This is a genomic window from Reyranella sp. CPCC 100927 (assembly GCF_007859315.1).
In the GTDB taxonomy this organism is placed as follows: domain Bacteria; phylum Pseudomonadota; class Alphaproteobacteria; order Reyranellales; family Reyranellaceae; genus Vineibacter.
The window spans coordinates 113721-226524 of record NZ_VOHA01000010.1 but is presented as its reverse complement, the minus strand read 5'-3'; the positions used below and the strand labels follow the sequence as shown (position 1 = coordinate 226524).

Below are 112804 nucleotides of genomic sequence, written 5' to 3'. Positions count from 1 at the left end.
CAGCGCCGGCGAGGTGCGCTTCGATGGTCGCGACATCACGCGGCTGCAGACCGCCGACATCGCGCGATTGGGCATCGCCTATGTGCCCGAGTCGATGGCGATCTTCGCCGATCTGACGGTACAGGAGAACCTGGTATTGGCGGCGCGCGGCGGGCCGCCGCGCAGCGAGCGCCTCGATCGTATCTTCGCACGCTTCCCGGCGCTGAAGCGCTTTTGGACTCTGCCGGCCGGCCTGCTGTCCGGCGGCCAGAAGCAGATGCTGGCCGTAGCGCGCGCCATCATCGAGCCGCGTCGCCTGCTGCTGATCGACGAGCCCACCAAGGGGCTGGCGCCCGCCATCATCGCCAACATGATCGAAGCGTTCCGCGAGTTGAAGGACAGCGAGTCGACCCTGCTGGTGGTCGAGCAGAACTTCGCCTTCGCACGTCGCCTGGGCGATACGGTGGCTGTGATGGACGATGGTCGTACGGTGCACAGCGACACCATGCAGACGTTCGCCGCCGACACTGCCTTGCAGCAGCACCTGCTGGGCCTCGGCATGGATACACACCAATGAGCGTTTCCCTCCCCCAATGGAGTTGGGGGAGGTGGCCGAAGGCCGGAGGGGGAGCCAAGGTGATGCTTGTTACAGAGGCCACGTCGGCTCCCCTCCGCCCACCGACGTTTCGACGCCAAGCGTCGAAACGTCGTTTCGGGGCACCTCCCCACTGCGTGGGGAGGCGAACGCCATGACCGACGCCTCCATCACCGACAACCCGCCGCCCGTACAGGCACGGCGGGACATCGCGCCGCTGCTGCTGGTGCCGGCGCTGGTGATCGTCTCGCTGCCGCTGGTGGGCTCGCCGGCCAGCTGGCTCACGCTCACCGTCGCCGGCCTCGCCATGGGGCTGATGATCTTCGTCATGGCCTCGGGCCTGACGCTCACGTTCGGTCTGATGGACGTGCTGAATTTCGGGCATGGGGCCTTCATCGCCGTGGGTGCCTTCGTGGCCGCCAGCGTCATGTTGGCAATGGGGCCGTGGATGGCCAGCGACAGCCTGTGGCTCAACCTCGCCGCCGTGGCGCCGGCCGTGCTGGCGGCCATGGCGCTGAGTGGCGCGCTCGGCTGGGGCTTCGAGCGCGTGATCGTCAAACCGGTCTACGGCCAACACCTCAAGCAGATCCTGGTCACGATGGGCGGCCTGATCGTGGCTGAGCAGCTCCTGAAGGTGGTGTGGGGTCCTGATCAGATCACCTTGACGCGACCGCCGGCGCTGCGCGGCGCCTTCATCATCGGCGACGTGGCGATCGAGAAGTATCGCGTGCTGGCTGTCGCCGTCGGCCTGGTCGTGTTCGTCGCCATGCAACTGGTGCTCAGCCGCACGCGCATCGGGCTCTTGGTACGCGCCGGCGTCGAGAACAGCGAGATGGTCGAGGCCCTGGGCTACCGCATCCGTCGAGTCTTTGTGGGTGTCTTCGTGGTCGGCTCGGCGCTGGCCGGGCTGGGCGGCGCCCTGTGGGCGCTCTACCAGGAGACGGTGACGGCCGCCATCGGTGCTCAGGTGATGGTGCTGATCTTCATCGTCATCATCATCGGCGGCCTGGGCTCGGTCGGCGGTTGCTTCGTGGGCGCGCTGCTGGTGGGGTTGGTCGCCAACTATGTTGGCTTCCTGGCGCCGAAGGTGGCGTTGGGCTCCAACATCCTGTTGATGGCGCTGATCCTGCTGTGGCGCCCGCAGGGCCTCTATCCCGTGGCCAAGCGGTGAGCGCCGTGCTGCGTGCCGTCCTCTCCGACGACCTGCCGCGCAGCCGCTGGCTGGCGGCGGCGCTGATCGTCATCGTCGTGGCGCTGGCTCTGGCGCCGTTCCTGTTTCCCGGCGCCAAGTCACTCAACGTGGCAGTGAAGATCTGCGTCTTCATCGTGCTGGCGGCCAGCTACGACCTGCTGCTGGGCTACACCGGCATCGTGTCGTTCGCGCACACCATGTTTTTCGGCATCGGCGGCTATGGCGTTGCCATCGCGCTGGCGCGCCTGTCGCCGGACTGGGGCACCGTGGCGCTGGGCACATTGGCCGGCGTCGCCATCGCCGTCGTGCTGGCGGCATTGATTGGCCTGTTCAGCCTGCGCGTGCGCACCATTTTCTTCGCCATGATTACACTGGCCGTGGCCAGCGCCTTCGCCATCCTGGCCTCGCAGCTGTCGGGCATCACCGGCGGCGAGGACGGCCTGAACTACCGCGTGCCGGAGGCGCTGAGGCCGGCGTTCCGCCTGTTCGATGCCGATGTGCTGGGTGTCACCATCAATGGCCGCATCGTTGCCTACTATCTGGTTTTCGTGGTGTCGCTGGCCTTGGTGCTGGCGATGATGCGGGTGGTGAACTCGCCGTTCGGCCGCGTGCTGATGGCGATCCGCGAGAACGCCTTTCGCGCCGAGGCGATCGGCTACCGCACTGTCGTCTACCGTACCATCGCCAGCTGCATCGCCGCTGCGGCGGCCGCTATGGCTGGTGTTCTGCTGGCGCTGTGGCTGCGTCACACCGGTCCCGACACGACGCTGAGCTTCGACCTGATGGTCGACATCCTGCTGATGGTGGTGATCGGCGGCATGGGAACGATATACGGCGCCGTGTTGGGCGCCACGGTGCTGATCCTGGCCCAAAACTACCTGCAGGACGCCATGGCCGCCGCCAGCCAGGCCACCGCCGGCGTGCCGCTGCTGGCCAACCTGCTGCACCCCGACCGCTGGCTGCTGTGGCTGGGCCTGCTGTTCATTCTCTGTGTCTACTTCTTCCCCACCGGCATCGTCGGCCGCTTGCGCAGCCTCGGCGCGCGTACCTCGGCCGGCTGACAGGATTCTCGTTTATTGCAAACCGTCGCCGGTTCTAAGGCGTTCTTCGAAGGCTTGGCGGTCCTGGAGCGCGAAGTAGAGGATCGTCGTCCAGAAACCGACACCCATGATCCGGTCCTTGTCGCGATGGTCGAAATCGTCGGCCAAGCTCAGACCCTTGAAAGGGGCCAAGCTGTCCCGGCCATCGGCAATCGCGCGACGGAATTGCCGCGTGGCCATGAAGTCAAACCGCGACAGCGCATCCACGGCCGCACCGGCGGCCCAGGCCGCTGCCACGTGCTTTTGGGTGGCTTCTTGCAGGGCAGCGCCATCCGCGGCGCTCATGCAGTCGAGCTCGATCGTCTCCAGAAGGAAGTAGCGATTGCGATGGTTGGTAAGGAAACCCGCGGCTTCGGCCAACGACTCGCGCAGAAGCGTTGACGTATCTGGCGCGGCACGGCGCACGACAGCGGCAAAACGCTCGAAGCGCGCCAGGCCGGTCTCGAAATCTCCGGTAATCGCGTACAGCCGTGTGCGATTGTCGGGACTGTCGTTCTCGAAGCCGTCCGAGACAAGGGATGCGCACAGACGCGGGTTGCCGGACAGAAGGATGTAGTAGGCCAGCGGGACATCATAGGGCCACTCTGAAAGGCCGGTGATGGTTTCGGGCCGGTCAGCGTAGTGTGCCGGCTGGGTGCTCAGCGCATAGAGATAGGATCGGTTGGCCATGACACAGGCATGTGGGTGGGGCCGACATCGGCTGGCGGGGTCGCCTATGACCGCGGGCGCGTGGGACATCGGCAATATCGTGATCAGAACGCTTTCGCAACGCGCCTACAGAGCAGTCGGGTGGTAACCCTGCATCGCGGACTAGGGTGTTTCTGCAACTGCGCGAAGAATCCGAATTGGATCAATTCCCGTATGCCGGCCGCATGCCGAGCATGTAACTTTTTTCAGTACGATTTTGGTTTCGGTGCGGGGTGTTGCGGCATCGTCGGTTGGTCGTGGGCGGGTGGCCCGCGGGGCGGATGGTGTCTATCGCCGAGTTGATCGCAGGATTTCTATCGTCGTCTTCGGTGTTCGATTCTTCGACTTATGGATCTCGCAACATTCTTTGTCATCGGACGTGATCTGGCACAGGCGCTGCCGGATACATACGATCGTGGATTGGTCGTTCTGTCATGTGTCATGGCGGTCGTTGCCAGCTTCACGTTCCTTCAGTTCGCTGACCGCATCATCGAGCTGCGCGATTCAGCCCTGCGCATGCGCTGGCTGGCCGGCGGTGCCGTCGCCATGGGCGGCGGTATCTGGTGCATGCATTTCGTGGCGATGCTGGCCCATGTGTTGCCGGTTCCGGTTTCGTATGGTGCGGCGGTCACCGTGGCGTCGGTCGTGCCGGCCATGGTGGCTGCCGGAATCACCCTTCATGTCGTGGCGCGGCCTGACGTTAGCATGCGCCGGCTGGTGTTGGGCGGCACGCTCATGGGCGTTGGCATCGGCACCATGCATTACACCGGCATGGCCGCGCTTCAGGTGGAAGCGCTGGTCCGCTACGACCTGACGATGGTCGCCGCGTCCATCGTCTTCGCTGCGGTATTCGCGATTGTCGCGTTGAAGGTGCGGTTCGGCGCCGCCGGCTCGGACGCGGGGAGGATCGCGCGGCAGGCTGGTGGCGCCGTGATCCTCGGTCTCGCCGTTACCGTCATGCACTACACCGGGATGGAGTCGATGTTCTGTTTCCCGGTCAGCGATCCGCTGCGTAGGTTGACCGGCCTGCCATCGGGGACGTTCGCGAGTATTGTCACTGCTGCCGCTGCGGTGGTTCTGCTGATGGCGATTGTTACGGTGATGACGCAACGCCTGCAGCAGAGCGAGGAGAACTTTCGCTACCTGTTCGAGAAGAATCCCAACGCGATGTGGGTGCACGATCGCGAGACGTTCCGGATCATCGAGGCGAACGAGGCGGCGCGCGCGGCGTACGGCTACAGCAGTGAGGAGTTCCGGCAGCGGCGTATTTTCGACCTGCATCCGCTCGATGATCAGGCTCGGCTGAAGCAGCTGGTGACCAGCACCGACGCGCAAATCGACATGCGCGACCGTGGAGTGTGGCCTCAGGTCACCAGGGACGGCACGATCATCGACAACGCCATCACCTCCGGATCAATCCGATTCAACCGCAAGCCGGCGCGGCTGGTGATCGCCAAGGATGTCACACGCCAGCGCCGCGCCGAGGCTCGCCTGGCGCAGGCCGAGGCAAGCTTGCGCCAGAGCCAGAAGCTGGAGGCCATCGGCCAGCTCACGGGCGGCGTCGCGCATGACTTCAACAATGTGCTGGCCATCATCATGGCGAAGCTGGAGGGCATCGCCGACGAGCTGCCGGCGGACTCGCCGTTCCAGAGAAAGATCGCATCGGCGCTGGCAGCCGGCACGCGCGGCGCCGACGTGGTGTCCCGGCTGATGATGTTCGCGCGCCGCCGGCCGTTGGAGCCGCGCGATATCGCGGTGGGAGCCCTGCTGCAGGGTCTCGTCAGCCTGATCACCAGCGCCTTGTCGGGGCGCATCCGATTGCTGCTCGACATCGGCGACGACCTGCCGCGCTGCCGGCTGGATCGCAGCGGCTTCGAGACGGCCATCTTGAACCTGGCGGTCAACGCGCGCGACGCCATGCCTGACGGTGGTGAACTGCACGTGACGGCCTGTCCGCGTATTTTCACTGCCGGCGATGTCGAAACCCAGCCTGAGCTGCGCGTGGGACACTGGGTCGAGATCGCGGTGCGAGATACCGGCCTCGGCATGACGCCCGAGGTTCGCGCGCACATCTTCGAGCCGTTCTTCACGACCAAGGGTGAAGGTCGAGGGACGGGTCTGGGTCTGGCCGGTGTCTACGGCTTCGTGCACCAGTCGGGTGGTTTCCTGACCGTGCGCAGTGCCGTCGGGCAGGGCACGACATTCCTGCTGTACCTGCCCGTGATCGACGAAGACGAAGATCCGGCGCCAGCACCACCGGCCTTGGTCCCGACGCCGATGGCGGTGACCTCTCCGTGATCTGCGGCGCTGCGGTTAGTCCTCGGAATCACGCGTCCCTGATACAGCTGTCATCTCGAGCGCAGCGAGGGATCTTCTGCAAGTGACGCACGGGTGCGCCTGCATCGAAAGATCCCTCTCCTGAGCCTGACGAAGGGGCGCTCGGGATGACGATCCTGATCGTCGGTACTAGCCGCCGCAGCAACCGTGTTTATGCTGATCGCCCGGCTCGTATTCATCATGCAGCTTCACCCAGCTCATGACGCCGTTTGCCTCGTTGCGGCCCTTGGGCGCCATATCCAGCCACATGAAGGCGCCCATCAGCATCTCGTCCCCGCGATGGTAGGTCGAGTAGGTGTGGAAGACCTCGCCGCGCTCGTTCTTGGCGAAGATGCTGGTGCCGTGCATGTCTTCGCTGTTCTTGATGATCGTGCCGTAGTTGTAGATGGCGCGGCCGGCGGCAAGGTCCTCTTTCGTGAACGACACGCCGAAATCGTAGTTGAAGTCGGTGTTGCCCGAGGACACCCACGGGAAGGTCCAGCCCAGGCGCCGCCGGACCTGATCGATCCGCGCGAGCGGCGCGCGCGAGATCGCGACGAAGGCGAGGTCGGCCTGCTCGAAGTGCTGCCGCGCCGCGTCGATATGGTCGGCGATGAAGGAGCAGCCTTTGCAGAGATGATCCGAGTCCGGCGACAGCATGAAGTGGTAGACGGCGAGCTGACTGCGCTCGCCGAACAGATCCACCAGCGTACGCGGGCCCTCGGGTCCCTCGAATACGTAGGATTTGTCGACCTTGACCCAGGGCAGCCGACGGCGTTCGGCACGCAGCGCGTCCAGCGCGTGGGTCAAGGTCCGCTCCTGGGCGAGGTGTACCTTGCGGGCGATGAGCCATTCGTCGCGCGACACGACTTTCGGCGGGGTAAGCGTACTGGTTGTCATGACCGTCTCTCCTGTACTGCGAAATTCGGCGCGTGGCTCAACGCCTGTCGTACTCATCGTGGCGACGCCACCAGACGCCGGTCTCGTTGCGTCCCTTGGGTGCGCGGTCGAGCCACTGGTACATGCCCCAAATGCCTTCGAGCCCACGCGCATAGGCAGAGTAGGTATGGTAGACCACGCCGTCCTGGAGCACGAACGCACTCAGGCCGGGGCGATCGCGATGGTATGCGGCGGCGTCGATGCCGCATGTCGCGGCGAGCTGGTTCTCCGCTGCCGCACCGCCGCCTTCCTGGCCACCACGCCACTCGAACACCTTTTCGCGCCGGTAGTTGTATTCGATGTCTCCCTGACGTTGCTGCGCCTCGTTGAACCAGACGTTGAAGTCGGCGTTGAAGTCGCTGTCGGACGAGGACGCCCAGGGAAACGTCCACGCCATCCGTTGCTTGTAGGTCTGCAGTTGGGGCAGCGGCGCCCGCGATACGACCCATAGCATCACATCATGGTTCGCCAGATGAACGGCGACACCGTTGAAGCCGTCCGCGATGGTCGAACAGGTCGGACACCCTGCCGTGAAGTCGGGCCCGAACATGAAATGATAGATGAGCAGCTGCGAACGCCCCTGGAAGAGGTCCGCCAGCGTGACGCTGCCGGCATCGGTGTCGAACCGGTAGGCCGTGTCGATCCGCACCCACGGCAGGTCCTGACGACGCTGGGTCAGTGCGTTGCTGCGTTGCGTGAGCTCTTTTTCCGCAGCCAGCAGCTCAAGCCGCGCCGCCAGCCACTCCGCGCGAGTCCCGGTCTTGTGCGTCGTCATCACTCGTCCTCCGTTCGTGTTCAGCGTCACGAACAGACTTAGTGCCGGGCTGCGCAGGGAAGGGAGTTACAAGTGTGGCGGGATTCCGCCCTCACGTATCGGGCAGCGTGAAGACTGTGCAAGGTGCGGCGATGCCACGCAGAACGTGCTTGCCGACGGGCACCAGGGGCATGGCGGTCTCGGCGGCGACAGCGCCCGAGATCAGCACCGACCGGCCGAGCGGTCGGCACAGCCCCTCCAGCCGGCTGACCAGGTTGACCGCGGCACCGATGGCGGTGAAGTCCAGCCGGTCGGCGGCGCCGATGTTGCCCCAGAGAATCTCGCCCAGGTGCAGCGCCGCGCCGAAGGACAGCGGCGGCAACGACCGTGATTGGCGCGCGGTGTTCAGATGCGCCATGCCGGCACGGGCAGCGGTGACCGCACGCAACGCCGCATCGCAGGCCTCGGTCGGTGTCCCGGTAACCGGGAAGATCGCCAACGCGCCATCGCCGATGAACTTCAGCACCTCGCCGCCGAACGCATGCACGGCGCCGGCAATGCGGTCGAACCAGGCGTCCAGTGCGGCGATCACATCAGACGGCTCGCTCGCCTCGGACAGCGCGGTGAAGTCGCGCAGATCGGCATAGAGCAGGGCGGCGCGAATGGTTTCGCCGGCACCGCGGTGCAGCGCGCCCGCCAGCACGCGAGCGGCGCTGCGCCGGCCGAGGTAAGCCTCCAGCAGCGCCGACAATGCCGCCCGCGCCGCGAGGGCGGCCAAAGGCGCCGCCGCGAAACGGGTAACCTGGCGCAGCTGGTCCGTTTCGGCTGGATTGAACGGTCGCGTGCCGGCCCAGCCGAGCCGGGTACCGTCTGTTTCCGCGCCGACGATATCCTCGTACACCGGGCCTCGTCCGGCCAGCCAATCGCGCCCGGCCTGGGTCTGCGGCACCCCGGCAAAGCCCAGCGCCTCGATCACCGCGCCGGTTTCAGCACGCCACTGCCAGGTGCGTCGGGCGATGATCGGATGCGGCACCGCCAGCGTCAGAGCGCCGGCGGCCAGCGGCAGCCCGTCGGCCAACAGCCGGCCGCCGAGCTCGGCCAGAAACTGGTCGGGGCCGTGCGTGGCATCGGCCTCATCCACCAGCCAGGCAAGGGGGCCAGATAGATCCATGCCGCGATCATGCGGCCCTAGCCCCTGTCTGTCATCCGTCCTGCCGGTCTATCGCGGGCGCGGTGGAACTTCAGGGTCTATACGCCGTCACTACACACCGTCGTCGCGGCCATGCCATGGATCGGGACCTGGGTCACGGCCGGCGGCAACCTCGACCAGCCGACCGAAGTAGTGAGCCCAGCCTTTCGCATGGCCATCACACTGCTCGGTGTTGGGCAGACCGCTGTGGGTGAACCGCATCAGCGTTCCGTCGGGCTGCTCGATCAGGTCGATCTCGATCAGGCTCGAGCCTGGCGGTACCTCCGTGCTGCCGTCCCAGCCGAAGCTGTAGGCCAGGCGGTGCACCGGCACCACTTCGCGGAAAGCGCCGCGGGCGATGCGCGCGCCGGTGACGTTGACGAGATAGAGTCCACCAGGCTGCGGCTCGACCTGCGCCTCGGTCCCGATCCAGCGCAGCATCTTCTCAGGGTCGATCAGCAGAGCGAACACCGCGGCAGGCGGCGCCGGAATGTGCGTCTCGCGGCGGATGATGAGGGCCTCTTGCATCGGTCTTCTCCAGGGTTGCGATCGCTGGATCCGTCGCCAGGTCAGGCCCGGCGGGAACGGTTTGGTCTGTTGGAGATCAATCTCAGCCAGGGCGCCAGATGGAAGACGCTCATCAGCCCGTACATCAGGACCATGCCGCTCATCGGCGATGTATCCTGCGCCGCGAAGCAAAGGATATCCAGCGGGCCGTTGCCGAGAACACCCGTCAGCAGCGCCATGATGGCGAATGTCGGCGTGGCTGCCAGCGACAGCCCGTCAGCCAGGCCGAGCTGCTGGCGCGCCTCCAACCATTCTGCCGGGGAGACCGTTTTCGTGTTAGCCATGATCGTCTCCCATTGTGCGCGAGTGCGACGGCCGCGGACTGTCGCAAGGCAGCAGTCACGCGATACACTTAGGAGCGGACGGCGGAAGGGTGGGAGTTACAAGGGTGACGGGATTCTGATGGATTCGTTGATCACGGCGGCGGCGCGGGCCCTGGCAAAGGGCGATCTGCTGGGTGTGCTGAAGCGGGTCGCCCTGCGTGATGACGCACCGGCACTGGCGCTGCGCGGCATCGTGATGGCGCAGCTTGGTGATCTCGATCGCGCCAAAGCCCTGTTGCGGCGCGCAGCACGCGCCTTCGGTCCCAAGGAAACCGTTGCTCGCGCCCGCTGTGTCGTTGCCGAGGCTGAGATCGCTCTGGTCTCGCGCGATCTGGGCTGGCCGACGAAGGTGCTCAACGCGGCCCGGGTGACGCTCGAGGCGCATGGCGATCACATCAATGCTGCACATGCCCGCAACCTCGAGGTTCGGCGCCTGCTTCTGGTCGGCCGCCTCGATGAGGCCGAGCGCGCGCTTGCCGGGCTCGACCCCTCGGCGCTTCCACCGCCCTCGAAGGTCGCTCGTGACCTGGTGATTGCCGGGATTGCCATGCGTCGCCTGCAGACGAAAGCGGCGCGCGCCGCCCTCGTTCGCGCCGAGAACGCCGCGCGCGAAGCCGACATCCCGGCGCTGACGGCGGAAGTCGAGAGCGCAGCCTTGGTGATGAACACACCCGCGGCACGCCTGATCGCGCGCGGTGAGCAGCGTCCACTCCTGCTGGAAGAGGTCGAAGCACTCCTGGCATCGGAAACCCTCGTTGTCGACGCCTGCCGCCATGCCGTGCGCGATACCGGTACCGTGATATCGCTCGCGACGCGTCCGGTGCTGTTCGCCCTGGCTGCCGCGCTGGGCGAAGCCTGGCCTGCCGATGTGCCGAGGAGCACGTTGATTGCCCGTGCCTTCCGGGCCAAGCACGCCGATGACTCGCACCGTGCCCGGTTGCGGGTCGAAATCGGCCGGCTACGCGCGGAGTGTCGAGCCGTGGCGGACGTGAGTGCGACGAAAGACGGCTTTGCGCTGGTGCCGCGCCGCGCGCGCGAGGTTGTCGTGTTGGCGCCACCGGTCGATGAGGAGCATGCTGCCGTACTGGCTTTCCTGGCCGACGGCGAGTCTTGGTCCAGCTCGGCATTGGCGCTGGCCCTGGGGGCCAGTCCACGGACGGTGCAACGCGCGCTCGAGGCGCTGGCGACGGCAGGCAAGGTGCAGTCGTTCGGCCGTGGGCCGGCGCGGCGCTGGATGACCCCGCCGGTACCCGGATTCCCGACAGCGTTGTTACTCCCCGGGCCTTTGCCGAGCGACTAGTATCGGCCTGTCGCAAGATGCGATGTCAGGACACTGGAACACGAGCATGAAACGATCCGCGGCAGAGATCATCCGTGAGTATGGCCCCTTTCCAGGTGTCGACCAGGTGCATGGGGTGACGTTCGACGGTCAGAGCGTCTGGTTTGCCGCAGGCGACAAGCTGAACGCATTCGATCCTGCAAACGGACAGGCCGTGCAGACGATTACGGTCGCGGCGCATGCGGGAACGGCCTTCGATGGCCGGTACCTCTACCAGATCGCCGAAGATCGCATCCAGAAGATCGATCCGAAAACCGGCAGCGTGATTGCTTCGGTTCCGGCGCCCGGCGACGGTGGAGATTCAGGCATGGCCTGGGCCGAGGGGACGCTCTGGGTGGGCCAGTATCGAGCCCGGAAGATCCATCAGGTCGATCCCGAGACAGGAACCGTTCTGCGTACCATCGAATGCAACCGCGTCGTCACCGGCGTGACCTGGGTCGATGGTGAGTTGTGGCACGCTACCTGGGAAGGCGATGACAGCGACGTCAGGCGGATTGATCCGAAGACAGGGGAGACCCTGGAGCGGCTTGACATGCCGCCCGGCACTGGCGTGTCGGGCCTGGAGTCCGATGGCGGCGATCGGCTGTTCTGTGGCGGCGGCAGCAGCGGGAAGGTGAGAGCCATTCGCCGGCCCAAGCGCGGCTCAGCCGCATAGGCGCGTTGTGATCCCGGACACGAAGACGTATGCGGGCGGGCGTCACTGCGGCGCGGTGTGCTACGAAGTTGCCGCCAACCGCCGTTCAACGGCCGCGACCTGTCGACGTGTGGTGCCGGCGTACCGCTCAGGGCGCCGGTGGCAACGCTGATGGCGCCTCGGATGCGGGGCACCAGGCCGCGACGGGTTCCTCCGTCTGAATGACCAGAAAAAGCCTGGTATCAGCGCGATCGCTGTCGCGGTAGTCGCTGAGACGCGCCCGCGGCCGTAGCGGCTGCAAGGAACGCGTGAAATCGGACCAGCAGCGGTCCAGTGCGCTCGTATCGATGCGGGCATGGGCATTCGTGCGGTCGAACGCGAGCATCCAATTGTGGAAAGCGTGATGCGCGAAGCGTTGGCCTTCATCGGTGAGACGCGAGAAGCGAAGCTCGACGCCGGGGCGACGGGAGACGGTGATATCGTTGCTGACGAGCTCCTTCTTCCGGAGGAACGCCGCAAAAGCGTGAACTCTTTCAGCGACGTTCTGCGGACAGTTTCGACCAGACTGCGCAACCGGGCCGGGAGCCGCGGACGATGGACGTGCTGGCGTCGCCTTTCGACGTGCCGATACCAGGACAAAATGGGTCATGCGTCTCCCTGTTGCTTTGCGTTCAAGGGTCGTCTGCCGCTGGCTGTTTCCACGACCCGATCCGTCCGCGGGCTCTCCATGGCAGCAAGCGTCTGCAGCCGTGCCGCCAGGGACGACACGGGAAATAGTTTGCCATCTGATTTTTAGATCACAAAGGAATTTCAGCGATCATCCCGGATCGCACGTCCGACCGCCTGCAGGCGCTCGAAGGCCTGGAAGCGTTTCTGATGCCACGCGGCGGTGGTTGGGTCGGGTTGGTAGACCGTGCCGATCTCCGACATCGCGGCCATGGCGGATGCCGTATCGGGATAGCCGCCCGCGGCAACGGCGCCGAGGATAGCGGCGCCGAGCAGAACCGGCTCGGTCGACGTCGAGGTTGCGACCGCAACCCCTGTCGCGTCGGCCAGCAACTGGCGCACCAAAGGCTGGCGACCAGCGCCGCCGCTGATGACGATGGTGTCGATCGGCACATTCTGCTGGCGCAGCGTCCGCACGATCTGGCGTGCGCCATAGCCCAGCCCGCACATGCCGGCGAGGTAGAGGCCCAGCAGCGAATCCGGGCCGTTGTCCATATCCAGCCCGGCGATCAGGCCGCGCGCATCGGAGTCCGCGAACGGCGCCCGGTTGCCCAGGAACTCGGGCACGACATGCAGGCCGCCCACCAGGGCCGGCACGGCAGGCGCACCGCCGCGGCGCGCCGCCTCGGCCGATAGCCAGGCGCTGGGGCCGAGGCCGGCACGCATGGCGTCATCCAGGGTTTGCGCCGCCGCGGCATGCATGCGCAGCAGGTGGTCGATGGCAGCGCCAGCCGCCGACTGGCCGCCCTCACTCAGCCACAAGCCAGGCACCATGGAGTCGTAGTAGGGGCCCCACACGCCGGGTACAAATGCGGGTTCCGTGGTCGAGGCCATCGTGCACGCAGAGGTGCCGAACACATAGGCCATGCGTGACAGCAGGGTGCCGACCCCGCCGCGCGCGCCGACCGTGCCGATGCCGCCGGCATGCGCGTCGATCAATCCCGCCGCGACCGGTGTCCCGGGTGCCAGCCCCAGCGCGTTCGCTGCGCGCGCCGTCAGACCGCGACCCAGCGGCGTACCGCCGGGGACGATCTCGGTACCGATACGACGGAAGCCTTCGTCGGCCAGCATGCCCAGGCCCACGGCGCGGAAGTAGCCGTCATCCCAGCGCTGCTCATGTGCGAGGTAGGTCCACTTGCACGTCACCGTGCATGTCGAGCGCACCAGGCTATCGGTGGCTTTCCAGGTCAGGAAATCCGTGAGATCCATGAATTGCCACGCGCCGGCGAAGGTGTGCGGCATGTGTTCGGCCAGCCACAACAGCTTGGGCGTCTCCATCTCGGGCGAGATGGCGCCACCAACGTAGGCGAGAACTTTCTCCGTCGTGGCATTGATGCGGCGCGCCTGTGCGACGGCGCGATGATCCATCCACACGATGACGTTGCGCTCCGTATCCCCGGCATTGCTGACCGGCAGCGGCACACCGTCGGCGCCCAGCACGACCAGCGAGCAGGTGGCATCGCAGCCGATGCCCCTGATCGCTTCGGGTGCGATACCGGCCGCGGCCATGGCTTCGCGCACGCTGGTGCAGACGGCGCGCCAGATATCGTTGCCGGACTGCTCGACGATATCGCCCGGCTCGCGCCAGAGCGTGATGTCGGTTGCCGCGGAAGCCAACAGGTTGCCGCCATGATCGAAAACGCCGGCCCGCGCACTGCCGGTGCCGACATCGATGCCGAGGTAACAGTCCGACATGGTGCTACGCGTGCCCTTGAGTCACAGGTCGGTTGTCAGCGGCAGGATGACGAGATCGCGGATCGTAACGGTGCGCGGCCGCGTCAGCATGAACAGCACCGCTTCCGCCACGTCCTGGGGCTGGATCAGGCCGCCGCTGGCGATGGCATCATCGAGCTTGGCCTTGGGCCAGTCGCTCAACAGGGCGGTATGCACCGGCCCCGGCGCGATCGCGCCGACGCGGATACCGTGCTTGGCGACCTGCCGGCGCACGGTGTGCACGAAAGCCTGCACGGCGTGCTTGGAGGCGGTGTAGATCGGCTCCCACACCACCGGCACGAGCCCGGCCACCGAACTGGTGAGGATGATGTCGCCGCTCTTCTGCGCGACCATATGCGGCAGCACGGCCTGCACCGTGCGGAACGCGGCATTGACGTTCAGGTTCAGCATGCGGTCCCACGCATCGGGATCACCGTCCACGACCTCGCCGCCGATGTAGGCGCCGGCATTGGCGTGGAAGACATCAAGCCGGCCTGCCTTCTGCAGGATGGATGGCACCATGCCGGCGACGCTCGCCCGGCTGGTCACGTCGAGCTCGAGCGGGATTGCCTCGGTGCCGAGTGTCGTGCACACCGTTTGCAGGGCATCCGGCGCGCGATCGATCAGCACGACACGGGCTCCTGCCGCCAGGCACGCCTGGGCGCAGGCCAACCCGATGCCCGACGCAGCCCCAGTGATCGCGACGACTTTTCCGGAGAGATCCTGCGCCATGCTGCTGTTCCTGCTGAGTGGTCTGCCCCGAAGGGCGGGGAAGCGATGTCGTTCGGAGCGCAGCACGGGACTTGTGCGGAGGCGTTCAAAGAAGAGCCTGCGGGTTGATCCCGGCTGTGTTCGGTGCCGTTGTTTCGCTGACATTCTCTGCCAGCAGGAGGATGAGCGCTACCACGCTCGCGAGGCGTTCCTGATACTTTTTTGACGAGATCTCGTATTCTTCGCGGATGTCAGAGGATCGGCTGGCTGTTTCAGGATGAGGCCGGGCATGTTGACCGCCGGCCGGCTAGGCGCGGGATGGTCGAAGCCGGCACCAGACGGATGCTGGTACTGACATCGACAGAAGGATCATCGCGTTGATGAGAGGCTACGAACGCGCCGACCGCGAGGCTTGCCTGTCCCTGTTCGACAGCAATGTTCCCCCGTATTTCGCGCCGTCGGAACGTGCGGACTTCGCCGCCTTTCTCGATGATCTGCCGGGGCCCTATCTGGTGCTGGAGGACCTGAACGGCGACATCGTCGCGTGCGGCGGATTTGGCCCGACGCGGCAGGACGACACCGTCGCGATCCTGTGTTGGGGCATGGTGCGGCGCGATCAACATGGGTGCGGTCTGGGCCGGCAACTTCTGGCAGCCCGGCTCGACCTCATCGCCACGGATCCTCGTTTCAGGACCGTCCGCATCGAAACCTCGCCGCTGAGCCGCGGCTTCTTCGAACGTTTCGGCTTCATCGTCGACCGCGTTGTTCCGGACGGCTTCGCACCTGGTCTCGATCTTGTCGCCATGGCTCTCGATCTCGGCGGCAGCGGAGCGAACCCGCGGGCGTAGGCGGCCACGACAAGCAAGGTCTCTCGGACCGTCGAGGGGGACGAGGCCTCTTCGCACCGCTAGCGCACATCGGTGCGTTCCTGAAGTCAAAGCGCACCTTATCGTGTTGATCAGAAAGGCTGATAATCGGCCCAGTATCCGTGGACTATGATGTGAGTGCCCACGCCCCAGTAGGCGATTTGCATCGACTGCATGTCGAAGATCGAGGTTTACGGTGCACGTTCCCCTGCACGCCACGCTGGCCGCGACGTCGGCTTCCGGCGAGGCGTGGTTCCAGTGCCGGCGCTGCGGCCATCGTCAGTCGGCGCGGGTGACCGGCATGGGCGAAGGCGCCCAGTCGTTCCTCAATACGGCCGGTACGGCCCAGCGACGCGCCGCGACCGACGCGGTGAAGGACATCCAGCGCACGATCCGGGTGGCGCGCTGCCCACGCTGCGCGCGACGCAATCCCGGCGCGACGCTGCGCTGGGCGCTGCCTCATCTGGTGGTCATCGCGGTCTTCCTCGCCGGCGGCATCATCGCCGGCTATCTGCCGACGTGGCTCGACATCAACATGTCCGACAGCGACCGCGACATCTGCAAGTGGCTCCTGCCGCTGCTGTGTGGCGGGACAGCGCTGATGATCGTTCCCATTGTGCTGTGGACGCGGTGGCACGGGATCGATCGGCGCATCGACTGGATCGCGCCGTTATCCTGAGTGTATTGGGGCCGAGATTGTGCCTGGTCGTAACGTGCTTCAATCTGCCGGCATGCTCAAGCTCGACCACCTTACCGTGATCGCTCCGACCTTGACCGAGGGCGTCGCTCACGTTCGGTCGTGCCTGGACATTGATGTTCCCTTCGGGCAGCGCCACCCCTACATGGGCACGCACAACCACCTGCTGCAGTTGGGTGACACGGTTTACCTGGAGATCGTGGCTCTGGATCCCGACGGCACGCCGCCGGGTCGCGCCCGCTGGTTCGGTCTCGACAACCAGCGGGCTGTCAGGGCTGACTGGGATGCAGGGCGTCGCCTCCGGGGCTGGGTTGCGAGGACCGATACCATCGACGTTGTGCTTGCCGGCCGGCAGGGCCTCTTCGGAGGGAAGGTTTCCCTGCCGTGGACCGAGCCATCGTTCGAGTTCAGTGTCCCCGATGACGGCTCGCTTCCCCTTGACGGCGCGGCGCCATCCATCATCGACAGGCGCGGCAAGCCGCGCTCGATGGCCACGATGGCGGACCGGGGTGCGCGGCTGCGATCGCTCGCCCTCGAGCACCCTGATGCGGCCGTTATCTCAGCACTGTATCAAAGCCTCGATATCGACCGGCCGCCCGTTGTCGTGCAAGGCGATAGCCTTCGTTATCGTGCGCAGATAGAAACATCTGCGGGCATGAAGGAGCTTTTTTGACGGCCGATCCGGCCGCAGGGGAGATCCAGATGAAGCGAACACATTGGGCCGTGCGCCATGGCGCATTGTGCCTGGGACTCGTTCAGGCCCTGGTCGCGGCGGGCTGCGTCGGTTGTGCGCAGCCATCCTCGTCGTCGGCGGCGAGCGACCCGGCCGACAGCCTGGCGCGCTGCGAGCAGCTCTATGGTCTTTACCAGCGCTACAGAAGCACGGGCGGCGAGAGTTCCCAGGGCAGCAGTTTCCAGGGCCAGCTTGAAGCGGAGGAAGCGCTGGCGACGTGCCGCCGCGGAAACACAAGAGCGGGCATCGCCGCCCTGGAGAGGAAGGTCGGCGGCGGTGGCGCCTGTGATTGACGCGGGGATCTCAGCGTCATCGCTTCGAAAGAAGGATCGGATTTTTGAGATAGTGTTCAATCCATGGGCAGATTGATCGCGGTGTCGTGAACGCGAGTCCAGTCGTCCGGCCTGCACCAATGTGCAATCCAACTGTACAATAATACGCCCTCGAAGTATTATGTGGCCGCAGTTGGTGTATCGCGTTCGACGTGAGGCGCAGCATGGCCGTCTGACACCGTTGCACGTCGAATGAGCGTAAAACCCGTTCGCACCTGGCTTCTGCACCATGAACTTCGAGTCCTACTTCATCGTTGGGCTTGATTCGGCGCACGCGCTGCCGGCAGCCTACAACTATTGGTTGGTCGCAGCGTCCTATGTCATTGCGACGATCGCCAGCTTTGCGTTTCTGCGGGTCGCCGGGCGCATCGTTGAGTTGCGCCACTCGGTCCAGCGTATGCAGTGGCTTGCAGTCGGCGCGCTCGCCCTGGGTGGCGGCATCTGGTCGATGCATTTCGTGGCCATTCTGGCCCGCCAGTTGCCGTCTGCAGTTTCATACGATCCCCTGATCACCGCGATCTCGGTGGTGCCGGCCGTTCTGGCTGCCGGCGTCGCGTTGCAGGTCATGGCGCAGCCTGCGATGACCGTGGGGCGGCTGTTGATCGCGGGCGCACTGGTGGGCGCGGGCATCGGCACCATGCACTACACCGGCATGGCGGCGATTCACACCGACGCGCTGGTTCGGCACGATCCGATCCTGTTCGTCCTGTCTCTTGTCGCTGCGGTGGTGTTTGCCATTGTCGCGCTGCAAGTGCGGTTCTGGATCGGCGGAGCGGCTGTGCCGTATGTCAGGGGCCTGCCGCATGTCGCTGCCGCCGCGATCCTCGGCTTTGCCGTCACCGCGATAGACTACACCGCGATGGCGTCGACTCACTATTTCGGCGCGACGGTTTTGCATGGCGTATTCAGCATCCAATTCAGCGCCGTCGTCACCGCCGGTGTCACGTTGATCCTGCTGTTGGCGATCTCGATCATAACCTCGTACTGTCTGTGGCGCGGCGAGGAGAGTTTCCGCTACCTGTTCGCCAAGAATCCCATGGCCATGTGGGTCCATGATCGCAAGACGTACCGGATCATGGAGGCGAACGAAGCCGCATGTGCGGCCTACGGCTACAACAGCGAGGAGTTCCGGCGGATCACGATCTTCGATCTGCATTCCGTCGAGGATCGTGCTCGTGTAGCCGAAGTCGCGACTCGCACTGACCAGCAGTTTGATATGCAAGAACGAGGACTGTGGCAGCATTTTACCAAGAACGGTGCCGTCATTGATAGCGTCGTCATAACCGGATCGGTTACCTTCTACCGCAAGCCGGCACGGTTGGTGATCATCAAGGATGTCACCCGGCAGCATCGCGCCGAGACCCGCCTGGCGCAGGTTGAAGCCATCCTGCGACAGAGCCAGAAACTTGAGGCGATCGGCCAACTCACCAGCGGCATTGCGCATGACTTCAACAATGTGCTGGCCATTATCATCGCCAAGCTGGAAGGAATCGCCGACGAGTTGCCGACGGACTCGCCGCTCCAGAAGAAGATCGAGTCTGCATTGACAGCCAGCGATCGTGGCTCCGATCTGGTGTCGCGGCTGATGATGTTTGCGCGACGACGGCCGCCCGAACCGCAGGAACTGTCGGTGGTTGCGCTACTGCAGGAATTCGCGAGCCTGCTCTCCAGTGCGCTGTCGAGCCGTGTCAGGCTGCAGCTGGAGGTAGGCCATGATTTGCCGAATTGTCGGATCGATCGCAGTGGCTTCGAGACAGCCATTCTGAATCTTGTGGTGAATGCGCGCGATGCCATGCCGGATGGCGGCGAGCTTGGCGTTACGGCTCGCTCGCGTGTGTTCGCGGCGGCTGATGTCAAAGCCCAGCCCGAGTTGCGCGAGGGGAACTGGGTCGAGATTGCCGTGCGCGACACCGGCAGTGGCATATCGCCCGAGGTTCAGGCTCAGATCTTCGAGCCGTTCTTTACAACCAAAGCTGAAGGGAAGGGTACCGGGTTGGGATTGGTCATGGTCTACGGTTTCGTGCAGCAGTCCGGCGGCTTCCTGATGCTACGCAGCAGCATGGGCGAAGGCACGACATTCCTGTTGTACCTGCCCGCGATCGTCGCAGGAGCGTCGCTGCCCACACAAGAGGACCCGTCCGGACCGCCTGTCGTGGCGTGAGGCGTGAGAGCGTGTTCGAGCGCTGATGCGTCAGGTTGCCGGCTTGAGGCGCGCGGCCGCCGACTTCAGGGCGCTGGCGGCAAAGTCGATGAAGGCGCGGAGGCGAGGGGTGTCGCGCATATCGGCGTGGACGCCCATGCGCACGGCTTGCGTCGGTTCGGGAACAGGCGTCACGATGTGTCGCAATCCTTGGCGCTGGTCGGCCACGAAGCGCGGAAGCGTGGCCATCGCCTCGCCGGCCTCGACCGCTGCGAAGTGGGCCTGCAGTCCCTTGCTGCGAAAGATTACCCTGGCTTGCGGTGCCAACATCGGTGTCCAGTCGCCGTAGCAGACCCGGCCGGCTTCATCATGCAGCAGGACGATCGCGTGGCCGCGGCAGCCGTTGTCGAAATCGGGCAGGCCGTGCCGCTGGACATAGCTGTCTGACGCGTAGAAGCCGTAGGCCACGTCGGCAACCTTGCGGACGACGACGTTCTCCTGCTCGAAGGCGCCGAAGCGGAACACGATGTCGGCCTCGCGGCGTGCCAGGTTGTAGTCACGTGGTTCGGTGAGCAGGTCGATCTGGACCTGGGGATGGCGGGCGGCAAAGCGCGCCGCGATCGGCGCCAGGACGTGGTCGCCCAGCCAGTCGATGCTGGTGAGCGTGATCAAGCCGGCAAGGCCGGTGTCGCGCGACGCCAGCCGCCGCTCGATGGCCAACGCCCCGTGCTCCATCTCGTCCAGGCCTTCAATGAGGGCCGCGGCCAGTGGTGTCGTGACAAGGCCATCCACGCTGCGCTCGAACAGCTTGACGCCCAGGCGCCGTTCGAAATTGTTGAGGCGCCGGCCGACAGTCGGTTGCGTGGTACCCAACGCCCGAGCGGCGGCGCTGAGTGATCCGTGTCGGGCAACGGCGAGGGTGAACTTCAAATCATCCCAGTCCATGCTCGCGCCATCGCAGGTGCCAACGCCCATGCAATGTCGTATGGCCTCCCTGCGGATTCAATGCCTGCAGCCCCAGCGCAGAGCGCCTATGTCCGTGCTTCCAATCCTTCCGCGTCGCGGGAGGTGTGCCGATTACCCACACGACGTGTGGGGTAGCGAATGACAGACGAAGGAAGCTTCGCATGGGTCAGAGTTTGAGTTGTCCTTCGTCTGCCGATGCCGGTCCGCGCACATCGGCCAGGGCCTGGGTTGCCGTGGCGGCGGCCTCGCTGGGGATCTTTACCCTTGTCACAGTGGAGATGCTGCCGGTGGGACTGCTGACGGCCGTCAGCGGCACGTTCGGTGTCAGCGAGGGACAGGCCGGTCTCATGGTAACGTTGCCGGGCGTGGTTGCGGCGTTCGCCTCATTCCTGGTTCCCCTGACCGCCGGCAGCCTCGATCGCCGCAAGCTGCTGGCCGGCCTGGTGGCGCTGCTGGTGGTGGCCAATATCGGTTCGGCCCTGGCACCCAGTTTTACGATCCTGCTGGCGTCGCGCGTCCTGGTCGGCATCTGCATCGGCGGCTTCTGGTCGATCGCCGGCGGACTGTCGATGCGGCTGGTCGAGCCAGCGTCGGTGCCGCGCGCGACGGCGCTGATCTTCGGCGGCATCGGCGCGGCGTCCATTCTGGGCATACCAGCCGGAACGTTGCTGGGGGAGATGGGCGGCTGGCGTATCGCGTTCGCCGCCGTGGCCGGACTCAGCCTGGTGGTGTTCGTGGCGTTGGCTTTGTTCCTGCCGTCGTTGCCGCCCACCCGACCGGTGAGCGTGCGCCAGCTGCGCGCTCAGTGGGGTATTGCGGGCGTGCGCGGTGGTTTGATCGCCACGTTCTTGATGGTGGTGGGGCAGTTCGGGGCCTACACGTTCATCAGCCCGGCGCTGCAGACGATGTCCGGAATCGGTGTCGCTCTGATCGGACCTCTGCTGTTGGGCTACGGCGCGGCCGGACTGCTCGGCAACTTCGTCGCCGGCGCTGCCGCCGGACGCGATGCGACACGCACCCTGCTGGCGATCAACGTCGCGCTGATGGCGGCCATGGTGGCATTCGCGCTGCTGGCGCGGACGCCGACCGGCGGTATTGCCATGCTCATCTTGTGGGGTATCGCCTGGGGTGGCACGTCGGTCAGTCTGCAGAACTGGATCATGAAGTCGGCGCCGGATACCGCCGAGGCCGCGACATCCCTGTGGTCGGCCATCTTCAACATCTCGATCGCGCTGGGCGCTGCGGTTGGCGGGCTCATTGTCGATTGGGTCGCGCTCGAGGGCATCTTCTGGCTGGCGTCGGTCTTCTTCCTGGCGGGCGCCGCGTTGGTCGTCTCGGCGCGGCGCGCGGTTTGATCCCGCGGCGCTGCGTGGCTTGCGTCGCGATGAGCCCCGGCGCCGTTCCGCAACGCGGTGAGGAGCCGAACACATTGAATGCGTGATCGTAGACGCTGATACGGGCCGGCGCTAAGTGTTCCTCCCGTGAGATCTCGCGTACATGGGAGAAGATTGTTGAATTCGACGCGACGCCGCATCATCGCGGCCGGTATGGGAGCACTGGCGACGCCGGCCTTGTTCACGACGTCTTCGGCGCAGAGCGCCTTTCCGTCAAAGCCGATTCGCATCGTCGTACCCTATCCGGCCGGCGGCCAGACCGACGGCATCGCACGCTCTTTCGGCGACTTCCTCTCGCGCAAGCTCGGCCAGTCCGTCGTGGTCGATAACAAGAGCGGCGCCGGTGGCACGATCGGCGTCGCCGATGTCAAACGCGCGGCGCCCGACGGCCACACGATCCTCTGCACGATCTCCTCCTCGCTGATCCAGAATCGTGTCACGGTGAAGGATCTGCCGTACGATCCGGAGAAGGATTTCACCTACCTGACGATGACGACCAGCATCGGCGGGCCGGTGGTGGCGGCCGAAAAGACCGGCGCGACCAACCTCAAGCAGTTCCTCGACTACGCCAAGAAGGTCGACAAGCTGAACTGGGGCGCCTACGGCCCCGGCTCAACGCCGCATGTGCTGATCGAGACGATGGCGAAGCAGTACGGGCTGAAGGTCGAGGTGGTGCAGTATCGCGGCGAGGCGGCGATGTTCGCCGACGTCGCGGCCCAGCAGCTCGACGGTGCATCGGGCAGTCCGGCGGCGGCGGCATCGGTCATCGCTTCCGGGCGCGGCAAGATCATTGCCGTCGTGGGCGACCGGCTGCCGTCCTATCCGGACGTGCCGACGATGACGGAGCAGGGCGCGGTCGGCAGTTCGTACGAGACCCGCGCGTTCGCCGCCTTCGCTGTTCCCGCTGCGACGCCCAAGGATATCGTCAAGACGCTGTCCGACACCCTGATCGAGGCCGGCACCGACGAGAAGGTGAAACAGCTTCTCAACAACTACCTGATCGTCGGGCCGCTCAGCTTCGAGGCGACCAACGCCCGCTTCAAGCGCGATACCGAGGTGATGCTGGCCGTGCTGAAAGAGATCGGCCTCAAGCCGGAATAGTCCCCTTCATCTACGGACCCGGGATATCGATTGACAGAGGCTCGGGTGTGACGGCCCGAAGGTAGTGCGGGGCGTCGAATGCCGCGCCCGGGGCGAGAGCCCCGGCACCCCGCGCCTCGCCATCGAGAATGCGCCGTACCGCCTCGACGATCAGCGGCGCAGTGACGGCATAGATATCCTGTCCCCGCGCGCTGGTGCGGCGAGTCTGGTTTCCCAGCCTGGCGATCACGTCAACCAGGAATGTCTGTCCTGATCGTCCGCTGTCATCAACGGCAGTCGGCGGCGGGGTCGTGGCGTCGCGCAGGTCGCGCAACGGCGCGTGATTGAGGTAGGTGTGCAGTTCCGTCACCCGAAGGTGACGTGCGATCAGGGGGACCTCCGAGAACGGCAGTGCCATCACATCCTGACGGCCGAACGGCTCGGCGAAATCCCACGACGTTTCCGACGCGGCCAGCGGTGACAGTTTGCCGTCGGCAATGACCTGTCGCGGGGCCGTGTTGCGCTGTCCGGTGACACGGGTACCGCGTGTCGGCCGCCAGCTGTCCAATGCGATCCCGATGCGGATCTCGTCGGCGCGCTCCCAGTCACCGACGGCTGCCGTGGCCAGCAGGTCGCTCAGGCCGCCATAGAAGCCCATCGCCGGCATGACGATGACGCCGGCGGCGCGTGCTGCCGCATCGCATGCCGTGAACACGGCGTGTGCGCTGGCCTGCTCGGCCGTCACGTCGAGATAGTGGATACGCGCCCGCAGCGCCGCCGCAGTCACAGCCTCCGCCGTGTCCAGAAACGGGCCGGCGCAGTTGATGACCGCGGTCGCGCCGGCCAGCGCGTCATCGAGCGAGGCCGGATCATCAACGGTGGCGGCCCGGGTTGGAGTACCGCGCGCATCGAACCCGGACGCGGCCAGTGCCGCGCGATCGCGACCGATGGCGATCGGGGTGAATCCCTGCCGCGATAACGCCGCGACCACAAACCGTCCCGTATGCCCTAACGCACCAAAGACGGCGACCGGGCGCTGCCGCCCCACCTGGCGCTCCTGTCTCATAAGTCATTCCCAATGCGATACAGACCTGTTTGTTTCGTAACAGTACGAACAGGTCTGTAGCGAGTCAAGTGACAGTATGATAGGGAGAGCTGATGGACAATCAGGTGAAGCCTGCGGAAGCGCTGGACGCGTCCGGCAACTCGGCTGAGGTGCGGGATCGGGTTCTCGCGACGGCCTCGGCGTTGTTCTATCGCCAGGGTGTCCGCGCCGTCGGTGTCGATCTGATCGTGGCGCAGGCGGGCGTCGCCAAGACCAGCCTCTACCGCCACTTCCGGACCAAGGACGATCTCATCGCGGCATTTCTGCAGCGCGAGGACGAAGAGTTCTGGGCCTGCTGGGATGGCGTTGCCCGGCTTCATCAGGCGGACCCCGTCGCCGAACTGGAGGCCCATCTCCTCTGGATCGGCGAGCGCGTCGGGCGGCCGCACTACCGCGGTTGCCCCCAACTCAACGTCGCAGCGGAATTTCCCGACGCCGATCATCCGGCACGCCAGGTGGCCGTGGCCCACAAGCAGGAGATGCGGCGCCGCCTGCAGGGGATCGCCGAGCGGCTGCACGTGCCCAGGCCGCAGGAGTTGGCTGGCCAATTATCTTTATTGATCAACGGCGCATTCGTCAGTTCTCAAGTACTTTCGAGCAGCGAAGCCATTCTGCTCCTGCGCGCCAGCGCGCGCGCCCTGGTTTCCGCCGCACATCAGGTGGCGGTGTAATCTTAAGATGGAAGATGAATTAGGGGCTGTGAGGTTGCTCAAATTTTGATTTAGAAAATACGCATACTATATTGAAATATATAGAAATTATTCCTCTCACATGAGGTGGGCTCGACTGGCCTCGGACGTACGCTGCCGTGACCAGCCTGAGCTGTTGGCATCGAGGCTTACGCGGCTTCCTTAAAGTCTCCCATCTGCGCATCGAACGCGCGCTTGAAGGCGGGCCGCGACATGCAGCGATCCATATATGCCGAGAGGCGTTTGTCGCTCGTGACGATGTCAGTGTACTTCAGAATCCGCAGTACCGTTGTCATCATCAGGTCGCCGGCCGTGAAGCGCTCGCCGTCGAGGTAGGGCTTGTCGCCGAGCGTCTGGGAAAGCGCGGACAGGCGTCTGCGCGCAAAATCGACCGCGCCAGGACGGCGCAGTTTGGCCCACGCCTCGTTCGCGTAGAAGAGGTCGATCAGCACAACATTCATGAGAAAAGGCTCGATCGAGTTGAGTGCTGCCACCAGCCACTGCGTGGCGCGGGCCCGGGCAGCCCTGTCTTTTGGCAGGAGCGTTTCACTCCTCTCGCCGATGTGCAGCACGATGGCGCCTGTCTCGAAGAGAACGAGGCCGTCCTCCTCCAGGATCGGAACCTGCCCGAACGGTTGCAGGGCGCGATAGTCGGGCTTGTCCTGATCGCCTTGCTCCAGGAGGCGTGTCCGGTAGGGCAGGCCGGCTTCTTCCAGTGCCCAACGGGCGCGCAGATCGCGCACCTGGCCTTGGGCAAACTCGGGAACCCACCGGAAAGCAGAGATCGTCATCATGCGCCGTCCTCCATTGCGTCCATTCGGTCATCCCAAGGACGCTTGGGAGGGCGTCGATGCGACACCACTCAAAAAAATCTCGCTCAAAGCGGTGGTCGAGCACATCGGGGAAAGCGCCTGTGCTCAAACCTTGCCAGGAGTCGGCGCCAGTTCGGTCGTATGCAGGATGGCCCCATCGGCATCGCGGTGGGAGACGGTCATCAACCCGCTGCGGCCATCGACCTTCACATGGCCGAAGAACGCCATGCCCTGGCTGGGGGCGAGGTTCTGCCGGTTGGCCGGCGGCACGCGCTGGAACAGCACCTGGGGTCCGAACGTGCCGTCGCGCTCCAGGGCGCCGAAGCCGCCAGCATTGGCTGGGCCGGAAATGAACTCGTAGAAGGGCAGGAAGTCGCCGACTGTGGCCTTGCCGGGGTCGTAGTAGTGCGTGGCGCAGTAGTGCACGTCGGCGGTGATCCAGACCACGTTGTGGATGGCCTCGCGCCGGATGAACGACAGCAGGCCGGCGATCTCCAGCTCACGGCCCAGCGGGGCGCCGTGATCGCCATTGGCCGGCGTTTCGGCGCCGCCGGCGTCATCCCAGCTCACCAGCCCCAGCGGCATGTCGGCCGCGATCACCTTCCAGGTCGCCGTCGAGGCCAGCAGCGCGCGCTTCAACCAGACCAGTTGCGCCGGCCCCAGGTAGTCCGTTGCAGCGCTGCGCGCCGTCTCGCGATTGGGCCCGTTGTCACCGCGATAGGAGCGCATGTCGATGCGGAACAGGTCCAGGTGTGGGCCGCATGCGAACTTGCGGTAGAGGCGTTCGGGATCGTCGGGATCCAGGCGGATCGGGCTGTATTCCTGGAAAGCCCGCATGCCGCGGGCGGCCAGCAGCCCCACGCTCTTTTCGCGGTAACGGTCGTCACCCTGGATGCGCTGGGCGTGGAACCAGTTGTCGCGTACCTCGTGATCGTCCCACAGCATAATCGTCGGCACGGCCGCGTTGAGGCGCCTGACGTTGTCGTCCATCAGGTTGTAGCGGTAGTTGCCGCGGTACTCGCGCAGGGTCTCGGCGACCTTCGCCTTCTCCTCGGTGACGACGTTGCGCCACACGCTGCCGTCATCGAGCGTGACGTGGGACGCGATCGGGTTGTCGGCGTAGATCTGGTCGCCGCAATGCACCAGGAAATCCGGATCGGTGCGGCGCATCGCGTCGTAGAGCCGCATGCCGCCCCAGTCGGGATTGATGCCGAAGCCTTGACCGGCGGTGTCGCCGGTCCACACGAACGACACGTCGCGATCGCCCGATGCCGGCGGCACGCGGAACGAGCCGGTCGACGGTGCGCTCTGGGTGCGATAATCGCCGAGATCGAGGAACGTCACGCGATAGAACACGGTCTGGCCCGGCGCGATGCCGGTGATCGCGATGCGCGCCGTGTAGTCGCTGACGTCGAGCGCGCTGGGGCCGACCAGGCGCTGACTGTCACGAAAGCTCTCGGTGGTAGCGTACTCCACGATCATGCGCGCCGGCCGGTCGGCGGCCGCCCACACCAGCGCGCCGTCGGCGCCAATATCACCGGTCTGCACGCCGAAGGGGATCTGCGGGCGCATCCGGTCGGACGTCTGGGCAAAGACGCGAGGTACGACAGCGGATGTGCACAACGACAGCCCAGCCGCGGTGCCTGTGCGCAACAGGCGACGCCGGCGAAGAGAGCGCCCGTTCGGGCTGTTCATGGAGGGGCGTTCATCTGCTAAGCCACGCCAGCCATGCGCCGGGGCGGCAACAGCGTCATGACGCACCGGTGACAGGCTTGTGAATCGTCCCCAGCTTTGCTGGGGAGCGAACGATCGAGGGGTTCCGTGGAGTGGACTGAGGACGGCATCGTGCTGGCAGCGCGTGCGCACGGCGAGTCGGCGCTGGTGGTGTCGCTGTTGACCGCCGGCCACGGCCGCCATGCCGGACTGGTCTACGGCGGCGCTTCCACGCGGCAACGGCCGCTCTGGCAGCCGGGCAACCGTGTGCGGACCGAGTGGCGGGCACGGCTAGCGGATCAACTGGGTTCGTTCAAGGGCGAGCTGCTGACGGCGCACGCGGCCCGCGCGCTCGATGATCCCCAGGCGCTGGCTGGTCTATTGGCGGCGTGTGCCACCCTGGATGCCGCGTTGCCCGAGCGCGAGCCGCATCCGGCCCTGTTCGAAGGCGTGGCGGCCCTGCTGGGGGCGCTGGGTCATGACGGCTGGCCGGTCATCTACGTGCACCTGGAACTGGGCCTGCTGCAGGAGTTGGGCTTCGGGTTGGATCTGGAAAAATGCGCCGCGACCGGAGTAACCGAGGATCTGGCCTATGTCTCGCCGCGTACCGGCCGGGCAGTGAGCCGGTCCGCCGGCGAGCCATACAAGGACAAGCTTCTGGCACTGCCGGCTTTCCTGGCGGCGCGCAGCGGCGCGCAGACCGCCGATGTGCTCGTCGGGCTGGCGCTCACGGGCTATTTCCTGGAGCGCCACGTCTTTTGGCCACACAACAAACCCTTGCCACCGGCGCGCGACCGGTTTATCGAAACCCTTCAACGGCTTAGCACAACAAATAGTGGCTGATTCGGCCACAGACCCCTCGATCTATGGCAAAACGAACCTCGACCGCGGCGCCGCCGCCCCCACCGCCGGCGCCCATCCGTACCGTCGCCCTGGGCTCGGCGCTCTCCGAGCGCTACCTGTCGTACGCGCTCAGCACCATCATGGCCCGTTCGCTGCCCGACGTACGCGACGGCCTGAAGCCGGTGCATCGCCGCCTGCTCTACATCATGCAGGAGCTGCGGCTCGACCCGACCGGCGCCTTCAAGAAGAGCGCCCGTGTCGTGGGCGACACGATGGGCAAGCTGCACCCGCACGGCGACCAGTCGATCTACGACGCGCTGGTGCGGTTGGCGCAGGATTTTGCCACCCGCTATCCGCTGGTCGACGGCCAGGGCAATTTCGGCAACATCGACGGCGATAACGCCGCGGCCATGCGCTACACCGAAGCGCGACTCACCGACGTCGCGCAGGCGCTGCTGGTTGGCATCAACGAGGATGCCGTCGACTTCCGCCTCAACTTTGACGGCGCCGAGCGCGAGCCGGTGGTGCTGCCGGCCGCCTTCCCCAACCTGCTGGCCAATGGTGCCGCCGGTATCGCCGTCGGCATGGCGACCTCGATCCCGCCGCATAACGTGGGCGAGCTGTGTGACGCGCTGCTGCACCTGATCAAGGCGCCCAACGCGCGCATCGAGACCCTGGTCGAGCACGTGCCGGGCCCCGATTTTCCCACGGGCGGCCTGTTGGTCGAGCCGCGCGAATCGGTCATCGAGGCCTACAAGACCGGACGCGGGTCGTTCCGCGTACGGGCGCGCTGGGAGAAGGAAAGCCTGCCGCGCGGGCAGTATCGTATCGTGATCACCGAGGTGCCCTACCAGGTGGCCAAGGCCAAGCTGGTCGAGAAGATCGCCGAGCTGATCAACGCCAAGAAGCTGCCGATGCTGGAGGACGTGCGCGACGAATCCGCCGAGGACGTCCGCCTGGTACTCGAGCCCAAGACCGGCAACGTGCCGGCCGAGCTCCTGATGGAGCAGATGTTCAAGGTCACGGACCTCGAGATCCGTTTCCCGCTGAACCTCAATGTGCTCGACTCAGACCAGGTGCCGCGGGTGATGGATCTGCGCCAGGCGCTGCAGGCCTGGCTCGATCACCGGCAGGTCGTCCTGCAGCGCCGCTCGCGCCATCGTCTGGCCGAGATCGAGCGCCGGCTGGAGATCCTCGACGGCTATCTGATCGCCTACCTCAGCATCGACGAGGTGATCGCGATCATCCGCAACGAGGATGAGCCCAAGGCCGTGATGATGCGGCGCTTCAAGCTCAGCGACCTGCAGGCCGAATCGATCCTCAACCTTCGCCTGCGCGCGTTGCGCCGCCTGGAAGAGATCGAGATCAAGAAGGAGCACAAGGAGCTCTCGCAGGAGCGCAAGGATCTGAAGGCGCTTCTGGCCGACGACAAGAAGCAGTGGCAACAGATCGCTGCCGACATTCAGGAGCTGCGCAAGAGCTACGGGCCCAAGACCGAGAAGGGCCGCCGCCGCACCGAGATCGCCGACGCACCGCCGCCGGTCGATGTGCCGATAGACGCCTTCATCGAGAAGGAACCGGTGACGGTGGTGTGCTCGGAGAAGGGCTGGATCCGCGCCGCCAAGGGCCATCTGGAGCCGGGCGGCATCGCCGACCTGAAGTACAAGGAAGGCGATCGCGAAAAGTTCGCCGTGCACGCCCTGTCGACCGACAGGCTGCTGGTGTTCGGCACCAATGGCCGCTTCTACACCATCGGCGTCGATCGGCTGCCCAGCGCCCGCGGTCATGGCGAGCCGATCCGCCTGATGATCGATCTCGGCAACGAGCAGGACATCGTCGACCTGCTGGTGCTCAAGGGCGGCCGCAAGTTCCTGGTCGCCGGCTACGAAGGGCGCGGCTTCATCGTGCCCGAGGACGAGGTCGTGGCGCAGACCAAGGCCGGCAAGCAGGTGCTGAACCTGGGCGAGGGCGAAGAGGCGGTGACCTGCAGCATCGTGGCCGAGGGCGCCGACCATGTCGCCGCCATCGGTGAGAACCGCAAATTGCTGGTGTTCCCCATCGGCGACGTGCCCGAGATGACGCGGGGCCGTGGCGTGATCCTGCAGAAGCACAAAGACGGTGGGCTCTCCGACGCCAAGGCCTTCGTGCTGGCCGAGGGTTTGCAGTGGGCTGGCCGTACCAAGACCAAGGCCGATCTGAAGGAGTGGATCGGCGAGCGCGCCCAGGCCGGCCGCCTGCCGCCGCTCGGCTCACCCCGCGCCAACAAGTTCTGATTCCGTTGCGCACAACGGTCATCCCAAGCGCCTCCTGTCATCCCGAGCGTGGCGAGGGATCCAGGGACGGCGCCTAGATCCCTCGCTGTGCTCGGGATGACAGACGTAGCCCGACTGAGGTCCGCATGGATGTGATCATCGCGCTCAAGGCCCTGTTGCTGGGCGTCGTGGAAGGACTCACCGAATTCATCCCGGTGTCGTCCACCGGCCACCTGATCCTGATGGAAGAGGCGCTGGGCTTCGAAGGCCCCAAGGGCAAGGTATTCGAGATCGTGATTCAGCTCGGTGCCATCCTGGCTGTGTGCTGGCTCTATCGTGTCAAGATCTGGCAGACGGTCGCCGGCGTATTGAGCGGCGACAGCGTGGCCAGGCAGTTCGCCGCCAACGTGGTGATCGGCTTCCTGCCTGCGGCCGTGATCGGCGCGCTGGCACACGGCGTCATCAAGAGCGTGCTGTTCAACCCCTGGGTTGTCGCCGTGGCGCTGGTGGTGGGCGGCTTCGCCATCCTGCTGATCGAGCGCGTGGCGCCGCGGCCTTCGATCAAGGCTGTCGATTCGCTGGATTGGAAGACGGCGCTGGGCATCGGATTCTGTCAGACCGTGGCCATGATCCCCGGTGTCTCGCGCTCGGGTGCCACCATCATGGGGGCCCGCCTGCTGGGCGTCGATCGGCCGACGTCGGCCGAGTTCTCGTTCTTCCTGGCCATACCCACGATGCTGGGCGCCACCGTCTATGACGTCTACAAGAACTGGTCGACGCTGGGGGCCGACAGCGACGGCATCGTGCTGATCGCGCTGGGCTTCGGGGCCGCCTTCGTCGTTGCCATGATCGTGGTGTCGCGGTTGATCACGTTCATCAGCCGCTACGGCTTCACCCCATTCGCCTGGTACCGCATCGCGCTGGGCATCGTGGCGTTGGCGCTGCTGGGCCTCCACGCGATCTGACCCCCTGAGAGCGCGGCGGCCCGCCCGCTCAAAGCTCAACTGCTGAACGCCAGGTACTCGGTGCGCACGGCGGAGGCCATCTTCTCCGCGGCGTCCAGCAACCAGCCGCGGCCATAGTCCTTGAGGTAGGTGTCGAGCGTATCGCGGCGGTCGCCGACCCCGGCCTGCACGGCAGCGAGGTCGCGCCCCATCGCCCATAGCATGTCGGCGGCCAGCAGAGCCGACAGATTATCGTCGACCTCGATCTTGCGGTTGTTGGGCGACAGTCGGCGCACGACCAGATCGCCGTGCTGGGCGAACCACGGATCAGGCGCCCGGAAGCGGCCGGTGGCGATCTCCTGGCAGCGAATGCCGGCATCGGGGCGCCCCGGCACACGGGTCCAGGCGGACGGCGTGACGGCCTTCACCTCGCGCACCACCGATGCACCGCGCCAAGGGACAGTCCCGACCAAGCGCAGGCGACCGAGGCTGCCCAGGCCGGCGACGCGGCGCAGAATCAGCAGCGGCTCGGACGGCTCGGGAAAGGCCGATTGGAGGGCGGCGGCGAAGCGCGCGGGTGGATCGGGATGGCGGCGCAGCTTGTCGATGCCGCGCCAGAAATCGGCGCGGTCCTTCTCGGGTACGACGACCGCCTTACGGAGCCACTTGTACTCGCGCTCGAGGACCAGCGGCTCGGGTGCCGCCAGGCCATCGCGGTAACCGTTCAGGATCTGACCGCAGACCTCGCGCGCCGGCATGTCGCGCCGCCCGCGGGCCAGCAACGCACTGGTCGCCAGCCGCACCAGGTCGAGGACGAACGGCATCTCGGCCGCTTCGTCGTAGTCGTTGATACCCCAGACCAGGCGGCCATCGTCATCGCGCCAGGTGCCGAAATTCTCCAGGTGCGTGTCGCCGACCGCCAGAACCGTCGGCGCGTTGGCGAGTTCCGGGCAGACCTCGAACACCGTCTCGGCCCAGCGCCAATAGGTGGCACGCAGGAACGAGAAGGCGCTATCGCGCATCTTGGCATGCTTGCGATCGAGATCGGTGGGGGCGAAGCCGTCGGGCAACTGGGTACGCAGCCAGTCCTCGTAAGCCCGCGTCGATTGCGTGATGCCGGTCAGCCCGCCACGCCACGACTTGCCGAAGGGCCGCTCGCGTCGAGGCATGGTCGACCGTGCTGCCTAGAGGGTGTCGTCGTCGTAGCCGTCGGGATCGAACGGCTCCCAGCCGGCGGTGCCCAGCGCCTCCAGCGGGCGATAGCGGGCCTTGTAGTCCATCTTGGTGGCGCCCGATATCCAGTAGCCGAGGTAGACGTAGGGCAGGCCGCGCCGGCGTGCCTCCTCGACCAGCCACATCACGATCTGCACACCCAGAGCCCGGCGGCGCAGGCGGGTGTCGAAGAAGCTGTAGACGGCCGATATGCCGTTGCCGAGCCAGTCGGTGAGGCAGGCGGCCACCAGCCGGCCATCCTCGCGCAGCTCGACCAGGTGGGTGTCGACCGGGCTCTCCTCGATCATTGCCCGATAGTCGTCGAAGTCCATCTCAGCCATGTCGCCATCGCCGTGACGAGCCGCCACATAGCGCGAGAACAGGGCGAACTGCTCGCTGGTCGCCATCGGTGGTACCACGGCACCGCTCACGGCCTGATTCGAGCGCCAGGTCCGGCGCTGCGAGCGGCTGGGGGTGAAGGTGTCCACCGGGATGCGTACCGGCACACAGGCGCTGCAGGTACCGCACAGCGGCTTGTAGACATAGTGGTGCGAGCGGCGGAAGCCGGCGTCGGTGAGCTGGTCGTGGATGTCGAGCGCGTCAGGGCCGCCCAGCTCGGTCACCAGCTTGGTTTCAAAGCGATTGGGCAGGTACGGGCAGCGCAGCGCGGGGGTCGTGCGGAAGAAACGCAACGGTACCGTGGTCTGCCGGATGAACATCGAGTGCCGCACCATCCCATGGGAGCCAGGCAGCCGAAGACCGGCCACCCTGAAACTGTACCTATTGCGTGGGCGGTGGGCGAGTCCCGCGTGGTGGTGGACCACCGTGCCGACAGGCGGACTGCGCAAATTTCTTGCGCGTGCGGGTAGTCACCGTATGAAGATAGGCGGCTGCAATAAGGCGCTGGGGCGGGCCGGTGGTGCAAACGCGACGTCAAACAGGACAGCCGGAACCGGTCGCGACCTGGCCAGGCACCCGGAACCGCCGTCAGCCTCCGGTTGCCTGGGAGCGGATCCTGGCGCCGCTTGATCGCCAGGACCGCGCCCACATCCAGCTCATGCAGGCGGTCATCGATGCGATCGAGGGCAACCGGGTGCCGCAGGGTGCCCGCCTGCCGTCCGGCCGCGACCTTGCCCGTATGCTGGGCATCGGGCGCAATACGGCGATGGCCGCCCTGGCTGGGCTGGTCGAGCAGGGCTATCTCGTTGCCCGTGAGCGGTCGGGTGTCTTCGTGGCCGATCGGCCGCCTGTTCCGGTCGCCCGCCCACGCCAGAACCGGAACGAAGGGCTGCACTGGCAGCGCCGGTTGGGCACCGGGCCCGTCGCGGAGCCGGAGACCGCCGGTGCCGACGCCGGACCAGGGCCGCGCTATTCGTTCCTGTACGGCCAGTTGGACATGAGCCTTTTCCCCGCCGCGCAGTGGCGGGAGTGCGAGCGCGCCGCCCTCAGCGTACTCGAGATCGCGCGGTGGGGGCGCGACATGGTCGACGAGGACGATGCCGAGCTGGTCGAACAGCTGCGCAAGCACGTTCTGCCGCACCACGGCATCTGGGCCCGTCCGGATGAAATCATCATCACCCTGGGCGGTCAGCAGGGGCGCTATCTGGTGGCACAGCTGCTCAGCCGGCAGGGTACCCGGGCGGGTATCGAGAACCCGGGCATGCCGGATATGGCGGAGATCCTGCGCCTGACCGGTGCCGATATTCGGCTGCTGGCGCTCGACGAGGACGGCCTTGTCCTGTCGCCGCAGCTCGATACCTGCGATGTGGTTTACGCCACCGTCGGCCATCAGAACCCGACGACGGCGACCATGCCGTTGGCACGGCGGCAGGCGCTGCTGGAGCGCGCGGCAAGCCGGGACTTCGTCATCGTCGAGGACACGTTCGAAACGGAATTCCTCGGCGATGCCGCGATGCCGCCGGCACTCAAGAGCCTCGATACCGGCCATCGCGTCGTCTACATCGGCAGCCTCTCCAAGCTGGTGGCGCCGGGCCTGAGGGTTGGTTTCGTGGTGGCGCATCCTGTCGTCGTCCGCAAATTGCGGGCTTTGCGGCGGCTCATGCACCGCCATCCGCCCGGCAACAACCAGCGGGCATTGGCGATCTTCATCAAGCATGGCCACTACCGGGCCTACCTCCGTCGGGCAGCAAGCGAACTCGGCCGCCGTTCGGCGGCGATGGCGACCGCCCTCGACCGTTGGCTGCCCGATTGCCGCTGGCGGCATTGCGCGGGCGCATCGAGCTTCTGGATCGAACTGCCCGCCGGCACCGACGGGCGTCGACTGGTGCAGGCGGCGGGTCGCGTCGGTGTGTCGATCGATTGCGGTGACCGCTTTTTCCTCGGCGCCGATCGACCGACGCATTTCCTGCGGCTGGCGGTATCGACAATGAACGCCGCGCAGATCGAAGCCGGCATCCGACTGCTCGCCACGGCACGCACTGACGCCGGCTGACAAAACCGATTCTGGCTCCGGCGATTTGCGGCGACTGGTTCTTCTTCGGCCAGGCCGTCCCCGATAGCTTCGGTTCGTTTCCGGGCTGCACCAAGACAACCGAACAATGACGACGGGGAGACGGCCGATGACCGGACCGGGTTTGAATCGCAGACGCGTGCTTCTGTCGGCCACGGGCCTGGGGCTCGCGGGCGGAGCACTGACGTCGATCGGCGGCTTGAACGCGCAGGGCCAGACCAAGATCCTGGTCCAGTACGACTGGCTGATGGGCAACGGCCAGATCGGCGACATCGTCGCGCAGAAGAAGGGCTTCTTCGCCGAGGAGGGCCTTGCCGTCACATTCGGTGCCGGCGGTCCCAATGCCCAGACATTGCCGCCCGTTCTTTCCGGCCAGGCGCAGATCGGCGAGTTCTCCACCACGTCGCAGGCGCTCGTGGCCTACGGCGCCGGGCGCCCCATCAAGCTGTTCGCTTGCGGCTACCAATACTCGCCCTATGCCTACATATCCTTGCCGCGATCGCCGATCCGCCATCCGCGCGACCTCGTGGGCAAGACGGTCGCGGTCAACCCCAACGGCCGCTTCACCCTCCAGCTGATCATGGCGCTGCACAAGATCGATCCGGCCCAGGTGCGCATTGTGACCATGGGGGTCGACATGACGCCGCTGATCGCAGGTCAGGTCGATGCGGTGACCGGTTTCCTGACGAACACAAAGGCGCTCTCGGTCCTGGGGCCCGATCGCGTGGTCATGACCTCGGAGGATGCCGGCGTCACCAGTTACGCCAATCCCTATTTTGCGTCTTCGGAGACCTATGAAAGCCAGAAGCCGGCGCTTGCGAGGTTCGTCCGCGCCGCCGCCAAGGGGTGGGGCTGGGCTTATGCCAACCGCCAGGAAGCGGTGGCGATCATGTGCGACGCCTATCCCAATCTCGAGCGCGACGTTGAACGCGACACCGTCGACATCGTGATGGGCATCGCCTTCAATGGCGCCACGAAAGCGCACGGCTGGGGCTGTTTCGACAATGCGCGGATCGCGCGGCAGATCGAGATCTTCGGCAGCGCCGAAGGTACTTTCAAGACCCGCGTCCCGGACCTCGCTGGCTTTGCGACCCAGGAGATCCTCGAGCTGACGTCTGCTGCCCGCCCGCGGCTGGGATAGATCATGAACCAGGAGCAGGCGATCGAGCTCACCGACCTGGAGGTGAGCTTTGAAAGGAATGCGCGTCGCATCACGGCGTTCACCGGCGTCTCGCTGCGGGCTGACGCCGGGCGGTTCGTGGTCCTGATCGGGCCATCGGGATGCGGCAAGTCGACGTTGCTGCGCGCCATTGCCGACCTGCTGGCCGTCGGCGCGGGCAAGGTGCACGTTTTCGGCAAGGCGCCGGCGCAGGTGCGCGAAGCGCGTCGCATCTCATTCGTGTTCCAGGACGCAACCCTGCTGCCATGGCGAACCGTCCTGGAGAATGTCCGCTTGCCGCTCGAGGTCGGCAACTGGCGGCAAGTCGGCCGTCCGAACCGCAAGCCGGAAGACCTGATCCGTCTGGTTGGGCTGGCCGGCCGCGAGGATGCGTTGCCGCACGAACTGTCGGGCGGCCAGAGACAGCGTGTTTCGATTGCGCGGGCCCTGGTGACCAACCCCGACATCCTGCTGATGGACGAGCCCTTCGGCGCGCTGGACGAGATCACGCGGGACAGGTTGAACGACGAACTGCTGCGGATCTGGCGTGAAACCCGCACGACGATCGTCTTCGTCACCCACAGCCTGTCGGAGGCGGCGTTCCTGGGGCAGTCGGTCGTGGTGATGGGCGTAAATCCGGGCCGAATCATCGAAGAGATCGACCTCGACGCGCGGAAACCCGATAACCGCATCGACAGGGCCACCACCGAGTTCTTCACCATCACGTCCGAGCTGCGCGCCATTCTCGAGCGTGCCTATGGCGATACGGCACGCTCATGAAGTCTGCAACCTGGCTGTGGCCAATCAGCGGTGCGGCCTCTCTGTTCGCCCTGTGGTGGGCGGTGATCGTTCTGTTCGAGGTGCGGCCGTTCATTGCGCCCAACCCGGTCGCGGTCGTCGGCGCACTGTGGACCAATCGGTCGCTGCTGTTGAGCAACCTGATGCCGACCGCGATGGAGGCACTGTGCGGGTTCTTCGTGGGCAACTTCATCGCCGTGACGCTGGCCACGATCTTCATTCACAGCGCGACATTGCGGCGGATGTATTTCCCGGTCGCCGTGATCTTCAACACCATCCCCGTGATCGCGCTGTCGCCGGTCCTGATCCTGTTGTTCGGTGTGTCGATCGCGTCCAAGATCATTATTGCTGCGGTGATCTGCCTGTTTCCGACGCTGGTGAACATGATCCGTGGCTTCGAGTCGGTGTCGGCTTCCGAGCTGGAACTGATGCGCGTGATGTCGGCCAGCCGCCGCGAGGTGTTCTTCCGCCTGCGCCTGCCGCGATCACTGCCGTTTCTTTTCGCGGCGCTGCGCATCGCCTGCACGACCAGCGTGATCGGTGCCATCGTCAGTGAGTGGATCGGTACCGACACCGGCATCGGTGTTCTCATCATCCAGGCAACGTTCGATTACAGGACCGAGCTGCTCTATGCCGCGATCGTGACGTCATCGGCGTTGGCGCTCGCCATGTTCGGAACGGTCGCCTTGCTTGAACACGTGTTCGTCCGCTGGCGGACAAACTGAAGGGGCTTCAGAACGATGACCACATCCCAGTCGACGGCGACCGCCACCAGCGGTGACCAGCGGCGGCTGTCCGCCCTGGCGGCGCTTGATCTGCCACGCTACGTCCTGCTGCCGGGTGACCCGGACCGTATCAAGGTCATGGCCGAGCAATGGAATGACGCCAAGATCATCGACCTGCCGCGCGGCTATTGCGCGGCTGTTGGAACCTACGAAGGCGTGCGCATCGGCGCGGTCTCGACCAGTATCGGGGCACCGTCGCTGGAACTCGTCTTCACGGACCTCGCCCGGCTCAACGTCGACACGTTCATCCGTGTCGGTACCACGGGGACCCTGCACGCCGACATCGCGACCGGGTCGCTGATCATCAATGACGCCGCCGTACGGCTCGACGGCACGACTCATCTCTATGTGCGGCCTGAGTTTCCCGCGGCGGCATCGCATGAGGTGACATTTGCCCTGGTTGACGCTGCCGCCGCGCAAGGCCTGACGTTTCGCGTCGGCACCGGCGCGACGGCAGGCTCCTTCCTCGCCGGCCAGGGGCGTCCGGCATTCAAGGACTACAGGTCGCCGGAAGGGGATCGGATCTTCGAGGAAATGAAGCGGGCCGGGGTGCTCAATTTCGAGATGGAAACCGCGGCACTCCTGACCCTCGCGCGCCTCTACCACCTGCGGGCGGGCGCGGTCTGCTCAGTCATCGCGAACCGGATATCCGGCGACTGGGGTGACAATGGCGGCATCGAGCGCGCCTGCCGGGTTGGCGCTGAAGCCGTGCGACGCCTGGCCGCGTGGGATGCCGCCGGCGTTCGATCAGGCCGGGCGACGCTGACGCTCGAGGTGATGAAGCCCGTGTGAGGTGGAAGCCGCCCACCTCAGGAGTTGATAAATGCCGCTGACCGATATCGCTTTTCCGACCATCGTACGCAGAGGGGTGCTGCTTGAAAGCGACCGGGTACGCATTCTGGATCGCCGCGTGTTTCCCCTGAAGGAACAGTTCGTCGACTGCCGGACCCACGAGGAGGTCGCGGTGGCGATTGAAGACATGGTCACGCAAAGCGGCGGTCCGTTCTTTGCCGCCAGCGCGGGCATGGTCCTGGCCGCGCGTGCTGCCGAACGAAAGAAGTCGGCGCGCGAGCGTCTGGATGAAATGGTCAGCGCGGCGGAGCGTTTGCGTCGCACGCGGGCAACCAACAACGGCATCCGCGTGGCGGTGTCCGGAATGCTGGAGGCAGCGCACAAGCTGGCCGGTGAAGGCGATTTCGCCGCCTGTCTCGAAGCGGAAATGCGCGAGATATGGAACTGGCGCTGGGCGCGCAGTCGTCGGCTGGGCGAGCATGCCGCGACGCTCGTTGACGACGGCGACACGATCCTCACCCACTGTTGGGCTGAAACCAGCTTCATCGATACGCTGGCCGCAGCATTGCGCCAGGGTAAGCGGCTGCAGGTCATCTGTACGGAAACCAGACCCTACCTGCAGGGATCGCGCCTGACGGCACACAGCGTTGCTGAAATGGGCATCGATGTCACCGTGATCACGGACAACATGGCTGCGCATGCCATGGATCGCGGCATGGTTTCGCGGTTCATGACGGCGGCCGATCGCGTCACACTCTCCGGTCATGTCATCAACAAGGTGGGCACGCTTCAGCTCGCCATCGCGGCCCGCCACTTCAAGTTGCCTTATATCGCCATGGTGCAGGCGCCCGACTCCAAGGCGGCGTCACCCGCGGACGTCGAGATGGAGGAGCGTGACGGCAAGGAAAGCCTGATGTGCCTGGGCATGCCGACGGCGTCGCCGCTGGCGCGCGGCTGGTATCCCGCGTTCGATGTGACGCCGCCCGATTTCGTGACCGCGATCGCGACGTGTGACGGTGTTTTCGGCGCGTCGGTCCTGCGCGCGCACTTCTCGTGATGGCCGCCGTCATGCGAGGCGCTCACTCGAAGACAATCTGTATCCGCGGTGGATCCATATGGACCGGCAGTGATGTGCCGGTGCGCGGCGGACTCTTCATCGTGGGAGACCGGATCGAGCGGTTGCTGTCGCCTGCGGATGCCGATGCGGCCAGTGCGTCCGCCGACGAGGTCTTCGACGCCGCGGGCATGCTGGTCATGCCGCCCTTGTTCGACGGCCATGTCCATTCGACGTCCACGCTTCTGCGGGGAACCGAGAATTCTTTTCCCCTGGAACTATGGTCGTACTACGCGATCAACTACGGACGAGCCTTCACCGACCGCTGCGTGCGGGCCGCCGTGATGCTGACCGCGGCGGAGATGATCCGCAACGGCATCGGCGGCTACATCGATCATTTCCCGCAAACCCGGTTTGCCCATGTCGCCCTGGAGGCACATGTCGCCAGCGGATTGCGGGTCGGCTTTGCCCCATTCTTCGCCGATCTGGCGGACGAGGACATCCTCGGCATTCCACTCGATGCCGACATCATGCGACGGCTCTCACCGCTGGCACCCAGGAGTGTCGAGGCGGTACGTGACATGTACGTCGACCTGCATGCGTGCACCCGCGTGAATGATCGGGTGCGGCTTCTACTGGGGCCCAACGCACCGCAGCGATGCTCCGATCGCCTGTGGCACCTGTGGCTGCAGCTTCGCGATGAGCTCGATCTCGGCAGCCACACCCATGTGCTGGAAACGTCACCGCAGGCCGTTCACGCCCGCAGAAGATGGCCGTCCGGCATGGTGGCCGAACTGGAGCGCGTGGGCCTTCTCGATGCCCGGCTGTCGATCGCGCACGCGATCTGGCTCACCGGTGAAGACCGCGACCGCTTGGCCCGCCATGGCGTGACGGTCGTGCACAATCCGGCCAGCAACCTGATGCTGGGGGCGGGGCGTTTTGACGTCCGGGCGTCTCTTGATGCCGGCATGGCGCTCGCCCTGGGCACGGATTCCTCCAACACCGGCGGCCGTCATGACGTGTTCGAGATCATGCGCCACATGTTGACCGCGCAGCGCACACCCGGATCCGATTTCGGGCGCTGGGTGAAAGCGCCTGATGTGATCCGAGCAGCCTGTGAAGGCGCCCGCGCGCTGGGGCCGCAGGCAGCGCCGGGCCGCCTGGCGGCCGGCATGCCGGCCGACCTCCTGGTCATTGATTTTGCCGATGGTGGGCTTGCCGCGGCGCCGATCAGCCTGGAGTCCGTTGTCGTTCATGGCGATGCACGTTCGGTCAAGGCCCTGATGGTCGGCGGCGACTGGCTGCTGAAATCCGGCCGGATCGAGGCGTTCGACGAGGCCGCGGTTCTTCAAGAAGCGGCCGCGTGCGCGACCGAGTTGCGGCAGGTGGCCCAGGACGCGGCAGACATGCTCGCGAGCCTGCACGGGCCATATCAGGGTTGGCATGCATCCGCATTCGGGGCCTGCCCGACGTGCGGCGGATCGTGATGCGACGTGACCTGTCGGGCGTTGCTTGAAGCAGGGAAGAGAAGACATGGCTGGCGACAATGATGAACTGCGCAATGCGGTGATCGAGACCTGCCGGGCGATGAACGGCCTGGGTATCAACAATGGCACATCGGGCAACGTCAGTGTGCGCGTCGAGGATGGTTTCCTGATTTCGCCGACCGGCATCGCCTACGACAGACTGGCGCCGGGCCTGATCGTTCACATGCGCATGGACGGCACATTCGATGGTGACGTTCTACCCTCCAGCGAATGGCGCTTCCATCGCGACATCCTGCTGACACGATCCGATTTGAACGCCATCGTGCACACGCATTCGACGCATGCCACCGCACTCGCGATCATGGGTCTAGCGATTCCGGCACTGCACTACTCAATCGCGGCGGTCGGCGGTCACACTATCCGCTGCGCGCCCTATGCGACCTTCGGGACCCAGGAACTGTCCGATGCCGCGCTGGGGGCAATGGAAGGCCGTCGCGCGTGTCTGCTGGCGCATCACGGCGTGATCGCGGCTCACGGTGATCTCGCCCGTGCCCTGTCTCTGGCGGTATTGGTCGAGGAACTGGCCAAGCAATATCTGCTGTGCCGTTCAATCGGGGATCCGCCGGTGCTCGACGATGCCGAGATCGACCGGGTCCTCGTCAAGTACAGGTCGTACGGCCAGCAACGCAGTGCCCAGGATACAGCTGTCATCCCGAGCGCAGCGAGGGATCTTTTGAAGTGACGCACGACGGGTGCGCCTGCATCGAAAGATCCCTCGCTGCGCTCGGGATGACGATCCTGAGTCACACGCCAGCGACAGTCGGTACGAGCGGCGCCGCCAGGCGCGCAATCGTGCGACGAAGTAGCGCCTCGTCGGCGTGCCCGCGATAGGCGACGCTGCCTGCAAGAACAGGAAGGGATATGGGCAGATCGCGCACGGTGCCGCCCGATGGCCAGCCCGTTACGGTGGTCCTGCCGGCCGGCGGGCCGGTAATCTTGTTCGACGGCGTCTGCAACCTGTGCGCCAGCTTCGTACGCTTCGTCATCACACGCGATCCGGCCGGCGTCTTTCGTTTCGTGCCGGCGCAGTCGGCCCTGGGGAGCGCGATCTTACATGACCTCGGGATGTCGACCACTGCGTATGAAAGCTACATCCTGATCGAGTCGGGGCGTGCCTACTTCAAGTCGGGTGCCTATTTCCGCATCGCCGCTCGTCTGCGCCAGCCCTGGCCGTTGACGCGCGTCCTGCGGGTTTGCCCGCGGCTGCTGCGCGACTGGGCCTATGACCGGATCGCCGCCAACCGCTATGCGTGGTTCGGCCGTCGCGATACATGCCTGGTGCCGAGCCCGGATATCGTCGCGCGTTTCCTCGGCTGATGGCGATGGCGAGCTTTCGCGTCGTTGTCATCGGCGGCACGGGCGCTTTCGGCGCGCGCGTTTGCCGGCTGCTGGCGCATGACCCCGGCATCGCCGTCGTTATTGCCGCGCGCAGCAAACAGCCGGCAGTCGCGCTGGCGGCGGAGCTGTGCCGCCAGCACGATCGCCACGATATCGTGGCGGCAACACTCGACGTTGAGGCGACGGACTGGGCAGACAACCTCGCGCGCCTGGGCGCGGACGCTGTCATCCATACCGCTGGGCCGTTCCAGGAGTCGGACTATCGCGTTGCCGAGGCCTGTATCCGGCTCGGTATCCACTATGTCGATCTGGCCGATGCGCGCGCGTTCGTCTGCGGCGTTGGCGTACTCGATGCCGCGGCGCGACAAGCCGGTGTCCTGGTGGCATCCGGTGCCAGTTCGGTGCCGGCGTTGTCGGATGCCGCCATCGACCATCTGACCGAGGGCCTGTCCCGCGTCGACACCATCGACATTGCCATTACGCCGGGCAACCGCGCGCCGCGGGGGCGAGCGACCATCGCGGCTATCCTGAGCTATGTCGGGCATCCGGTGCGGCTGTGGCGGGGCGGCACCTGGACCGACGGTATCGGCTGGCAGGATCTGCACCGCCGTGTTCTGGCGCTGCCCGACGGCGCCGGCCTGGGAAAGCGCTGGTTCTCGCTGTGCGACGTTCCCGACCTGGCGCTGTTGCCCGCGCGCTATGACGTGCGCGAACGGGTAGCGTTCCACGCCGGCCTGGAGTTATCGATCCTGCATGTCGGGTTGTGGCTGCTGTCGTGGCTGGTGCGCTGGCGTTGGATTGCATCGCTGGTGCCGTTTACGGGCATCTTGCGCTGGTTGGCCGATCGGGTGCGCGGCGTGGGAAGTGATCGTGGTGGGATGCTGGTGGACGTCGCCGGTCGTGGCGCCGGTGGCCGGGCGATCACGCGGCGTTGGCGCCTGATGGCCGAAGCAGGCGATGGGCCGTGGATACCGGCACTGGCCTCGGTCGCATTGGTGCGCAAGCTGTCACGCGGCGCCCTCGAAGCGCGGGGCGCTGTGCCGTGCATCGGCTTGCTGACGATGGAGGAGATCCTGGCCGAGGCCCAGGGCCGAGCAATCCATTGGGCGACGAACGAGGCGCAGCCACTCTACGTGCATAGCATCGGTGACGCCTATGACTCATTGCCCGCGCCGGTCGCCAGGTTGCATGATGTCGCGGCGAGTGCTGTCTGGCGTGGGCACGCCGACGTTGACGGGGCAGATGGTCCACTGGCGTGGCTTGCCGCACGTGTATTCCGCTTTCCGGCAACCTGCCGCAGCGTACCGGTGAACGTGGCTTTCAGCGTCCGTGACGGCGTTGAGACATGGCATAGGACTTTCGGGAAGCACGCGTTCTCATCACGCCAGCATGCCGGTCGAAGGCGTGACGTTATCGTCGAACGTTTCAGTATTGCGGCCTTGGACATGCAAGGTGTTGCTTCTCCGACAGGCATCGAGTTCTTCTTGCGCGGCGGCAGGGTATTGGGTGTTCCGTTGCCACGCTTTTTGCTGCCTCGTATCGCTGCCAGCGAAGGGATGGACGCCGAGGGCCGCTTTCGCTTCGACGTCGAGATCGGCCTGCCCGTGATCGGACGTCTGGTGCACTACCGCGGCTGGCTGGCGCCGGCGGATGATGTCACTTCGGCGGCGGCACCAGGCTGATGGTACCGATGCCCTCGCGCTGCAGTCGGAAACGGTAGCTGCCGTCAATCCGCAGATAGTCGAAGGCGCGCCACCCGGTCACGAAGTTGGCGTACCAGGGCGACAGGAAGTTGCCGGACTGCCCCAGCGGGATCGCGAAACGGCTGTTGTCGAGATCGTCGAAATCGTAGATCGCGCGCAGGCCGGCGCCATGCACGTCGGCATACGGTTCGCGCCCGTCACGGAAGGCAGGGGATGCCCGGTTGAGGGTATGCATGCCGCCATCGGCCGGAAAGCGAATCGACGCGACGTCGCGCAGCAGCGGTATCGGGTCGAACAGGGCGTGACGGTGTGTTGCCTGATGTGCATCGCCCCAGCGCCATGACTCCATCGTGGGGCCATAGCGTTTCTGCAGCTCATCCAAGGCCATGTCGAGCGCTTTGGATATCGCTTCCGGGCAGGTTTCGGCACGGGGTGTGGTGACGTCGTCACACCATTGCGGATGGTCGCGCAGGATTGTGACCAGGAAGGCAATGTTGGGCGAGGCGTAATCCTTGAACAGCGCCTCGCCCAACTCGTCGGCATAAAGCACACGCTGCAGGGCACGCAGCCAGGCGGTGTAGATCAGCGGTTCGGCCCGATCGGCGAGCATCCGCCGGTTCCAATGCCGTAGCAGCTCGATGGCATTGGCCTGGCGCGCATCGCGTGGTGCTGCGGCAAGCAGGAACGGCAGCGTGTCGGCGGTGTCGGGCGAGAACGTGTCCTCCTGGATGGCGATCATGCTGCCGATCGCGTGCTGGCCGGCTCCCGACAGCAGGGCGTTGGCCCGTCGCTGCCGGTAAGGTTCGGCCCACTCGCGGCTGATGAAATGGCGGAAGTTGCCGGGCACCAGCCGCGCATTGGCATTCACGATGATGCCGCCCGGCGGATTGTAGGCACGGGGTAGTTCTTCGAACGGCACGAAGCCTGCCCAGTCGTACTCGCCGGTCCAGCCCGGCACCGGCAGGAATCCGTCGCCCTTGCGCCGGATCGGCACCTTGGCCGGTGCGACGAAGCCGATGTTGCCGGCGGTGTCGGCATAGACGATGTTCTGCATCGGCGAGACGATCTTGCGGGCAGCCGCCAAAAACTGGTCCCAGTCGCGCGCCAGGCCCAGTTCCAGGAACCCTTCGGCCGACGTATCGCCGGGGTCGAGCGCCGTCGCCGACAGCGCCAGCACGTGACCACCCTCGATCTCCACCGTCTTCGGATCGAGCACGTCGGAGATCACCGGGCCGTGGCGGGTCGTGCGCAGGCGGATCTTCACCTGATCGCCGAAGCGCACGTTGATGTATTCCTCGCGCGCGTTGAACGGTCGGCTGCCGTCGGGCGTCAGGTACTTGCCGGGATCGCCGGGATCGACGCGCTCGACGAACAGGTCCTGGCTGTCAAGGTTGGTGGTGGTGAAACCCCAGCCGATGCGTCCGTTGTGGCCCAGAACGACGGCAGGCGAGCCCGGCGAGGTCGCACCACGGATATCGAAATCGGGCCCGACCAGCCGTGCCAGGTACCAGATGCCGGGCGCGTTCAGGCCCAGGTGCGGGTCGTTGCCCAGCAGCGGCTTGCCGCTGCTGGTGTGTGCACCGGCGACGACCCACTCGTTGGAGGCTTCGCGTTTGCGGGTCAGGTCGCTGTCGGTGATGCCGAACAGGCGGTCCAGCGGCAACTTCAGCAGTGCATCGCCCAGGATCGACAGCGTCGACTCGCGATCATCGCCCAGCTGGGGAAACATCTGCAGCATGCGCCCTTCGCCCACCTTCTTCATCAGGCGGGCGCGGAACAGTTCGGCGCGCCAGTTGCCGTCAAGGCTCAGCGCCATCAGCTTGCCCCAGACCAGCGAGTCGGCGGGCTGCCAGGGTTCCGGCGTCACCTGCAGCAGGGTAAATTCGGGTCCGAACGAGCCTTTGTGAGAGGCGATGTGCGCGTTGACGCCAGCGGCGTAGGCCTCCAGCAGCTTGCGCGAGCGGGGTGAGAGAGCATTCAGACTGTCCTGGGCTCGGCGGTAGACGCCCAATGCACGCATGGTGCGGTCGATATCGACCACGGCTGTGCCGGCGAGCGCCGGCGGCAGGACTTCCGACAGCCGGCCTGCGCCGGCGCGCCGCATCATTTCCATCTGCCATAGCCGATCCTGGGCATGCACGTAGCCCAGGCCGAACATCGCATCCTCTAACGAGCCTGCGAAAATGTGCGGGACGGCGTTGCGGTCGCGCACGATATCGACCGTCGCCTGTGAGCCGACGACGCGCACCGTACCGGCATAGTCGGGCAACGATGTGCGCAGATGGAAATAGAGACCGGCCAGCAGGGCCAGCAGGAACACGACCCCTCCGGCCAGGAACCGGCCACCCACCCGGGCAATCGCCGCCAGCACTCTCATGCGGAATGCTGCCCGCGACGCAGGCTGGCACAATATGACTCGATGGTGAACGCGTCCATGCCGCTCCTCTCTGGCAAGCTGTCTTAGCCAAAGGGGGGAGGCCAGCGCAATCACCGTCTCAGCCTTTTGCCGGCCTCAGATGGATGTCCCAGGAGTAGTAGACCGACAGCGCGAAGCCACAGGTGATGATGACGGCCGCAGCGCCGGTGCCGGAATGTGCCGCGCCACGGCGCCTCCGCGGTAACCACCGATCAGGCCGCCGACCATCATCACCAGCGTACCGGGCCATGAGACCGCACCGGAGACAACGAAGATCGCCACCGCCGGCAATAGCGTTGGCGGCAGCGGCCAGAAGTGCTGCCGATGGCGCCACGATCGCCCCGTCGTCATAAGTCAGATGCCACAGCAGGGCTTTAGCGGGCGTCCCTGACGTGATTAAGTGCGGCGCAGGCGCGCGTTGCGCGCCGTGCGACCGGGAGCCGCGATGAAGATTTGTGTGGTAGGCGCCGGGGCCATTGGCGGGTTGCTGGGAGTCCGGCTGGCCGAGGCTGGCGAACAGGTGACCCTGATCGCGCGTGGTCCGCATCTGGCGGCAATCCGCGCCAATGGTCTGCGCCTGATCGGCGAGGACGGGCAGGAGACCGTGGCCAAAGTGGCGGCGACTGACAAGATTGCCGAAGCCGGCGAACAGGATCTTGTGATCCTGGGCATGAAAGCGCACCAGGTGGCCGCCGTCGTGCGCGACCTGCCGGCCCTGTACGGCGCCGATACCATGGTGATGACGGCGCAGAACGGCATCCCCTGGTGGTACTTCATGAAGCAGGCCGGCGCCCACGAGGGCACGCGGCTGCAGTCAGTCGATCCTGGTGGCGTCATCGCCGACAACCTGCCGATCGAACGGGTCATCGGCTCCGTGGTCTATCCGGCGGCGGAGATCACGGCGCCGGGTGTGATCAAGCACATCGAAGGCAACCGGTTCTCGGTCGCCGAAATCGACGGCAGCGAGACGGCGCGGATCAAGGCGGTGTCGGATGCCCTGCGCAAGGCAGGTTTCAAGGCGCCTGTCATCTCCGACATCCGGGCCGAGTTGTGGACCAAGCTGTGGGGCAACCTGAGCTTCAACCCGCTGAGCGCGCTCACGCATGCGACTCTGGTCGACATCTGCCGCTTTCCGCTGACGCGGGACCTGGCGGCGAAGATGATGCAGGAGGCGCAGGCCGTCGGCGAGAAGCTCGGCATCCGCTTCCGGGTGTCGCTCGAGAAGCGCATTGCCGGTGCCGAGGCTGTCGGCGCGCACAAGACCTCGATGCTGCAGGATGTCGAGGCGGGGCGCGTCATCGAGGTGGAGGCACTTGTCGGTTCGGTCGTCGAACTGGGCCGCATCACGCAAACGCCGACGCCGCACATCGATGCGGTCTACGCCTGCACCAGCCTGCTGGCCGCCTCGCTGCAGGCGGGCAAGGGGCGGCTAAGGATTGAGCCAGCGTAACACCTTACGGGCCTTCGGACCCGCAATGACACCAATGATCGAGAGGGCATGACATGACGCGAGTATCGACACTGCGGGAACTGCTGGCCAAGGGCGCCGATGCCGACGTGGCGATCGCGGCACCCGGTATACCGCCGCTCTCCTATGCCGGTCTGCGGGCACTCGTCGATCGCAGCCTCGGCGTGCTCAATGGCATGGGTATCGGTCGCAACGATCGCGTAGCCATCGTGCTACCCAATGGGCCGGAGATGGCAACGGCCTTTGTCGCGATCGCCTCGGGTGCCACGGCCGCGCCTTTGAATCCCGCCTATCGGGCCGACGAATTCGAGTTCTACATGTCCGACATCAATGCCAAGGCGCTGGTGGTCGACAAGGGCAGCGAATCGCCGGCGGTCGCTGTCGCGCGCAAGCTCGGCGTGCCGGTGATTGAACTCGCTGCGGATCCGGCGCAGGGCGCCGGGTCGTTCACGTTGGGCGACCGCGCCGGCGGTGATTCTGTCAACAATGGCCGCTATGCTGATCCGGACGATGTCGCGCTGATCCTGCACACGTCCGGTACGACATCGCGGCCCAAGATCGTGCCGCTGGCCCAGCGCAACATCTGCGCATCGGCCGGCAACATCGCAGAGACGTTGCGGTTTAGCACGGGCGATCGCGGCCTGAACATCATGCCGCTGTTCCATATCCACGGCCTAATGGCGGGCTTGCTGGCGCCGTTCTCGGCCGGCAGCTCGGTGTTCTGCACAACCGGATTCAATGCCTTGCGCTTCTTTGCCTGGATGCAGGAGGCCAAACCGACCTGGTATACGGCGGTGCCCACCATGCACCAGGCGATCCTCACGCGCGCGACGCAGAACAAGACCATCATTACCCAAACGCCGCTGCGGTTCGTGCGCTCGTCATCGTCGTCGCTGCCACCGCAGGTCATCGCCGAACTCGAAGCAACGTTCAATGCGCCCGTCGTCGAGGCCTATGGGATGACCGAGGCCTCGCACCAGATGGCGAGCAACCCGCTGCCGCCGGCTACCCGCAAGCCGGGGACTGTGGGCGTCGCCGCTGGCCCCGAGATCGCGATCATGGACGAAGCGGGCACGCTGCTGCCGGCCAACGCGACCGGCGAGATCGTGATCCGCGGCGCCAACGTCACGGCCGGCTACGAGAACAATCCCAAGGCCAACGGCGAAGCGTTCACCGGCGGCTGGTTCCGGACCGGCGACCAGGGCGTCATGGACGGCGAGGGCTACGTCAGCATCACCGGCCGGCTGAAGGAGATCATCAACCGCGGCGGCGAGAAGGTCTCGCCGCGCGAGGTCGACGAAGTCCTGATGGACCACCCTGCCGTGCAGCAGGTGGTCACGTTCGCCATGCCGCACGACAAGCTCGGCGAGGAGGTCGCCGCCGCCGTGGTGCTGCGCGAGGGCAAGAACGTCAGCGAAAAGGAACTGCGTGAGTTCGTGGGGGGCCGCCTGGCGGCATTCAAGGTGCCGCGCAAGGTGGTGTTTCTGCCCGAGATCCCCAAGGGCGCGACCGGCAAGCTGCAGCGTATCGGGCTGGCGGCGAAACTCGGGTTGTAAGGCTTGTGGGGGCGCGGCGACTCTCTACGAGAGCGCCGCGTCCTTGAGAATCCCACGCAGCCAACGGTGGACCGGGTCGCGGTCCTGACTTGCCGTCCAGAATGCCGCGATCTCGATGTCGGGTACCCGCAGCGGCGGTTCGAGTAGCCGGATCGCCGCCATGGCGGTGAAACGTTCGGCGAGCTTGCGGTGGACGAGGGCGATGCACTCGGTTTGCGCAACGATCTGCGGCAGCAGCATGAAATTGGGGACAAAGACCACGTTGTTCTGCTGCACGTGCTGACGATGCAACATGGTCTGCTCGAAGCTGGCTGCGTTGCCGTCGCTGACGCGAAAGGTTGCATGCGGCAGGTGAAGGTATGTCCGGCGGTCGAGGCTTTTGCCGATACCGGGGTGTCCACGGGCGGCGATGCAGACCATGCGGTCGCGAACGAGGGGCATGGCCCTGACGCCGGGCTGCCGGCTGATGCCGAGATCGGGCGCCAGCAGAAGGTCGATCTCGCCCATCCGCATGCGCGCCAGGTAGCTGGCCGGAATGTCGATGAACTGAACTGAACAGCGCGGCGCATCGCGGGCGATCCGGTGAACGACAGCACCAGCCAGCAGGAACGACACGTAGTCGGCGGTTGCGATGACAAAGCGTCGCTCGAGCTTGCTTGGATCGAAGGTTGGCGCCGCGACGACATGCTCCAGCGCCGCCAGTGCTTCCTCCAAGGGAGCGACCAGCCGCTGCGCGGCTTCCGTCAACTGCATGCGGCGGCCGGCCATGACCAGCAGGTCGTCCTGCAGGAGCACGCGAAGCCGGCCCAGCGCCGCACTGGTTGCCGATTGCGTCAGGCCGAGCCGCTCGCTGGCACGCGTCACGTTGCGGGTTCGCAGCAGTTCGCGCAGAACCGGCATCAGATTGAGATTGATGCGCCGCAGGTTCATGTCTTCCTCATAGCAAGCCGGGTGATGCAAGAGGGATGAGGTATTTATCCAGTTGATACTACGATGACGACTTTGGATTTCCCGGGCAACTGTCCCGGGAGTACGTCCGGCGCCGAGGAAACGAGATCAAGGCGCTGCGATGAGCACAGTTCGGCCCGCGACCACCGCATATGATTGCGATGTCCTGATCGTCGGCGCTGGGCCGGTCGGTTTGACCCTGGCGATGGATCTCGCCACGCGCGGGATCTCCTGCCGTGTCGTGGAAGCCCGTCCGGCCGATGCTCCCGCCCATCCGAAGTGCAATACGACCAGCGCGCGCAGCATGGAGATCTTCCGCCGGCTGGGCGTGGCGCAACAGGTGAGACAGGCCGGTTTACCGGCGGACCATCCTGGTGATATCGCCTATGCAACGCGCTATCTCGGCCACGAACTGGGCCGCATTGCGATGCCGTCGTGGTCGCAACGGCATCGCGGCGAGGACCGGGCACTCGATGACGCCTGGCCGACGCCGGAGCCACAGCACCGGATCAGCCAACTATACCTCGAGCCGGTTCTGCGCACCCACGCCAGCAGTGTGCTGGGCGTGAGGGTCGACAGTGACTCCGAACTCGTTGCATTGACGGATCGCGGCACCGATGTCGAAGCGGGCCTGCGGCACCCCGGCACCGGCGAGCGGCGCTGGTTGCGGGCGCGGTTCGTGGTGGGTTGCGATGGCGCTCGTAGTGCGGTGCGCAAGGCCATCGGCGTGAAGCTTCACGGCGACGACAACCTGTCCCGCACGCGCTCGGTCTTTCTGCGCTCTCGCGACCTCAAGGCGCGTCTGCCCCGGGCGTCGGCATGGATGACCTGGATCATCAATGGCGAGCGGCGCGGGAATGTCATCGCGCTGGACGGCGATTCGCTCTGGCTGTGCCACTGCACGCTGCGACGTGACGAAGCGTTCGGTGCGGTCGATACGCGCGCCGTGATCGATCAGGTTCTCGGCGCATCGGTGGACCTCGACGTGATCGCCGCCGAGGACTGGACAGGACGCCGCCTGGTGGCTGACCGGTATCGGGTCGGCAACGTCTTCCTCGCCGGTGACGCGGCGCATCTCTGGATTCCCTATGGCGGTTTCGGCATGAACGCCGGCATCGAAGACGCCGTTTCGCTGGGCTGGATGTTGGCCGCCGTCATCAAGGGCTGGGCAGTGCCGGCGCTGCTCGATGCCTACGAAGCCGAGCGTCGTCCGATCGGGGAGCAGGTGTCGCGTGCCGCCCGACAATTGTTCGCCAACCAGCAGGCGGTCAAGTTGCCGGATGCGCTCGAGGCCGACGGCGCGGCTGGCGAACGGGCGCGCCGCGACTTTGGCGCCACGTTGCTCGCAACCGAGATCCAGCAATTCAATCCTGTCGGTCTCAATTTTGGGATCGTCTACGCGGGCTCGCCGGTCATCGCCTACGACGCGGCACGGCTACCGGTGTTCGAGATCGACCGGTATGTACCGTCGACGACGCCGGGTTGCCGGGCGCCGCAAGTCCAGCTGCGCGATGGTGCCTGGCTGCATGACCGCTTCGGACCCGATTTCACCCTGGTCGTTCACGGCGAACTGCAGAGCGCCGCTGTGTTCCGGGTGGCAGCGCAACGACATGGCCTGCCGTTGACAGTGATCGATATCAGCGCCGAACCACAGGTCGTGGCTCTCTACGATCAGCCGCTGGTCCTGGTGCGTCCGGACCAACGCGTTGCCTGGCGCGGCCAGGACCTGCCGGCAAACCTGGAGGCGCTGATCAATCGGGTGCGTGGCGTTGCTGGCCGCGATGCCGCCGGCGAGGCCAGGCACCCCGTTTCGACAGGAGCATGCCCATGACGCGTCTGGGGTATATCGGCATCGAGGCGTCTGATGTGCCGGCGTGGGCGGCGTTCGCCCGTGAGATCTGCGGCTTCGACGTCGAGGCCGTGAACGATGCATGCGCCTTTCGGTTCGACGAACGGGCGCGGCGTATTCTCGTTGTTCCCGGCGTCCGGGATGACTTGGCCTTCGCCGGCTTCGAGGTCGACTCCGACGGGGAACTCGACCAGCGGGTCGCCCGGCTGCGTGACGCCGGCATTTCCGTGTCCTCCGGCAGCGATAGCGAGGCGGCGTTGCGCGGCGTGACACGATTTTTCCGCTTCTGCGATCCCAACGGAACGCCGTTTGAGCTTGCCGTTGAGGTACAGTCGGCGCCAACGCCGTTCCGCTCGCCGTTGGTCGAAGGTGGCTTCGTGACCGGCGATGGTGGCCTGGGACACATCGTGCTGGGCACAACCGACCTGGCGGCCAGCGAAGCCTTCTGTGCCGATTTCCTCGGTGCCGGGATTAGCGATCACATCCACGACAAGATCGGCCCCATGTCGGTCACCGTGGCATTCCTGCACCTCAATCCGCGCCACCATTCGATCGCGTACGCCGGCCTGCCGGTATCGCTGCCCAAGCGGCTCAACCACGTCATGGTCGAAGCCGCGACGCTGGAAGATGTCGGCCTGGCCTACGATCGGGCACGCGCCGCTGGCGTGCCGATTTCCCGCACGCTGGGACAGCACCCCAATGACCGCATGGTGTCCTTCTACTGCCGCACGCCATCGGGTTTCGATCTTGAATTCGGCTGGGGTGGCGTGCGGATCGACACGCAGCCGTGGACGCCCGGCCGGTTCGAACGGTTCAGCACCTGGGGGCATCAGCCAGGTGGGCAGCAGTCATGAAGATCACGCGCATGGTGATGCTGTGGTCGGCGATGCTCCTGGGTGTTCCGGCTATCGCCTCGGCGCAAACCTGGCCCGACAAGCCGGTGCGGATCATCGTGACGGCAGCGACCGGCTCGGCACCTGACGTCATGGCGCGCCTGCTGGCCGACCAGCTGAGCCGATCCTTTGGGCAGCAATTCATCGTCGACGCGCGCGGCGGTGCCGGCGGCAACATCGCGTTGGGCGCCCTGAAGCGCCTGCCCGGCGATGGCTATGCGCTGGGCGTCGTGCATGCCTCGGCGATTACCGTCGCACCGCACACGATGAAGGAGATGCAGTACGACTTCGACAGGGACTTCGTGCCCGTCGCGTTGGTGGCGCGGGCACCGTTGATGATGGTGGCGGCGCCGCACGCACCAGCCCAGACTCTGCCCGACGTGTTGGCCTTGGCCAAGGCACAGCCGGATACCGTGACCGTCGCGGTTACCGGTATTAACTCGGTACCGCATCTGGCGACCGAGATGCTTGTTCACCGCAGCGGCGGCAAGTTTTTCACTGTCGCCTTCAACGGCAGCACGAACGCCATCTCGGCTCTGCTGAGCCGAGATGCGATGTTGATGACCGACGGTGTGGCCGCGCTGGCCTCGATGGTCGACGCCGGCAGGCTGAAGCCGATCGCCGTTTTCTCGCGCCAGCGGCTGGCGCAGTATCCGTCAGTGCCCGCTGTTGTCGAAGCCGTACCCGACATGGTGGTCGACGGCTGGTTCGTGCTGGTGGCGCCGCGTGGCACGCCTGATGATGTCATCCGTCGCCTGGCGGCAGAAATCGGCCGTACCGCATCCGCGCCTCAGATCGCGGAGCGGATGGGTACGTTGGGGATGTACCCCGACACTCTATCCGGTCCGGCGCTCGTACAGTTCATTCGGTCCGAGCAGGACCTCTGGCGCCGGATTGCGGACCAGCTCGGTGTTCAACGGCAGTAGATGCGTGGATCAGCGTGGCACCATTTTCCGGTAGAGATGCCATGTCGCGTGTCCCAGCACGGGCATCACGATGATCAGGCCGATGAACAGCGGGATCGATCCCAGCACCAGGCCACCGGCGACGATCATGCCCCAGGCCGCCATGGTCGTGGGATTGGCCTTCACCGCGCGGATGGAGGTGCCGACCGCCGTGTCGAGTGCCGTGCCGCGATCCAGCATCAGGGGGAATGACACGACGCTGATCGCCAGCACCACCACGGCGAACAGGAAGCCGACACCGACGCCGATCACGATCATGGTCCAGCCGGCACTGGTGGTGAGCACGTCGCGTGCGAACGCCATGAATGAGGCCGGCGGCTCCGGGCCGAGCGTCATATCGTAGATCTGCTGCGCCGCGAACAGCCACAGGCCAAAGATGCCGACCAGCAGCAGGCCCAGCACCATGATGGCGCCGAAGGCGGGCGAGCGAACCACGCCGAAGGCATCAGCCCAGCTGATCTCGTGGCCTTCTTCACGCCGCTTGCTCATCTCGTAGAGACCGACCGCCGCGACGGGGCCGACCAGCGCGAAGCCCGAGGCCAGCGGGAAGAGCAGCGGCAGCATGTCCTGGCCGAAGGCCGCGCGTGCCAGCACGAGACCGATGATGGGATAGACCAGGACGAGGAAGATCACATCGGTGCGGAAGGCGCCGAAGTCGTTGAGCCCCTTGGCGAGGGCCTCGCGCAGGTCGGTCATGCCGATGCGGGCGACGGCGGGCGGCCCAGCATGGCGCGTCTCATCAGCACCGCCGACGGCGTGGAACGTTGTGCCCAGCACATGTCCCAGACCCTTCAGCGAGTCGTTGGCGTATTCAATCGGATTACGGATAGTGGCCATAGGCGATCCTCCCGAACAAGGAGTTCGAGGGGCCGTGGACGATCCGTGGCTTGACGGTCAATCCGGCCGCCGGTCACGCACATCCGCGACCTGACTGCTGGCGAGCATAGCCGGATCCGGACCGCCTGTCACATGTCGATACGGACACCGGGAGTGTCGAAAGGATACGCCCGGTGCCGGCCGCCGTTGTCAGGACGTGGGCGGAAACAGCACGAGGGTGCGGGCCTCGATGCTTTCCCGCGGCGGCGCATCTGATGGTGCCGTGGGATCGTCGAAGGCGCCGTGAGCCGTGAACCGCGCGCGCCCGTCGGTCGCCGAATCGTAGCATTTCAGAAACAGCACTTCGTCGCGGCGCATCTGAGGGTAGTAGAACCAGCGCTGCGTCGATCCGTGTTTCACGGCGTAGGTCTCGCCGATTCGGTCGAGGAAAATCAGGTCGCTGGCGATGAAGTCGTCCTGCGTCAGCGACCGGGCGTCGGCCACGGCCAGCGGCGCGTTTTGCACGGGCCCACGGATGGGACGCCAGACGTTGACGATGGCGAAACGGTTCTTCACCCGCGCCAGCGCTTCGTCAGGCGGCAGCAGATCGAACAGCCGCTTGGGTGCCGACGTCAGGGTGTAGTCGTTGTGCACGCGCGTGACCGGCTCGCGGGTGTCGCTGTCGCCGCGCGCCGCACGGGCTGCGTTGCGCACGTTGTGATCAAAAACGACGACCCGTTCGGCGCCGGTCGCAGCGAGAACCAATCGCTCGACCTCGGGGTAATATGTGGCCCGCACTTCGGCGTCGTCATAGAAATCGCGGACCGACGTGGTGCTGGGTGCCAGGGCGAAGCCGGCGCTGTCGAGGGTTGGCGCTTCGTTCAGTCGACGCGCGTCGTGCACCGCCACGTTGTGCGCGCTGTAGGTCGCGTTGCGCCATGGCCGTCCCACGGGCGGTTCGTACGTGTACGAAAACGGTTTCTCGTTCAGCGGATCGATGAAGGTGATCGCTGCAACGACGTGCCCAGTGTCGGCGGCGCCGCTGGCTACAGTCATGGGTTTCCTCCGGGATGACGACTGCACTCAGGATCAACCCTGTCACCAGCGTGGTCAAAACAGCTTTGCTAAGCACGCCATGAGGAAATTCTAGCCTCTATCGATCACGGCCGTCGCTGCAACAGCACGCGGTTTGTTGCCGACCACATGGTCCAGGCGTTGGCGAGGCTCACCGAATCGAACTCGACATGGCCGATGCTCTCGATGAGATAGAGCGACGCGGTGCCGTGCGGTGCGGCTGCGGCCAGAGCCTCGCTCTCGGTGAACGGTATCATCGGATCGTCGCGACCGTGGATCAGGATCAGTTTCGCTTTCACGGACCGCAGGTCATGCAGCGCCAGGTTCAGGGCATCGATGTGCGTGCGGACCGGCTCGGGCAGCGCCGCCAACAGCGCGGGCACGCGATCGGGGTCGTCGTTCTCCATCAGATCGAGCACGGCACGCGCGTCGCTGCTCATATGCACCCGCAGGTCTGATGTGGCCGCGGCCGGATCGGCGAGCTTGCGCTCGGCTGCCTGCCGCAGCAGGTCGGTATCCGTCGGGTCGGGCAACCGCTCGGCGTTGGCGGAGAGGAATGCCCAGCGGCCATAGCGGTTGGGTGTCATGCGATGCAGGCGGCCGTCTCCCATGCGCCGGTACGCGCCGGTTGTGATGAAGCGGATCACTTCGTCGGTATTGTGGTAGGCGCCGATGCCGACGATGAAATCAACCTTGCCGTTGATGTCCGGTTCCAGGGTCGCGATCACCGCCGGTCCGACACCGTAGGAGATCGCCATCACGCCCAGCGGCAACCGGGGATATCGTGGATGCAGCGCGCGCAACGCATCGGCCAGCACGTCGGCGTCGGCGCGTGACAGCGCGAGCCGCCGCATCCCGGGCACTTCGGGAACCATGACAATGAAGCCGGCACGGGCGATGGAGCGTGCCAGGGCCACCAGCCGCGGCTCCGTCCGTCCCAGCACGGCAGCACCGGGCACCAGGAGCAGGACCGCACGGGCGGTGCTTGCCGGCGCGTAGAGATCGGCCTCGATCGTGCGATCGGCGATGGTCCACCGTACGGACGTCGACGTCGGCATCGACGTCAGGTCCTGCCAGGGGCTATGCGCGCCGCCGGCTGCGATGTCGACCATCAGAAGGGCTGCTTCCGTCCACCGCACGGGATGGCCAAGAGCAGCAACAGCGACAATTGCCGCGATCACTGTCGACAGGATGATCTTCCAGCGTCGCATGCCGTTGCTCAGTGCTTGCCCTGAGTGCTGGGCGGCATGGTTGCGATCGCGCTTGCCTTCAGGTGTGCCACCAGTTGTTGGCCGTGTGTGGGCAAGGCATCGAGGCGGCGCACGCAGATGGTCAGGCGCCGCAGCGCCCAGGCGTCGGTGAACGGCACGGTCGCGAACGGCAAGACGCGATCGCATCGACGCGCTGCCGTCTGCGGCACGATGCCCACACCCACGCCGCGGGCGACCAGCCGGCAGATCGATTCGAAATCGCGCATCTGGACGCGTTGCTTTGGCGCTCCGCCGGTGCGTGACGCATGCCGGTTGATGTATTCCTGCAGCGGGTTGTCGGCCGCCAGTCCGATGAAGGGATAGCGCGCCGCCTCGCGGAAGGCGATCTGGCGCCGTCGCGCCAGGCGATGATGGCGCGGCACGATCACCACCAGCCGATCCAGAGCGAAGGGCAGGGTCTCCAGGCCGGTCAGGTCCGTCACGTCGGCCACGATGCCGATATCGGCAAGGCCACCGATCACCGCCTGCGCGATGGCGTAGCTGGGCCGCTCTTCGACGTCGATGTCGACATTGGGATGCTGCGTGAGATAGCCGGCCAGCGCTTCGGGCAGGAATTCGGAGAGCGCCGCCGTGTTGCACCACAGGCGCACATGGCCACGCAGCCCGCTGGCATAAGCGCCCAGCTCGCCGCGCATGTGCTCGACCTGCTGCAGCACGATGCGCGCGTGATGGAGCAGGGCATGTCCGGCCGGTGCCAAGGTGACACCGCGTCGCCCGCGCAGCAGCAGCGCCGTGCCCAATGTCTGCTCCATGCCCTGGATGCGGGCGCTGGCGGACGCCAGGGCCATGTTGGCGCGAGCAGCGCCGCGGGTGATGCTGGCAGCCTCGGCGACATGGACGAACAGGCGCAGGTCGGTCAGGTCGAAGCGCATGGGCGGGAGCGCCTCCGGGTTTGCAGCCTTCGTTCCAGCCGAAGGCTCGCTTTGGGGCTTCCACATTGTGCCTTGGCCAGCCATGAGGCAAGTCGAGGCCATGTCGGATCTATCAACACTGTTCGTGGTGACGGCGCTGGTCTTCCTGCTGGCCGGCTTCGTGAAGGGTGTGATCGGCCTGGGTCTGCCCACCGTGGCCATGGGATTGCTTGGCGCCGTGATGGCGCCGGCGCAGGCCGCGGCACTGCTGATCATTCCGTCCTTCGTCACCAATGTCTGGCAGCTGCTGGCAGGGCCGCGCCTGCGGCCGCTGGTGCGCCGCCTGTGGACCATGATGGCCGGCGTCTGTGTCGGAACATGGGCTGGCGCGGGGCTGCTGACGGCCGACACCACCGGCCGTGCCGCCGTGGCGCTGGGTGTGGCCCTGGTCCTCTACGCGCTGGTCGGCCTGGCCGCGATCCGGTTTCGGGTGCCGGCGAACGCCGAGCCATGGCTGTCGCCGCTGGTCGGTGCCGCCACCGGGTTGGTGACCGGCGCCACCGGCGTGTTCGTGATCCCGGCCGTGCCCTATCTGCAGGCGCTGGACCTCGACAAGGAGGAACTCATCCAGGCGCTGGGGCTTTCCTTCACGGTATCGACCCTGGCGCTGGCGGCAGGCTTGTTGCGCGATGGCGTGCTGGCACCGTCCATTGCCGGCACGTCGCTGCTGGCGTTGGCGCCGTCGTTGGTCGGCATGTTCGTCGGCCAGTATCTGCGGCAGCGCGTGCAGCCGCAGACATTCCGGCGCTGGTTCATGATCGGCCTGCTGGCGCTGGGCGCCTATCTGGCGGTCAGGCCATGGCTATGACTGGGCCTGTCGCGGCATCTTGCGGCGCCAGCGCAAGGCATGTTCGATCTGGGCCTCCAGCCCATGGGTCGGCGACCAGCCGAGTTCGCGTTCGATCAAGGTCGTGTCGCACACCAGCTTGGCGACGTCGCCCGCCCGGCGCGGCCCGATGCTGTGCGGCACCTTGCTGCCGGCGAGCCGACCGGTGGCGTCGATGAGCTGGCGCACGCTGTAGCCCTGGCCGCTGCCGACATTCAGCGCCGTAGCCGTGCCGCCCTTGGCGAGGTAGCCGAGCGCGCGCACATGCGCGTCGGCCAGATCGTCGACATGGACGAAATCGCGCACGCCGGTGCCGTCGGGCGTGTCGTAGTCGCCACCATAGACCGTCAGTGGCCGGCCCGTGCCCAGCATGGCATCGATGGCCAACGGCATCAGGTGCGACTCGGGGTCATGCGCTTCGCCGACGTCGCCGTCCGGATCGGCGCCGGCAGCATTGAAATAGCGCAGGGCGATGCTGCGCAGCCGTCGCTCGGGTGCCCGCAACAGTTCCTCGACCGCCAGCTTGGTCTCGCCGTAGACGCTGGCGGGATTGAACGGATGACCCTCCGCCAGCCGCGGCGTGCGCGGCGCACCATAGACGGCGCAGGTGCTCGAGAAGACGAAATGCTCGACGCCATGGGTCTCGGCGAACTGGATCAGGGTCTTGGTCTTGACCGTGTTGTTGTGCCAGTAGCGCTCGGGCTCGCGCATCGATTCACCGACCTCGATGTAACCGGCGAGGTGGATGACGGCATCGGGCTTGTGGCGTGCGAAGACTTCGGTCAGCCGGGCTTCGTCGCCGATATCGCCGCGTTCCATCGGACCCCAGCGGACCGCCCAGTCGTGGCCCTTCTCCAGCGTGTCGTAGGCAACCGGAACCATGCCTGCGGCGGCCAGACGCTTGCAGACCTGGCTGCCGATGAAACCGGCACCACCCGCTACCAGAACGCTACGTGCCATGCATTGCCTCCTGCCGCGCGACGCCCGCCACTAGCGTTGCCGCGTCGGCCATCGCGAGCGACCTTTCGGTGACTGCGCTGTGGTCATCCGCCTTGCAGGGTCACGCCGGCGCGGCGATCGGTGCGCCACCACGTCGCGCGGCAGCGTCTTCGTACATGCTCTCCAGTGCAACCGCGACGCTGTCCCAGCGATAGAGGTGCTGCACCGTGTCGCGTGCCTTGCGCGCCATGTCGGCCGCCAGGGCCGCATCGCGCAATATCGTGGCCAGCGCCAGTGTCAGCTTCTGCTCGTCGCAGCGCACGACCAGTGCACCGCCGCCGGCCTGCACTTCGCGCCAGATGTTGACCTGGTCGGAGATCACCACCGGCAGGCCCGCGGCCATGGCCTCGACGACGGCGATGCCGAAATTCTCGCTGTAGGAGGGCAGAGCGAAGACCGAAGAGGCGGCGAACGCTGCAAGCTTGTCCTCGCCGCGCAGCATGCCGGTGAAGCTCACGCGATCGGGTACGCCGTCACGCCGAGTCCAGGCCTTGCATTGGTCGAGCATGCCGTCGTCCGGGCCGGCAATGACCAGGTGCAGCGACGGATCCTCGGCGGCCAGTCGCGCGAACGCGGGGATCAGAAGATCGAGTCCCTTCTTGAAGTGAAGGCGGCTCAGGAACAGCACAACCCGTTTGCCGCGCGTCTCGGGAAAACGCTCATGGAAGCGCTCGGCCGGCGGCAGGACGTCGAAGCCGTTGAGGTTGACGCCCAAGGGGACGATACGCGCCGGGGCGCCGCCGTCGAACGGCTGGCTGATCTCGCGCTCGACGTCGCTGGTGTAGTGGATCGCGGTGGCGTGGCGCAGGACGCGATCCTGGAACAGGACTTCCAGCAACCGCTTGCGGCCGCGGTGGCGGGCGCGGATGTAGGGATCGAGCATGCCGTGCGGCCGCACGATGTAGGGGACGCCGAAGCGCCGGCAGAGGCGTCCGCCCAGCCAATCGTGGAACAGGTAGATGGAGTGAAGGTGCACGACATCGAAGCCTGACATATCCCGACGCAAGGCCGAGGCCATGGCCAGGGACGGTTTCCAGAATCGTGGAAAATGAACAGGGTAGTAGGTGATGTTCACGCCATCTTGTTGCAATGGCACCGATGTGGGGACCGGCTCGACTCCCTTGCTGGCCCAGTTGGTGGTGCAGATCGTGACGTCATGGCCGCGCGCTGCGACGGCCCGCGCCATTTCAAGGCAGGCCTGCGCCGGGCCACCGCTTTCGCGGGCGAGCGTCGCGATCAAATGGAGTATGCGCATGAGGGCTGGCAGAAAAATTGCTTGTCCAAAGTACTTAGCATAAGTTATTAAAAATACTACAATTTATTGCCATTGTATGTCGGCCGGGTGGCAGAGAGGCTGCGGTGTGCGGTATTGCCGGTCTGTTCCACTATGGCGGCCGACCCGGGCCTGATGATCAGGCGCTGATCGCCCGTATGTCGGCGGCTATGGCTGCGCGCGGCCCGGACAGCGAGGGAGTCTGGGTCAGCGACGACGGCGCCGCCCTGTTCGCGCAACGTCGGCTGGCGATCATCGACCCCGGCCCGGGCGGCTGGCAGCCGATGAGCTTCGATGGCGGCCGCCTGGTCGCCAACTACAACGGCGAGATCTATAATTACAGGGCGCTGAAGGACGAGCTTGAAGCGGCCGGCCGCCGTTTTGCCTCGCAGTCCGACACCGAGGTCCTGCTGCACCTCTACGACATGTACGGCGCTGCGATGGTCGAGCGGCTGCGCGGCATGTACGCCGTCTCGATCTGGGATCGTGAGCGGCGCACCATGTTTTTTGCCCGCGATCCGTTCGGCATCAAGCCGCTCTACATTGCCGACGACGGCCGCAGCGTGCGCTTCGCGTCCCAGGTCAAAGCGCTGCTGGCCGGCGGCGCGATCGACACGACGCCCGAACCGGCCGCCGATGTCGGCTTTCTGATGTGGGGCTCGGTGCCCGAGCCTTTCACGCTGTACAAGGGCATTCGGGCTTTGCCGGCTGGCCACACCATGACGGTGGTGCAGGGCCAGGCACCGGTGGTGCGTCGCTTCCATTCGATCGCCGCGGTACTGGCCGAGGCTGAACGCGACCAGCCGGCGCCCACCGGCCAGGCCCGCATCGAGGCGCTGCGCGCGCACATCGCCGATACGGTCAAACACCACATGGTGGCCGATGTGCCTGTCGGCATGTTCCTGTCGGCCGGGTTCGATTCGTCGCTGGTCGCGCAGTTTGCCGCACCGCAGTCGGACAAGGCGCTGCGCAGCGTGACCCTGGGCTTCGATGAGTATCGCGGTACCGACAACGACGAGACGACACTGGCGGCGCGTATTGCTGCCCATCATCAGACCGACCATCGCACGGTCTGGATCGCGCGCGAGGAATTCGCCGCATCCCGGGCACATCTGCTTCAGGCCATGGACCAGCCGACCATCGATGGTACCAACGTCTACTTCGTCAGCAAGGCCACGGCCTCGACCGGCCTCAAGGTGGCGCTGTCCGGCATTGGCGGCGATGAGGTGTTTGCCGGTTACCCGAGCTTCCGGCAGGTGCCGGAGATGGTACGCCTGGTCGACCGCATGGGGCCGCTGGCAGCGTTGGGGCGCGGCTTTCGTGTCATCAGCGAGCCGGTGCTGCGCCGCTTCACGTCGCCCAAGTATGCCGGTGTGCTGGAGTATGGCGGCACCTACGGCGGCGCCTATCTGTTGCGCCGCGGTCTCTTCATGCCGTGGGAATTGCCGGCGCTGCTGGATGCGGACTACCTGCGCCAGGGCCTGGCGGACCTCGACTCGCAGACCGCCCTGGCCGCGGCCATCGACGGCGTGCGTTCGGGCAACGGCCGGGTCGCGGCGCTGGAATTGAGCTTCTACCTTCGCAATCAGCTGTTGCGCGATGCCGACTGGGCCGGCATGGCCCATTCACTGGAAATCCGCACGCCGTTCGTCGATGTCGACTTCTTCCGCGGCTTGGCGCCGCTCATCGTGGCCGATCCGCCGGTGACCAAGGCGGAACTGCCGCCGCTGCTGGCTCAGCCGGTGCGCGACATGCTGGCCGGCCGGCCCAAGCGCGGTTTCCAGGTGCCGGTGCGCACATGGTTGGGTATGCCGGCTGGCCATGACGCACGAACGCGCGGCTGGCGTGCCTGGGCACTGCAGGTTCTGGCCGGTTTCCGCCCCGGCAGCGCCTTCGCGCGGCACGCGGCTTGAGAATTTTGTCGGCCCTCGCCTAATCGTCGACCGCGGCAACGGATATATTCGTTCCAATGGAATTGGTACTCCTGGCATCCCCTCTGGTGCTGGCCTTCTGGGCCGGGATCCTGATCAATTGGCGCTGGGGCGTGTACGGGCTCGTTGCCTACACGCCCTTCACGGGCTTGATCGTGGCCCTTCTTTACCCGTCGCCGTTGGGACCGCTGGTGCGCGACGTTGGGGTGGTCCTGCCGCTTTATCTGGCGTTTTTCCTGATGGGTCGGCAGGCGCACTACGGGCGGGTACCGGGCGTACTCTACGTCACCTATGCGCTGCTGGTTTTGGTGGTTCTCTTCGCGGCCGCCAACCCGGCGGTGCCCAACATGATGGTCGCCGGAATTGGCGTCAAAGTGTGGCTGTCCTATATCCCACTGCTGATCGTGGGGGCGTCGTTCGTCCGCACCGAACTGGACCTGCGGGATTTTCTGCGGGCGGTGCTCGTCACGGCCTGGATTCCCTGGACGGTCGGCATTTTCCTCTTCCTGTGCGCCAGTTTCGCCGACTACGAAACCTATGCGCGGATGATCTTCGGTGCCTATGCGCCGTTGGCGACCTCGGATTTCGGATCCTTCTCGGGCTACGGCGCCAAGCTGTATCGAATTCCCGGCACGTTCCAATACAACTCGCAGTACGGCGTGTTCTGCTACTTCATGCTGTTTCCGATGTTCATGCTGCTGGCGATCGAACGGGACCGCACTTGGCGGGCCTTCATCTGGCTCAGCATGTTCGTCGGGCTGGTCGCCGGTTTCACGTCTGGCGCGCGTGGCAACTTCTTGTTCATGCCGCTGATCTTCCTGATCGTGCAGTTTTTCAAGTTTCGAGCCGGAGGACTCGTTCAAGGGATCATCGGCATTGGCGGTGGGCTGATCCTGGCATTTTCGCTTTCCGGTTTTGACAGCAGCAAGATCTACGGTGAGGTTGGAAACCTGACGGCCTCGTACGGCAAGGATCTCGCCGTTGGCGGCATGCTCGAGGCGATGGAGCGGGGCGGTATCTTCGGCCGCGGCGTCGGTGCCAATACCGGCGCTGCGCGGCATGGATTTGACCCGAGCACAGCGGCCTTGCTGACGGCCGAAGGCGGCATGGTCGAAAACTACTACGCGAAGTCCATGGTCGAACTCGGCGCTGTAGGTTTCATAATCCTGGTCGCTTGCCTGGTCCTGGCGGTATTCGCGTGCTTGCGGGTACAGTTCCGCCTCAAGCCCGGGCCGCTCCGGGATGTCGCGGCGTGCGGCACTGCCATGACGGCATTCGTGGTCCTTGTCTCGGTGAAGGGCTGGGCCCTCGATACGGAACCGTTGAACTACTACTACTATCTGACGGTGGGGTTCGTGTTCGCACTGCCCTATGTTGAACGGCGATCGATGGCGGCTGTTTCCGGTCAGACAGCCCGCCCGGTGCCGGCCGATATGCGCGACGTCGATGCGCCCATCCCGGCGGCGCCCACGGTACCGGGTCGGCCTGCGACGGCGGGAGGGCGGCCTCACCGTCCTTTGATTGGGCGCAACGGCTACTATGGTGAGATTGCCCGGAGAAGGCCTCTATCACCGCCGCCTGCACCTGCGGATGAGCGGCCTCTGCGCCTGCCGGAGCGCGGTGACCCCAAGGATGTTCCGCATTGAGTCGCTACCGTGACGGAAGCGGTAGCCGATCGAGCAGTGCCGCGAGGTTTCGGGAGTAGGCTGTCGCATCGTGCGCCTGGGCACGACCGCGTGCGGCGCGCGCCATGCGTTGCCGCAGCGCCGGGTCATCCGCCAGCCGCGCCATGCGATCGGCGACGGCGGCAGCGTCACGGATCGGCACCACGAACCCCTCGATGCCGTCGCGCGCCACGGCACCCGCATTGGGCGTGACGATCACCGGCAGGCCACTGGCCAACGCTTCGTTGATCGCCATCGCCGAACCCTCATGCAGCGAAGGGAAGACGAAGATGTCGGCATCGCGAAAGATCGCTGGCATCTCCGCGTGCGGTACGTTGGCGATGTGGCGGTAGCGGCCGTGATAGGGCTGTAACCACTCGGTGCCGTCGACAATCCCGCCAACCAGGACGATCTGGATATCGTGGCGGTCCAGCAGCTTGGCAGCCTCAAGGATGTATTTGACACCTTTGCGCATGCCGACCTGGCCCACGAAGAGCGCGCGCAGCGGAGCGGGAGGGCGCGGCGCGGTGGCCGGCGTGAACCGCTCTGTGTCTACCGGGTAGGGCAGCAGGTCGATCGTCGCCGGGGCGCGGCCATTGTCGGCGAGGGTTTCGCGTACGTAGTCCGACGGCACGATCACACGATCGGCCAACAGCGCCTCGCGCGTGTTGCGCTCGATCCAACCCTCGCTCGTGTCGCCCAGTGGCGTCGTGGCGAATTCGGGGTGCAAGCGCCTTTCCTCTTCGAGGATGCGCAGGCCGCTGCGCAGATGGCCGATGGCCTGGAACAACAAGGAAACCGTGCCTGTCTCCTGGCACGCCCGCAGCGACTGCTCGCAGGAGCCGTCGAAACCGATGAAGATGTGTGGGCGTTCGCGGCGGATACGGGCTGCCACCAGCCGGTCGAACCGGGCGTTGCGCCAGCGCAGCAGCGACGACACCAGAGCTGGCGACGTCGTGCGCGATGCCAACACATGCACCAGTTCCGGGAGCGGATGCGTTACGATCCCGCGTGGCGCGATATCCGGATGCCGCCGCCGCCCTAATTCCCGTTCGGCGCGCGAACGCAGCTGGCGTGGCAAGGCGCGTGCAATACGGTCGAATGCATCGCCGGGGCGCGCATAGAACGAGGTTTCGAAGCTGACGTCGAATGCCATTCGTTGCAGCAACGCAACCAGGGGATAGAGCAGCGATGTAGCACCGGGGTGTGCGATCAGCAGACGACGTTGCGGCATGATGGCGGACTATACCACGTCGGCCGGAGCGTATCGCGATGCCAAGGGACGATTGCTGCCCCTGTGGCGGTTGCGATGGTGCAATTGCCTTCGGGTATCAGTTATGGCGCTGAGCCGGTGGAGGCCGCTGGCCAGGGCCGGGAGTGGCGGTGCGCTTGCAGGGTCACCGCACGCCCACGGTCGCGGCCAGCGCGGTCTTCAGGCCAGCCAGGTTCTGGTCGAAACTCCACGTGTCGATCATTCGGCGACTTTCGATGCCCATGCTGGCCAGGCGGTTGCGGTCGGTCAGTGTCTTGCGCAGGCACTGGGCCAGCGCTTCGGTGTCACCGAACGGGTACACGAAACCGTTGACGCCATCCTGGATCAAATCCCGGGCGGCGCCGACGCGATCGCTGGCGATCACCGGCTTGCCTGCGTTCATTACTTCGTTAACCACCAGGCCCCAGGTTTCATGCGCCGATGGCAGCGCGAACACATCGCACAGGTCATAGAGTGCAGCCAGCCGCTGCTGCGACTGGAAGCCCAGCAGACGGATCGACTCTGACACGCCCAGTGCCGCGATGGCGACTTCAACTTGTGGCCGCAAGTCGCCATCGCCGGCCATCAGCAGGATCGGGCGTTGCGATGCCGGGATGTCCGACATGGCGCGGCTAAAGGCCTGGATGAGTTCAAGCGGCGCCTTGCGATCGATCAGTTTGGCGGCATAGAGCGCAATGGGCCGGCCGGGCGGCAGCCCCAGTTCCGCCTGTAATGCTTCCCGATGTGGTCGGGCATCGGCGGCGCGGGCCTGAAACCAAGTGTTATCGACAGCATAGCAGACGCGGAAAAACTTGCGCGCATCGATGCCCAGGTCGAGCAGGTGACGCTCGTTCATCGACCCGATGGTGAGATAGGCATCGACCTGCCGGTCGATCAGCGTGAACAGGGCTCGTTTGGCGCTGTGCCGTGTCCGGCTGGTCGACCGGCCGAGCGCGCTGGTTTCGTCACGCAGCAGCACGCGCACGCCAGCGCTGCGGGCCGCGATCATGGCCCACAGATGCGGCACGCGGGCGTAGCCATGAATCCACAACGCATCGAAGCGACCGGCACGCAGTCGGTGACGCAGGCCGACGCTGAACGGCCGCCAGGAGTCGAAGTGAGCGTCGCCGGGATAGCGCAAACCGGGCAGGGTGGGCAGCACCTCGTGCTCGTAGCCGTCGAGCAAAGGCACGTCCCAGACAATCTTCTGGCCGAACTCGGGATCGACGAAGTGACGGGCCGAGAAGTCCGAGGCGAAGAACGCCTTCAGGTAGATATCGGGATCGTTGTTGATCAGCTGCAGCAGTGGTGCCTGGTACTGGATGGGGTGGGTCACCAGGTAGGCAACACGGTATTTCTTGGCATCCGGCACGATTAGGAGCGTCCTCGCGGCTTTGCGGCATCCGCTGGAGACGCGGAGCGTGGTGCCGGGTGAGGGATTTGAACCCCCGACCAACGGTTTACAAAACCGCTGCTCTACCGCTGAGCTAACCCGGCAAGCGACCCTTGGACCGATGTGTACCGATCCAACTCGGCTAGGGCAACCGTCACTACAACCGGTTGCTGCATCGAAGAAATTCCATTCCGCGACCGCTATGGCAGACCAGCGGGTTAAGTCCCTGTTTGTTCATTCTTTCGGCTGAGTTCATAAAGCGAGATCGCTGCCGCGTTGGAAACATTGAGGCTGGGCATTGCGCCCTTCATCGGCAGGCGCACGGTGAGGTCGCAGCGCTCCTGCGTCAGCCGACGCAAGCCTTCTCCTTCAGCGCCGAGCGCCAGTACCAGGCGGCCGGCGACGTTGGCGCCGGCGAGAGTCTGTTCGGCACGTTCATCGAGACCCAGGACCCAGAAACCTGCTTGTTTGAGCTGATCGAGCGCGCGCGACAGGTTGACGACCCGCACCAATGGAACGCGTTCCAGAGCCCCCGACGCTGCCTTGGCAAGGGTCCCGGTTTCTTCCGGCGCGTGACGCTCCGTCACCACGACGCCTGCCGCTCCGAAGGCCTCGGCCGAGCGCAGGATGGCGCCGACATTGTGGGGGTCGGTGACCTGGTCAAGCGCGAGCACCAGAGCCTGCTCGCCAGCCGCCGCCATAATGTCTTCCAGCGCCGCGTCAGGCAGAGGAGCGACAGCCGCCAGGAAGCCCTGGTGTACCGCACCGGCCGGCACACGCTCGGCGATCCGCTCGCGCGGGACGATCTCGGCCTGTGGCGGCGGGTGGGCCAGGCCGGCAAGGTTGCTCGTCGCGCGATCGGCGGCATCCTGGGTCAGCAGCAGGCGAAAGACGCGACGCTCCGGGTTGGCCAGCGCCGCCAGCACGGGATGGCGGCCGTAGATCCAGACCTGGCCGCCGCCTGGGCCCCGCGGCGCGTCGCGGCGGGGCGGGTGATGGGGGCCGGCGGCCGGGTGTGCGCGGTGCGGCCCGCGATTGCGATGGCCGGTTTGGTCCTTGGATTGACGCATGGCGGCGCCATATAGGGGGCATCGACTGGCTTGGCAAATCGACGGGCGGTGACTTTTCGTCAGGATCGTTTGCTGGAGCGGTGTCTTTATCTTGACGCAAGCCGTTGGATTTGCTGTATCCCGCGCCGGCCGGACGGCCGGTGCGTAGCGTGGTGTCGTAGCGTCGGAGGGGTGGCCGAGCGGTCAATGGCAGCTGACTGTAAATCAGCCGGTTTACACCTACGAAGGTTCGAATCCTTCCCCCTCCACCACGATCCCCACAGCAGGCCGGCTGGCGGATCGGGATTGCGGGTGTAGCTCAATGGTAGAGCTCCAGCCTTCCAAGCTGGCTACGTGGGTTCGATTCCCATCACCCGCTCCAATCCGCGGCAATACCGTCCAGCAGGGATAAAGCGGCCGCCGGCCGTGATCTGATCGAGGCACCAGACCATGTCGAAGAGCAAATTCGAGCGGAACAAGCCGCACTGCAACATCGGGACGATCGGGCACGTCGACCACGGGAAGACATCGCTGACGGCGGCGATCACGAAGATCCTGGCGAAGACGGGCGGCGCGACGTTCACGGCGTACGATCAGATCGACAAGGCGCCGGAGGAGCGTGAGCGCGGGATCACGATCTCGACGGCGCACGTAGAGTACGAGACGACGAACCGTCACTACGCGCACGTGGACTGCCCCGGTCACGCGGACTACGTGAAGAACATGATCACGGGCGCGGCGCAGATGGACGGAGCGATCCTGGTGGTGTCGGCGGCGGACGGCCCGATGCCGCAGACGCGGGAGCACATCCTGCTGGCGCGCCAGGTGGGTGTGCCGGCGCTGGTCGTGTACATGAACAAGGTCGACATGGTCGACGACCCCGAGCTTCTGGACCTTGTGGAGCTGGAGGTTCGCGAGCTGCTGTCGTCGTACCAGTTCCCTGGGGACGATATCCCGGTGATCCGGGGTTCGGCACTGTGCGCGCTGGATGACAAGCAGCCGGAGATCGGCGAGCAGTCGGTGCTGAAGCTGATGGAAGCGGTAGATGCGTACATCCCGCAGCCGGTTCGCGACAAGGACAAGCCGTTCCTGATGCCGATCGAGGACGTGTTCTCGATTTCGGGCCGCGGGACGGTGGTGACGGGCCGCGTCGAGCGTGGGATCGTGAAGGTGGGCGAGGAGATCGAGATCGTCGGCCTGAAGGACACGGTGAAGACGGTAGTGACGGGCGTTGAGATGTTCCGGAAGCTGCTGGACCAGGGCGAGGCCGGGGACAACATCGGTGCGCTGCTGCGCGGCACGAAGCGCGAGGACGTGGAGCGGGGCCAGGTTCTGGCGCGCCCGGGCTCGATCACGCCGCACACGCAGTTCCATGCCGAGGCGTACATCCTGACGAAGGAAGAGGGTGGCCGGCACACGCCGTTCTTCACGAACTACCGTCCGCAGTTCTACTTCCGGACGACGGACGTGACGGGCGTGTGCACGCTGCCCGAGGGCACGGAGATGGTGATGCCGGGCGACAACGCGCGGATGCAGGTCGAGCTGATCCAGCCGATCGCGATGGACGAAGGCCTGCGCTTCGCCATCCGCGAGGGCGGCCGCACCGTCGGCGCCGGCGTCGTCACCAAAATCGTCAAGTAAGACTGTAACGCGCCGCCATCCGATGATAGGGATGGCGGCGCCGTAGGAGTGTAGCTCAGTTGGTAGAGCATCGGTCTCCAAAACCGAGGGCCGGGGGTTCGAGTCCCTCCACTCCTGCCACCGTTCAACCGTCCTGAATGCCTGCCTGGGGGTGGGTGCGGCGCTGCCCCGGCGGCGGCGGCCCCGTGACGGGGATCTGGACTTTCGCGGGTCGCATCGTTAGGAAGCCCGCCAGTTCCAGCGGGATCAGTCCCCGCCAACCCCTTTGGACATATGAAAAACCCCGTCGAGTTCGTCCGTGAAGTCCGTCAGGAGGCCGGGAAAATCACCTGGGCCGGCCGGCGTGAGACGATGGTGACCACCGGGATGGTGTTCATCTTTGTCACTATCGCTGCAATCTTTTTCCTTCTGGTCGACAAGATCATCGCTGTCGTCGTCCAGTCCCTGCTGAGGTTGATCTGACCATGGCGCTCCGTTGGTACGTGGTGCATGCCTATTCCGGTTTTGAGAACAAGGTCGCCCAGTCGATCCGGGAGCAGGCCGAAAAGAAGGGCATGACCCCCCTGATCCCGGACGTGCTGGTGCCGACCGAAGAGGTCGTCGAGTTGCGCCGCGGGGCCAAGGTCAATGCCGAGCGGAAGTTCTTCCCCGGCTACGTGCTGGCGCGCATGGAGTTGACCGACGAAACGTGGCATCTGGTGAAGAACACGCCGAAAGTCACGGGTTTCCTCGGCGGCGGCAAGGCCGGGCGGCCGGTGCCGATCACCGATGCCGAGGCCGGCCGCATTCTCAAGCAGGTCCAGGAAGGGATCGAGCGGCCCAAGCCCTCGGTGATGTTCGAGATCGGCGAGCAGGTGAAGGTCTCCGACGGCCCGTTCGCCTCGTTCAACGGTACAGTCGAGGAAATCGACGAGGAAAAGCAGCGTCTCAAGGTCTCGGTGTCGATTTTCGGCCGCGCCACGCCGGTCGAGCTCGACTACGGCCAGGTCGACAAGGTCTAGGTTCCCTGCCGGAAGTGACGCTTAAAAAGCTTGCAAATCAGCCGGTTTGTGGTAGGAGGCGCGCTCCCGAAAGGCTGGCGCATCTGCCGGCCTTTCGGTTTTGTTGTCGGGCATACGCTAATTCCTTGATGTATCAAGGACTTGACGGGCTTGACGCGGCAGCTGCTACGGTGGCTGTCCAACGTGCGGGAGGCTCGCCATGGCCGTACCGCGCGCCCATCCACAGGGTAGGAGGGTTCGTGAATGGCTAAAAAGATCCAGGCCTATGTCAAGCTGCAGGTGCCGGCTGGCAAGGCCAACCCGTCGCCGCCGATCGGGCCTGCGCTCGGTCAGCAGGGCGTCAACATCATGGAGTTCTGCAAGCAGTTCAACGCCCGGACCCAGAAGCTGGAGCCGGGGATGCCGATCCCGGTCGTGATCACTGTCTTCCAGGACCGCAGCTTCACGTTCGTCACCAAGAGCCCGCCCAACAGCTACTTCATCATGAAGGCGGCGGGCATCGAGAAGGGCGCCAAGACCGTTGGCACCCAGATCGTGGGCAAGGTCACGGTGAAGCAGCTCGAAGAGATCGCCAAGGAAAAGATGCCGGATCTCAACTGCGGGACCGTCGAGGCTGCCGTCAGCATGCTGAAGGGTTCGGCCCGCTCGATGGGCGTCCAGGTGGTGGAGTAAGGCCATGGCGACCAAGGGCAAGCGCTTCCGCAAGGCGAGCGAAGGAGTCGAACAGGGGAAGGCCTATGGCCTGACCGACGCCGTCAAGCTGGTCAAGGCCGGCGCCAAGGCGAAGTTCGACGAGACCATCGAGATCGCGATGAATCTCGGCATCGATCCGCGCCATGCCGACCAGATGGTGCGCGGCGTCGTCGAGCTGCCCAACGGCACCGGCAAGACGCTGCGCGTTGCGGTGTTCGCGCGCGGCGACAAGGCCGAGGCCGCCAAGGCCGCCGGTGCCGACATCGTCGGTGCCGAGGATCTGGCCGAGAAGATCACCGGCGGCGAGATGAACTTCGACCGCTGCATTGCGACGCCGGATATGATGGGCATCGTCGGTCGCCTCGGTAAGGTTCTGGGTCCGCGCGGCCTGATGCCGAACCCGAAGCTGGGCACCGTAACCCCTGACGTCGCAACGGCGGTCAAGGCTGCCAAGGCCGGTCAGGTCGAGTTCCGCGCCGAAAAGGCGGGCATCGTGCATGCCGGCGTCGGCAAGGCGAGCTTCAGCGAGCAGGCGATCGCGGAGAACGTCAAGGCGTTCGTTGGCGCGATCAGCCGCGCCAAGCCGACCGGCGCCAAGGGCACCTTCATACAGAAGGTGTCGATCAGTTCGACCATGGGACCCGGCGTCAAGCTCGACGTCGCGACCCTGCAGGGCTGAGCCCAGGGGGCTTTTGCTCTGACGAATTTGGCCGGCAGGTTCGCCCGCCGGTCAATGGGAGCCTCCTCCCCGGAGGTGGCTTCCGACCTGTCCGAGACCGCCGGCGCCACACCTTCGGGTGCGGCTTAAAGGGGCAACCCGCCTGCGCAGACGGTGGAACGGATGACGAGGTGGCCAGCCCCCCTCCGAGCCCGGTCTTCCGGGATGGGAAACCGGGCCGTGCCCGAGACCGCGGGACATCCCCGCGGAACCGAGGGGCGGTTCTTGTGTGGTCGGTCCGATTTGTTTCGGCAGATCGGACCACGTTCGGAGACGTCAAGTGAACCGCTCTGAGAAAGCAGAGCTGATCGCTTCGCTGAACAAGAGCTTCGCCGATATCAACCTGCTGGTGGTCACACGCCAGTCGGGTCTGACAGTGGCGGAAGTTTCTGACCTGCGCCGCAAGGTGCGGGCAGCGGGCGCCAGCTACAAGGTATCGAAGAACCGGCTCACCCGTCTCGCTTTGGAAGGGACGGCGTTCAAGGACATCGGCTCGTTTTTGACGGGTCCGACCGCGATCGCCTCATCCACGGATCCGGTTGCTGCGGCCAAGGCGGTTGCTGCCTTCGCCAAGGACAACGAGAAGCTGACCATCGTCGGCGGCTCGCTGAACGGCCAGACGCTGGACGCCGATGGCGTCAAGCAGCTGGCGTCGCTGCCGTCGCTCGACGAACTGCGGGCCAAGCTGCTGGCGCTGTTGCAGACGCCGGCGACCCGCATCGCTGGTGTCGTTCAGGCGCCGGCCGGCCAGCTTGCGCGCGTCATGGGCGCGTACGGAGCCAAGGACTCTTCCGGCCAGGCGGCGTAAGCCGTTCGCCAACGTAAACATCGGGACATTCGGAGAAAGACAATGGCTGCTAATCTGGAACAGATCGTCGACCAGCTCTCGGCGCTGACCGTCATCGAGGCGGCGCAGCTCTCCAAGCTGCTGGAAGAGAAGTGGGGCGTCTCGGCTGCCGCGCCGGTCGCCGTCGCCGGGCCTGCCGCTGCGGCGCCGGCTGCCGCCGAGCAGAAGGACGAGTTCACCGTCGTGCTCGCCGCTGCCGGCGACAAGAAGATCAACGTCATCAAGGTCGTGCGCGAGCTGACCGGCCTCGGCCTCAAGGAAGCCAAGGACCTGGTCGAGGCCGCCCCGAAGGCGGTCAAGGAAGCCGTGCCGAAGGCCGACGCCGACAAGATGAAGGCGAAGCTCGAGGCCGAAGGCGCCAAGGTCGAGCTGAAGTAAGCGTTCTTCCATCCGGAGCCGGCATCGCCGGCTCCGGATGGGCCCCTTCATCGGACCGGCGCCGTTCAGCCGCCGGTCCCGTCAAGTGGCCCTCTGCAACGGATGGGATTGGCGGCTTAGCGGATCGCCGGTTCCGAGACAGCAGTCGGGTTTGTCCGCCTCGCCCTCTCGCGAAATGCCGAGGAAGAGCATGGCCACGTCGTTCAACGCCCGTACCCGGATTCGTCGCCCGTTCGGCCGCATCGCCGCTGCGGCGCCGATGCCGAACCTGATCGAAGTCCAGAAGAGTTCGTACGATCAGTTCCTGCAGATGCATGTGCCGCCGGAGAAGCGGACCAATACCGGCCTGCAGGAAGTGTTCCGCGGCGTCTTCCCGATCAAGGATTTCGCCGAGCGTGCCAGCCTCGAGTTCGTGAAGTTCGAGTTCGAGGAACCCAAGTACGACGTCGAGGAATGCCAGCAGCGCGGCATCACCTACGCGGCGCCGCTGAAGCTCACCCTGCAGCTGGTGGTGTGGGACGTTGACGAGGAGACCGGCTCCCGTTCGATCCGCGACATCAAGGAGCAGGACGTCTACATGGGCGACATGCCGCTCATGACGGCCAACGGCACCTTCGTGGTCAATGGCACCGAGCGCGTCATCGTCTCGCAGATGCATCGTTCGCCGGGCGTGTTCTTCGACCACGACAAGGGCAAGACCCATTCGTCGGGCAAGTACCTGTTCGCTGCCCGCATCATCCCCTATCGCGGTTCGTGGCTCGACTTCGAGTTCGATGCCAAGGATCTCATTCATGTCCGTATCGACCGGCGTCGCAAGCTGCCGGTGACGACCCTGCTGCTGGCGCTCGATAACGACGAGACGGCCAAGAAGCGGGCCGACCTGCAGACCAAGAGCAAGCAGCTCGAGCCGGGCGAGGCCGTCGGCTTGTCGCAAGAGGATGTGCTGTCGGCGTTCTACGGCCATCACACCTACAAGCGCGACAAGGAAGGCTGGCGGACCGAGTTCGAGGCCGATGCGCTGCGCGGCGTGAAGCTGACGCACGACCTGGTCAATGCCAAGACCAACAAGCCGGTGGTCGATGCCGGCACCAAGATGACGCCGCGGCTCCTGAACCGTCTGGCCGAGCAGGGCCTGAAGGAAATCCGCGTCCTCGACGAGGAGCTGGTCGGCAAGTACGCGGCGCGCGACGTGATCAACGAGAAGACCGGCGAGATCTATATCGAGGCCGGTCACGAGATCACCGAAGCGACGCTGGCGGCTTTCACCGAAAACAAGATCGACACGCTGGAAGTGCTGGCGATCGACCATGTCAGCGTCGGCGGTTACCTGCGCAACACGCTGATGGCCGACAAGAACCAGACGCGCGAAGACGCGCTGATGGAAATCTACCGCGTCATGCGCCCCGGCGAGCCGCCGACCGTCGAGACGGCCGAGACCCTGTTCAACGGCCTGCTGTTCGATCCCGAGCGCTATGACCTGTCGGCGGTCGGCCGGGTCAAGATGAACATCCGCCTGGGTTTCGAGGGCGTGCCCGACACCATGCGCGTGCTGCGCCGCGAGGACATCATCGCTGTCGTCAAGGTGCTGCACGACCTCAAGGATGGCCGTGGCGAGATCGACGATATCGACCACCTCGGCAACCGCCGGGTGCGTTCGGTTGGCGAGCTGATGGAGAATCAGTATCGCGTCGGCCTGCTGCGCATGGAGCGTGCGATCCGCGAGCGCATGAGCTCGATCGACATCGACACGGTGATGCCGCACGACCTGATCAATGCCAAGCCGGCGGCGGCGGCGGTGCGCGAGTTCTTCGGCTCCTCGCAGCTCAGCCAGTTCATGGACCAGACCAATCCGCTGTCCGAGGTGACGCATAAGCGCCGCCTGTCGGCGCTGGGTCCGGGCGGTCTGACGCGCGAGCGCGCCGGCTTCGAGGTGCGCGACGTGCATCCGACGCATTACGGCCGCATCTGCCCGATCGAAACGCCGGAAGGTCCCAACATCGGCCTGATCAACTCGCTGGCCACCTATGCCCGTGTCAACCAGTACGGCTTCATCGAGAGCCCGTATCGCAAGGTGGCGGGCGGCAAGGTCGGTGACGAGGTCATCTACTTGTCGGCCATGGAGGAAGGGCGCTACACCATCGCCCAGGCCAATGCCGAGCTCGATGCGCGGGGCCGTTTCGCCGAAGAGCTGATTTCGTGCCGCAAGGGCGGCGAGTACATTCTGTCTCGCCCCGACACCATCGACTTCATCGACGTGTCGCCCAAGCAGGTTGTGTCGGTGGCGGCGGCGCTCATCCCGTTCCTTGAGAACGACGACGCCAACCGCGCCCTGATGGGCTCGAACATGCAGCGCCAGGCCGTGCCGCTGCTGCGCGCCGATGCGCCGCTGGTCGGCACCGGCATGGAAGAGATCGTTGCGCGGGACTCGGGCGTCACCATCGTGGCGCGCCGCTCCGGCGTCGTCGATCAGGTCGACGCGACCCGTATCGTGGTGCGCGCCACCGAGGATACCGGGCCCGGCACCCCGGCGGTCGACATCTACAACCTGCTGAAGTTCCAGCGCTCGAACCAGAGCACCTGCATCACCCAGAAGCCGCTGGTGAAGGTCGGCGACACGGTGCAGCGCGGCGAGATCATCGCCGACGGCCCGTCGACGCATAACGGCGAACTGGCGCTGGGCCGCAACGTGCTGGTCGCGTTCATGCCGTGGAACGGCTACAACTTCGAAGACTCGATCCTGATCTCCGAGCGGATCGTCAGCGAGGACGTCTTCACCTCGATCCACATCGAGGAGTTCGAGGTGATGGCCCGCGACACCAAGCTGGGCCAGGAAGAGATCACCCGCGACATCCCTAACGTCGGCGAGGAAGCACTGCGCAACCTCGACGAGGCGGGCATCGTCTATATCGGTGCCGAGGTGCAGGCCGGTGACATCCTGGTCGGCAAGGTGACGCCCAAGGGCGAGTCGCCGATGACGCCGGAAGAGAAGCTGCTGCGCGCCATCTTCGGCGAGAAGGCTTCCGACGTGCGCGACACCTCGCTGCGGGTGCCGCCGGGCGTGCAGGGCACCATCGTCGAGGTCCGCGTCTTCAACCGTCGTGGTGTCGACAAGGACGAGCGCGCACTGGCCATCGAGCGTGACCAGATCGAGCGCCTGGCCAAGGACCGTGACGACGAAAAAGCGATCCTGGAGCGCAGCTTCTACGGCCAGCTTCAGGAGCTGCTGCTGGGTGAGACGGTGGCCGGCGGCCTGAAGGGGGCCAAGGCCGGCACGAAGATCACCGAGAAGGTGCTCTCCGAGTTCACGCCCGGCCAGTGGCGGCAGATCGCGGTCAAGGAAGACGCGCGGATGAAGCAGATCGAGGCGCTCAACGCCCAGTTCGACGAGTCGCTCAAGCGCCTGCAGGACCGCTTCGAGAACAAGGTCGACAAGCTGCAGCGCGGCGACGAACTGCCGCCAGGCGTCATGAAGATGGTCAAGGTCTTCGTCGCGGTGAAGCGCAAGCTGCAGCCGGGCGACAAGATGGCCGGCCGTCACGGCAACAAGGGCGTCATCTCGCGCATCATGCCGGCCGAGGACATGCCGTACCTCGAGGACGGTACGCCGGTCGATATCGTGCTCAATCCGCTGGGCGTGCCCAGCCGCATGAACGTCGGCCAGATCCTGGAGACCCATTTGGGCTGGGCGTCGGCCGGCTTGGGCCGCAAGATCGGCCGGCTGGCCGAGCAGGTGAACGAGGGTGCTGCCAAGGCAGGCGACCTGCGTCGCTGGCTCAAGGACATCTACGGCGAGCGGGCCTACAAGGCCGATGTCGGCGAGCTCAACGACGAGCAGGTCGTGCAGCTGTCGGCCAATCTCGCCCACGGTGTGCCCTTCGCCTCGCCGGTGTTCGATGGCGCGCGCGAGGACGATATCGTCACGATGCTGGAGCAGGCCGGTCTCGACAGCTCTGGTCAGGTGACCCTGGTCGATGGCCGCACGGGCGAGACCTTCGCCCGCAAGGTCACGGTCGGCTACATCTACATGCTGAAGCTGCACCACCTGGTGGACGACAAGATCCACGCCCGCTCGATCGGTCCCTACAGCCTCGTCACCCAGCAGCCGCTGGGCGGTAAGGCGCAGTTCGGCGGCCAGCGCTTCGGTGAGATGGAGGTGTGGGCGCTCGAAGCCTACGGTGCCGCCTACACGCTGCAGGAGATGCTGACCGTGAAGTCCGACGACGTGTCGGGCCGCACGAAGGTCTATGAGGCCATCGTGCGCGGCGACGACACCTTCGAGGCTGGTATCCCCGAATCGTTCAACGTTCTGGTCAAGGAGCTGCGCTCGCTGGGCCTCAACGTCGAACTCGAGCACAAGCCCCTCTAAGGGACGGCCCCGAGCCGTCCCGTTCTTTCGCCCTCTTTCGGAACAAGCGCCGCCACAGGCGGCACGAGTCAGGAGTATCGGACCATGACCGACCTGATCAATGTCCTCGGACAGCCCCCGGGTCCGCAGACCTTCGACCATATCCGCATCGCGATCGCGAGCCCGGAGCGCATCCGCTCGTGGAGCTACGGTGAGATCAAGAAGCCGGAAACGATCAACTACCGCACGTTCAAGCCGGAGCGGGATGGGCTGTTCTGCGCCCGCATCTTCGGCCCGATCAAGGACTACGAGTGCCTGTGCGGCAAGTACAAGCGGATGAAGTTCCGCGGCATCATCTGTGAGAAGTGCGGCGTCGAGGTGACCCTGACCAAGGTGCGTCGCGAGCGCATGGGCCACATCGAGCTTGCCTCGCCGGTGGCGCACATCTGGTTCCTGAAGTCGCTACCCAGCCGCATCGGGCTGCTGCTCGACATGACGTTGAAGGATCTCGAGCGCATCCTGTACTTCGAAAACTACGTCGTCACCGAACCCGGCATGACGGCGCTGAAGTACCGCGAGCTGCTCTCCGAGGAGCAGTACATGCGTGCCCAGGACGAGCACGGCGAAGAGAACTTCACGGCCAAGATCGGCGCCGAAGCGCTCAAGGACATGCTGGTCGGCATGGACCTTGAGAAGGAGCGCACGACCCTGCGCGAGGACCTCAAGGACACGACCTCGGAGGCCAAGCGCAAGAAGCTGGTCAAGCGGCTGAAGATGATCGAGGCCTTCGTCGAGTCGGGTGCCCGGCCCGAGTGGATGATCCTCGAGGTCGTGCCGGTCATTCCGCCCGAACTGCGTCCGCTGGTGCCGCTCGACGGTGGCCGTTTCGCGACGTCGGACCTCAACGACCTCTATCGCCGCGTCATCAACCGTAACAACCGTCTGAAGCGGCTGATCGAGCTGCGGGCGCCCGATATCATCGTGCGCAACGAGAAGCGCATGCTGCAGGAGGCCGTCGACGCACTGTTCGACAACGGCCGCCGCGGCCGTGTGATCACCGGCGCCAACAAGCGACCGCTGAAGTCGCTGTCGGACATGCTCAAGGGCAAGCAGGGCCGCTTCCGTCAGAACCTGCTGGGCAAGCGCGTCGACTACTCGGGCCGTTCGGTGATCGTGGTCGGTCCCGAGCTGAAGCTGCACCAGTGCGGTCTGCCCAAGAAGATGGCGCTGGAGCTGTTCAAGCCGTTCATCTACTCGCGCCTGCAGGCCTACGGCATGGCCAACACCATCAAGGCGGCCAAGCGCATGGTGGAGAAGGAACGGCCGGAGGTCTGGGACATCCTCGAGGAGGTCATCCGCGAGCATCCCGTGCTGTTGAACCGCGCGCCGACGCTGCACCGCCTGGGCATCCAGGCGTTCGAGCCGGTGCTGATCGAAGGCAAGGCGATCCAGCTGCATCCGCTGGTCTGCACGGCCTTCAACGCCGACTTCGACGGCGACCAGATGGCGGTGCACGTGCCGCTGTCGCTGGAAGCCCAGCTCGAAGCCCGCGTGCTGATGATGTCGACCAACAACATCCTCAGCCCGGCCAACGGCAAGCCGATCATCGTGCCGTCGCAGGACATCGTGCTCGGCATCTACTACATCACCATGGAGCGCGACGGCGAGCCCGGCGAGGGCATGGCGTTCGCCGACATGGGCGAGATCCAGCACGCGCTCGAGGCCGGTGTCGCCACCCTGCACACCAAGATCAAGGCGCGCCTGCATACCGTCGATGACAACGGCAACCCGGTGGTCCGGGTGGTCGGCACCACGCCCGGTCGCATGCTGCTGTCGGAGATCCTGCCGCGGCATGCCAACGTGCCGTTCTCGCTGATCAATCGGCTGTTGACCAAGAAGGACGTCCAGAACGTCATCGACACGGTCTACCGTCACTGCGGCCAGAAGGAGACGGTGATCTTCGCCGACCGCCTGATGGCGCTGGGCTTCGGCCAGGCCTGCCGGGCCGGCATTTCCTTCGGCAAGGATGACCTGGTCATCCCGGCGCGCAAGGAGAAGCTGGTCACCGACACCCAGAAGGAGGTGAAGGAGTACGAGCAGCAGTATCAGGACGGCCTGATCACCGCCGGCGAGAAGTACAACAAGGTGGTCGACGCCTGGTCGCGCTGTTCGGATAAGGTCGCCGAAGAGATGATGCGCAGCATCTCGACGCCGAAGAAGGGCGAGCCGATCAACTCGGTGTTCATGATGGCCCACTCCGGCGCCCGCGGCTCATCGGCGCAGATGAAGCAGCTGGCCGGCATGCGCGGCCTGATGACCAAGCCTTCGGGCGAGATCATCGAGACGCCGATCATCGCCAACTTCAAGGAAGGCCTGTCGGTGCTCGAGTACTTCAACTCGACCCACGGTGCCCGCAAGGGCCTGGCCGACACGGCGCTCAAGACGGCGAACTCGGGCTACCTCACCCGTCGTCTGGTCGACGTGGCACAGGACTGCATCATCACCGAGGTCGATTGCGGCACCAAGCATGGGCTCGCCATGCGCGCGGTGATGAACGGCAGCGACGTGATCGAGCCGCTCAGCGAGCGCATCCTGGGCCGCTCGGCGTTGGAGGACATCGTCGATCCGCTGAACGGCACGCTGATCGTCAAGCCCGGCGAGATGATCCAGGAGGATCATGTCGATGCCATCGACAAGGCCGGCATCGAGGAGGTCAGGATCCGCTCGGTGTTGACCTGCGAGACCAAGTGGGGCGTCTGCGCTACCTGCTACGGCCGCGATCTGGCGCGCGGCACGCCGGTCAATATCGGCGAGGCTGTCGGCGTCATCGCCGCTCAGTCGATCGGCGAGCCCGGCACGCAGCTCACCATGCGCACGTTCCACATCGGCGGCGCCGCCCAGCGGGCTGCCGAACAGTCGAGCGTCGAGGCGTCACATGACGGTCGCGTCGTGGTCAAGAACCGCAATGTGGTCGTGAACGGCGAGGGCGTGCCCATCGTCATGAGCCGCAACACCGAACTGGTGGTGATCGACGCCAACGACCGCGAGCGGGCCCGCTTCCGCGTGCCGTACGGCTCGCGCCTGCTGGTCGACAACGACGTGCAGGTCGTCAAGGGCCAGAAGCTTGCCGAGTGGGATCCCTACACCCTGCCGGTCATCACGGAGAAGACCGGCACCGCGACCTACGTCGATCTGGTCGAAGGCACGTCGATGCGCGAGGTGATCGACGAGGCGACGGGCATTTCCAACCGCGTCGTCGTCGACTGGAAGGGGCAGTCGCGCGGCGGCGATCTGCGTCCGCGCATCGCGATCATGGACGCGGAGGGCAAGCCCATCCTGCTCGCCAACGGCCAGGAAGCCCGCTACACCCTGCTTGTCGATTCGGTGCTGTCGGTCGAGAACGGCCAGCCGGTGAAGGCCGGCGACGTGCTCGCCCGCATCCCGCGCGAGGGCAGCAAGACGCGCGACATCACCGGCGGTCTGCCGCGCGTGGCCGAGCTGTTTGAGGCACGCAAGCCCAAGGACTTCGCCATCATCAGCGAGGCACCGGGCCGTGTCGAATTCGGCAAGGACTACAAGAACAAGCGTCGTCTGCTGGTGGTTCCCAACGACGGCGGCGATCCGGTCGAGTACCTGATCCCCAAGGGCAAGCGCATCAGTGTCCAGGAGGGCGACTACGTCGAGCGCGGCGATCTGTTGATGGACGGCAACCCGGTGCCGCACGACATTTTGCGCGTGCTTGGCATCGAGGAGCTGGCCAAGTACCTGGTCAACGAGATCCAGGACGTCTACCGGTTGCAGGGCGTGAAGATCAACGACAAGCACATCGAGACGATCGCGCGTCAGATGCTGCAAAAGATCGAGATCGTGGACCCCGGCGAGTCGACGTTCCTGATCGGCGAGCAGGTCGAGAAGCTGGAGTTCGAGGAGATCAACGCCAAGCTCGAGGCCGAGGGGCTCAAGCCGGCCAAGGGCGAACCGGTGCTGCTGGGCATCACGAAGGCCAGCCTGCAGACCAAGTCGTTCATCTCGGCGGCGTCGTTCCAGGAAACGACCCGCGTGCTGACCGAGGCGGCCGTGTCGGGCCGCATCGATACGCTGCTCGGCCTGAAGGAAAACGTCATCGTCGGCCGACTGATCCCGGCCGGTACCGGTGGCGTGATGAACCGCCTGAAGGAAATCGCCGCCAAGCGCGACCGCGAGATGATCGAGGGGCAGCCGGCCGCCGCGCCGGCGCCGGCTCCCATGGAGCAGCCCGACGAGCGCTCGCTGCGCGAGAAGGTGCCGGCGGAGTAGCAAGACCAACGATAAACCATGGCGCGTTGTCGCAGGCGCGCCATGGAGACCACTATATATGGGCCGCTCCGGGGACGGGGCGGCCCTATTATTTGTGGAATCCCCCTCTCTGCCGTAACTTAATTGCCATACGTGCCGAGTTGGCGACTCGCTTGGAACGTCAAGCCAAACGTCGGGAAAATCGCTATTTTTGCGCCTGTCCGCTTGACGCCGTGAAAAGCGACCCATATAACCCGCCCACTTTTCGGGCGGACTGGCGGTAGGCGAAAGCCTAGACGCAGTTTCGACCGACAGGTACCGCGACAGACACTGCTTCGGCCAATCTGGTAGGCCGTCCACCCGAAAGGGCAAAGCCAGCGCTCGTTGGCTATTGGTCCTTTCGGTTTTCCGTTGGGAAAAGGGACGGCCGTTCTGAGGGTAGAGCGGCAGTCGGCGGCAGGTTTTCAGGCAGTCGGTCGAAGGATCGGAGACGGATGCCCACCATCAACCAGTTGATCCGCAGAGCGCGGGTCGCTCCGGTGTATCGCAACAAGGTGCCGGCGATGCAGGCATGCCCGCAGAAGCGGGGTGTTTGCACGCGCGTCTATACGACGACACCGAAGAAGCCGAACTCGGCACTGCGAAAAGTCGCCAAGGTGCGTCTGACCAACGGCTACGAGGTGGTGAGCTACATCCCCGGCGAGGGCCACAACCTGCAGGAACACTCGGTGGTCATGATCCGTGGCGGCCGCGTGAAGGATCTGCCGGGCGTGCGCTACCACATCATCCGCGGCACGCTGGATACGCAGGGCGTCAAGGACCGCAAGCAGCGTCGTTCGAAGTACGGCGCCAAGCGACCGAAGTAGGAGCCGTCATGTCCCGTCGCCGCCGCGCCGAAAAGCGCGAAATCAACCCGGACGCCAAGTTTGGCGATCTCGTGCTCAGCAAGTTCATGAACACGCTGATGTACGACGGCAAGAAGTCGGTCGCCGAAGGCATCGTCTACGGTGCGCTCGACCGCATCGAGGAGCGCGCCAAGCAGGAGCCGCTGCCGGTCTTCCACGAGGCGATCGAGAACGTGAAGCCGGCGGTCGAGGTTCGTTCCCGCCGCGTCGGTGGCGCCACCTACCAGGTTCCCGTCGAGGTTCGCCCGGAGCGCCGTCAGGCGCTCGCGATCCGCTGGATCATCCAGGCCGCGCGCAGCCGGTCGGAGAACAGCATGGTCGACAAGCTGTCGGCTGAACTGCTGGACGCCGCCAACCGTCGTGGCGCCGCGGTCAAGAAGCGCGAAGACACCCACCGTATGGCGGACGCTAATAAAGCGTTCGCTCACTATCGCTGGTAGTCGGTCCGCCCCCTCGGATCGCGCTGCCGCCCGCCCAGAAGGTCGCCACCCATGGCCCGTACCACTCCTATCGAGCGCTACCGAAACATCGGTATCATGGCGCACATCGACGCCGGTAAGACGACGACGACCGAGCGCATCCTTTATTACACCGGCAAGAGCTACAAGATCGGTGAAGTGCACGACGGCGCTGCGACCATGGATTTCATGGAGCAGGAGCAGGAGCGCGGCATCACCATTACGTCGGCGGCCACGACGTGCTTCTGGAAGCCGGCCGAAGGTCCGTACAGCGGCGAACAATACCGGGTCAACATCATCGACACACCGGGCCACGTCGACTTCACCATCGAGGTCGAGCGTTCGCTGCGTGTGCTCGACGGTGCTGTCTGCGTGTTCGACTCGGTGGCCGGTGTCGAGCCGCAGTCGGAGACCGTGTGGCGCCAGGCCGACAAGTACGGCGTGCCGCGCATGTGCTTCGTCAACAAGATGGATCGCACCGGCGCCAACTTCTGGCGCACGGTTGACATGATCAAGGACCGGCTCGGCTCGGTGCCGCTGGTCACTCAGATTCCGATCGGTACCGAAGGCGGCTTCAAGGGCGTCGTCGATCTGGTTGCCAACCGGGCGATCGTCTGGCTCGAGGAGACGCTGGGCGCCAAGTTCGAGTTCACGGACATCCCCGACGACCTCAAGAAGCAGGCGGCGGAGTATCGCGCCAAGCTGGTCGAGCTGGCTGTCGAGCAGGATGACGAGGCGCTTGAGAAGTATCTCGGCGGCGAAGAGCCCGACTACCAGACGCTGATCAAGTGCATCCGCAAGGGTACGACTTCGTACGCCTTCGTGCCGGTGCTGTGTGGATCGTCCTTCAAGAACAAGGGCGTGCAGCCGATGCTGGACGCCGTCGTGAATTATCTGCCGGCGCCCAACGATCGCCCGGACGTCAAAGGCACCAACGTCAAGACCGGTGAACCCGATACCCGGCCGAGCCGGGACGACGCGCCGTTTTCCGGACTGGCGTTCAAGATTATTTCCGACCCGCATGTCGGCTCACTGACGTTCGTGCGGATCTATTCCGGTGTGCTGCAGAAGAGCAGCGGCGTGCTGAACAGCACCAAGGACCGCTCCGAGCGCGTCGGCCGCATGCTGCTGATGCATGCCAACAACCGTGAGGACATCGACGAGGCCCGTGCCGGCGACATCGTGGCGCTGGCGGGGCTCAAGACGGTGACCACCGGCGATACGCTGTGCGACCCCAAGTCTGCTGTGATCCTGGAGAAGATGGACTTCCCGGAGCCGGTCATCGAGCTCGCCATCGAGCCGAAGACCAAGGGCGACCAGGAGAAGATGTCCCAGGCGCTGGGCAAGCTGGTGCAGGAGGATCCGACCTTCCGCGTACAGACCGATCCCGAGAGCGGCCAGACCATCATCAAGGGCATGGGCGAGCTGCATCTGGAGATCAAGGTCGACATTCTGAAGCGCACCTACAAGGTCGATTGCAACGTCGGCGCGCCGCAGGTTGCCTATCGCGAGACTCTGGGTCGTCGGGTCGAGCACGACTATACCCACAAGAAGCAGACCGGTGGTTCGGGTCAGTTCGCGCGCATCAAGCTGGTGTTCGAGCCGGGCACGCCGGGTTCGGGCTACAGCTTCGAGAGCGACATCGTCGGCGGCACCGTGCCGAAGGAATACATTCCCGGCGTCGAGAAGGGGTTGGCGGCATCGCGTGACAACGGCGTGCTGGCCGGCTTCCCGGTGATCGACTTCTCGGTGAAGCTGATCGACGGCGCCTATCATGACGTCGACTCCAGCGTGCTGGCGTTCGAGATCGCGGCCCGCGCCGCGTTCCGCGAAGCCTTGCAGAAGGCCCAGTGCAAGCTGCTGGAGCCGATCATGAAGGTCGAGGTCGTGACGCCCGAGGATTACATGGGCGACGTGATCGGTGACCTCAACAGCCGCCGCGGCATGATCCAGGGCATGGAGGCGCGCGGCAACGCGCAGGTCATCAATGCCATGGTGCCGCTGGCCAACATGTTTGGGTACGTCAACACGCTGCGCTCCATGACACAGGGTCGTGCGGCGTACTCGATGGTGTTCGACCACTATTCGCCGGTACCGCAGGCGGTAGCGGACGAAGTGGTTGCCAAGCTGGCGTAGGCCCGGATCAGGTTATCCGAAAGGAACAGGACCATGTCGAAGAGCAAATTCGAGCGGAACAAGCCGCACTGCAACATCGGGACGATCGGGCACGTCGACCACGGGAAGACATCGCTGACGGCGGCGATCACGAAGATCCTGGCGAAGACGGGCGGCGCGACGTTCACGGCGTACGATCAGATCGACAAGGCGCCGGAGGAGCGTGAGCGCGGGATCACGATCTCGACGGCGCACGTAGAGTACGAGACGACGAACCGTCACTACGCGCACGTGGACTGCCCCGGTCACGCGGACTACGTGAAGAACATGATCACGGGCGCGGCGCAGATGGACGGAGCGATCCTGGTGGTGTCGGCGGCGGACGGCCCGATGCCGCAGACGCGGGAGCACATCCTGCTGGCGCGCCAGGTGGGTGTGCCGGCGCTGGTCGTGTACATGAACAAGGTCGACATGGTCGACGACCCCGAGCTTCTGGACCTTGTGGAGCTGGAGGTTCGCGAGCTGCTGTCGTCGTACCAGTTCCCTGGGGACGATATCCCGGTGATCCGGGGTTCGGCACTGTGCGCGCTGGATGACAAGCAGCCGGAGATCGGCGAGCAGTCGGTGCTGAAGCTGATGGAAGCGGTAGATGCGTACATCCCGCAGCCGGTTCGCGACAAGGACAAGCCGTTCCTGATGCCGATCGAGGACGTGTTCTCGATTTCGGGCCGCGGGACGGTGGTGACGGGCCGCGTCGAGCGTGGGATCGTGAAGGTGGGCGAGGAGATCGAGATCGTCGGCCTGAAGGACACGGTGAAGACGGTAGTGACGGGCGTTGAGATGTTCCGGAAGCTGCTGGACCAGGGCGAGGCCGGGGACAACATCGGTGCGCTGCTGCGCGGCACGAAGCGCGAGGACGTGGAGCGGGGCCAGGTTCTGGCGCGCCCGGGCTCGATCACGCCGCACACGCAGTTCCATGCCGAGGCGTACATCCTGACGAAGGAAGAGGGTGGCCGGCACACGCCGTTCTTCACGAACTACCGTCCGCAGTTCTACTTCCGGACGACGGACGTGACGGGCGTGTGCACGCTGCCCGAGGGCACGGAGATGGTGATGCCGGGCGACAACGCGCGGATGCAGGTCGAGCTGATCCAGCCGATCGCGATGGACGAAGGCCTGCGCTTCGCCATCCGCGAGGGCGGCCGCACCGTCGGCGCCGGCGTCGTCACCAAAATCGTCAAGTAATCAGGCACCGGGCGCGGCGAGCTTCGCCGCGCTGCGCCACGGAGCAGGTCATGGACAGCACCAATATCCGAATCCGGCTTAAAGCCTTCGATCATCGCATCCTCGATCAGTCGACGAGCGAGATCGTCAGCACGGCCAAGCGAACCGGCGCGCGCGTGCGCGGGCCGATCCCGCTGCCGACCCGGATTGAACGTTTCACCGTGAACCGCTCTCCGCACATCGACAAGAAGTCGCGTGAGCAGTTCGAAATGCGCACGCACAAGCGCGTGCTCGATATCGTCGATCCGACGCCGCAGACCGTGGACGCGCTGATGAAGCTCGACCTCGCCGCCGGCGTCGACGTCGAGATCAAGCTCGGCCAGTAACGGGCAGGAGCGAGGGGATCCAACCATGCGTACCGGACTGGTCGCACAAAAGGTCGGCATGACCCGCGTCTTCAATGACGCCGGCGAGCATGTACCTGTGACTGTGCTGAAGCTGGACAATGTTCAGGTCGTGGCGGTCCGCACCGAAGAGAAGAACGGCTACAACGCCGTTCAGCTCGGTATCGGCAAGGGCAAGGTCAAGGCCAAGAAGAAGAAGAACGGCACCGCCATGCGTGGCCGTGGCATGGCTGATGCCATGCGTGTCTACTTCGACAAGCAGGGTGTGCCGCCCAAGCGCAAGCTGGTCGAATTCCGCGTCAGCAAGGACGGCCTGCTGCCGGTCGGTGCCGAGATCGCGGCCAGCCACTTCCTGGCCGGCCAGTTCGTCGACGTCACCGGCACCAGCATCGGCAAGGGCTTCGCCGGCGCCATGAAGCGCTGGAATTTCCGCGGCCTGGAAGCCACCCACGGCGTGTCGATCTCGCATCGCAGCCACGGCTCGACCGGCAACCGCCAGGATCCCGGCCGCACCTTCCCCAACAAGAAGATGGCGGGTCACCTGGGCGCCGCGCGCATCACCACCCAGAATCTCAAGGTTGTGTCGACCGATATCGAGCGCGGCCTGATCCTGGTACAGGGTGCCGTCCCCGGTCATGAAGGCGCTTACGTGCTGGTGCGTGACGCTTCCAAGCGCAAGGCACCCAAAGAACTGCCGTTCCCGGCCGCGCTGAAGACGGCGGCAGAAGCGCCCGCGGCGGAAGCCGACGCGAACAAGGGCTGAAGCCATGAAGCTCAACGTCGTTACCATTGACGGCACGGAAGCCGGCGAGATCGAACTCGCAGACGCCGTGTTCGCCGCCCCGGTGCGCAAGGACATCCTGCAGCGCTGCGTGGTGTGGCAGCTGGCGCGTCGTCGCGCCGGTACCCACAAGTCCAAGGGCCGCTCCGAGGTCAAGGCCACGTCCAAGAAGGTGTGGTCGCAGAAGGGCACCGGCCGGGCCCGTCACGGCAACCGTGCCGCGCCGCAGTTCCGCGGCGGCGGCAAGGCCTTCGGTCCGGTCAACCGCAGCCACGAGATCGATCTGCCCAAGAAGGTGCGCGCGATGGCGCTGCGCTCGGCGCTGGCCTCCAAGGCAGCCGACGGCAAGCTCGTGGTGCTCGATGCCGCCACGGTCGGCGAGGCCAAGACCGGCAAGCTGGTGGCCTCGCTGAAGAAGCTTGGCATCGGCAGCGCGCTGATCATCGGCGGTGCGGAGATCGAGGTGAATTTCGCCCGGGCCGCGCGCAACATCGCCCAGCTCGACGTACTGCCGCAGCAGGGCGCCAACGTTTACGACATCCTGCGCCGCGACACGCTCGTGCTCACCCGCGACGCGGTCAAGCATCTCGAGGAGCGCCTGCAATGAGCGTCGCCGCCAAGCCGACCCTGTCGCGCGCGCGCATGTACGAGCTGGTGCGCCGGCCGGTCATCACCGAGAAATCGACCAACGGCAGCACCCACGGCCAGGTGACGTTCGAAGTGCCGATCGACGCCAGCAAGCCGGAGATCAAGGCTGCGGTCGAGGGTCTGTTCAACGTCAAGGTCAAGGCGGTGAACACCATCGTGGTCGGTGGCAAGAAGAAGGTCTTCCGGGGTATCCGCGGCCAGCGCGGTGACTGGAAGAAAGCTGTCGTCTCGTTGGTCGAGGGCAGCAAGATCGACGTCACCACGGGTCTGTGAGGCAGGGCTGAACCATGGCACTGAAAACCTTCAAGCCGGTGACACCGTCGCTCCGCCAGCTGGTGCTGGTGGACCGATCGGGGCTGCACAAGGGCAAGCCGGTCAAGGCTCTGACCGAGGGCAAGCACAACACCGGCGGTCGCAACAATCACGGCCGCATCACCGGTCCGCATCGCGGCGGCGGCCACAAGCGCCGGTATCGCATGGTCGATTTCAAGCGCCGCAAGGTCGATCAACCGGCGACCGTCGAGCGCATGGAGTATGACCCCAACCGCACGGCGTTCCTGGCCTTGATCAAGTACGCCGATGGTGAACTGGCCTATATCCTGGCGCCGCAGCGCCTGAAGGCCGGCGATCAGGTGGTGTCGGGCGAGCGCGTCGACATCAAGCCGGGCAACGCCATGCCGCTGTCCAACATGCCGGTCGGCACCATCGTGCATAACGTCGAGATGAAGCCCGGCAAGGGCGGTCAGATCGCGCGTTCGGCGGGTACCTACTGCCAGCTGGTCGGCAAGGACGCCGGTTATGCCCAGCTCAAGCTGTCGTCGGGCGAGGTGCGCATGGTGCGTGGCGAGTGCTTCGCCACGGTGGGCGCCGTCAGCAATCCCGACCAGCAGAACGTGAATTTCGGCAAGGCCGGCCGCATGCGGTGGCTGGGCCGCAAGCCGGTCAACCGCGGCGTGGCGATGAACCCCATCGACCATCCGCATGGCGGCGGCGAAGGCCGCACCTCGGGCGGTCGCCATCCGGTGACGCCGTGGGGCAAGCCGACCAAGGGTAAGAAGACCCGCAGCAACAAGTCGACGGACCGCTTCATCGTCCGCCGCCGCCACGCGGCACGCTGAGCCGCGGGTCAGAGGAGGACGATCGTGTCACGTTCCGTCTGGAAAGGTCCGATGGTGGACGGCTATCTGCTGAAGAAGGCAGAGGGCGCCCGGCAATCGAGCCGCAATGAAATCATCAGGACCTGGTCGCGTCGTTCGACCATCCTGCCGCAGTTCGTCGGTCTGACGTTCGGCGTCTACAACGGCCATAAGTTCATCCCCGTTCAGGTGAACGAGGAGATGGTGGGCCACAAGTTCGGCGAGTTCGCGCCGACCCGCGTGTTCCACGGCCACGCCGGCGGTGGCGACCGCAAGGTCTCGAGGTAGGCCATGAGCAAGCCCGCCCGTCCGCGTACCCTGTCGGACACCGAATCGAAGGCCGTGGCGCGCATGATCCGCGTCAGCCCGCGCAAGCTGAACCTCGTCGCCGGCCAGATCCGCGGCAAGGCCGCCAACGCCGCCGTGAACGAGCTGAAGTTCTCGCGCAAGCGCATCGCAGCCGATGTCCGCAAGGCGTTGGAGTCGGCGATCGCCAACGCCGAGAACAATCATCAGCTCGACGTCGACCGTCTGGTGGTAAGCGAAGCCAGCGTTGGCAAGGCTCTGGTGTTGAAGCGTTTTCATGCCCGCGCCCGCGGCCGCGGCGCCAGCATTCTGAAGCCGTTCAGCAACCTCACCATTGTGGTGAAGGAACGCGAGGAAGCGGCTGAGGAGACCAAGTAATGGGCCAGAAAGTCAATCCGATCGGCCTGCGCCTGGGTGTCAACCGCACCTGGGACTCGCGCTGGTACGCCGCGACCGACTACGCCAAGCTCCTGCACGAGGATCTGCGCCTGCGCAAGTTTTTGCGCGGCCGCCTGGCGCAGGCTGGTGTCAGCAAGATCATCATCGAGCGGCCGGCCAAGAAGGCGCGGGTGACCATCCATACCGCACGTCCGGGCGTGGTGATCGGCAAGAAGGGCGCCGACATCGAAAAGCTGCGCCAGGACCTGGCCAAGATGTCGAGCTCGGGCGAGGTCAGCCTGAACATCGTCGAGATCCGCAAGCCGGAGATCGACGCCACGCTGATCGCCGAGAGCATCGCCCAGCAGCTCGAGCGCCGCGTGGCGTTCCGCCGGGCGATGAAGCGCGCCGTGCAGTCGGCCATGCGCCTGGGCGCCGGCGGCATCCGCATCAACTGCTCCGGCCGGCTCGGCGGCGCCGAGATCGCGCGCATGGAGTGGTATCGCGAAGGTCGCGTACCGCTGCACACGCTGCGCGCCGACGTCGACTACGGCACGGCCACGGCGTTCACCACGTTCGGCACCTGCGGCGTCAAGGTCTGGGTGTTCAAGGGCGAGATCATGGTCCATGACCCGATGGCCCAGGACAAGCTCGCCGCCGAAGCACAGCAAGGCCGGGCCTGATCGGAAGGTAGTCTGCCGCCATGATGAGTCCCAAGAGAACCAAGTACCGCAAGGCCTTCAAGGGCCGAATCAGCGGCGCCGCCAAGGGCGGCACGACGCTGGCATTCGGCGCCTTCGGCCTGAAGGCACTGCAGCCCGAGCGTATTACGGCGCGCCAGATCGAGGCCGCCCGCCGTGCCATTACGCGCCACATGAAGCGTACCGGCCGCGTCTGGATTCGCGTGTTCCCCGACGTGCCGGTGTCGAGCAAGCCGGCCGAGGTGCGCATGGGCAGCGGCAAGGGTGCGCCCGAGTTCTGGGCAGCCCGCGTCAAGCCGGGCCGTATCATGTTCGAGATCGATGGCGTGCCCGAGCCGGTGGCCAAGGAAGCCTTCGCGCTGGGGGCTGCCAAGCTGCCGATCAAGACCAAGTTCATCAGCCGTAGCATGGCTGTGGGAGGCGCGTGATGAGCGAAGCTGCTGATCTGCGGGCCAAGACCGTGGACGAGCTGAAGGCTCAGCTGTTGGACCTGCGCAAGGAGTCGTTCAACCTGCGCTTCCAGAAGGCGAGCGGCCAGCTCGACAACACCGCCCGCATGCGGCGCGTGAAGCGCGACATCGCGCGCATCCGCACCGTGCTGATCCAGAAGACTGATAACACCGCTCGGGCCCGCCGTGCCCGCCTCGCGGCGAAGGCCTAGGAGCCCAAGATGCCGAAGCGAATTCTGCAGGGCGTCGTCGTCAGCGACAAGATGGACAAGACCATCGTCGTCGAGGTCGAACGGCGCATCCAGCATCCGATCTACAAGAAGTTCATCCGCCGCTCCAAGCGGTACCACGCGCACGACGAGTCCAATGCCATCAAGGTTGGACAGAAGGTGCGCATCATCGAGAGCCGGCCGCTGAGCAAGACGAAGCGGTGGGTGGTCGTCACGGAGCAAGCGGCGTCCTGACGCCGTCAAGGAGTTAGACCATGATCCAGATGCAGACGAACCTGGATGTCGCCGATAATTCCGGCGCACGCAGGGTGCAGTGCATCAAGGTGCTGGGCGGGTCCAAGCGCAAGACCGCCACGATCGGCGATGTCATCGTCGTGTCGATCAAGGACGCCATTCCGCGCGGCAAGGTCAAGAAGGGCGAAGTGCACCGGGCGGTGATCGTGCGCACGGCGCGCGAGATCCGTCGCGTCGACGGCAGCGCCATCCGCTTCGACCGCAACGCCGCGGTGTTGATCACCAAGCAGGACGAGCCGATCGGGACTCGCATCTTCGGACCGGTGACGCGCGAACTGCGCGCGCGCAAGTTCATGAAGATCATCTCGCTCGCGCCCGAGGTGCTGTAAGGAGCGCCCAGACATGTCGAAGATGAAGATCAAGAAGGGCGACCGGGTGGTGGTCATCACCGGTCGCGACAAGGGCAAGCAGGGCGAGGTTACCCGCGTGCTGCCCGAAGAGAACCGCGTGGTGGTCGCTGGCATCAATATGCGCAAGCGCCATCGCAAGGCGCGTACGCAGGCCGAGCAAAGCCAGATCGTGTCGTTCGAGGCGCCAATTCACGCCTCCAACGTCGCCCATATCGATCCGGCCAGCGGCAAGCCGACGCGCGTCGGTTACAAGTTTCTGGATGACGGTCGCAAAGTACGCGTGGCCCGCCGGCATGAGCCTGGCAAGGCCGGCGAGCTGATCGATCGCTGAGGGGAAGGACATGGCATCCCGTCTGCAAGAGCACTACGAGACGACGATCCGGCCCGCCCTGCGGCAGGAGTTCGGCTACGGCAATCCGATGGAAGTGCCGAAGCTGGACAAGATCGTCATCAACATGGGTGTCGGCGAGGCCGTCGGTGACCGCAAGGCGGTCGACAACGCCGCCGGGGAACTCGCCCTGATCGCCGGTCAGCGTCCGGTGATCACCAAGGCGCGCAAGTCGATCGCCACCTTCAAGGTGCGCGAAGGCATGGCGCTGGGCTGCAAGGTGACCCTGCGCCGCGATCGCATGTACGAGTTCCTCGATCGCCTGGTGAACATCGCCTTGCCGCGCGTTCGCGACTTTCGCGGGCTGAACGGCAAGTCGTTCGACGGTCGCGGCAATTACGCGCTGGGGCTGAAGGAGCAGCTGGTGTTCCCGGAAATCGACTACGACAAGGTCGACAAGGTCCGGGGCATGGACATCATCATCTGCACCACGGCAATGACGGATGCCGAGGCCAAGGCGCTGCTGCGCGGCTTCGATTTCCCCTTCGTCAACTGAAGGGGCAGGAGACGGTCACATGGCCAAGACGAGCATGATTGAGAAGAACAAGCGTCGCGAGAAGCTGTCCAAGCAGCAGAACGCCAAGCGCTCGGCCCTGAAGGAGGTCGTGATGGACCGTGCCAGGCCGATCGAGGAGCGTTTCGAGGCGCAGCTCAAGCTCAACGAGCTGCCGCGCAACGGTACGCGCATCCGGATCCGCAATCGCTGTGAGGTGAGCGGACGGTCGCGTGGTGTCTATCGCAAGTTCAAGCTGTCGCGGATCGGGCTGCGCGATCTGGCCTCGCGAGGCCAGCTCCCCGGCGTCGTGAAGTCGAGCTGGTAAGACGGAGAGACCGATCATGTCGATGAGCGATCCCGTCGGTGACATGCTGACACGGATCCGGAACGGGCAGTCAGCCCGTCTGGACTCCATCACGGCGCCGGCATCGCGGCTGCGCGCCAACGTGCTCGACGTGCTGCAGCGCGAAGGCTTCATCCGCGGCTTCTTCGAGGAAGAACTGCGGCCGGGAATTCGTGAGCTGCGCATCGAGCTGAAATACGACAACGGCCGCCCTGTGATCCGTGAGATCAAGCGGGTGTCCAAGCCGGGCCGGCGCATCTATTCGAAGATCGCCGACCTGCCCAAGCACTACAACGGGCTTGGCATCGCGATCCTCTCGACGCCACGCGGCGTCATGTCCGACAACGAAGCCCGCGCTGCCAATGTCGGCGGCGAGGTCATCTGCAAGGTGTTCTGACCATGTCGCGTGTCGGCAAGAATCCGGTCCCCATTCCGGCTGGCGTCACGGTCGACGTGGCCGGCCAGATGGTCAAGGCCAAGGGCAAGAAGGGCGAGCTGTCGCTGCGCGTCGCCGAGGAGATTGCCGTTGCCAAGGAAGGCAACGCGGTCACCGTGAAGATGCGCGAGGACACCAAGCGTTCGCGGGTGCTGTGGGGCACCAGCCGGGCCCTGATCCGCAACCTGGTCCAGGGAGCGCACGAGGGCTACACGGTGAACCTCGAGATCGAGGGCGTCGGCTATCGCGCTGCCGCCGACGCCAAGGCGCTGAAGCTGCAGCTCGGCTTCAGCCACGAGGTGCTCTACCCGATCCCGACCGGCATCGCGATCAAGACGCCGAAGCCGACCGAGATCGAGATCAGCGGCGCCGACCGTCAGCGGGTCGGCCAGGTCGCTGCCGAGATCCGCGGCATGAAGCCGCCCGAGCCCTACAAGGGCAAGGGCATCAAGTACGCAGGCGAGCACATCCTGCGCAAAGAAGGCAAGAAGAAGTAGGCCGGAGCACGACGATGTCCGAGAATCTCTTCCAGCGGCGCCGGCGGCGCGTGCGCCATGGGTTGCGCGGCAAGGGCGGCCCACGCCCGCGGCTGAGCGTGTTCCGCTCCGGCAAGCACATCTACGCCCAGGTGATCGACGACACCAAGGGCCACACGATGGCTGCCGCATCGTCGGCCGACGCCGACCTCAAGGGCAAGCTGAAGACCGGCGCCGACAAGGCGGCGGCGGCCGAGGTCGGCAAGCTGATCGCCGCGCGCGCCATCGAGGCCGGCGTCAAGCAGGTCGTGTTTGACCGCGGCGGTTATCTGTTCCACGGCCGCGTCAAGGCGCTGGCCGATGCCGCCCGCGAGGGCGGTCTGACGTTCTGATCGGGAGATAGAGCATGGCACGTGCACCGGGTGGCTCAGGCCGCGGTCCGCGCGAAGGCGGCGAAGGCGGCGGTGGCCGCGGGCGGCGGGACCGTGACGGCGGCGGTCGCGGCCAGCGGCGCGACTCTGGCCAGGACCGCGAGGAAAACGAACTCGTCGACCGCCTGGTGGACATCAACCGCGTCTCCAAGACGGTCAAGGGCGGCAAGCGCTTCGGTTTCGCCGCGATCGTCGTGGTCGGCGACCAGCGCGGCCGGGTCGGCTACGGCACCGGCAAGGCGCGTGAGGTGCCCGAGGCGATCCGCAAGGCGACCGAGTCGGCCAAGCGCGGCATGATCCGTGTCGCCCTGCGCGAGGGACGCACCCTGCATCACGATGTCGTGGGCCACTTCGGCGCCGGACGTGTCGTGCTGCGGGCAGCCCCGGCCGGTACCGGCATCATCGCCGGCGGCGCCATGCGCGCCGTCTTCGAGACTGTCGGCCTGAAGGATGTGGTGGCCAAGTCGGTCGGCACGTCCAATCCGCACAACATGATCAAGGCCACCTTCGAGGCGCTGAGCGCCGTGCAGTCGCCGCGCACCGTGGCGGCGCGCCGCGGCAAGAAGGTCGCCGACATTCTGGGCCGCCGCGACGACCAGGTGGCCGCCGAAGCCGCGGCCTGAGGAGAGCAACCGTGTCCGACAAGGCGACCGTCAAGGTGACTCAGATCGGCAGTCCGATCGGCCGCACCAAGGACCAGCGCGATACCCTGATCGGGCTGGGTCTGAACAAGCGCCACCGCAGCCGCGTGCTCGAAGACACGCCGGCGGTGCGCGGGATGATCAACAAGGTCCACCACCTCGTCCGCGTCGAGCCGACGAAGTGACGCTGAGTCCTTTCTCCCTGTACGTGCAGGGAGAGGGGCCAGATCTTTGGGAAGTGCTGCCATGAAACTCAACGAAATCGCCGACAACCCGGGCGCCCGCAAGGCGCGCATGCGGGTTGGTCGCGGCATCGGCTCCGGCAAGGGCAAGACCGCCGGCCGTGGCGTGAAGGGCCAGAAGGCGCGCACCGGCGTGAGCATCAAGGGCTTCGAAGGCGGCCAGATGCCGTTGCATCGTCGCCTGCCCAAGCGCGGCTTCGTCAAGCCGTTCCGCCTGGAGTTCGCCGAAGTCAACCTCGGCGCCCTGCAGAAGGCTGTCGATGCCGGTCGGCTTGACCCCAGCAAGCCGATCGATGGTGCGGCCTTGCAGGCGGCTGGCCTCGTCACCAATTTGCGTGATGGCGTCCGCTTGTTGGGCAAGGGCGAGCTCACGGCCAAGGTGACCGTGTCGGTTGCTGGTGCCTCCAAACCGGCGATCGCCGCAGTCGAAAAGGCCGGCGGCAAGGTTGAATTGCCGGCGCCCCAGGAGAAGGCCGCCTAGGCGGTTTCCGTCGCTCTGAGCGTCGCAGGTCCGACGAGACTGCTGGACCGTCGAGGGTCGAAACCGCATGGCATCCGCCGCCGAACAGCTCGCCAAGAACCTCAACTGGGCGAACATCAGCAAGGCGACCGAGCTGAAGAAGCGCCTGTGGTTCACCCTGGGCGCGCTCATCGTCTATCGCATCGGCAGCTACATCCCGCTTCCGGGTGTCGATCCGGCGGCGCTGGCTGAGATGTTTCAGCGTCAGGCCGGTGGCATCGCCGGCCTGCTCGACGTTTTTTCGGGCGGGTCGATCGGCCGCATGTCGATCCTGGCGCTCAGCATCATGCCGTACATCTCGGCCTCCATCATCATGCAGATCCTCACGACGGTGATCCCGTCGTTCGAGGCCATGAAGAAGGAAGGCGAGGCCGGCCGTAAGAAGATCAACCAGTACACCCGCTACGGCACCGTCTTCCTGGCTGTCATCCAGGCCTACAGCATCGCTGTCGGCCTGGAGACGCAGACCAGCAGCCTGGGGCCGGTGGTGGTCGACCCGGGGCTCTACTTCCGGTTCGTGACGGTCGTCACCCTGACCGGCGGCACGCTGTTCTTGATGTGGCTGGGCGAGCAGGTGACCTCGCGCGGCGTCGGCAACGGTATTTCGTTGATCATCTTCGCCGGCATCGTGGCGGCCATGCCCGGGGCCTTGGTGCAGACCCTGGAACTGGGGCGCACCGGTGCCCTGTCGGCGCTGTTCATCATCGGGTTGGGCGTCGGCGCGGTCGCGGTCGTGGCCTTCACCGTCTTCGTCGAGCTCTCGCAGCGGCGGATCCTGGTCCAGTATCCCAAGCGATTTACCGGCTACGGTTCGCAGGTCACCACGAACTACCTGCCGCTGAAAATCAATACCGCGGGCGTCATCCCGCCGATCTTTGCCTCGTCGCTGCTGCTGTTCCCAGCAACGCTGGCGGGCTTCCAGGGCGGCGGCCAGTCGGCTGACTGGATGCAGTGGATCGCGACCTATCTCGGGCACGGCCAGCCGCTCTATCTGCTGACCTACATCCTGCTGATTGTCTTCTTCTGCTTCTTCTACACCACCGTGGTGTTCCAGCCGACCGAGACGGCCGAAAACCTGAAGAAGTATGGCGGCTTCCTGCCCGGCATTCGTCCCGGCAAGAACACGGCCGACTACCTGGAGTATGTGCTGACCCGCATCACGGTGATCGGCTCGCTCTACCTGGCTGCCGTGTGCATCATCCCGGAACTGCTGATTTCGCGCGGCGGTGTGCCGTTCTACTTCGGTGGCACCAGCCTGCTGATCGTGGTGTCGGTGACGTTGGACACCATCAACCAGGTGCAGTCGCATCTGATGGCCTACCAGTACGGCGATTTGATCGGTCAGGCGCGTCTCAAAGGGGGCAAGGGACGATGAAGCTCATCCTGTTGGGACCGCCCGGCGCCGGGAAGGGAACCCAGGCCCGGCGGCTGGAGGAGCAGTTCGGCCTACGTCAGCTGTCCACCGGCGACATGCTGCGGGCCGCCGTGGCGGCAGGCACGGACCTGGGACTGCGCGCCAAGGACATTATGGCGCGCGGCGATCTGGTGCCCGATGAACTGGTGGTGAGCCTGCTGCTGGAGCGGATCAAGGCGCCGGATTGTGCCAAGGGTTTTGTGCTGGACGGCTTTCCGCGCACCGTGGCCCAGGCCGAAGCGCTCGACCGGGCCCTGCAGGCGCAGGGCGTGAAGATCGACCGCATCGTCGCGCTGAAGGTCGATGAGAAGGCCCTGTTCGACCGTATTGACGGGCGCGCCCGCGATGCTCTGGCCGCCGGCCAGCCGCTGCGGCCTGACGACAACCCCGAGACTCTGAAGCAGCGTATCCGTGTTTACAATGAGCAGACCGCGCCGATCTTGCCGTACTACGAGAAGGCTGGCCGTCTGCAGTGGATCGACGGTATGGCCGCTATCGACGAGGTCTATCGCCAACTCACCCAAGCGCTTGGAAAGTCTTGACAAAACCCGGGAATTGACTCCCGGGGCGTGATTCATATAATCCCCCGCTTTCCGGAGCGCCGCAGGCGCTGACTCCCGGTTGCGGAGCGCGTCTAAGTCCTTGAAGGAGCAAGAAAATTGGCTCGTATCGCCGGCGTCAACATCCCCACCGCCAAGCGCGTCGTGATCGCGCTTCAATATATACACGGAATCGGCCCCAAGAAGGCTGGTGAAATCTGTGAGAAAGTCGGCATCACCCTCGATCGCCGCGTCAGTTCGCTGAACGACGAGGAAGTGCTGCACATCCGCGAGGCCATCGATCGCGACTACGTGGTCGAAGGCGACCTGCGTCGTGAGGTCGCCATGAACATCAAGCGGCTCATGGATCTCGGTTGCTACCGTGGCCTGCGGCATCGCCGCGGCCTGCCAGTGCGAGGCCAGCGTACCCACACCAACGCGCGCACGCGCAAGGGACCGGCGAAGCCGATCGCCGGTAAGAAAAAGGCTGTCTGAGCCCGAGAGGATAGGAAAAACGTATGGGAAAAGCTCCCGCCGCTGCGGGCACCGCGGCCGCTGCCGGTCGTCCGCGCCGCCGCGAACGCAAGAACATCACGTCGGGCATTGCCCACGTGAACGCGTCCTTCAACAACACGATCATCACCATCACTGACGTGCAGGGCAACACGATCGCCTGGTCGTCGTCGGGTGGGCAGGGCTTCAAGGGCTCGCGCAAATCGACGCCGTTCGCGGCGCAGATGGCAGCCGAAGATGCCGGCCGCAAGGCGATGGATCACGGCATGCGCACGCTGGAGATCGAGGTGCGCGGTCCGGGTTCCGGCCGTGAGTCGGCGCTGCGCGCGTTGCAAGCGGTGGGGTTGAGCGTGACGGCGATCCGTGACGTGACGCCGATTCCGCACAACGGGTGCCGCCCGCCCAAGCGTCGGCGCGTGTGAGTTTCCTGGTGCGCCGGTGCCCGCCGGCCGCGCCTGTGGTTTCAAACCGCGACGCCCGTCGGCGTCGCGGTGTTTGACGTAGAGGAGGGCCTTCCGGTTGACCCCGGAGTCCCCGCCCGGAGCCTTCGGCTCCCAACCCGATCTTGAGAGGTATCCCCCGTGCTGCAGAAGAATTGGGAAGAGCTGATCAAGCCGACCAAGCTGCAGATCGAACCCGGTGCTGACCCGGCGCGCCAGGCGACGCTGATCGCCGAGCCGCTGGAGCGGGGTTTCGGACTGACCCTGGGCAACGCCCTGCGCCGTATTCTGCTGTCGTCGCTGCAGGGCGCGGCCGTGACGTCGATCAAGATCGACGGCGTGCTGCACGAGTTCTCCTCCATCCCCGGCGTCCGTGAGGATGTGGTCGACATCGTGCTCAACATCAAGTCGTTGGCAGTCAAGATGCAGTCCGATCGTCCGCATCGGCTGGTGCTGCGCGCCACCGGCCCGGGCGAGGTGACGGCCGGCATGATCGAGACCACGGGCGACATCCAGATCATGGATCCCAAGCTCGTGCTGTGCACCTTGGACGACGGTGCGTCGTTGCACATGGAGCTCACGGTCTCGACCGGCAAGGGCTATGTCCCTGCGACGGCCAACCGTCCGGCCGATGCACCGATCGGCCTCATTCCGGTCGATGCGCTGTTCAGCCCGGTGAAGAAGGTCTCCTACAAGATCGACAACAGCCGTGTCGGTCAGGTGACCGACTACGACAAGCTGTCGATGACCATCGAGACCGATGGCACGGTGAACCCCGAGGACTCCGTGGCGCTTGCCGCGCGCATCCTGCAGGATCAGCTGCGCCTGTTCGTGAACTTCGAGGAGCCGCAGCAGGCGCGCCCGGTCGAGGCCGCCGACGAGCTGCCGTTCAACCGCAACCTGCTGCGCAAGGTCGACGAGCTCGAGTTGTCGGTGCGCTCGGCCAACTGCCTGAAGAACGACAACATCATCTACATCGGCGACCTGGTCCAGAAGACCGAGGCCGAGATGCTGCGCACGCCGAACTTCGGCCGCAAGTCGCTCAACGAGATCAAGGAAGTGCTGGCCCAGATGGGCCTCCATCTTGGCATGGAGATTCCCAACTGGCCGCCGGAGAACATCGAGGAGCTCGCCAAGCGCCTCGAGGAGCCATACTGAGCTTCTGACCACGCGCGTCTCAGCGCGTGGTTCCCACAGGGCCACAGGCCCCAACGCGCATGTCGGCTTGCCGGCGTGCGTCGATAAACACAATGGAGACTGGATATGCGTCACGGAATGAATGGCCGTAAGCTCAATCGGCCGTCGGGGCACCGCAAGGCCCTGTTCATGAATCTGGAGCTGGCGCTGCTCAAGCACGAGCAGATCCGCACCACGCTGCCCAAGGCCAAGGATCTGCGCCCGCAGGTCGAGCGCCTGATCACGCTGGGCAAGCGCGGCGGTCAGCACGCACGCCGTCAGGCGTTGTCATCGCTGGCCAACGACGAGGCGATCGTCGAGAAGCTCTTCACCACGCTGGCCGAACGCTACAAGAACCGCAAGGGCGGTTACACGCGCGTGCTCAAGGCCGGCTTCCGCTATGGCGATGCCGCGCCGATGGCGCTGATCGAGCTGGTCGACCGTGACCCCGAGGCCAAGGGCAAGGACAGCGGTCCGTCCGGCGAGCCGACGGCAGCCGACGACGCTGAGGAACAGGTCCAGGCTTAAGGCGTTTCCCTCTCCCGTGAGCGGGAGAGGGAGGGGCCCATCGCGAAGCGATGGGAGGGTGAGGGATTACAGACGCGGCACCTCGTGCTTGGGCCCTCACCCGCCGGGCACTGCGTGCCCGTCGACCTCTCCCGCCGGCGGGAGAAGTGAAAAACAGGCGGCCATAGTGCCGCCTCTTTCTTTTTCCACCTGTGGCCAGGCCGGCTAAGATGTCCCGGGCGACGTCGCCGTGTGTACCGCCGGCAAGGACGGGCTTGATGCAACGCAACGTTTTGGCCGCGCTTTTCCTCGCGGCGGGTCTTGCGGCGCCGGCGTTGGCGTTGGCGCAAACCCTGCCGGCGAACCGCGAGCAGATGCAGTTGTCCTTTGCGCCGCTGGTCAAGCGTGCCTCGCCGGCCGTGGTGAACATCTACACCAAGACCCGCATCAAGACGCAGCGGCCGTCTTTTCTCGACGATCCGGTATTTCGCCGTTTCTTCGGCGACGACTACATGCGGGGCCTGCCGCGCGAGCGCGTGCAGAACGCGCTGGGCTCCGGCGTCGTGTTGCGCGCCCATGGCCTGATCGTCACCAACGCTCACGTCGTGCGCAACGCCGACGAGATCCAGATCGTTTTCGCCGACAAGCGCGAGTTTCCGGCCAAGGTTGTGATCCAGGATGACCGTTACGACCTTGCCGTGCTGCGGGTGGAGGCCGGTGACGAACGCCTGCCGTTTCTGGAACTGCGCGACTCCGACACGGTCGAGGTCGGTGACCTGGTGCTGGCGATCGGCAACCCATTCGGTCTGCAACAGACGGTGACATCAGGCATCATCTCGGCCATCGCGCGCAGCGGCGGTAGCGTGACCGAAAGCGGCTTCTTCCTGCAGACCGATGCCGCGATTAACCCCGGCAACTCCGGCGGCGCTCTGCTGGGCCTGGACGGCAGGCTGGTCGGCATCAATACCGCCATCTACTCCAACAGCGGTGGCAGCGTCGGCATCGGCTTTGCAACACCGTCCAACATCGTGGCGCGCATCGTCGAGGCGGCGGAGAAGGGCACGCGGCTGACGCGTCCCTGGCTCGGCATCGGCGTTCAGCGGGTGACGTCCGATCTGGCCCAGTCGCTGGGCATGGCGCGGCCGCAGGGTGTCATCATTCGCGCTGTGGCGCCCGACAGCCCGGCCGCGCGCGCCGGCCTGAAGGTGGGCGACGTGCTGCTGACGATCAACGATCAGCCGGTCGACGACGAAAGTGCGCTGCGGTTCCGGCTGTCGACCCAGGCCGTCGACTCCACGATCAGGGCCCGCGTCACGCGCAAGGGCCAGGAAGAGACCTACGTCGTGAAGGTCACGGCGCCGCCTGAGCTTCCGCCGCGCGAGCGCACGCAGTTGACCGGCCGGCAGCCGCTGACCGGCGTTACGGTGATGAACATGTCGCCGGCCGTGGCCGACGAGCTTGCCATCGAGCCGGGCCAGGGCGGGGTGATCGTCGCCGAGGTGCCGCAGGGCGTGTTCGCGGCCCAGTTTCTGAAGGCCGGTGACTACATCGTCGGCATCAATGGCCGTGAGGTCGATTCGGTGGCAACCTTGCGCACCATGGTCGGCACGCAACCCGATCGTTGGAGCGTCTCGGTCCGTCGCGACGGTCAGGTGCGCACCTTCAACTTCCGCGGTTGATCGGCACAGGAGGCGGTGATGGCGTCAGGCGGGCTGTTCAGTGCGCTGGCGCCGACTCCGCTCCCCGAGCGGCTGCGGCCGACCCGGCTGGAGGACATCGTCGGCCAGGATCACATCCTGGCGGCCGATGCCCCTCTGGGGCGCATGCTGGCCGCCGGGCGGCTTGGCTCGCTGATCCTGTGGGGACCGCCCGGTTGCGGCAAGACGACGATGGCGCGTCTGCTGGCGGACCGCGTCAGTCTGCATTTCGAGCCGCTGTCGGCGGTGTTCTCCGGCGTGGCCGATCTGCGCAAGGTGTTCGAGGCCGCCCGCCAGCGACGCCTGGGCGGGCGTGGCACGCTGCTGTTCGTCGACGAGATCCATCGCTTCAACCGCGCCCAGCAGGACGGCTTCCTGCCCTATGTCGAAGACGGCACCGTCACCCTGGTCGGCGCCACCACGGAGAACCCGTCCTTCGAACTGAATGCCGCCTTGCTCTCGCGCTGCCAGGTGCTGGTACTGCGCCGGCTCGATACGCCGGCACTGCTCACTCTGATCGCCAGGGCCGAGACGGTGGTCGGCCGCCAGCTGCCGCTGACGGCGCCGGCGCGCGAGGCGCTGTGCGCCATGGCCGACGGCGATGGGCGCTATGTGCTTTCCATGGCCGAGCAGCTGCTGGACCTGAAAGTGGAGGCGCCGCTGTCGCCTGAGGATCTGGCGCAGTTTCTCCAGAAGCGTGCGCCGATCTATGACAAGGCACAGGAGAGCCACTACAACCTGATCTCGGCGCTGCATAAGTCGCTGCGCGGATCGGACGTCGATGCGGCGCTCTACTGGTATGCCCGCATGCTGGAAGGCGGCGAGGATCCGCTCTACCTGGCGCGTCGCCTGGTGCGTTTCGCGTCCGAAGACATCGGCATGGCCGACCCCCAGGCGCTCACCCAGGCGCTGGCGTCATGGGATGCATATGAGCGGCTGGGCTCGCCCGAAGGCGAACTCGCCATCGCGCAGACCGTCGTCTATCTGGCCACGGCACCGAAATCCAACGCGCTCTATACCGCCAGCAGTGCCGCCAGGGCTGCCGCCCGTGACACCGGCTCGCTGGCACCGCCCATGCACATCCTCAACGCGCCGACGCGGCTGATGAAGCAGCTCGGCTATGGCAAGGATTACGACTACGACCACAACACGCCGGACGCGTTCTCCGGCCAGAACTACTTTCCCGACGGCATGGCCAGGCGCGAGCTCTACCAGCCCGTCGAGCGCGGCTTCGAGCGCGAGATCCGCAAGCGGCTGGAGTACTGGTCCAAGCTGCGCGAGAAGCGGCAGAAGGGGGAAACGTAGTCAAGTCGTCGGCGGGCGCGCCGCACTCACTCTGGCAGTCCGGCGATTCTGAGGTGCGCCATGGTGAGCGCCTTGAGTTCGGGCTGCCGGAATGGTTGCCGTGTCCGTTCATAGACGCTTAAGCGAAAATTCGGCTCCAGCTTCATGAGTTCCGATGCGACATCACGCGCCTCGTCGAGTTGGCCGATAGCGACAAGAGCCGACGCCAGGATCCGGAGGTTGGATGTGAACTTCGGGTTTTCAGCAGCGGACAGGCGACCCCACTTCACCGCCTCTTCATGATTGCCATTCCCGTAGTGTGCGATGCTGAGAAAATTGTGATAGAAAAAGAGGATCCGGTCGTAAGGTGATAGCCGCAGACCGTGCTCAGCATGGCGTACCGCATCACTGCCGCGGCCGACATAGGCCAATGTGGCGCTCGACAGAATCCAGGCGAGAGAATTGTTGGGCCCTGCCGCTAGGGACTGGCCAAGATACGCAAGCGCACTGTCGTAGTCGTGGAGCAGGAACGAACGCACATGTCCGTGCGCCGCCAGCGCCAGCGAATTGTGACGGTCCAGGTTGACAGCTTTCGTTGCGACCGCTGCAGCCTTCTTCGCATCCTCCGTGGGATTGTCGGACCATCCCTGACCGATCCAGATCACGTACCAGTACGCCGACCAGGCAGCCGGCATGGCGAAGCCCGGGTGTGCATCCATGGCCGTGTCGAGATGCTCGCGCGCACCGAGGAACGTCTGCCGGTCAGTACTGTTGATGACGTCGAGGGCGCGCAGCGTATGATCGTAAGCGGTGAAGCTGGTCGGCCGCAGGCGTAGCGCCCGGTCCAGTTCGGCCGTTCGTACGTTCGGTATGATCCCGGCCACGATGCGGCGAACGAGATGGTCCTGGACGGCGAACAGGTCGCCCAAGGCGATCTCCTGCCGTTCGGCCCACAGGTTGGCCCCCGTTTCAGCGTCACAAAGCTCAGTCGAGACGCGCATGGACGTCCTGCTTTTTCGGACGCTGCCTTCTAAAACGTAGCGAACACCCAAGGTGCGACCGACCTCACGTGGATCGACCTGTCTGCCGCGAAACGCCAGGGTCGAGCTTCTTGAAACGATGAACAACTCGCGCAGCCCGGCCAGCGACACAATGATGTCCTCGACGATACCGTCGGCGAAGTAGTCGTCGGCCGTATCGCCACCGAGGTTGCGAAGGGGCAGCACGGCGATGGACGGCAGCAAGTCGTGCTGCGAGAGCATCTGTGATACGGGGGAAGTTGGCGCCGACGAGGTAGCCAAGTTGTTGATCAATGCCGTCGTTGCGGCATCGGGTTCGACATTCAGGTCACGCTTCAGTCGCGCTGCCAGGTGATCGTAGTGTTGGCGTGCTTCGGCCGTTTGACCATCAGCGGCCAGACTCCGCATGATCAGGCGATGCCCGTCCTCGCGCAGATCGTTGATCGCGATGGCTCGGTTGGCAAACCTCAGCGCTTGCACCAGCGCACCTTGCCGCTCCGCTTCTTCGCCCAGTTGGATCAAGCTGGTGACCGCGAGGTTTTCCATGCTCTGGCGCTGATCGGTGATCCAGTCGGTCCAGACTTTTTCCGGAATGTCGATATTGGCAAGGAAAGCGCCCCGGTAGAGATCGACTGCCGCCTTGCGCGCCTCGCGCGACGGGACACGAAGCAGGTCCAGGAAGCGGTCCGCATCGGAGTGAAACAGTCCGGGACGGAGTGCAAGAGTGTTGTCGGTGCCGGTGAATACGTCCTGGCCGAGGGCGCGACGCAAACGGGTCAATGCCTGACGCAGGCTATGGCGCGCCTGCGTGTCGAAGTGCGATCCCCACAGCAGCGTCGTCAGTGTCTCACGTGACGGCGGCTCCGATGTTGCGCACGCCAGGAATGCAAGCAGAGCGCTTAGTTTTTTATTACTCAGATCAATCGGACCGTCTGGTCCGACTAGGTTGAAGCGCCCGAATAGTGACAGTTGAAACGGTGCGTCAGGCGGGCGGTTCACGCCGGCAATCCGGCCGTTCTCAGGTGCGCAATGAGGCGCGTCTTGATCTCCGGCTGTCGAAACGGCTGGCGAGTCTGCTCATACGTGTCGAGACTGAAGTTGGGCTCCAACGTGAGCAGGGCCGCCGCGATCTCACGCGCTTCGTTCAACCGATCGACCGCCGCCAGCGCCGCTGCGAGCATCCGGAGATTGGACGCAAAGAGGGGGCTTTCGGCGGCGGACAAGCGGCCCCACTTGATCGCCTCTTCGTAGTTGCCGTTCCCGTAATGCGCGATACCCAGGAAATTGTAGTAGAGAAAGAGGCTGCGGTCGTACGGCGACAGCCGCAGGCCGCGTTCGGCATGTCGAACGGCATCGGCGCCGCGGCCGACATAGCTCAACGTGGCGCTCGACAGGATCCAAGCCAGCGAATAGTTGGGGCAAGCCGATAGCGCGCGATCGAAATAGACCAGCGCACTGTCATAGTCGTGGAACAGGAACGACCGCACGTGCCCATATGTCGCTAATGCCAGCGCATTGTGCCCGTCCAGGTCGATGGCCCGTGCGGCAAGCGCTGCCGCTTTGTCGGCGTCCGCCTTGGGGTTATCTGACCATCCCTGGCCGATCCAGATGCTGTACCAGCGCGCAGCCCAGGCGACCGGCATGGCAAAGCCAGGGTGCGCCGCCATGGCCTTGTCGAGGTGGTCTCGCGCACTCAGGAACGTCTTGCGATCCAGACTGTTGATGAGGTTCAGGGCATACAGCGTATGATCGTAGGCCGTGAAACTGGTTGGCCGGATCCGCAGCGCGCGCTCCAACTCCGTCGATCGCACGTTGGGGGCAATTCCGGCAACAACATTGCAGACGATGCTGTCCTGGACCTCGAACAGGTCGCCCAGAGGTGCCTCATGGCGTTCCGCCCATAGGCTGGCGCCAGTTTCGGTGTCGCAAAGCTGGATCGCGACCCGCACTGACGCCGTGCCTTTGCGCACGCTGCCCTCCAGGACATAGCGGACACCCAGCGCCCGTCCGACCTCTCGCGGATCGACCTGGCGGCCTCGGTAGGCCACCGTCGAGGTTCGCGAGATCACCACCAATTCACGCAAGCTGGCCAGCGACACGACGATGTCTTCGACGATACCGTCGGCAAAATCGTCATCGCTCGGATCGCCGCCGAGGTTCTGAAAGGGCAACACGGCAATGGATGGCAATGTCCCTTGCTGTGACTGCGTGGGAGACACAGCAGGCAGGATTTCTGCGACTATCCCTGCGGCCCGGACTTCTCGCTGTGCCGGTGCTACCGCCATCGCATTGGCGACGCCGGTGCCATTCCACGGTGCCTCGGCGCGCGCGGTTGGCATTCCTTCAACGGGTGCTGCAACCGGGCTTTGCGGGTCTTGTGCCGGGCCGGGTTCCGCCCGTGGAGCACGCGACTGTCGCAGAGTCGCGACCAAGGACGTCGTCGCGGCATCGGGCTCGACACTCAGATCACGCTTCAGCCGCGTGGCCAGCTGATCATAGTGCCTAAGCGCCTCGGCCCGCCGTCCAACGGCGGCCAGCGATCGCATGATCAACCGGTGACCATCCTCGCGCAGACCGTTGATGGCGATGGCACGATTGGCAAACTCCAGGGCCAACGCAGGCGCATCGATTTGTTCTTCCTCTTCGCCGAGGCGGATCAGGCCATCGACGACAAGATCTTCCAGCCGTTGCCGCTGTGCGGTCAGCCAGTCAGTCCATGCTTCTTCCGGGATGGCGATATTGGCCAGGAATGTGCCCTGGTAGAGGTCGACCGCAGCCTTGCGGGTCTGCCGTGATTCATCGTGGATCAGGGTTTCGAAGCTGGTCACGTCGCAGTGAAAAAGCCCGGGACGAATCACCAACGTATTGTCGCTGTTCACAAACACGTCATCGCCAAACGCTCGGCGTAACCGTGTCAGCGCCTGGCGCATGTTGTGTCGTGCCTGGACTTCGAAATGCGAACCCCACAGCAATGTGGTCAGTGTCTCACGCGATGGCGGCTCGGATGTCGCGCACGCCACGAAAGCGATCAGGGCACATAGCTTCTTGTTGCCCAGATCGACTGGACCGTTGGGGCCGCTCAAATTGAAGTGCCCCAGCAAGGAGAGCTGGAATAACGCTTCGGGCTGGCGACTACCAACGACCGGTGCCGATGGGGTAAAGCCGGCGCTTGCTACTGCGACACGCTTGGAGCTGGTGCTCATCGGCCGACCTTCGAAAGGCAATATCGGGTTTGTCGCGACCCTGAGGCGTTGCGCTGTTCTCATGTCGGCAATCCCGCTTTCTTGAGATGCTCCATGTGACGCGCTTTGATCTCGGGATGCCGGAACGGCTGCAACGTCTGCTCGTACAAGTGCAGCTTGAAGTCAGGTTCCAGCTTCAGAAAGTTGGACGCGACTTCATGTGCTTCATCCAACCGCCCGACCGCGGCCAGGGCGGATATCAAGTACCTGTAGCAGGCCGAGAAGGTGGGATTCTCGGCAACGGACATGCGGCCCCACTTGACCGCATCCTCGTAATTGCCGTTGCTGTAATGGGCGATGCTGAGCGGTGTGTAGTACAGGAAGAGGTTGCGGTCGTAGGGTGATAGCCGCAAGCCATGCTCAGCGTGTCGAACCGCATCGTCGCTACGGCCGATGTAGCTGAGTGTGATGCTGGACAGAATCCAGGCCCACGAACTGTTGGGACAAGCCGCTAATGCCCGATCGAAGTACACCAGCGCGCTGTCGTAGTCGTGGAACAGAAAAGACCTCAGGTGCCCGTACGTCGCGAGCGCCAACGCGTTGTGTCCATCCAGGTCGATTGCTCTGGTTGCGAGCGTCGCACCCGTGTTCGAGTCTTCCCTCGGATTGTCCGACCACCCTTGGCCGACCCAAATGATGTACCAGAACGCGGCCCAGGCGGCAGGCATGGCGAAGCTGGGCTGTGCGGTCATCGCTTCATGGAGATGCTCGCGCGCGGCCAGGAACGACTGTCGATCAAGGTTGTTGATGGTGTTCAGTGCGCGCAGCGTATGGTCATACGCGGTGAAGCTGGACGGCCGTACGCGCAACGCGCGCTCCAGTTCTGCCGTCTGAACGTTAGGCGCTATCCCGGCGACAACGTCGCGAACGATGCGATCCTGTACTTCAAAGAGATCACCCAGGGGGACTTCCTGACGCTCGCCCCACAAACTGGCGCCGGTTTCAGTGTCGCAAAGCTGGGTCGAGACGCGGATCGACGTTTTGCTTTTGCGGATACTGCCTTCCAGAACGTACCGCACGCCAAGCGCGCGCCCAACTTCGCGTGGATCGACCTGGCGGTTGCGATAGGCGAACGTCGAGGTTCTGGAGATGACCAGCAGCTCGCGTAAGCCGGCCAGCGAGACGATGATATCTTCTACGACACCGTCGGCGAAATAGTCGTCGCTGGTGTCGCCGCCAAGATTGTGAAACGGGAGAACGGCGATAGACGGCTGCGTCTCCTGCAGCACCTGTGGCGTATGCAGGCGGGGCGCCGATGCGCCGGAGACGATCTCTGGCGCAGGGACCGCTTCCTGTGAAAACTTCGCGGAGGTTCGGGGCGCCGTCGGGGCAACGTTCCCCGTGGGCTTTGCCACGCGATCCTGGGCTCGTGCCCGCCGCAGCGTTGTGATTAGCGTTGTCGTTGCAGAGTCGGGCTCCACATTCAGGTCACGCTTCAGTCTCACCGCCAGCTGGTCATAGTGCTTCAGTGCCTCCGCACGCCGCCCAGCAGCAGCCAGCGACCGCATGATCAGGCGATGGCCGTCTTCCCGTAGCCCGTTGATGGCCAGTGCGCGGTTGGCAAGCTCGAGTGCCTGTGTGGAGGCCCCGAGTTCTGCCTCTTCTTCGCCGAGCTGGATCAACCCGTCGACGGCAAGATCCTCGAGCTTCTGGCGCTGGGTGACCACCCAATCAGTCCAGCCGTCTTCCTGGATCGCGATGTTTGACAGGAACGCGCCCTGGTAGAGGTCGATTGCAGTTTTGCGACTGTCGCGCGAATCGGCCTGAATCAACGCCTCAAAACTGACCGCATCGCAGTAAAATAATCCAGGGCGGACCTGCAGAGCATTGTCGTTGGTGGCAAATACATCATCCCCGAGCGCCCGGCGCAACCGCGTTAGCATTTGCCTCAGGTTCTGCTGAGCCTGGGTTTTTAACTGCGAGCCCCACAGCAAAGTCGTCAGCGTCTCGCGCGACAGCAGATCTGAAGAAGCGGAAACAAGAAAGGCCAGCAGGGCACAAAGTTTCCTATTGCCGAGATCAACTGGTCCCTGCGGTCCGGTCAGACTGAAGTTGCCCAGCAATGAAAGCCGGAAGGGGGCAGCATTGGGGTCTGCCGCAGGCCCGGCCAGGTCGGCCCATGGGGATGCGAGAGGGCTCCCATGCGCGGGCGGCGCTTCAGCGTATTTAAATTCAGATGCCATTTACCAACCCCCCGGAACGCCTGCCGCGTGCACTCTAACATCGACATACAGCTAGAGATTGGTCCTCCGTTTTTTGAATGCTATGCCGTTATCACACTCAGCGCAAGGGCAATATCACGTCATTGTCACGCTACATAAGAATGCAAAATTACGCAGATATCACGGACGATAGGCCGATAAAACCGCATTACTTCCGGTTTCGGTTCTTTTTCCCAGGCTCGATCTAAGTCATTGTGTCTTCGCCTGTTTCTCTGGTTGTGGTCGCGAAATTCAACATCACCGGAGGCGGGGCGACGCAGCCCGAGTGGGGCGGTCGCGGTTCGGAATCCCACGGGTTTTCCGGGGGACACAATGAGGAGGATTGCGATGCAAGTTGAAGCTGCGAAGGGTGTGCGCGTTGTTCTGACCGCCCCCGAAGAAGTGGTTGACGGAAATCGGGTTAAGCTCGGCGGCATGCAGCCCACATTCCGTGGTGCGGTGCGAGTTGTTCTCACTGCCCCTGCGGAAGTAACTGATACGAACCGGGTCAAGGTCGGCGGCATGCAACCGACGTTCCGTGATGCGGTGCGCGTTGTTCTGACTGCGCCGGAAGAGGTGTCGGACAGTGACCGGGTCAAGGTCGGCGGCATGCAGCCGACGTTCCGCGACGCGGCGCGTGTTGTTCTGACCGCCCCGAAAGAGGTGGCAGACAGTGACCGGGTCAAGGTTGGCGGCATGCAGCCCACGTTCCGTGACGCGGTGCGTGTTGTTCTGACTGCGCCGGAAGAGGTGTCGGACAGTGACCGGGTCAAGGTTGGCGGCATGCAGCCCACGTTCCGTGACGCGGTGCGTGTTGTTCTGACCGCCCCGGCAGAGGTGTCGGACAGTGACCGGGTCAAGGTCGGCGGTATGCAGCCGACGTTCCGTGACGCGGTGCGCGTTGTTCTGACCGCCCCGGCAGAGGTGTCAGACAGTGACCGGGTCAAGGTCGGCGGTATGCAGCCGACGTTCCGTGACGCGGTGCGCGTTGTTCTGACCGCCCCGGCAGAGGTGTCAGACAGTGACCGGGTCAAGGTCGGCGGTATGCAGCCGACGTTCCGTGACGCGGTGCGCGTTGTTCTGACCGCCCCGAAAGAGGTGGCAGACGGTGACCGGGTCAAGGTGGGCGGAATGCAACCGACGTTTCGTAAGTCTTGATTAAGACTCGCGGCCGGGACAAGGTGTCTGCCTTGTCCCGGCCTGCGTGATGTTTGAACCATGAACCCAGTTGTTACTTTCAAGAAAGTTGTGCGGGGCGGGCTGCCGCCACGACGCGCAACACGCGATGCGGCAGGCACGCTGCCGGTACGGGCCGTTCGATATTGCGAGCCGGTGTCCGCAGCGTCCGGGTTTGGGTGGTATGTCTTTCCACCCATCGCCTTTCAAATCATGTTTGATGGCATCGATGCTCTCTGGACCTATGACGGCGCCGACGGCTGGTTTCCGCTAAAGGTCGCCCAATACCCTGGCTTCGCCGATGAGTTCGACGCTGCGGCGCCGGAAAGCGCCAAGGGCTTCTCTCCACCCTTTCTTTCAATGCTCGACGGTCCGGCGATACTGCAGATCTGGACGGGGTTGATCGTGCGCACTGCTCCGGATTGGAGTCTGCTGTTGCGCGCGCCGGCGAACCTGCCTCACAGCGCCGGTTACCATCACTTCGATGGCATCATAGAAACGGATGCGTGGGGTGGGCCGCTGTTTTTCAATGTGCGCCTCATTCAGACCGGTGTGCCGATCCGGTTTGATACCCAATGGCCGTTTCTGCAGGTGCAGCCCGTCC

The 112804-nt window shown here is 65.3% G+C and carries 108 protein-coding genes and 4 tRNA genes (2 of these 112 only partly in view); 82 read left to right on the top strand and 30 right to left on the bottom strand.

What is annotated here, in order from left to right:
- The 3 genes from FQU96_RS25225 to FQU96_RS25215 form a co-directional block, all read left to right on the top strand.
- A protein-coding gene (locus FQU96_RS25225; RefSeq protein WP_146544120.1) for an ABC transporter ATP-binding protein crosses the window boundary here: on the top strand, positions 1–556 show its 3' portion. The gene continues 170 nt to the left of window position 1, outside the view; 556 of the gene's 726 nt are visible here — the last part of the coding sequence; its start codon lies off the left edge, out of view; the stop codon is at positions 554–556.
- 172 nt (positions 557–728) lie between these two features.
- On the top strand, positions 729–1745 hold the full coding sequence (locus tag FQU96_RS25220) for a branched-chain amino acid ABC transporter permease (RefSeq protein ID WP_146544119.1): 1017 nt from the start codon (positions 729–731) through the stop codon (positions 1743–1745).
- 5 nt (positions 1746–1750) lie between these two features.
- The gene (locus FQU96_RS25215) at positions 1751–2827 is read left to right on the top strand and encodes a branched-chain amino acid ABC transporter permease (protein ID WP_218574853.1); all 1077 of its coding nucleotides are present in this window, start codon (positions 1751–1753) and stop codon (positions 2825–2827) included.
- A gap of 12 nt (positions 2828–2839) precedes the next feature.
- Here the strand turns inward: FQU96_RS25215 and FQU96_RS25210 are convergent, their stop codons facing one another.
- Positions 2840–3535, bottom strand: a complete 696-nt coding sequence (locus tag FQU96_RS25210) for a hypothetical protein (protein WP_146544118.1) — start codon at positions 3533–3535, stop codon at positions 2840–2842.
- A 459-nt stretch (positions 3536–3994) separates the two neighbouring features.
- Between FQU96_RS25210 and FQU96_RS25205 the strand changes: the two genes are divergently transcribed.
- The gene (locus FQU96_RS25205; protein ID WP_178130695.1) at positions 3995–5851 is read left to right on the top strand and encodes an MHYT domain-containing protein; all 1857 of its coding nucleotides are present in this window, start codon (positions 3995–3997) and stop codon (positions 5849–5851) included.
- Positions 5852–6019: 168 nt separating this feature from the next.
- Here FQU96_RS25205 and FQU96_RS25200 read toward each other — a convergent pair whose 3' ends face one another.
- From FQU96_RS25200 to FQU96_RS25180, 5 genes are all read right to left on the bottom strand, one after another.
- On the bottom strand, positions 6020–6769 hold the full coding sequence (locus FQU96_RS25200) for a thioredoxin family protein (RefSeq protein WP_146544116.1): 750 nt from the start codon (positions 6767–6769) through the stop codon (positions 6020–6022).
- A 37-nt stretch (positions 6770–6806) separates the two neighbouring features.
- Positions 6807–7583: a DUF899 domain-containing protein gene (locus FQU96_RS25195; RefSeq protein ID WP_146544115.1), complete on the bottom strand. Its 777-nt coding sequence runs from the start codon at positions 7581–7583 to the stop codon at positions 6807–6809.
- Positions 7584–7674: 91 nt separating this feature from the next.
- Complete coding sequence (locus FQU96_RS25190) at positions 7675–8733, bottom strand: adenylate/guanylate cyclase domain-containing protein (protein WP_146544114.1); 1059 nt, start codon at positions 8731–8733, stop codon at positions 7675–7677.
- A gap of 90 nt (positions 8734–8823) precedes the next feature.
- The gene (locus tag FQU96_RS25185) at positions 8824–9279 is read right to left on the bottom strand and encodes an SRPBCC domain-containing protein (RefSeq protein WP_146544113.1); all 456 of its coding nucleotides are present in this window, start codon (positions 9277–9279) and stop codon (positions 8824–8826) included.
- Positions 9280–9320: 41 nt separating this feature from the next.
- Positions 9321–9602, bottom strand: a complete 282-nt coding sequence (locus FQU96_RS25180) for a hypothetical protein (protein WP_146544112.1) — start codon at positions 9600–9602, stop codon at positions 9321–9323.
- A gap of 118 nt (positions 9603–9720) precedes the next feature.
- On the opposite strand from FQU96_RS25180, the gene FQU96_RS25175 reads away from it, so the two are divergent.
- Both FQU96_RS25175 and FQU96_RS25170 read left to right on the top strand, forming a co-directional pair.
- On the top strand, positions 9721–10941 hold the full coding sequence (locus FQU96_RS25175; RefSeq protein WP_146544111.1) for a helix-turn-helix domain-containing protein: 1221 nt from the start codon (positions 9721–9723) through the stop codon (positions 10939–10941).
- A 46-nt stretch (positions 10942–10987) separates the two neighbouring features.
- Positions 10988–11635, top strand: coding sequence for a PQQ-binding-like beta-propeller repeat protein (locus FQU96_RS25170; RefSeq protein ID WP_146544110.1), 648 nt, complete (start codon positions 10988–10990; stop codon positions 11633–11635).
- 127 nt (positions 11636–11762) lie between these two features.
- Here FQU96_RS25170 and FQU96_RS25165 read toward each other — a convergent pair whose 3' ends face one another.
- The 3 genes from FQU96_RS25165 to FQU96_RS25155 form a co-directional block, all read right to left on the bottom strand.
- On the bottom strand, positions 11763–12263 hold the full coding sequence (locus tag FQU96_RS25165; protein WP_146544109.1) for a hypothetical protein: 501 nt from the start codon (positions 12261–12263) through the stop codon (positions 11763–11765).
- A 161-nt stretch (positions 12264–12424) separates the two neighbouring features.
- Positions 12425–14035: an FGGY-family carbohydrate kinase gene (locus FQU96_RS25160; RefSeq protein WP_146544108.1), complete on the bottom strand. Its 1611-nt coding sequence runs from the start codon at positions 14033–14035 to the stop codon at positions 12425–12427.
- Positions 14036–14056: 21 nt separating this feature from the next.
- Entirely contained in the window at positions 14057–14785 is a 729-nt protein-coding gene (locus FQU96_RS25155) for an SDR family oxidoreductase (protein WP_146544107.1), read from the bottom strand.
- Between the two features lie 359 nt (positions 14786–15144).
- Here FQU96_RS25155 and FQU96_RS25150 point away from each other — a divergent pair, with 359 nt between their 5' ends.
- From FQU96_RS25150 to FQU96_RS25130, 5 genes are all read left to right on the top strand, one after another.
- Positions 15145–15612 (top strand): GNAT family N-acetyltransferase, encoded by a 468-nt coding sequence (locus FQU96_RS25150; protein ID WP_146544106.1) that lies wholly within the window; start codon positions 15145–15147, stop codon positions 15610–15612.
- 214 nt (positions 15613–15826) lie between these two features.
- Entirely contained in the window at positions 15827–16309 is a 483-nt protein-coding gene (locus tag FQU96_RS25145) for a hypothetical protein (protein ID WP_146544105.1), read from the top strand.
- A gap of 52 nt (positions 16310–16361) precedes the next feature.
- Entirely contained in the window at positions 16362–17000 is a 639-nt protein-coding gene (locus FQU96_RS25140) for a VOC family protein (RefSeq protein ID WP_146544104.1), read from the top strand.
- Between the two features lie 29 nt (positions 17001–17029).
- Positions 17030–17353, top strand: coding sequence for a hypothetical protein (locus tag FQU96_RS25135; protein ID WP_146544103.1), 324 nt, complete (start codon positions 17030–17032; stop codon positions 17351–17353).
- 268 nt (positions 17354–17621) lie between these two features.
- Positions 17622–19553 carry an MHYT domain-containing protein gene (locus tag FQU96_RS25130; protein WP_146544102.1) on the top strand — a complete coding sequence of 644 codons (1932 nt, stop codon included), beginning with the start codon at positions 17622–17624 and terminating at the stop codon, positions 19551–19553.
- Positions 19554–19583: 30 nt separating this feature from the next.
- On the opposite strand, the gene FQU96_RS25125 is transcribed toward FQU96_RS25130, so the two are convergent.
- Positions 19584–20477, bottom strand: a complete 894-nt coding sequence (locus tag FQU96_RS25125) for a LysR family transcriptional regulator (protein ID WP_178130694.1) — start codon at positions 20475–20477, stop codon at positions 19584–19586.
- A gap of 182 nt (positions 20478–20659) precedes the next feature.
- Between FQU96_RS25125 and FQU96_RS25120 the strand changes: the two genes are divergently transcribed.
- Positions 20660–21853, top strand: a complete 1194-nt coding sequence (locus FQU96_RS25120; protein WP_146544100.1) for an MFS transporter — start codon at positions 20660–20662, stop codon at positions 21851–21853.
- 156 nt (positions 21854–22009) lie between these two features.
- On the top strand, positions 22010–22993 hold the full coding sequence (locus tag FQU96_RS25115; RefSeq protein ID WP_146544099.1) for a tripartite tricarboxylate transporter substrate binding protein: 984 nt from the start codon (positions 22010–22012) through the stop codon (positions 22991–22993).
- A 10-nt stretch (positions 22994–23003) separates the two neighbouring features.
- On the opposite strand, the gene FQU96_RS25110 is transcribed toward FQU96_RS25115, so the two are convergent.
- On the bottom strand, positions 23004–24038 hold the full coding sequence (locus FQU96_RS25110) for a trans-acting enoyl reductase family protein (protein ID WP_146544098.1): 1035 nt from the start codon (positions 24036–24038) through the stop codon (positions 23004–23006).
- A gap of 92 nt (positions 24039–24130) precedes the next feature.
- Between FQU96_RS25110 and FQU96_RS25105 the strand changes: the two genes are divergently transcribed.
- Positions 24131–24748 (top strand): TetR/AcrR family transcriptional regulator, encoded by a 618-nt coding sequence (locus FQU96_RS25105; protein ID WP_146544097.1) that lies wholly within the window; start codon positions 24131–24133, stop codon positions 24746–24748.
- Between the two features lie 167 nt (positions 24749–24915).
- Here FQU96_RS25105 and FQU96_RS25100 read toward each other — a convergent pair whose 3' ends face one another.
- Both FQU96_RS25100 and FQU96_RS25095 read right to left on the bottom strand, forming a co-directional pair.
- On the bottom strand, positions 24916–25560 hold the full coding sequence (locus FQU96_RS25100) for a glutathione S-transferase family protein (protein ID WP_146544096.1): 645 nt from the start codon (positions 25558–25560) through the stop codon (positions 24916–24918).
- Positions 25561–25683: 123 nt separating this feature from the next.
- A complete protein-coding gene (locus FQU96_RS25095) occupies positions 25684–27273 on the bottom strand; it encodes an alkaline phosphatase (RefSeq protein ID WP_146544095.1) in 1590 nt (529 codons plus the stop codon).
- 126 nt (positions 27274–27399) lie between these two features.
- Between FQU96_RS25095 and recO the strand changes: the two genes are divergently transcribed.
- The 3 genes from recO to FQU96_RS25080 all read left to right on the top strand — a co-directional run bounded on the left by recO (position 27400) and on the right by FQU96_RS25080 (position 31351).
- The gene (gene recO / locus FQU96_RS25090; RefSeq protein ID WP_146544094.1) at positions 27400–28134 is read left to right on the top strand and encodes a DNA repair protein RecO; all 735 of its coding nucleotides are present in this window, start codon (positions 27400–27402) and stop codon (positions 28132–28134) included.
- A 23-nt stretch (positions 28135–28157) separates the two neighbouring features.
- Positions 28158–30407: a DNA topoisomerase IV subunit A gene (gene parC / locus FQU96_RS25085; RefSeq protein ID WP_146544093.1), complete on the top strand. Its 2250-nt coding sequence runs from the start codon at positions 28158–28160 to the stop codon at positions 30405–30407.
- Positions 30408–30532: 125 nt separating this feature from the next.
- The gene (locus FQU96_RS25080; protein ID WP_146544092.1) at positions 30533–31351 is read left to right on the top strand and encodes an undecaprenyl-diphosphate phosphatase; all 819 of its coding nucleotides are present in this window, start codon (positions 30533–30535) and stop codon (positions 31349–31351) included.
- Positions 31352–31386: 35 nt separating this feature from the next.
- Here FQU96_RS25080 and FQU96_RS25075 read toward each other — a convergent pair whose 3' ends face one another.
- Complete coding sequence (locus FQU96_RS25075) at positions 31387–32499, bottom strand: DUF2252 family protein (RefSeq protein ID WP_146544091.1); 1113 nt, start codon at positions 32497–32499, stop codon at positions 31387–31389.
- A 15-nt stretch (positions 32500–32514) separates the two neighbouring features.
- The gene (locus FQU96_RS25070) at positions 32515–33261 is read right to left on the bottom strand and encodes an arginyltransferase (protein ID WP_146544090.1); all 747 of its coding nucleotides are present in this window, start codon (positions 33259–33261) and stop codon (positions 32515–32517) included.
- A 200-nt stretch (positions 33262–33461) separates the two neighbouring features.
- Between FQU96_RS25070 and FQU96_RS25065 the strand changes: the two genes are divergently transcribed.
- The 10 genes from FQU96_RS25065 to FQU96_RS25020 all read left to right on the top strand — a co-directional run bounded on the left by FQU96_RS25065 (position 33462) and on the right by FQU96_RS25020 (position 44167).
- Positions 33462–34994, top strand: a complete 1533-nt coding sequence (locus tag FQU96_RS25065; RefSeq protein ID WP_146544089.1) for a PLP-dependent aminotransferase family protein — start codon at positions 33462–33464, stop codon at positions 34992–34994.
- A gap of 127 nt (positions 34995–35121) precedes the next feature.
- Positions 35122–36153 carry an ABC transporter substrate-binding protein gene (locus tag FQU96_RS25060; RefSeq protein WP_178130693.1) on the top strand — a complete coding sequence of 344 codons (1032 nt, stop codon included), beginning with the start codon at positions 35122–35124 and terminating at the stop codon, positions 36151–36153.
- A 3-nt stretch (positions 36154–36156) separates the two neighbouring features.
- Entirely contained in the window at positions 36157–36951 is a 795-nt protein-coding gene (locus tag FQU96_RS25055; RefSeq protein WP_146544087.1) for an ABC transporter ATP-binding protein, read from the top strand.
- The gene (locus FQU96_RS25050) at positions 36948–37694 is read left to right on the top strand and encodes an ABC transporter permease (RefSeq protein WP_146544086.1); all 747 of its coding nucleotides are present in this window, start codon (positions 36948–36950) and stop codon (positions 37692–37694) included. The genes FQU96_RS25055 and FQU96_RS25050 overlap by 4 nt, the downstream gene beginning before the upstream one ends.
- Before the next feature lie 15 nt (positions 37695–37709).
- Positions 37710–38546, top strand: a complete 837-nt coding sequence (locus FQU96_RS25045) for a nucleoside phosphorylase (protein ID WP_146544085.1) — start codon at positions 37710–37712, stop codon at positions 38544–38546.
- A 31-nt stretch (positions 38547–38577) separates the two neighbouring features.
- Complete coding sequence (locus tag FQU96_RS25040) at positions 38578–39603, top strand: s-methyl-5-thioribose-1-phosphate isomerase (RefSeq protein ID WP_218574851.1); 1026 nt, start codon at positions 38578–38580, stop codon at positions 39601–39603.
- 80 nt (positions 39604–39683) lie between these two features.
- Positions 39684–41087, top strand: a complete 1404-nt coding sequence (locus FQU96_RS25035) for an amidohydrolase family protein (RefSeq protein WP_178130692.1) — start codon at positions 39684–39686, stop codon at positions 41085–41087.
- A gap of 46 nt (positions 41088–41133) precedes the next feature.
- Positions 41134–41829 carry a class II aldolase/adducin family protein gene (locus FQU96_RS25030; protein ID WP_146544083.1) on the top strand — a complete coding sequence of 232 codons (696 nt, stop codon included), beginning with the start codon at positions 41134–41136 and terminating at the stop codon, positions 41827–41829.
- Positions 41830–42008: 179 nt separating this feature from the next.
- Positions 42009–42464: a thiol-disulfide oxidoreductase DCC family protein gene (locus FQU96_RS25025; protein ID WP_146544082.1), complete on the top strand. Its 456-nt coding sequence runs from the start codon at positions 42009–42011 to the stop codon at positions 42462–42464.
- Positions 42465–42469: 5 nt separating this feature from the next.
- On the top strand, positions 42470–44167 hold the full coding sequence (locus FQU96_RS25020) for an SDR family oxidoreductase (protein WP_178130691.1): 1698 nt from the start codon (positions 42470–42472) through the stop codon (positions 44165–44167).
- On the opposite strand, the gene FQU96_RS25015 is transcribed toward FQU96_RS25020, so the two are convergent.
- A complete protein-coding gene (locus tag FQU96_RS25015) occupies positions 44142–46565 on the bottom strand; it encodes a penicillin acylase family protein (RefSeq protein ID WP_146544080.1) in 2424 nt (807 codons plus the stop codon). The two genes, FQU96_RS25020 and FQU96_RS25015, sit on opposite strands and share 26 nt — an antisense overlap.
- A 484-nt stretch (positions 46566–47049) precedes the next feature.
- Here FQU96_RS25015 and FQU96_RS25010 point away from each other — a divergent pair, with 484 nt between their 5' ends.
- Positions 47050–48054: a 2-dehydropantoate 2-reductase gene (locus FQU96_RS25010; protein WP_146544079.1), complete on the top strand. Its 1005-nt coding sequence runs from the start codon at positions 47050–47052 to the stop codon at positions 48052–48054.
- Positions 48055–48107: 53 nt separating this feature from the next.
- A complete protein-coding gene (locus FQU96_RS25005; RefSeq protein WP_146544078.1) occupies positions 48108–49628 on the top strand; it encodes an acyl--CoA ligase in 1521 nt (506 codons plus the stop codon).
- Positions 49629–49652: 24 nt separating this feature from the next.
- On the opposite strand, the gene FQU96_RS25000 is transcribed toward FQU96_RS25005, so the two are convergent.
- Positions 49653–50558: a LysR family transcriptional regulator gene (locus FQU96_RS25000; RefSeq protein WP_146544077.1), complete on the bottom strand. Its 906-nt coding sequence runs from the start codon at positions 50556–50558 to the stop codon at positions 49653–49655.
- Between the two features lie 139 nt (positions 50559–50697).
- On the opposite strand from FQU96_RS25000, the gene FQU96_RS24995 reads away from it, so the two are divergent.
- The 3 genes from FQU96_RS24995 to FQU96_RS24985 are packed head-to-tail and all read left to right on the top strand — an operon-like array spanning position 50698 to position 54244.
- Entirely contained in the window at positions 50698–52407 is a 1710-nt protein-coding gene (locus tag FQU96_RS24995; protein WP_146544076.1) for an FAD-dependent monooxygenase, read from the top strand.
- The gene (locus tag FQU96_RS24990; protein ID WP_178130690.1) at positions 52404–53279 is read left to right on the top strand and encodes a VOC family protein; all 876 of its coding nucleotides are present in this window, start codon (positions 52404–52406) and stop codon (positions 53277–53279) included. The genes FQU96_RS24995 and FQU96_RS24990 overlap by 4 nt, the downstream gene beginning before the upstream one ends.
- Positions 53276–54244 (top strand): tripartite tricarboxylate transporter substrate binding protein, encoded by a 969-nt coding sequence (locus FQU96_RS24985; RefSeq protein ID WP_146544074.1) that lies wholly within the window; start codon positions 53276–53278, stop codon positions 54242–54244. The genes FQU96_RS24990 and FQU96_RS24985 overlap by 4 nt, the downstream gene beginning before the upstream one ends.
- A 9-nt stretch (positions 54245–54253) precedes the next feature.
- Here FQU96_RS24985 and FQU96_RS24980 read toward each other — a convergent pair whose 3' ends face one another.
- The 4 genes from FQU96_RS24980 to FQU96_RS24965 all read right to left on the bottom strand — a co-directional run bounded on the left by FQU96_RS24980 (position 54254) and on the right by FQU96_RS24965 (position 58316).
- Positions 54254–55120, bottom strand: coding sequence for a DUF2189 domain-containing protein (locus FQU96_RS24980; protein WP_146544073.1), 867 nt, complete (start codon positions 55118–55120; stop codon positions 54254–54256).
- Positions 55121–55309: 189 nt separating this feature from the next.
- Positions 55310–56155 carry a CmcJ/NvfI family oxidoreductase gene (locus FQU96_RS24975; RefSeq protein ID WP_146544072.1) on the bottom strand — a complete coding sequence of 282 codons (846 nt, stop codon included), beginning with the start codon at positions 56153–56155 and terminating at the stop codon, positions 55310–55312.
- A gap of 104 nt (positions 56156–56259) precedes the next feature.
- A complete protein-coding gene (locus FQU96_RS24970; protein ID WP_146544071.1) occupies positions 56260–57384 on the bottom strand; it encodes an RNA methyltransferase in 1125 nt (374 codons plus the stop codon).
- A gap of 8 nt (positions 57385–57392) precedes the next feature.
- The gene (locus tag FQU96_RS24965; RefSeq protein WP_146544070.1) at positions 57393–58316 is read right to left on the bottom strand and encodes a LysR family transcriptional regulator; all 924 of its coding nucleotides are present in this window, start codon (positions 58314–58316) and stop codon (positions 57393–57395) included.
- A gap of 100 nt (positions 58317–58416) precedes the next feature.
- On the opposite strand from FQU96_RS24965, the gene FQU96_RS24960 reads away from it, so the two are divergent.
- Complete coding sequence (locus FQU96_RS24960) at positions 58417–59163, top strand: sulfite exporter TauE/SafE family protein (protein ID WP_146544069.1); 747 nt, start codon at positions 58417–58419, stop codon at positions 59161–59163.
- Here the strand turns inward: FQU96_RS24960 and galE are convergent.
- Entirely contained in the window at positions 59158–60141 is a 984-nt protein-coding gene (gene galE, locus FQU96_RS24955; RefSeq protein WP_146544068.1) for a UDP-glucose 4-epimerase GalE, read from the bottom strand. The two genes, FQU96_RS24960 and galE, sit on opposite strands and share 6 nt — an antisense overlap.
- Positions 60142–60241: 100 nt before the next feature.
- Positions 60242–61435: a glycosyltransferase gene (locus FQU96_RS24950; RefSeq protein ID WP_146544067.1), complete on the bottom strand. Its 1194-nt coding sequence runs from the start codon at positions 61433–61435 to the stop codon at positions 60242–60244.
- 104 nt (positions 61436–61539) lie between these two features.
- On the opposite strand from FQU96_RS24950, the gene asnB reads away from it, so the two are divergent.
- Together asnB and FQU96_RS24940 are read left to right on the top strand one after the other, a co-directional pair.
- Positions 61540–63366, top strand: coding sequence for an asparagine synthase (glutamine-hydrolyzing) (asnB, locus tag FQU96_RS24945; protein WP_178130689.1), 1827 nt, complete (start codon positions 61540–61542; stop codon positions 63364–63366).
- Positions 63367–63422: 56 nt separating this feature from the next.
- Positions 63423–65030: a hypothetical protein gene (locus tag FQU96_RS24940; RefSeq protein WP_146544065.1), complete on the top strand. Its 1608-nt coding sequence runs from the start codon at positions 63423–63425 to the stop codon at positions 65028–65030.
- A gap of 4 nt (positions 65031–65034) precedes the next feature.
- Here FQU96_RS24940 and FQU96_RS24935 read toward each other — a convergent pair whose 3' ends face one another.
- From FQU96_RS24935 to rlmB, 4 genes are all read right to left on the bottom strand, one after another.
- Positions 65035–66282, bottom strand: a complete 1248-nt coding sequence (locus tag FQU96_RS24935) for a glycosyltransferase family 4 protein (RefSeq protein WP_146544064.1) — start codon at positions 66280–66282, stop codon at positions 65035–65037.
- A gap of 163 nt (positions 66283–66445) precedes the next feature.
- On the bottom strand, positions 66446–67672 hold the full coding sequence (locus tag FQU96_RS24930; protein WP_146544063.1) for a glycosyltransferase family 4 protein: 1227 nt from the start codon (positions 67670–67672) through the stop codon (positions 66446–66448).
- Between the two features lie 50 nt (positions 67673–67722).
- Positions 67723–67797: transfer RNA gene (locus tag FQU96_RS24925), tRNA-Thr, on the bottom strand.
- Positions 67798–67911: 114 nt separating this feature from the next.
- A complete protein-coding gene (gene rlmB / locus FQU96_RS24920; RefSeq protein ID WP_370461390.1) occupies positions 67912–68619 on the bottom strand; it encodes a 23S rRNA (guanosine(2251)-2'-O)-methyltransferase RlmB in 708 nt (235 codons plus the stop codon).
- 309 nt (positions 68620–68928) lie between these two features.
- On the opposite strand from rlmB, the gene FQU96_RS24915 reads away from it, so the two are divergent.
- The 45 genes from FQU96_RS24915 (at position 68929) to FQU96_RS24695 (ending at position 104583) form a co-directional block, all read left to right on the top strand.
- A tRNA-Tyr gene (locus FQU96_RS24915) sits at positions 68929–69014 on the top strand.
- A gap of 36 nt (positions 69015–69050) precedes the next feature.
- Positions 69051–69124: transfer RNA gene (locus tag FQU96_RS24910), tRNA-Gly, on the top strand.
- Positions 69125–69192: 68 nt separating this feature from the next.
- Positions 69193–70383: an elongation factor Tu gene (gene tuf / locus FQU96_RS24905; RefSeq protein ID WP_146544050.1), complete on the top strand. Its 1191-nt coding sequence runs from the start codon at positions 69193–69195 to the stop codon at positions 70381–70383.
- Between the two features lie 44 nt (positions 70384–70427).
- Positions 70428–70503, top strand: a tRNA-Trp gene (locus FQU96_RS24900).
- Between the two features lie 153 nt (positions 70504–70656).
- A complete protein-coding gene (gene secE, locus FQU96_RS24895; RefSeq protein WP_146544061.1) occupies positions 70657–70845 on the top strand; it encodes a preprotein translocase subunit SecE in 189 nt (62 codons plus the stop codon).
- Positions 70846–70847: 2 nt separating this feature from the next.
- Entirely contained in the window at positions 70848–71384 is a 537-nt protein-coding gene (nusG, locus tag FQU96_RS24890) for a transcription termination/antitermination protein NusG (RefSeq protein ID WP_146544060.1), read from the top strand.
- A 243-nt stretch (positions 71385–71627) separates the two neighbouring features.
- Positions 71628–72056: a 50S ribosomal protein L11 gene (gene rplK, locus FQU96_RS24885; RefSeq protein WP_146544059.1), complete on the top strand. Its 429-nt coding sequence runs from the start codon at positions 71628–71630 to the stop codon at positions 72054–72056.
- Between the two features lie 4 nt (positions 72057–72060).
- The gene (rplA, locus tag FQU96_RS24880) at positions 72061–72756 is read left to right on the top strand and encodes a 50S ribosomal protein L1 (RefSeq protein ID WP_146544058.1); all 696 of its coding nucleotides are present in this window, start codon (positions 72061–72063) and stop codon (positions 72754–72756) included.
- A gap of 319 nt (positions 72757–73075) precedes the next feature.
- A complete protein-coding gene (gene rplJ, locus FQU96_RS24875) occupies positions 73076–73603 on the top strand; it encodes a 50S ribosomal protein L10 (protein ID WP_146544057.1) in 528 nt (175 codons plus the stop codon).
- 42 nt (positions 73604–73645) lie between these two features.
- Positions 73646–74020, top strand: a complete 375-nt coding sequence (rplL, locus tag FQU96_RS24870) for a 50S ribosomal protein L7/L12 (protein WP_146544056.1) — start codon at positions 73646–73648, stop codon at positions 74018–74020.
- 190 nt (positions 74021–74210) lie between these two features.
- Entirely contained in the window at positions 74211–78386 is a 4176-nt protein-coding gene (gene rpoB, locus FQU96_RS24865) for a DNA-directed RNA polymerase subunit beta (RefSeq protein WP_146544055.1), read from the top strand.
- A gap of 84 nt (positions 78387–78470) precedes the next feature.
- Positions 78471–82661, top strand: a complete 4191-nt coding sequence (gene rpoC, locus FQU96_RS24860) for a DNA-directed RNA polymerase subunit beta' (protein ID WP_146544054.1) — start codon at positions 78471–78473, stop codon at positions 82659–82661.
- Positions 82662–83134: 473 nt separating this feature from the next.
- On the top strand, positions 83135–83506 hold the full coding sequence (rpsL, locus tag FQU96_RS24855) for a 30S ribosomal protein S12 (RefSeq protein WP_146544053.1): 372 nt from the start codon (positions 83135–83137) through the stop codon (positions 83504–83506).
- An 8-nt stretch (positions 83507–83514) separates the two neighbouring features.
- Entirely contained in the window at positions 83515–83985 is a 471-nt protein-coding gene (gene rpsG, locus FQU96_RS24850; protein ID WP_146544052.1) for a 30S ribosomal protein S7, read from the top strand.
- A gap of 51 nt (positions 83986–84036) precedes the next feature.
- Positions 84037–86139: an elongation factor G gene (gene fusA / locus FQU96_RS24845; protein ID WP_146544051.1), complete on the top strand. Its 2103-nt coding sequence runs from the start codon at positions 84037–84039 to the stop codon at positions 86137–86139.
- A gap of 33 nt (positions 86140–86172) precedes the next feature.
- Positions 86173–87363, top strand: coding sequence for an elongation factor Tu (gene tuf, locus FQU96_RS24840; protein WP_146544050.1), 1191 nt, complete (start codon positions 86173–86175; stop codon positions 87361–87363).
- Positions 87364–87413: 50 nt separating this feature from the next.
- Positions 87414–87728 (top strand): 30S ribosomal protein S10, encoded by a 315-nt coding sequence (gene rpsJ / locus FQU96_RS24835; RefSeq protein ID WP_119263508.1) that lies wholly within the window; start codon positions 87414–87416, stop codon positions 87726–87728.
- A 25-nt stretch (positions 87729–87753) separates the two neighbouring features.
- Entirely contained in the window at positions 87754–88509 is a 756-nt protein-coding gene (gene rplC / locus FQU96_RS24830; RefSeq protein ID WP_146544049.1) for a 50S ribosomal protein L3, read from the top strand.
- A gap of 4 nt (positions 88510–88513) precedes the next feature.
- The gene (gene rplD, locus FQU96_RS24825; protein WP_146544048.1) at positions 88514–89134 is read left to right on the top strand and encodes a 50S ribosomal protein L4; all 621 of its coding nucleotides are present in this window, start codon (positions 88514–88516) and stop codon (positions 89132–89134) included.
- A 35-nt stretch (positions 89135–89169) separates the two neighbouring features.
- The gene (locus FQU96_RS24820) at positions 89170–89448 is read left to right on the top strand and encodes a 50S ribosomal protein L23 (RefSeq protein WP_370461392.1); all 279 of its coding nucleotides are present in this window, start codon (positions 89170–89172) and stop codon (positions 89446–89448) included.
- A 14-nt stretch (positions 89449–89462) separates the two neighbouring features.
- Complete coding sequence (gene rplB, locus FQU96_RS24815; RefSeq protein ID WP_146544046.1) at positions 89463–90293, top strand: 50S ribosomal protein L2; 831 nt, start codon at positions 89463–89465, stop codon at positions 90291–90293.
- Positions 90294–90317: 24 nt separating this feature from the next.
- Positions 90318–90599 (top strand): 30S ribosomal protein S19, encoded by a 282-nt coding sequence (rpsS, locus tag FQU96_RS24810; RefSeq protein WP_146544045.1) that lies wholly within the window; start codon positions 90318–90320, stop codon positions 90597–90599.
- Between the two features lie 3 nt (positions 90600–90602).
- Positions 90603–90995, top strand: coding sequence for a 50S ribosomal protein L22 (gene rplV, locus FQU96_RS24805; protein WP_146544044.1), 393 nt, complete (start codon positions 90603–90605; stop codon positions 90993–90995).
- Positions 90995–91678 carry a 30S ribosomal protein S3 gene (gene rpsC, locus FQU96_RS24800; protein ID WP_146544043.1) on the top strand — a complete coding sequence of 228 codons (684 nt, stop codon included), beginning with the start codon at positions 90995–90997 and terminating at the stop codon, positions 91676–91678. The genes rplV and rpsC overlap by 1 nt, the downstream gene beginning before the upstream one ends.
- Before the next feature lie 20 nt (positions 91679–91698).
- Positions 91699–92124 carry a 50S ribosomal protein L16 gene (gene rplP, locus FQU96_RS24795; RefSeq protein WP_146544042.1) on the top strand — a complete coding sequence of 142 codons (426 nt, stop codon included), beginning with the start codon at positions 91699–91701 and terminating at the stop codon, positions 92122–92124.
- Positions 92124–92357 carry a 50S ribosomal protein L29 gene (gene rpmC / locus FQU96_RS24790; protein ID WP_146544041.1) on the top strand — a complete coding sequence of 78 codons (234 nt, stop codon included), beginning with the start codon at positions 92124–92126 and terminating at the stop codon, positions 92355–92357. The genes rplP and rpmC overlap by 1 nt, the downstream gene beginning before the upstream one ends.
- 9 nt (positions 92358–92366) lie before the next feature.
- Positions 92367–92609, top strand: coding sequence for a 30S ribosomal protein S17 (rpsQ, locus tag FQU96_RS24785; RefSeq protein WP_146544040.1), 243 nt, complete (start codon positions 92367–92369; stop codon positions 92607–92609).
- Positions 92610–92629: 20 nt separating this feature from the next.
- Positions 92630–92998, top strand: coding sequence for a 50S ribosomal protein L14 (gene rplN / locus FQU96_RS24780; RefSeq protein WP_146544039.1), 369 nt, complete (start codon positions 92630–92632; stop codon positions 92996–92998).
- Between the two features lie 13 nt (positions 92999–93011).
- The gene (gene rplX, locus FQU96_RS24775; RefSeq protein WP_218574850.1) at positions 93012–93350 is read left to right on the top strand and encodes a 50S ribosomal protein L24; all 339 of its coding nucleotides are present in this window, start codon (positions 93012–93014) and stop codon (positions 93348–93350) included.
- Positions 93351–93360: 10 nt separating this feature from the next.
- Positions 93361–93903 (top strand): 50S ribosomal protein L5, encoded by a 543-nt coding sequence (gene rplE / locus FQU96_RS24770; RefSeq protein ID WP_146544037.1) that lies wholly within the window; start codon positions 93361–93363, stop codon positions 93901–93903.
- A gap of 19 nt (positions 93904–93922) precedes the next feature.
- On the top strand, positions 93923–94228 hold the full coding sequence (rpsN, locus tag FQU96_RS24765; protein ID WP_146544036.1) for a 30S ribosomal protein S14: 306 nt from the start codon (positions 93923–93925) through the stop codon (positions 94226–94228).
- A 16-nt stretch (positions 94229–94244) separates the two neighbouring features.
- Positions 94245–94643, top strand: coding sequence for a 30S ribosomal protein S8 (gene rpsH / locus FQU96_RS24760; RefSeq protein WP_146544035.1), 399 nt, complete (start codon positions 94245–94247; stop codon positions 94641–94643).
- A 2-nt stretch (positions 94644–94645) separates the two neighbouring features.
- Positions 94646–95179 (top strand): 50S ribosomal protein L6, encoded by a 534-nt coding sequence (gene rplF / locus FQU96_RS24755; protein WP_146544034.1) that lies wholly within the window; start codon positions 94646–94648, stop codon positions 95177–95179.
- A gap of 14 nt (positions 95180–95193) precedes the next feature.
- Positions 95194–95550: a 50S ribosomal protein L18 gene (gene rplR / locus FQU96_RS24750; protein WP_146544033.1), complete on the top strand. Its 357-nt coding sequence runs from the start codon at positions 95194–95196 to the stop codon at positions 95548–95550.
- A 14-nt stretch (positions 95551–95564) separates the two neighbouring features.
- On the top strand, positions 95565–96212 hold the full coding sequence (gene rpsE / locus FQU96_RS24745; RefSeq protein WP_146544032.1) for a 30S ribosomal protein S5: 648 nt from the start codon (positions 95565–95567) through the stop codon (positions 96210–96212).
- Positions 96209–96415, top strand: coding sequence for a 50S ribosomal protein L30 (gene rpmD, locus FQU96_RS24740; protein ID WP_370461391.1), 207 nt, complete (start codon positions 96209–96211; stop codon positions 96413–96415). The genes rpsE and rpmD overlap by 4 nt, the downstream gene beginning before the upstream one ends.
- 61 nt (positions 96416–96476) lie before the next feature.
- The gene (rplO, locus tag FQU96_RS24735) at positions 96477–96953 is read left to right on the top strand and encodes a 50S ribosomal protein L15 (RefSeq protein ID WP_146544030.1); all 477 of its coding nucleotides are present in this window, start codon (positions 96477–96479) and stop codon (positions 96951–96953) included.
- Between the two features lie 67 nt (positions 96954–97020).
- Positions 97021–98367 carry a preprotein translocase subunit SecY gene (gene secY / locus FQU96_RS24730; protein ID WP_146544029.1) on the top strand — a complete coding sequence of 449 codons (1347 nt, stop codon included), beginning with the start codon at positions 97021–97023 and terminating at the stop codon, positions 98365–98367.
- Positions 98364–98948, top strand: coding sequence for an adenylate kinase (locus tag FQU96_RS24725; protein ID WP_146544028.1), 585 nt, complete (start codon positions 98364–98366; stop codon positions 98946–98948). The genes secY and FQU96_RS24725 overlap by 4 nt, the downstream gene beginning before the upstream one ends.
- Before the next feature lie 117 nt (positions 98949–99065).
- A complete protein-coding gene (rpsM, locus tag FQU96_RS24720) occupies positions 99066–99440 on the top strand; it encodes a 30S ribosomal protein S13 (RefSeq protein ID WP_146544027.1) in 375 nt (124 codons plus the stop codon).
- 23 nt (positions 99441–99463) lie between these two features.
- A complete protein-coding gene (gene rpsK / locus FQU96_RS24715) occupies positions 99464–99880 on the top strand; it encodes a 30S ribosomal protein S11 (RefSeq protein WP_146544026.1) in 417 nt (138 codons plus the stop codon).
- 159 nt (positions 99881–100039) lie between these two features.
- Positions 100040–101056, top strand: a complete 1017-nt coding sequence (locus FQU96_RS24710; protein ID WP_146544025.1) for a DNA-directed RNA polymerase subunit alpha — start codon at positions 100040–100042, stop codon at positions 101054–101056.
- A gap of 105 nt (positions 101057–101161) precedes the next feature.
- Entirely contained in the window at positions 101162–101602 is a 441-nt protein-coding gene (rplQ, locus tag FQU96_RS24705; protein ID WP_146544024.1) for a 50S ribosomal protein L17, read from the top strand.
- Positions 101603–101859: 257 nt separating this feature from the next.
- Positions 101860–103260, top strand: a complete 1401-nt coding sequence (locus FQU96_RS24700; protein WP_146544023.1) for a Do family serine endopeptidase — start codon at positions 101860–101862, stop codon at positions 103258–103260.
- 18 nt (positions 103261–103278) lie between these two features.
- Positions 103279–104583 carry a replication-associated recombination protein A gene (locus FQU96_RS24695; RefSeq protein WP_146544022.1) on the top strand — a complete coding sequence of 435 codons (1305 nt, stop codon included), beginning with the start codon at positions 103279–103281 and terminating at the stop codon, positions 104581–104583.
- 26 nt (positions 104584–104609) lie between these two features.
- On the opposite strand, the gene FQU96_RS24690 is transcribed toward FQU96_RS24695, so the two are convergent.
- Genes FQU96_RS24690 through FQU96_RS24680 form a run of 3 tightly spaced genes read right to left on the bottom strand, consistent with a single transcriptional unit; the run spans position 104610 to position 111006 of the window.
- The gene (locus FQU96_RS24690; protein ID WP_146544021.1) at positions 104610–106580 is read right to left on the bottom strand and encodes a BTAD domain-containing putative transcriptional regulator; all 1971 of its coding nucleotides are present in this window, start codon (positions 106578–106580) and stop codon (positions 104610–104612) included.
- Positions 106577–108784: a BTAD domain-containing putative transcriptional regulator gene (locus FQU96_RS24685; RefSeq protein ID WP_178130688.1), complete on the bottom strand. Its 2208-nt coding sequence runs from the start codon at positions 108782–108784 to the stop codon at positions 106577–106579. Before FQU96_RS24685 ends, FQU96_RS24690 begins: the two co-directional genes overlap by 4 nt.
- 59 nt (positions 108785–108843) lie before the next feature.
- A complete protein-coding gene (locus FQU96_RS24680) occupies positions 108844–111006 on the bottom strand; it encodes a BTAD domain-containing putative transcriptional regulator (protein ID WP_146544019.1) in 2163 nt (720 codons plus the stop codon).
- A gap of 366 nt (positions 111007–111372) precedes the next feature.
- On the opposite strand from FQU96_RS24680, the gene FQU96_RS24675 reads away from it, so the two are divergent.
- Positions 111373–112182 carry a hypothetical protein gene (locus tag FQU96_RS24675; protein ID WP_146544018.1) on the top strand — a complete coding sequence of 270 codons (810 nt, stop codon included), beginning with the start codon at positions 111373–111375 and terminating at the stop codon, positions 112180–112182.
- Positions 112183–112242: 60 nt separating this feature from the next.
- A protein-coding gene (locus tag FQU96_RS24670) for a DUF6065 family protein (protein WP_146544017.1) crosses the window boundary here: on the top strand, positions 112243–112804 show its 5' portion. Its footprint extends 185 nt past the window's final position; 562 of the gene's 747 nt are visible here — the first part of the coding sequence; the start codon lies at positions 112243–112245; its stop codon lies off the right edge, out of view.

What these genes read in the sequence shown, in the direction of transcription:
- FQU96_RS25220 (WP_146544119.1), top strand. Translation starts at nt 729, where the DNA reads ATGACCGACGCCTCCATCACCGACAACCCGCCGCCCGTACAGGCACGG.
- FQU96_RS25210 (WP_146544118.1), bottom strand. Translation starts at nt 3,535, where the DNA reads ATGGCCAACCGATCCTATCTCTATGCGCTGAGCACCCAGCCGGCACAC.
- FQU96_RS25205 (WP_178130695.1), top strand. Translation starts at nt 3,995, where the DNA reads ATGGCGGTCGTTGCCAGCTTCACGTTCCTTCAGTTCGCTGACCGCATC.
- FQU96_RS25200 (WP_146544116.1), bottom strand. Translation starts at nt 6,769, where the DNA reads ATGACAACCAGTACGCTTACCCCGCCGAAAGTCGTGTCGCGCGACGAA.
- FQU96_RS25195 (WP_146544115.1), bottom strand. Translation starts at nt 7,583, where the DNA reads ATGACGACGCACAAGACCGGGACTCGCGCGGAGTGGCTGGCGGCGCGG.
- FQU96_RS25190 (WP_146544114.1), bottom strand. Translation starts at nt 8,733, where the DNA reads ATGGATCTATCTGGCCCCCTTGCCTGGCTGGTGGATGAGGCCGATGCC.
- FQU96_RS25185 (WP_146544113.1), bottom strand. Translation starts at nt 9,279, where the DNA reads ATGCAAGAGGCCCTCATCATCCGCCGCGAGACGCACATTCCGGCGCCG.
- FQU96_RS25180 (WP_146544112.1), bottom strand. Translation starts at nt 9,602, where the DNA reads ATGGCTAACACGAAAACGGTCTCCCCGGCAGAATGGTTGGAGGCGCGC.
- FQU96_RS25175 (WP_146544111.1), top strand. Translation starts at nt 9,721, where the DNA reads ATGGATTCGTTGATCACGGCGGCGGCGCGGGCCCTGGCAAAGGGCGAT.
- FQU96_RS25170 (WP_146544110.1), top strand. Translation starts at nt 10,988, where the DNA reads ATGAAACGATCCGCGGCAGAGATCATCCGTGAGTATGGCCCCTTTCCA.
- FQU96_RS25165 (WP_146544109.1), bottom strand. Translation starts at nt 12,263, where the DNA reads ATGACCCATTTTGTCCTGGTATCGGCACGTCGAAAGGCGACGCCAGCA.
- FQU96_RS25160 (WP_146544108.1), bottom strand. Translation starts at nt 14,035, where the DNA reads ATGTCGGACTGTTACCTCGGCATCGATGTCGGCACCGGCAGTGCGCGG.
- FQU96_RS25155 (WP_146544107.1), bottom strand. Translation starts at nt 14,785, where the DNA reads ATGGCGCAGGATCTCTCCGGAAAAGTCGTCGCGATCACTGGGGCTGCG.
- FQU96_RS25150 (WP_146544106.1), top strand. Translation starts at nt 15,145, where the DNA reads ATGAGAGGCTACGAACGCGCCGACCGCGAGGCTTGCCTGTCCCTGTTC.
- FQU96_RS25140 (WP_146544104.1), top strand. Translation starts at nt 16,362, where the DNA reads ATGCTCAAGCTCGACCACCTTACCGTGATCGCTCCGACCTTGACCGAG.
- FQU96_RS25135 (WP_146544103.1), top strand. Translation starts at nt 17,030, where the DNA reads ATGAAGCGAACACATTGGGCCGTGCGCCATGGCGCATTGTGCCTGGGA.
- FQU96_RS25130 (WP_146544102.1), top strand. Translation starts at nt 17,622, where the DNA reads ATGAACTTCGAGTCCTACTTCATCGTTGGGCTTGATTCGGCGCACGCG.
- FQU96_RS25125 (WP_178130694.1), bottom strand. Translation starts at nt 20,477, where the DNA reads ATGGACTGGGATGATTTGAAGTTCACCCTCGCCGTTGCCCGACACGGA.
- FQU96_RS25120 (WP_146544100.1), top strand. Translation starts at nt 20,660, where the DNA reads ATGGGTCAGAGTTTGAGTTGTCCTTCGTCTGCCGATGCCGGTCCGCGC.
- FQU96_RS25110 (WP_146544098.1), bottom strand. Translation starts at nt 24,038, where the DNA reads ATGAGACAGGAGCGCCAGGTGGGGCGGCAGCGCCCGGTCGCCGTCTTT.
- FQU96_RS25105 (WP_146544097.1), top strand. Translation starts at nt 24,131, where the DNA reads ATGGACAATCAGGTGAAGCCTGCGGAAGCGCTGGACGCGTCCGGCAAC.
- FQU96_RS25100 (WP_146544096.1), bottom strand. Translation starts at nt 25,560, where the DNA reads ATGATGACGATCTCTGCTTTCCGGTGGGTTCCCGAGTTTGCCCAAGGC.
- FQU96_RS25095 (WP_146544095.1), bottom strand. Translation starts at nt 27,273, where the DNA reads ATGAACAGCCCGAACGGGCGCTCTCTTCGCCGGCGTCGCCTGTTGCGC.
- parC (WP_146544093.1), top strand. Translation starts at nt 28,158, where the DNA reads ATGGCAAAACGAACCTCGACCGCGGCGCCGCCGCCCCCACCGCCGGCG.
- FQU96_RS25080 (WP_146544092.1), top strand. Translation starts at nt 30,533, where the DNA reads ATGGATGTGATCATCGCGCTCAAGGCCCTGTTGCTGGGCGTCGTGGAA.
- FQU96_RS25075 (WP_146544091.1), bottom strand. Translation starts at nt 32,499, where the DNA reads ATGCCTCGACGCGAGCGGCCCTTCGGCAAGTCGTGGCGTGGCGGGCTG.
- FQU96_RS25070 (WP_146544090.1), bottom strand. Translation starts at nt 33,261, where the DNA reads ATGTTCATCCGGCAGACCACGGTACCGTTGCGTTTCTTCCGCACGACC.
- FQU96_RS25060 (WP_178130693.1), top strand. Translation starts at nt 35,122, where the DNA reads ATGACCGGACCGGGTTTGAATCGCAGACGCGTGCTTCTGTCGGCCACG.
- FQU96_RS25055 (WP_146544087.1), top strand. Translation starts at nt 36,157, where the DNA reads ATGAACCAGGAGCAGGCGATCGAGCTCACCGACCTGGAGGTGAGCTTT.
- FQU96_RS25050 (WP_146544086.1), top strand. Translation starts at nt 36,948, where the DNA reads ATGAAGTCTGCAACCTGGCTGTGGCCAATCAGCGGTGCGGCCTCTCTG.
- FQU96_RS25045 (WP_146544085.1), top strand. Translation starts at nt 37,710, where the DNA reads ATGACCACATCCCAGTCGACGGCGACCGCCACCAGCGGTGACCAGCGG.
- FQU96_RS25040 (WP_218574851.1), top strand. Translation starts at nt 38,578, where the DNA reads ATGCCGCTGACCGATATCGCTTTTCCGACCATCGTACGCAGAGGGGTG.
- FQU96_RS25030 (WP_146544083.1), top strand. Translation starts at nt 41,134, where the DNA reads ATGGCTGGCGACAATGATGAACTGCGCAATGCGGTGATCGAGACCTGC.
- FQU96_RS25025 (WP_146544082.1), top strand. Translation starts at nt 42,009, where the DNA reads ATGGGCAGATCGCGCACGGTGCCGCCCGATGGCCAGCCCGTTACGGTG.
- FQU96_RS25020 (WP_178130691.1), top strand. Translation starts at nt 42,470, where the DNA reads ATGGCGAGCTTTCGCGTCGTTGTCATCGGCGGCACGGGCGCTTTCGGC.
- FQU96_RS25015 (WP_146544080.1), bottom strand. Translation starts at nt 46,565, where the DNA reads ATGAGAGTGCTGGCGGCGATTGCCCGGGTGGGTGGCCGGTTCCTGGCC.
- FQU96_RS25010 (WP_146544079.1), top strand. Translation starts at nt 47,050, where the DNA reads ATGAAGATTTGTGTGGTAGGCGCCGGGGCCATTGGCGGGTTGCTGGGA.
- FQU96_RS25005 (WP_146544078.1), top strand. Translation starts at nt 48,108, where the DNA reads ATGACGCGAGTATCGACACTGCGGGAACTGCTGGCCAAGGGCGCCGAT.
- FQU96_RS25000 (WP_146544077.1), bottom strand. Translation starts at nt 50,558, where the DNA reads ATGAACCTGCGGCGCATCAATCTCAATCTGATGCCGGTTCTGCGCGAA.
- FQU96_RS24995 (WP_146544076.1), top strand. Translation starts at nt 50,698, where the DNA reads ATGAGCACAGTTCGGCCCGCGACCACCGCATATGATTGCGATGTCCTG.
- FQU96_RS24990 (WP_178130690.1), top strand. Translation starts at nt 52,404, where the DNA reads ATGACGCGTCTGGGGTATATCGGCATCGAGGCGTCTGATGTGCCGGCG.
- FQU96_RS24985 (WP_146544074.1), top strand. Translation starts at nt 53,276, where the DNA reads ATGAAGATCACGCGCATGGTGATGCTGTGGTCGGCGATGCTCCTGGGT.
- FQU96_RS24980 (WP_146544073.1), bottom strand. Translation starts at nt 55,120, where the DNA reads ATGGCCACTATCCGTAATCCGATTGAATACGCCAACGACTCGCTGAAG.
- FQU96_RS24975 (WP_146544072.1), bottom strand. Translation starts at nt 56,155, where the DNA reads ATGACTGTAGCCAGCGGCGCCGCCGACACTGGGCACGTCGTTGCAGCG.
- FQU96_RS24970 (WP_146544071.1), bottom strand. Translation starts at nt 57,384, where the DNA reads ATGCGACGCTGGAAGATCATCCTGTCGACAGTGATCGCGGCAATTGTC.
- FQU96_RS24965 (WP_146544070.1), bottom strand. Translation starts at nt 58,316, where the DNA reads ATGCGCTTCGACCTGACCGACCTGCGCCTGTTCGTCCATGTCGCCGAG.
- FQU96_RS24960 (WP_146544069.1), top strand. Translation starts at nt 58,417, where the DNA reads ATGTCGGATCTATCAACACTGTTCGTGGTGACGGCGCTGGTCTTCCTG.
- galE (WP_146544068.1), bottom strand. Translation starts at nt 60,141, where the DNA reads ATGGCACGTAGCGTTCTGGTAGCGGGTGGTGCCGGTTTCATCGGCAGC.
- FQU96_RS24950 (WP_146544067.1), bottom strand. Translation starts at nt 61,435, where the DNA reads ATGCGCATACTCCATTTGATCGCGACGCTCGCCCGCGAAAGCGGTGGC.
- FQU96_RS24940 (WP_146544065.1), top strand. Translation starts at nt 63,423, where the DNA reads ATGGAATTGGTACTCCTGGCATCCCCTCTGGTGCTGGCCTTCTGGGCC.
- FQU96_RS24935 (WP_146544064.1), bottom strand. Translation starts at nt 66,282, where the DNA reads ATGCCGCAACGTCGTCTGCTGATCGCACACCCCGGTGCTACATCGCTG.
- tuf (WP_146544050.1), top strand. Translation starts at nt 69,193, where the DNA reads ATGTCGAAGAGCAAATTCGAGCGGAACAAGCCGCACTGCAACATCGGG.
- secE (WP_146544061.1), top strand. Translation starts at nt 70,657, where the DNA reads ATGAAAAACCCCGTCGAGTTCGTCCGTGAAGTCCGTCAGGAGGCCGGG.
- nusG (WP_146544060.1), top strand. Translation starts at nt 70,848, where the DNA reads ATGGCGCTCCGTTGGTACGTGGTGCATGCCTATTCCGGTTTTGAGAAC.
- rplK (WP_146544059.1), top strand. Translation starts at nt 71,628, where the DNA reads ATGGCTAAAAAGATCCAGGCCTATGTCAAGCTGCAGGTGCCGGCTGGC.
- rplA (WP_146544058.1), top strand. Translation starts at nt 72,061, where the DNA reads ATGGCGACCAAGGGCAAGCGCTTCCGCAAGGCGAGCGAAGGAGTCGAA.
- rplL (WP_146544056.1), top strand. Translation starts at nt 73,646, where the DNA reads ATGGCTGCTAATCTGGAACAGATCGTCGACCAGCTCTCGGCGCTGACC.
- rpoB (WP_146544055.1), top strand. Translation starts at nt 74,211, where the DNA reads ATGGCCACGTCGTTCAACGCCCGTACCCGGATTCGTCGCCCGTTCGGC.
- rpoC (WP_146544054.1), top strand. Translation starts at nt 78,471, where the DNA reads ATGACCGACCTGATCAATGTCCTCGGACAGCCCCCGGGTCCGCAGACC.
- rpsL (WP_146544053.1), top strand. Translation starts at nt 83,135, where the DNA reads ATGCCCACCATCAACCAGTTGATCCGCAGAGCGCGGGTCGCTCCGGTG.
- rpsG (WP_146544052.1), top strand. Translation starts at nt 83,515, where the DNA reads ATGTCCCGTCGCCGCCGCGCCGAAAAGCGCGAAATCAACCCGGACGCC.
- fusA (WP_146544051.1), top strand. Translation starts at nt 84,037, where the DNA reads ATGGCCCGTACCACTCCTATCGAGCGCTACCGAAACATCGGTATCATG.
- tuf (WP_146544050.1), top strand. Translation starts at nt 86,173, where the DNA reads ATGTCGAAGAGCAAATTCGAGCGGAACAAGCCGCACTGCAACATCGGG.
- rpsJ (WP_119263508.1), top strand. Translation starts at nt 87,414, where the DNA reads ATGGACAGCACCAATATCCGAATCCGGCTTAAAGCCTTCGATCATCGC.
- rplC (WP_146544049.1), top strand. Translation starts at nt 87,754, where the DNA reads ATGCGTACCGGACTGGTCGCACAAAAGGTCGGCATGACCCGCGTCTTC.
- rplD (WP_146544048.1), top strand. Translation starts at nt 88,514, where the DNA reads ATGAAGCTCAACGTCGTTACCATTGACGGCACGGAAGCCGGCGAGATC.
- FQU96_RS24820 (WP_370461392.1), top strand. Translation starts at nt 89,170, where the DNA reads ATGTACGAGCTGGTGCGCCGGCCGGTCATCACCGAGAAATCGACCAAC.
- rplB (WP_146544046.1), top strand. Translation starts at nt 89,463, where the DNA reads ATGGCACTGAAAACCTTCAAGCCGGTGACACCGTCGCTCCGCCAGCTG.
- rplV (WP_146544044.1), top strand. Translation starts at nt 90,603, where the DNA reads ATGAGCAAGCCCGCCCGTCCGCGTACCCTGTCGGACACCGAATCGAAG.
- rpsC (WP_146544043.1), top strand. Translation starts at nt 90,995, where the DNA reads ATGGGCCAGAAAGTCAATCCGATCGGCCTGCGCCTGGGTGTCAACCGC.
- rplP (WP_146544042.1), top strand. Translation starts at nt 91,699, where the DNA reads ATGATGAGTCCCAAGAGAACCAAGTACCGCAAGGCCTTCAAGGGCCGA.
- rpmC (WP_146544041.1), top strand. Translation starts at nt 92,124, where the DNA reads ATGAGCGAAGCTGCTGATCTGCGGGCCAAGACCGTGGACGAGCTGAAG.
- rpsQ (WP_146544040.1), top strand. Translation starts at nt 92,367, where the DNA reads ATGCCGAAGCGAATTCTGCAGGGCGTCGTCGTCAGCGACAAGATGGAC.
- rplN (WP_146544039.1), top strand. Translation starts at nt 92,630, where the DNA reads ATGATCCAGATGCAGACGAACCTGGATGTCGCCGATAATTCCGGCGCA.
- rplX (WP_218574850.1), top strand. Translation starts at nt 93,012, where the DNA reads ATGTCGAAGATGAAGATCAAGAAGGGCGACCGGGTGGTGGTCATCACC.
- rplE (WP_146544037.1), top strand. Translation starts at nt 93,361, where the DNA reads ATGGCATCCCGTCTGCAAGAGCACTACGAGACGACGATCCGGCCCGCC.
- rpsN (WP_146544036.1), top strand. Translation starts at nt 93,923, where the DNA reads ATGGCCAAGACGAGCATGATTGAGAAGAACAAGCGTCGCGAGAAGCTG.
- rpsH (WP_146544035.1), top strand. Translation starts at nt 94,245, where the DNA reads ATGTCGATGAGCGATCCCGTCGGTGACATGCTGACACGGATCCGGAAC.
- rplF (WP_146544034.1), top strand. Translation starts at nt 94,646, where the DNA reads ATGTCGCGTGTCGGCAAGAATCCGGTCCCCATTCCGGCTGGCGTCACG.
- rplR (WP_146544033.1), top strand. Translation starts at nt 95,194, where the DNA reads ATGTCCGAGAATCTCTTCCAGCGGCGCCGGCGGCGCGTGCGCCATGGG.
- rpsE (WP_146544032.1), top strand. Translation starts at nt 95,565, where the DNA reads ATGGCACGTGCACCGGGTGGCTCAGGCCGCGGTCCGCGCGAAGGCGGC.
- rplO (WP_146544030.1), top strand. Translation starts at nt 96,477, where the DNA reads ATGAAACTCAACGAAATCGCCGACAACCCGGGCGCCCGCAAGGCGCGC.
- secY (WP_146544029.1), top strand. Translation starts at nt 97,021, where the DNA reads ATGGCATCCGCCGCCGAACAGCTCGCCAAGAACCTCAACTGGGCGAAC.
- FQU96_RS24725 (WP_146544028.1), top strand. Translation starts at nt 98,364, where the DNA reads ATGAAGCTCATCCTGTTGGGACCGCCCGGCGCCGGGAAGGGAACCCAG.
- rpsK (WP_146544026.1), top strand. Translation starts at nt 99,464, where the DNA reads ATGGGAAAAGCTCCCGCCGCTGCGGGCACCGCGGCCGCTGCCGGTCGT.
- rplQ (WP_146544024.1), top strand. Translation starts at nt 101,162, where the DNA reads ATGCGTCACGGAATGAATGGCCGTAAGCTCAATCGGCCGTCGGGGCAC.
- FQU96_RS24700 (WP_146544023.1), top strand. Translation starts at nt 101,860, where the DNA reads ATGCAACGCAACGTTTTGGCCGCGCTTTTCCTCGCGGCGGGTCTTGCG.
- FQU96_RS24695 (WP_146544022.1), top strand. Translation starts at nt 103,279, where the DNA reads ATGGCGTCAGGCGGGCTGTTCAGTGCGCTGGCGCCGACTCCGCTCCCC.
- FQU96_RS24685 (WP_178130688.1), bottom strand. Translation starts at nt 108,784, where the DNA reads ATGAGCACCAGCTCCAAGCGTGTCGCAGTAGCAAGCGCCGGCTTTACC.
- FQU96_RS24680 (WP_146544019.1), bottom strand. Translation starts at nt 111,006, where the DNA reads ATGGCATCTGAATTTAAATACGCTGAAGCGCCGCCCGCGCATGGGAGC.
- FQU96_RS24675 (WP_146544018.1), top strand. Translation starts at nt 111,373, where the DNA reads ATGCAAGTTGAAGCTGCGAAGGGTGTGCGCGTTGTTCTGACCGCCCCC.